Source organism: Flavobacterium tegetincola DSM 22377 (assembly GCF_000425485.1).
GTDB lineage: Bacteria > Bacteroidota > Bacteroidia > Flavobacteriales > Flavobacteriaceae > Flavobacterium > Flavobacterium tegetincola.
Genome location: NZ_KE384384.1, coordinates 1 through 115,343, shown reverse-complemented (window position 1 = coordinate 115,343; position 115,343 = coordinate 1). Strand labels below are relative to the sequence as shown.

Annotated in this window: 99 protein-coding genes and 3 tRNA genes (1 of these 102 running past the window's edge); 67 read left to right on the top strand and 35 right to left on the bottom strand. The window is 35.3% G+C overall.

Annotated elements, in window-relative coordinates; translation table 11 throughout:
• Positions 1-450: the 5' end (the start) of a CocE/NonD family hydrolase gene (locus H602_RS0111975; RefSeq protein WP_026978209.1), read on the bottom strand. 1,401 nt of this gene lie to the left of the window's left edge; only the first 450 of its 1,851 coding nucleotides appear in the window; it begins with the start codon at positions 448-450; its stop codon lies off the left edge, out of view.
• Positions 451-582: 132 nt separating this feature from the next.
• Between H602_RS0111975 and H602_RS0111970 the strand changes: the two genes are divergently transcribed.
• From H602_RS0111970 to H602_RS0111895, 14 genes are all read left to right on the top strand, one after another.
• Positions 583-1,743: a glycosyltransferase family 2 protein gene (locus tag H602_RS0111970; RefSeq protein ID WP_026978208.1), complete on the top strand. Its 1,161-nt coding sequence runs from the start codon at positions 583-585 to the stop codon at positions 1,741-1,743.
• A gap of 167 nt (positions 1,744-1,910) precedes the next feature.
• Entirely contained in the window at positions 1,911-3,212 is a 1,302-nt protein-coding gene (locus H602_RS0111965; RefSeq protein WP_026978207.1) for a dihydrolipoamide acetyltransferase family protein, read from the top strand.
• 649 nt (positions 3,213-3,861) lie between these two features.
• The gene (locus H602_RS0111955; protein ID WP_026978206.1) at positions 3,862-4,632 is read left to right on the top strand and encodes a 3'-5' exonuclease; all 771 of its coding nucleotides are present in this window, start codon (positions 3,862-3,864) and stop codon (positions 4,630-4,632) included.
• 75 nt (positions 4,633-4,707) lie between these two features.
• Positions 4,708-5,319, top strand: coding sequence for a fumarylacetoacetate hydrolase family protein (locus H602_RS0111950; RefSeq protein ID WP_026978205.1), 612 nt, complete (start codon positions 4,708-4,710; stop codon positions 5,317-5,319).
• Positions 5,320-5,667, top strand: coding sequence for an Hpt domain-containing protein (locus H602_RS0111945; protein ID WP_026978204.1), 348 nt, complete (start codon positions 5,320-5,322; stop codon positions 5,665-5,667).
• Between the two features lie 9 nt (positions 5,668-5,676).
• Positions 5,677-6,930 carry a CinA family nicotinamide mononucleotide deamidase-related protein gene (locus H602_RS0111940; RefSeq protein WP_026978203.1) on the top strand — a complete coding sequence of 418 codons (1,254 nt, stop codon included), beginning with the start codon at positions 5,677-5,679 and terminating at the stop codon, positions 6,928-6,930.
• Positions 6,931-7,001: 71 nt separating this feature from the next.
• Positions 7,002-7,238: a 50S ribosomal protein L28 gene (gene rpmB, locus H602_RS0111935; protein WP_026978202.1), complete on the top strand. Its 237-nt coding sequence runs from the start codon at positions 7,002-7,004 to the stop codon at positions 7,236-7,238.
• Positions 7,239-7,264: 26 nt separating this feature from the next.
• A complete protein-coding gene (gene rpmG / locus H602_RS0111930; RefSeq protein WP_008253902.1) occupies positions 7,265-7,447 on the top strand; it encodes a 50S ribosomal protein L33 in 183 nt (60 codons plus the stop codon).
• A 72-nt stretch (positions 7,448-7,519) separates the two neighbouring features.
• Positions 7,520-7,672: a DUF4295 domain-containing protein gene (locus tag H602_RS19675; RefSeq protein WP_084404249.1), complete on the top strand. Its 153-nt coding sequence runs from the start codon at positions 7,520-7,522 to the stop codon at positions 7,670-7,672.
• 187 nt (positions 7,673-7,859) lie between these two features.
• Positions 7,860-8,840 carry a signal recognition particle-docking protein FtsY gene (gene ftsY / locus H602_RS0111915; protein ID WP_026978201.1) on the top strand — a complete coding sequence of 327 codons (981 nt, stop codon included), beginning with the start codon at positions 7,860-7,862 and terminating at the stop codon, positions 8,838-8,840.
• A 106-nt stretch (positions 8,841-8,946) separates the two neighbouring features.
• Complete coding sequence (locus H602_RS0111910) at positions 8,947-10,194, top strand: hypothetical protein (protein WP_026978200.1); 1,248 nt, start codon at positions 8,947-8,949, stop codon at positions 10,192-10,194.
• A gap of 12 nt (positions 10,195-10,206) precedes the next feature.
• Positions 10,207-11,454: a hypothetical protein gene (locus H602_RS0111905; protein ID WP_026978199.1), complete on the top strand. Its 1,248-nt coding sequence runs from the start codon at positions 10,207-10,209 to the stop codon at positions 11,452-11,454.
• 340 nt (positions 11,455-11,794) lie between these two features.
• Complete coding sequence (locus tag H602_RS0111900) at positions 11,795-12,217, top strand: lipocalin family protein (protein WP_026978198.1); 423 nt, start codon at positions 11,795-11,797, stop codon at positions 12,215-12,217.
• Positions 12,217-12,513, top strand: a complete 297-nt coding sequence (locus H602_RS0111895; RefSeq protein WP_026978197.1) for a DciA family protein — start codon at positions 12,217-12,219, stop codon at positions 12,511-12,513. The genes H602_RS0111900 and H602_RS0111895 overlap by 1 nt, the downstream gene beginning before the upstream one ends.
• Positions 12,514-12,615: 102 nt before the next feature.
• Here the strand turns inward: H602_RS0111895 and H602_RS0111890 are convergent, their stop codons facing one another.
• From H602_RS0111890 to H602_RS19415, 3 genes are all read right to left on the bottom strand, one after another.
• Positions 12,616-13,035: a nucleoside-diphosphate kinase gene (locus tag H602_RS0111890; RefSeq protein WP_026978196.1), complete on the bottom strand. Its 420-nt coding sequence runs from the start codon at positions 13,033-13,035 to the stop codon at positions 12,616-12,618.
• Positions 13,036-13,122: 87 nt separating this feature from the next.
• Positions 13,123-14,712: a bacillithiol biosynthesis cysteine-adding enzyme BshC gene (bshC, locus tag H602_RS0111885; protein WP_026978195.1), complete on the bottom strand. Its 1,590-nt coding sequence runs from the start codon at positions 14,710-14,712 to the stop codon at positions 13,123-13,125.
• Positions 14,713-14,790: 78 nt separating this feature from the next.
• On the bottom strand, positions 14,791-18,846 hold the full coding sequence (locus tag H602_RS19415) for a DUF7948 domain-containing protein (RefSeq protein ID WP_026978194.1): 4,056 nt from the start codon (positions 18,844-18,846) through the stop codon (positions 14,791-14,793).
• Between the two features lie 203 nt (positions 18,847-19,049).
• Here H602_RS19415 and H602_RS0111875 point away from each other — a divergent pair, with 203 nt between their 5' ends.
• A complete protein-coding gene (locus tag H602_RS0111875) occupies positions 19,050-21,236 on the top strand; it encodes a B12-binding domain-containing radical SAM protein (RefSeq protein ID WP_026978193.1) in 2,187 nt (728 codons plus the stop codon).
• 6 nt (positions 21,237-21,242) lie between these two features.
• Here the strand turns inward: H602_RS0111875 and H602_RS0111870 are convergent, their stop codons facing one another.
• The 4 genes from H602_RS0111870 to H602_RS0111855 form a co-directional block, all read right to left on the bottom strand.
• On the bottom strand, positions 21,243-21,731 hold the full coding sequence (locus H602_RS0111870; RefSeq protein ID WP_026978192.1) for a hypothetical protein: 489 nt from the start codon (positions 21,729-21,731) through the stop codon (positions 21,243-21,245).
• A 15-nt stretch (positions 21,732-21,746) separates the two neighbouring features.
• The gene (rimO, locus tag H602_RS0111865; protein WP_026978191.1) at positions 21,747-23,063 is read right to left on the bottom strand and encodes a 30S ribosomal protein S12 methylthiotransferase RimO; all 1,317 of its coding nucleotides are present in this window, start codon (positions 23,061-23,063) and stop codon (positions 21,747-21,749) included.
• Positions 23,064-23,304: 241 nt separating this feature from the next.
• On the bottom strand, positions 23,305-24,795 hold the full coding sequence (locus H602_RS0111860) for an OmpP1/FadL family transporter (protein WP_026978190.1): 1,491 nt from the start codon (positions 24,793-24,795) through the stop codon (positions 23,305-23,307).
• A 73-nt stretch (positions 24,796-24,868) separates the two neighbouring features.
• The gene (locus H602_RS0111855; RefSeq protein WP_026978189.1) at positions 24,869-25,816 is read right to left on the bottom strand and encodes a hypothetical protein; all 948 of its coding nucleotides are present in this window, start codon (positions 25,814-25,816) and stop codon (positions 24,869-24,871) included.
• 101 nt (positions 25,817-25,917) lie between these two features.
• On the opposite strand from H602_RS0111855, the gene proS reads away from it, so the two are divergent.
• The 6 genes from proS (at position 25,918) to typA (ending at position 30,244) form a co-directional block, all read left to right on the top strand.
• Positions 25,918-27,396 carry a proline--tRNA ligase gene (gene proS, locus H602_RS0111850; protein ID WP_026978188.1) on the top strand — a complete coding sequence of 493 codons (1,479 nt, stop codon included), beginning with the start codon at positions 25,918-25,920 and terminating at the stop codon, positions 27,394-27,396.
• Positions 27,397-27,473: 77 nt separating this feature from the next.
• Positions 27,474-27,545 (top strand) — tRNA-Glu (locus H602_RS0111845).
• 47 nt (positions 27,546-27,592) lie between these two features.
• Positions 27,593-27,664 (top strand) — tRNA-Glu (locus H602_RS0111840).
• Positions 27,665-27,714: 50 nt separating this feature from the next.
• Positions 27,715-27,786, top strand: a tRNA-Glu gene (locus tag H602_RS0111835).
• A 158-nt stretch (positions 27,787-27,944) separates the two neighbouring features.
• Entirely contained in the window at positions 27,945-28,196 is a 252-nt protein-coding gene (gene rpsT / locus H602_RS0111830; RefSeq protein WP_026978187.1) for a 30S ribosomal protein S20, read from the top strand.
• 251 nt (positions 28,197-28,447) lie between these two features.
• On the top strand, positions 28,448-30,244 hold the full coding sequence (gene typA / locus H602_RS0111825; RefSeq protein WP_026978186.1) for a translational GTPase TypA: 1,797 nt from the start codon (positions 28,448-28,450) through the stop codon (positions 30,242-30,244).
• A gap of 103 nt (positions 30,245-30,347) precedes the next feature.
• On the opposite strand, the gene H602_RS0111820 is transcribed toward typA, so the two are convergent.
• From H602_RS0111820 to folE, 5 genes are all read right to left on the bottom strand, one after another.
• Positions 30,348-30,806 carry an RNA methyltransferase gene (locus H602_RS0111820; protein WP_026978185.1) on the bottom strand — a complete coding sequence of 153 codons (459 nt, stop codon included), beginning with the start codon at positions 30,804-30,806 and terminating at the stop codon, positions 30,348-30,350.
• Between the two features lie 125 nt (positions 30,807-30,931).
• A complete protein-coding gene (gene lgt / locus H602_RS0111815; RefSeq protein WP_026978184.1) occupies positions 30,932-31,867 on the bottom strand; it encodes a prolipoprotein diacylglyceryl transferase in 936 nt (311 codons plus the stop codon).
• Positions 31,868-31,929: 62 nt separating this feature from the next.
• The gene (gene yidD / locus H602_RS19670; protein ID WP_084404248.1) at positions 31,930-32,178 is read right to left on the bottom strand and encodes a membrane protein insertion efficiency factor YidD; all 249 of its coding nucleotides are present in this window, start codon (positions 32,176-32,178) and stop codon (positions 31,930-31,932) included.
• A 33-nt stretch (positions 32,179-32,211) separates the two neighbouring features.
• A complete protein-coding gene (gene cysS, locus H602_RS0111810; RefSeq protein ID WP_026978183.1) occupies positions 32,212-33,696 on the bottom strand; it encodes a cysteine--tRNA ligase in 1,485 nt (494 codons plus the stop codon).
• 129 nt (positions 33,697-33,825) lie between these two features.
• Positions 33,826-34,497: a GTP cyclohydrolase I FolE gene (folE, locus tag H602_RS0111805; RefSeq protein WP_026978182.1), complete on the bottom strand. Its 672-nt coding sequence runs from the start codon at positions 34,495-34,497 to the stop codon at positions 33,826-33,828.
• 159 nt (positions 34,498-34,656) lie between these two features.
• Here folE and H602_RS18805 point away from each other — a divergent pair, with 159 nt between their 5' ends.
• Positions 34,657-39,648, top strand: a complete 4,992-nt coding sequence (locus tag H602_RS18805; protein WP_169516035.1) for a T9SS type B sorting domain-containing protein — start codon at positions 34,657-34,659, stop codon at positions 39,646-39,648.
• A 300-nt stretch (positions 39,649-39,948) separates the two neighbouring features.
• Here H602_RS18805 and H602_RS0111795 read toward each other — a convergent pair whose 3' ends face one another.
• Entirely contained in the window at positions 39,949-41,145 is a 1,197-nt protein-coding gene (locus H602_RS0111795) for a pyridoxal phosphate-dependent aminotransferase (RefSeq protein ID WP_026978181.1), read from the bottom strand.
• 116 nt (positions 41,146-41,261) lie between these two features.
• Here H602_RS0111795 and H602_RS0111790 point away from each other — a divergent pair, with 116 nt between their 5' ends.
• From H602_RS0111790 to H602_RS0111760, 7 genes are all read left to right on the top strand, one after another.
• Positions 41,262-42,584 carry a PDZ domain-containing protein gene (locus H602_RS0111790; RefSeq protein ID WP_026978180.1) on the top strand — a complete coding sequence of 441 codons (1,323 nt, stop codon included), beginning with the start codon at positions 41,262-41,264 and terminating at the stop codon, positions 42,582-42,584.
• An 83-nt stretch (positions 42,585-42,667) separates the two neighbouring features.
• Positions 42,668-43,846, top strand: coding sequence for an AIR synthase related protein (locus H602_RS0111785; RefSeq protein ID WP_026978179.1), 1,179 nt, complete (start codon positions 42,668-42,670; stop codon positions 43,844-43,846).
• Positions 43,847-43,866: 20 nt separating this feature from the next.
• Positions 43,867-44,229, top strand: a complete 363-nt coding sequence (locus tag H602_RS0111780) for a hypothetical protein (protein ID WP_026978178.1) — start codon at positions 43,867-43,869, stop codon at positions 44,227-44,229.
• 144 nt (positions 44,230-44,373) lie between these two features.
• Positions 44,374-44,811: a hypothetical protein gene (locus H602_RS0111775; RefSeq protein ID WP_026978177.1), complete on the top strand. Its 438-nt coding sequence runs from the start codon at positions 44,374-44,376 to the stop codon at positions 44,809-44,811.
• Between the two features lie 1,500 nt (positions 44,812-46,311).
• The gene (locus tag H602_RS0111770; protein WP_026978176.1) at positions 46,312-47,799 is read left to right on the top strand and encodes a fibrobacter succinogenes major paralogous domain-containing protein; all 1,488 of its coding nucleotides are present in this window, start codon (positions 46,312-46,314) and stop codon (positions 47,797-47,799) included.
• Positions 47,800-48,505: 706 nt separating this feature from the next.
• Complete coding sequence (locus tag H602_RS19410) at positions 48,506-48,799, top strand: hypothetical protein (RefSeq protein ID WP_051224444.1); 294 nt, start codon at positions 48,506-48,508, stop codon at positions 48,797-48,799.
• Between the two features lie 541 nt (positions 48,800-49,340).
• Positions 49,341-50,660, top strand: a complete 1,320-nt coding sequence (locus tag H602_RS0111760; RefSeq protein ID WP_026978175.1) for a thioredoxin-like domain-containing protein — start codon at positions 49,341-49,343, stop codon at positions 50,658-50,660.
• 75 nt (positions 50,661-50,735) lie between these two features.
• On the opposite strand, the gene H602_RS0111755 is transcribed toward H602_RS0111760, so the two are convergent.
• The 5 genes from H602_RS0111755 to H602_RS0111735 all read right to left on the bottom strand — a co-directional run bounded on the left by H602_RS0111755 (position 50,736) and on the right by H602_RS0111735 (position 55,844).
• The gene (locus H602_RS0111755; RefSeq protein ID WP_026978174.1) at positions 50,736-51,746 is read right to left on the bottom strand and encodes a peptidylprolyl isomerase; all 1,011 of its coding nucleotides are present in this window, start codon (positions 51,744-51,746) and stop codon (positions 50,736-50,738) included.
• Positions 51,747-51,766: 20 nt separating this feature from the next.
• Positions 51,767-52,867 carry a peptidylprolyl isomerase gene (locus H602_RS0111750; protein ID WP_026978173.1) on the bottom strand — a complete coding sequence of 367 codons (1,101 nt, stop codon included), beginning with the start codon at positions 52,865-52,867 and terminating at the stop codon, positions 51,767-51,769.
• A gap of 11 nt (positions 52,868-52,878) precedes the next feature.
• Complete coding sequence (gldI, locus tag H602_RS0111745) at positions 52,879-53,511, bottom strand: gliding motility-associated peptidyl-prolyl isomerase GldI (protein WP_026978172.1); 633 nt, start codon at positions 53,509-53,511, stop codon at positions 52,879-52,881.
• Between the two features lie 5 nt (positions 53,512-53,516).
• Positions 53,517-54,524 carry a DHH family phosphoesterase gene (locus tag H602_RS0111740; protein WP_026978171.1) on the bottom strand — a complete coding sequence of 336 codons (1,008 nt, stop codon included), beginning with the start codon at positions 54,522-54,524 and terminating at the stop codon, positions 53,517-53,519.
• 69 nt (positions 54,525-54,593) lie between these two features.
• The gene (locus H602_RS0111735; RefSeq protein ID WP_026978170.1) at positions 54,594-55,844 is read right to left on the bottom strand and encodes a chloride channel protein; all 1,251 of its coding nucleotides are present in this window, start codon (positions 55,842-55,844) and stop codon (positions 54,594-54,596) included.
• A 268-nt stretch (positions 55,845-56,112) separates the two neighbouring features.
• Between H602_RS0111735 and H602_RS0111730 the strand changes: the two genes are divergently transcribed.
• The 10 genes from H602_RS0111730 (at position 56,113) to priA (ending at position 67,034) form a co-directional block, all read left to right on the top strand.
• Entirely contained in the window at positions 56,113-56,442 is a 330-nt protein-coding gene (locus tag H602_RS0111730) for a hypothetical protein (protein ID WP_026978169.1), read from the top strand.
• Between the two features lie 239 nt (positions 56,443-56,681).
• A complete protein-coding gene (locus H602_RS0111725; RefSeq protein WP_026978168.1) occupies positions 56,682-57,605 on the top strand; it encodes a hypothetical protein in 924 nt (307 codons plus the stop codon).
• A 5-nt stretch (positions 57,606-57,610) separates the two neighbouring features.
• Positions 57,611-59,593 carry a TonB-dependent receptor plug domain-containing protein gene (locus H602_RS0111720; RefSeq protein WP_026978167.1) on the top strand — a complete coding sequence of 661 codons (1,983 nt, stop codon included), beginning with the start codon at positions 57,611-57,613 and terminating at the stop codon, positions 59,591-59,593.
• A gap of 4 nt (positions 59,594-59,597) precedes the next feature.
• Positions 59,598-59,990, top strand: coding sequence for a hypothetical protein (locus H602_RS18795; RefSeq protein ID WP_035759555.1), 393 nt, complete (start codon positions 59,598-59,600; stop codon positions 59,988-59,990).
• A 58-nt stretch (positions 59,991-60,048) separates the two neighbouring features.
• Positions 60,049-60,909: an MbnP family protein gene (locus tag H602_RS0111710; RefSeq protein WP_026978166.1), complete on the top strand. Its 861-nt coding sequence runs from the start codon at positions 60,049-60,051 to the stop codon at positions 60,907-60,909.
• An 81-nt stretch (positions 60,910-60,990) separates the two neighbouring features.
• On the top strand, positions 60,991-62,010 hold the full coding sequence (locus H602_RS0111705; RefSeq protein WP_026978165.1) for a cytochrome-c peroxidase: 1,020 nt from the start codon (positions 60,991-60,993) through the stop codon (positions 62,008-62,010).
• A gap of 128 nt (positions 62,011-62,138) precedes the next feature.
• A complete protein-coding gene (gene nadC / locus H602_RS0111700; protein WP_026978164.1) occupies positions 62,139-62,996 on the top strand; it encodes a carboxylating nicotinate-nucleotide diphosphorylase in 858 nt (285 codons plus the stop codon).
• Positions 62,997-63,923 carry a YihY/virulence factor BrkB family protein gene (locus H602_RS0111695; protein WP_026978163.1) on the top strand — a complete coding sequence of 309 codons (927 nt, stop codon included), beginning with the start codon at positions 62,997-62,999 and terminating at the stop codon, positions 63,921-63,923.
• A 191-nt stretch (positions 63,924-64,114) separates the two neighbouring features.
• Entirely contained in the window at positions 64,115-64,543 is a 429-nt protein-coding gene (locus H602_RS0111685) for a DUF2147 domain-containing protein (RefSeq protein ID WP_026978161.1), read from the top strand.
• 37 nt (positions 64,544-64,580) lie between these two features.
• Positions 64,581-67,034 (top strand): replication restart helicase PriA, encoded by a 2,454-nt coding sequence (priA, locus tag H602_RS0111680; protein ID WP_026978160.1) that lies wholly within the window; start codon positions 64,581-64,583, stop codon positions 67,032-67,034.
• Here the strand turns inward: priA and H602_RS0111675 are convergent.
• Positions 67,031-67,729, bottom strand: coding sequence for a LytR/AlgR family response regulator transcription factor (locus H602_RS0111675; protein ID WP_026978159.1), 699 nt, complete (start codon positions 67,727-67,729; stop codon positions 67,031-67,033). The two genes, priA and H602_RS0111675, sit on opposite strands and share 4 nt — an antisense overlap.
• A 165-nt stretch (positions 67,730-67,894) precedes the next feature.
• Here H602_RS0111675 and rpsF point away from each other — a divergent pair, with 165 nt between their 5' ends.
• From rpsF to ligA, 5 genes are all read left to right on the top strand, one after another.
• The gene (gene rpsF, locus H602_RS0111670) at positions 67,895-68,236 is read left to right on the top strand and encodes a 30S ribosomal protein S6 (RefSeq protein WP_022828231.1); all 342 of its coding nucleotides are present in this window, start codon (positions 67,895-67,897) and stop codon (positions 68,234-68,236) included.
• Positions 68,237-68,241: 5 nt separating this feature from the next.
• Entirely contained in the window at positions 68,242-68,538 is a 297-nt protein-coding gene (rpsR, locus tag H602_RS0111665; RefSeq protein WP_026709514.1) for a 30S ribosomal protein S18, read from the top strand.
• A 71-nt stretch (positions 68,539-68,609) separates the two neighbouring features.
• Positions 68,610-69,050, top strand: a complete 441-nt coding sequence (gene rplI, locus H602_RS0111660; protein WP_026978158.1) for a 50S ribosomal protein L9 — start codon at positions 68,610-68,612, stop codon at positions 69,048-69,050.
• Positions 69,051-69,249: 199 nt separating this feature from the next.
• Complete coding sequence (locus tag H602_RS0111655) at positions 69,250-69,723, top strand: DUF6495 family protein (RefSeq protein ID WP_026978157.1); 474 nt, start codon at positions 69,250-69,252, stop codon at positions 69,721-69,723.
• A gap of 258 nt (positions 69,724-69,981) precedes the next feature.
• The gene (gene ligA / locus H602_RS0111650; protein ID WP_026978156.1) at positions 69,982-71,979 is read left to right on the top strand and encodes an NAD-dependent DNA ligase LigA; all 1,998 of its coding nucleotides are present in this window, start codon (positions 69,982-69,984) and stop codon (positions 71,977-71,979) included.
• 75 nt (positions 71,980-72,054) lie between these two features.
• Here the strand turns inward: ligA and H602_RS0111645 are convergent, their stop codons facing one another.
• Both H602_RS0111645 and H602_RS0111640 read right to left on the bottom strand, forming a co-directional pair.
• Positions 72,055-72,969 carry a bifunctional metallophosphatase/5'-nucleotidase gene (locus tag H602_RS0111645; RefSeq protein WP_026978155.1) on the bottom strand — a complete coding sequence of 305 codons (915 nt, stop codon included), beginning with the start codon at positions 72,967-72,969 and terminating at the stop codon, positions 72,055-72,057.
• 1 nt (position 72,970) lies between these two features.
• Entirely contained in the window at positions 72,971-73,750 is a 780-nt protein-coding gene (locus tag H602_RS0111640; protein ID WP_026978154.1) for a 5'-nucleotidase C-terminal domain-containing protein, read from the bottom strand.
• Between the two features lie 49 nt (positions 73,751-73,799).
• Here H602_RS0111640 and H602_RS0111635 point away from each other — a divergent pair, with 49 nt between their 5' ends.
• From H602_RS0111635 to H602_RS0111570, 14 genes are all read left to right on the top strand, one after another.
• On the top strand, positions 73,800-74,315 hold the full coding sequence (locus H602_RS0111635; RefSeq protein WP_026978153.1) for a DUF6913 domain-containing protein: 516 nt from the start codon (positions 73,800-73,802) through the stop codon (positions 74,313-74,315).
• Between the two features lie 2 nt (positions 74,316-74,317).
• Entirely contained in the window at positions 74,318-75,193 is an 876-nt protein-coding gene (dapA, locus tag H602_RS0111630; protein WP_026978152.1) for a 4-hydroxy-tetrahydrodipicolinate synthase, read from the top strand.
• Between the two features lie 23 nt (positions 75,194-75,216).
• Entirely contained in the window at positions 75,217-75,726 is a 510-nt protein-coding gene (locus H602_RS0111625; RefSeq protein ID WP_026978151.1) for a ferritin, read from the top strand.
• A 175-nt stretch (positions 75,727-75,901) separates the two neighbouring features.
• Positions 75,902-76,702, top strand: coding sequence for an outer membrane protein assembly factor BamD (locus H602_RS0111620; RefSeq protein WP_026978150.1), 801 nt, complete (start codon positions 75,902-75,904; stop codon positions 76,700-76,702).
• Positions 76,703-76,709: 7 nt separating this feature from the next.
• Complete coding sequence (locus H602_RS0111615) at positions 76,710-77,030, top strand: DNA-directed RNA polymerase subunit omega (RefSeq protein WP_026978149.1); 321 nt, start codon at positions 76,710-76,712, stop codon at positions 77,028-77,030.
• A gap of 10 nt (positions 77,031-77,040) precedes the next feature.
• The gene (coaBC, locus tag H602_RS0111610; protein WP_026978148.1) at positions 77,041-78,252 is read left to right on the top strand and encodes a bifunctional phosphopantothenoylcysteine decarboxylase/phosphopantothenate--cysteine ligase CoaBC; all 1,212 of its coding nucleotides are present in this window, start codon (positions 77,041-77,043) and stop codon (positions 78,250-78,252) included.
• Positions 78,245-79,135, top strand: a complete 891-nt coding sequence (porD, locus tag H602_RS0111605; protein ID WP_026978147.1) for a type IX secretion system protein PorD — start codon at positions 78,245-78,247, stop codon at positions 79,133-79,135. The genes coaBC and porD overlap by 8 nt, the downstream gene beginning before the upstream one ends.
• A gap of 64 nt (positions 79,136-79,199) precedes the next feature.
• Positions 79,200-80,852: a DNA repair protein RecN gene (gene recN, locus H602_RS0111600; RefSeq protein ID WP_026978146.1), complete on the top strand. Its 1,653-nt coding sequence runs from the start codon at positions 79,200-79,202 to the stop codon at positions 80,850-80,852.
• Between the two features lie 45 nt (positions 80,853-80,897).
• Positions 80,898-82,088, top strand: coding sequence for an enoyl-ACP reductase FabV (gene fabV, locus H602_RS0111595; RefSeq protein WP_026978145.1), 1,191 nt, complete (start codon positions 80,898-80,900; stop codon positions 82,086-82,088).
• Between the two features lie 330 nt (positions 82,089-82,418).
• A complete protein-coding gene (locus H602_RS0111590; protein WP_084404247.1) occupies positions 82,419-86,222 on the top strand; it encodes a fibronectin type III domain-containing protein in 3,804 nt (1,267 codons plus the stop codon).
• A 77-nt stretch (positions 86,223-86,299) separates the two neighbouring features.
• On the top strand, positions 86,300-87,295 hold the full coding sequence (locus H602_RS0111585; RefSeq protein ID WP_026978143.1) for a glycosyltransferase family 2 protein: 996 nt from the start codon (positions 86,300-86,302) through the stop codon (positions 87,293-87,295).
• A 6-nt stretch (positions 87,296-87,301) separates the two neighbouring features.
• On the top strand, positions 87,302-87,889 hold the full coding sequence (gene coaE, locus H602_RS0111580) for a dephospho-CoA kinase (protein WP_026978142.1): 588 nt from the start codon (positions 87,302-87,304) through the stop codon (positions 87,887-87,889).
• Positions 87,890-87,958: 69 nt separating this feature from the next.
• Entirely contained in the window at positions 87,959-89,545 is a 1,587-nt protein-coding gene (locus tag H602_RS0111575; RefSeq protein ID WP_026978141.1) for a sensor histidine kinase, read from the top strand.
• Between the two features lie 3 nt (positions 89,546-89,548).
• Positions 89,549-90,277 (top strand): response regulator transcription factor, encoded by a 729-nt coding sequence (locus H602_RS0111570; RefSeq protein WP_026978140.1) that lies wholly within the window; start codon positions 89,549-89,551, stop codon positions 90,275-90,277.
• 30 nt (positions 90,278-90,307) lie between these two features.
• On the opposite strand, the gene H602_RS0111565 is transcribed toward H602_RS0111570, so the two are convergent.
• The 12 genes from H602_RS0111565 to H602_RS0111505 form a co-directional block, all read right to left on the bottom strand.
• On the bottom strand, positions 90,308-91,045 hold the full coding sequence (locus H602_RS0111565; RefSeq protein WP_026978139.1) for an acyl-[acyl-carrier-protein] thioesterase: 738 nt from the start codon (positions 91,043-91,045) through the stop codon (positions 90,308-90,310).
• Positions 91,046-91,062: 17 nt separating this feature from the next.
• Positions 91,063-91,680 carry a hypothetical protein gene (locus H602_RS0111560; protein ID WP_026978138.1) on the bottom strand — a complete coding sequence of 206 codons (618 nt, stop codon included), beginning with the start codon at positions 91,678-91,680 and terminating at the stop codon, positions 91,063-91,065.
• A gap of 29 nt (positions 91,681-91,709) precedes the next feature.
• Entirely contained in the window at positions 91,710-92,366 is a 657-nt protein-coding gene (locus tag H602_RS0111555) for an Ig-like domain-containing protein (RefSeq protein ID WP_026978137.1), read from the bottom strand.
• An 82-nt stretch (positions 92,367-92,448) separates the two neighbouring features.
• Positions 92,449-93,384 carry a tRNA (adenosine(37)-N6)-dimethylallyltransferase MiaA gene (gene miaA / locus H602_RS0111550; protein WP_026978136.1) on the bottom strand — a complete coding sequence of 312 codons (936 nt, stop codon included), beginning with the start codon at positions 93,382-93,384 and terminating at the stop codon, positions 92,449-92,451.
• Between the two features lie 6 nt (positions 93,385-93,390).
• On the bottom strand, positions 93,391-94,230 hold the full coding sequence (locus H602_RS0111545) for an ion transporter (protein WP_026978135.1): 840 nt from the start codon (positions 94,228-94,230) through the stop codon (positions 93,391-93,393).
• Between the two features lie 5 nt (positions 94,231-94,235).
• On the bottom strand, positions 94,236-95,597 hold the full coding sequence (locus H602_RS0111540) for an exonuclease domain-containing protein (protein ID WP_026978134.1): 1,362 nt from the start codon (positions 95,595-95,597) through the stop codon (positions 94,236-94,238).
• 78 nt (positions 95,598-95,675) lie between these two features.
• Complete coding sequence (locus H602_RS0111535; RefSeq protein ID WP_026978133.1) at positions 95,676-96,338, bottom strand: YggS family pyridoxal phosphate-dependent enzyme; 663 nt, start codon at positions 96,336-96,338, stop codon at positions 95,676-95,678.
• A gap of 68 nt (positions 96,339-96,406) precedes the next feature.
• Positions 96,407-97,624 (bottom strand): DUF1015 domain-containing protein, encoded by a 1,218-nt coding sequence (locus tag H602_RS0111530; protein ID WP_026978132.1) that lies wholly within the window; start codon positions 97,622-97,624, stop codon positions 96,407-96,409.
• Positions 97,625-97,927: 303 nt separating this feature from the next.
• Positions 97,928-98,821, bottom strand: coding sequence for a 3-hydroxyacyl-CoA dehydrogenase family protein (locus H602_RS0111520; RefSeq protein WP_026978131.1), 894 nt, complete (start codon positions 98,819-98,821; stop codon positions 97,928-97,930).
• Positions 98,822-98,831: 10 nt separating this feature from the next.
• Positions 98,832-99,701, bottom strand: coding sequence for a hypothetical protein (locus H602_RS0111515; protein WP_026978130.1), 870 nt, complete (start codon positions 99,699-99,701; stop codon positions 98,832-98,834).
• Positions 99,694-100,695: a PDDEXK nuclease domain-containing protein gene (locus tag H602_RS0111510; protein WP_026978129.1), complete on the bottom strand. Its 1,002-nt coding sequence runs from the start codon at positions 100,693-100,695 to the stop codon at positions 99,694-99,696. Before H602_RS0111510 ends, H602_RS0111515 begins: the two co-directional genes overlap by 8 nt.
• Before the next feature lie 2 nt (positions 100,696-100,697).
• Positions 100,698-101,663: a Gfo/Idh/MocA family protein gene (locus H602_RS0111505; RefSeq protein WP_026978128.1), complete on the bottom strand. Its 966-nt coding sequence runs from the start codon at positions 101,661-101,663 to the stop codon at positions 100,698-100,700.
• A gap of 144 nt (positions 101,664-101,807) precedes the next feature.
• Here H602_RS0111505 and H602_RS0111500 point away from each other — a divergent pair, with 144 nt between their 5' ends.
• On the top strand, positions 101,808-102,449 hold the full coding sequence (locus tag H602_RS0111500) for a protein-L-isoaspartate(D-aspartate) O-methyltransferase (protein ID WP_026978127.1): 642 nt from the start codon (positions 101,808-101,810) through the stop codon (positions 102,447-102,449).
• On the opposite strand, the gene H602_RS0111495 is transcribed toward H602_RS0111500, so the two are convergent.
• The gene (locus H602_RS0111495; protein ID WP_026978126.1) at positions 102,446-102,943 is read right to left on the bottom strand and encodes a metallophosphoesterase family protein; all 498 of its coding nucleotides are present in this window, start codon (positions 102,941-102,943) and stop codon (positions 102,446-102,448) included. The genes H602_RS0111500 and H602_RS0111495 overlap by 4 nt on opposite strands.
• 193 nt (positions 102,944-103,136) lie before the next feature.
• Here H602_RS0111495 and truA point away from each other — a divergent pair, with 193 nt between their 5' ends.
• The 8 genes from truA (at position 103,137) to secDF (ending at position 115,098) form a co-directional block, all read left to right on the top strand.
• On the top strand, positions 103,137-103,883 hold the full coding sequence (truA, locus tag H602_RS0111490) for a tRNA pseudouridine(38-40) synthase TruA (RefSeq protein WP_026978125.1): 747 nt from the start codon (positions 103,137-103,139) through the stop codon (positions 103,881-103,883).
• Positions 103,884-103,931: 48 nt separating this feature from the next.
• Complete coding sequence (locus tag H602_RS0111485; RefSeq protein WP_026978124.1) at positions 103,932-105,692, top strand: ABC transporter ATP-binding protein; 1,761 nt, start codon at positions 103,932-103,934, stop codon at positions 105,690-105,692.
• A 147-nt stretch (positions 105,693-105,839) separates the two neighbouring features.
• Positions 105,840-107,228, top strand: a complete 1,389-nt coding sequence (gene lpdA / locus H602_RS0111480) for a dihydrolipoyl dehydrogenase (RefSeq protein WP_026978123.1) — start codon at positions 105,840-105,842, stop codon at positions 107,226-107,228.
• A gap of 174 nt (positions 107,229-107,402) precedes the next feature.
• Positions 107,403-107,747 (top strand): hypothetical protein, encoded by a 345-nt coding sequence (locus H602_RS0111475; protein ID WP_026978122.1) that lies wholly within the window; start codon positions 107,403-107,405, stop codon positions 107,745-107,747.
• Between the two features lie 241 nt (positions 107,748-107,988).
• Entirely contained in the window at positions 107,989-109,932 is a 1,944-nt protein-coding gene (gene gyrB / locus H602_RS0111470; protein WP_026978121.1) for a DNA topoisomerase (ATP-hydrolyzing) subunit B, read from the top strand.
• A complete protein-coding gene (locus tag H602_RS0111465) occupies positions 109,904-110,935 on the top strand; it encodes a DUF6588 family protein (RefSeq protein ID WP_157505049.1) in 1,032 nt (343 codons plus the stop codon). Before gyrB ends, H602_RS0111465 begins: the two co-directional genes overlap by 29 nt.
• Positions 110,936-110,962: 27 nt before the next feature.
• Entirely contained in the window at positions 110,963-111,898 is a 936-nt protein-coding gene (locus H602_RS0111460; protein ID WP_026978119.1) for a malate dehydrogenase, read from the top strand.
• Positions 111,899-112,122: 224 nt separating this feature from the next.
• Positions 112,123-115,098: a protein translocase subunit SecDF gene (gene secDF, locus H602_RS0111455; RefSeq protein WP_026978118.1), complete on the top strand. Its 2,976-nt coding sequence runs from the start codon at positions 112,123-112,125 to the stop codon at positions 115,096-115,098.
• The last annotated feature ends 245 nt before the right edge of the window (positions 115,099-115,343 follow it).

Here is a 115,343-nt window from a genome sequence, read left to right as displayed (position 1 = left end):
GTATTGGCCTACTTTTCCATTGTTGTTTTTCAAGTTTTTAACGAGCCAGTCCACTGTGTCGTACGTATCTGTACTTTCGTCTACATCTTTCTTCGTTTTATGTTCCACTTGTGGGGTCATATTCGTAAAAACACCTTCACTCATATATCTTCCACGAACGTCTTGATACACAAAAATGTACTTATCACTTTGTAAAAAGCGATTCGGCCCCAATGATCTTTTAAAATTATCTTCGCCATAAGGTGCGATGCTGTAACACGTTCTTTGCATCAACATTGGATATTTTTTATCCTTTGCAATGTCCTTTGGCGTATAAATCGCTGTAAATAATTTTGTTCCGTCTCGCATCGGAATGTAGACTTCTTTTTTATCGTAATTTTCTTTGATGTCTACTTGTGCAAATAGACTTAAAGAAATCAGTAACAGTACAGTTTGTAGTAATAATTTCATAGTGGAGTTGTATTCAGTTGTAGAATTCGTTTTACAAGTCGAAAGATAATAGGATTTATCCTTTTGCCAAATTACGTTAATGTTTTATTATGATATTTTTAAGTTGTTTATAAATCCTGCTATATTTGCTTTATGCAGTTATCCGTAATTATTCTCAACTATAATGTCCGTTATTTTTTAGAACATTGTATTCTAAGTGTTCAAAAAGCCATTCAAAACCTCGATGCCGAAATTATTGTGGTCGATAATAATTCGCCTGACGACAGTTGCGATATGGTTAAAACTCTTTTTTCTAATGTAATTTTAATTGAGAATCAGGAAAATTTGGGTTTTCCAAAAGGAAATAACATTGGTGTGGCACAAGCAAAAGGAAATTACATTTGTATTTTAAATCCCGATACCGTAGTTGCCGAAGATACGTTTACTAAAATACTGAACACTAAAAACTGGCAACTGAATACTGGTATAATCGGTTGCAAACTCATCGATGGAACAGGAAATTTTCTACCTGAATCCAAACGTGGAATTCCAACGCCGATGGTAGCATTTGGAAAAACATTTGGATTGTATAAAATGTTTCCAAAAGTAAAAATATTTCAAAAATACTATGCCGAACATTTAAACCAAAATACTTCGGGTAATGTTGATATTCTCGTTGGTGCTTTTATGGTTATGAAAAAAGAAACTTATCAAAAAGTTGGGGGATTTGATGAACGCTATTTTATGTACGGCGAAGATATTGATTTGTCATATGCTGCTTTAAAATTAGGTTTACAAAATTATTATTTTGCCGAAACATCCATTATTCATTATAAAGGAGAAAGCACGGTCAAAGATGAAAAATACCGACAACGATTCCAGCAAGGCATGGAGTTATTTTATGCAAAACACATGAAAAGTTCTGTTTTCTTTAATAGTTTCATGAAAGTGGGAATGTTGTTTTTTGCCACAATTAAAATGAAAAGTAATGCAAAGATTTCAAAATCACAACCCATGCATTATGTGCTTTATTCAAACGACATGGAATTGAAAACTAAATTAGAGCAAAAACTCAAAAAGAAAATTCAGTTAAAAAATAGTAGTTTGTCAGAAAAATGTGCGTCGCAAAGTCTGTGCAGTGAAATGACTACTGAAGTTATTTTAGATACAAATTCGCACAGCTATAAAGCATGTATTGCTTTTTTAGAACAGAATAAAAATAAAAATATTAGTTTTAAAATTAAACCTGTTGATGCAAATTTTATCATTGGAAGCAACAACAGTAATGATCGAGGAGAGGTAATCCTGCTTTAAAAATCGACTAAAAAATCGGTGGAAAGTTATTTTTAATGAAGGAAAAATACTGTAAATTTGTATGCAATTAGATAATAAATTGTAAAATTACAGATTTGGTAGTGTAAACTCAAAAATATGATTAATTTTGCATTGAAAAATAAAAAAATCACCTTTAGGTTAATAATATGGCAAAGTTTGAATTGAAACTTCCTAAAATGGGAGAAAGTGTTGCAGAAGCAACAATTACCAACTGGCTTAAAAACGTCGGAGATGTTATTGAAGCGGATGAAGCAGTTTTAGAAATCGCTACTGATAAAGTAGATTCTGAAGTTCCTTCAGAGGTTTCAGGAAAATTGGTAGAAATTTTATTTCAAGTTGACGATGTAGTTCAAGTGGGTCAAACCATTGCTATTATTGAAGTTTCAGGTGAAGGAAATGAAACTCCAGCAGCAGAAACTCCAGCAGCGGCAGCAAAGATCGAAAAAGAAGTTACAACTGCAAAAGAATCTGTTGTTCCAGCAAATTTCAGTGATTCTGACAAATTCTTTTCTCCTTTAGTAAAGAATATTGCTAAAGAGGAAGGTATTTCTGTTGCGCAATTAGAAGCAATTGCAGGTTCCGGAAAAGACGGTCGTGTAACTAAAGATGATATTTTAAATTACATTTCTGATCAGAAAAATATAACAAAAGCGCCGGTTGCCGCACCAGCTGCTCAAGCAAAAGTTTCCACTCCACAACCGATAGCGGCTGCAAAATCTGCACCAGTATCTGTAAATGGTGGTGATGAAATCATTGAAATGGACCGTATGCGTAAATTGATTGCCGGCTACATGGTCGCGTCAATTCAAACTTCGGCTCACGTTCAATCATTCATTGAAGTCGATGTAACAAACATCGTAAAATGGAGAGATAAAGTAAAAGGAGCGTTCGAAAAACGCGAAGGCGAAAAACTGACTTTTACACCAATTATGATGGAAGCCGTGGCAAAAGCCTTGAAGGACTTCCCAGGAATGAACATTTCAGTGGATGGAGATCACATCATTAAAAGAAAAAATATCAACCTTGGAATGGCAGCTGCTTTACCAAACGGAAATTTAATTGTACCTGTAATTAAAAACGCAGACCAGTTGAATTTAGTAGGAATGGCAAAAGCCGTGAACGATTTAGGTGGACGTGCAAAAGCAGGAAAACTAAAACCAGACGACACACAAGGCGGAACATACACGGTAACAAACGTAGGAACTTTTGGAAGTGTTTTCGGAACGCCAATCATCAGCCAGCCACAAGTCGGAATTCTTGCTCTTGGAGCCATCCGCAAAGTGCCGGCGGTTATTGAAACTCCAGAAGGCGATTTTATCGGAATCCGTCAAAAAATGTTCCTTTCGCACTCTTATGACCACCGAGTGGTAGATGGTGCTTTAGGAGGAAGTTTTGTAAAACGTGTAGCCGAATATCTAGAAGCGTTTGACGTAAATAGAGATTACTAATTTTTGTCAACCTGAACTTGTTTCAGGTTCTAAAAACCATATAAACCCAATGCTGAAAAGTATTGGGTTTTTTATTTGGAGCAAATCGACAGTCTGTTTTTTAATCCATATTCCCGCTTTCCGCTGCAATACTTTATGTTCCGAACCCCGGAACATAAAGTATTTCCACTGCAATCGGGGCTATTTTAAAATCTTTCGGCTTCTTTTGATCTTTTGGCTTTTTAGAAGTTATAAATGTGAAGCAGTGTTCATTTATCCTGCAAGGTTTTTAAAACCTTGTAGGTATTTGTTTATAACAGACAAACCTACAAGGTCCAAAAAAGACCTTGCAGGAAATTGGAATCAAAAATATTCGAGTAAAATAATTTCAGTGAATCATGATTATCCAACAATGTTTCTAAAATCTTATAGGTATTCAAGTAGATACAATTAAGTCTATAAGGTAAAATAAAACACAAAAAAATATCAATTACTAGCTATTAAGCCTTAATAAATCTTACTATCTTAATGGTTTTAAATTTTTCAAAATGATTTCACAAAAGCATATTTAAAGGTAAATTTGTATCAATTCAATAACGATTTTAAACCAAAATTAGCAAAGCAAACAAATCTAAACTGCTATATTTGTAAACCTAATAAAACAATCTAAATGGAACTTAAATTAACGAAACCAATTTGCTTTTTTGACCTCGAAACCACTGGAATTAACATTACAACAGACAGAATCGTTGAAATTGCCATCTTTAAAGTTTTTCCAAACGGAAATAAAGAAAGTAAAACGTGGCTCGTAAATCCTACAATTCCAATTCCAGCAGAAACAACTGCAATTCACGGAATCTCGGATGAAAAAGTCGCCAATGAACCTACTTTTGCTGAACTAGCTTCAGCGGTGTACAATATGATTAAAGACTCTGATTTAGCAGGATTTAACTCTGACAGATTTGACATCCCTTTATTAGCCGAAGAATTATTAAGAGCTGGAGTGGATTTCGATATGAAGAACCGAGTTTCAGTTGACATTCAAACCATTTTTCACAAAAAAGAAGAACGTACGTTAGGTGCTGCGTATAAATTCTATTGTGGAGAAACCTTGGAAAATGCGCATTCAGCAGAAGCCGATACCATGGCAACCTATGAAATATTGAAATCGCAGTTTGATCGATATGAGGATTTGCCACAAGACATGAAATCGCTTTCTGAATATACCACACGTAAAAAAACAGCCGATTTTGCAGGATTTATCATCATCGATAAAGATGGCGACGAAGCATTTAGTTTTGGGAAAAATAAGGGAAAGAAAGTAAACGATGTTTTAGAAACCGAGCCTGGTTATTTCAGCTGGATTCAAAACGCGGATTTCCCACTTTATACCAAGAAAGTTTTAACGGCTATTAAATTGAGAAAATTAAATACGAAGTAATAGTAGTATTCAGTATTCAGAAAATTAGTGTTCAGTTGAAGCACAAAACCACTGGCCACCCTAAAACTCGAAAAAATGAAAATAATCTGCATCGGTAGAAATTATACCAAACACATTGAGGAATTACAAAACGAACGACCAGAAGAGCCAGTTGTTTTTTTGAAACCGGACACGGCCGTTTTGCCTAAAAACATGCCCTTTTTTATTCCTGATTTTTCGGACGACATTCACCATGAAGTCGAGATTTTAGTTCGAATCAATCGCGTCGGAAAACACATTGAGCCTAAATTTGCACATAAATATTATGATGAAATTGGTCTTGGAATTGATTTTACCGCAAGAGATTTGCAAGCAAAATTAAAGGAAAAGGGTTTGCCATGGGAAAAAGCCAAAGGTTTTGATGGTTCGGCGGTTATTGGAAATTTTGTTAATAAAGATAAATTTGAATCACTACAATCAGTTAACTTTGAATTGACCAATAATGGAGCTGCTGTTCAAAAAGGCTGTACGTCAAATATGTTGTGGCAAATTGATGAGCTGATTGCTTATGTTTCGCGCTACTTCACATTAAAAATTGGCGACATTATTTTTACAGGAACTCCAGAAGGCGTTGCAAAAGTCAAGACAAATGATGTTTTGGAAGGATTTATAGAGGGAGAATCAATGTTTAGAATACAAGTCAAATAAATGGCACTACATTATAATTTAGCAAAGGTTCACGCAATTTCAGAAAATGATACCGACTTTGTTTTGCAAATTTTAAAACTTTTTGTGCTAGAAGTCCCTAAAGATTTGCTACAAATAAAGGAATCCATAAACGACAAAAATTATCAAAATGCATTTCAATTTTCGCATAAAATGAAGCCTTCATTGGACTTGTTAGGAATGACCATCGCATTTGAAGATACTGTTTGTATTGAAAATTGGACAAAAGAAAGCGGTAAAAAGAAAGAAATAAAGGACACGTATAAAAGTTTAGAGCACCATATTGAAAAAGCAGTTAAAGAGATTAAGAAAGATTTTCATTTACAATAAAATCATTTTATGAAAGCAGCGATAGTAACCATTGGCGATGAAATTTTAATTGGCCAAATAGTAGATACCAATTCGGCATATATGGCGAAAGCCTTGGACAAAATCGGAATCGAAATTGCGGAAATGCTTTCGATCTCTGATGATAAAAAGCATATTTTAGACACTTTTGCGCATTTGCAAAACAAAGTAGATTTGGTTTTAATTACCGGTGGTTTAGGGCCAACAAAAGATGATATTACAAAGAAAACTTTTTGTGATTATTTTGAAGACGAACTGGTAATCAATCCAGAAGTTCTGCAACATGTTACACAAATTATTGAAGGTTTTTACAAACGTCCGATCACTCAAATGAATCGGGATCAAGCATTGGTTCCGTCAAAATGTACAATTTTGACAAACGCAAATGGGACTGCTCCAGGAATGTGGATGAAGAAGGAGGATACCGTATATATTTCGCTTCCAGGTGTTCCTTATGAGATGAAAGATATCGTGGATAACGTAATTGTTCCTAAAATTATTAAAGAGTACGAGCGTCCATTTATCATCCATCAAACCGTGATGACTTACGGTCAAGGGGAAAGTATGGTTGCAGAGCGAATTGAGGAGTGGGAAAATAATTTGCCTGTATTTATAAAACTCGCGTATTTGCCAAGTCCAGGACGCGTGCGTTTGCGACTTTCAGCCAGAGGAACTATTGAGGAACTCTTGAGAACCGTTCTTGCGGAGCAAATTAAGCAACTTACAGCAATCATTGGAGATATCATTGTTGGCTTTGATGATGGTGAGTCTATCGAAGTGATTTTGGGTAGAATGTTGGTGCAACAAAATAAAACCTTGGCTACAGCCGAAAGTTGCACTGGAGGAAAAATAGCGGAGAGAATCACTGCAATTCCCGGTGCTTCGGCTTATTTTAAAGGAAGTATTGTTTGCTATTCCGAAGCCGTAAAAGTAGAGATTTTGCAAGTGTCAAAAGAAACTATTGCAAAGCACTCGGTTGTGAGCGAAGAAGTTGCAAGAGAAATGGTTGTAAATGTTCGAAAATTATTGAAAACCGATTACGCCATTGCTGTAACCGGAAATGCGGGACCTACCAAAGATGCTACGAATGAAGAGGTTGGAACTGTTTTTATTGCATTAGCAACTCCGAACGCAGTTTTTGTTGAGAAATTTGACTTTGGCCAACCCCGTGATAAAGTGATAGATAGAGCGGTAAATAAAAGTTTTGAACTTTTACAGAAAGAAATTTTAAAAAATGTACAGTAATTATTTTGTATAAAGGTTTTAATTTCTTTTCTTTGCACCCTGATTTTGAATAACGATAAAAGATAAGAATAATGTCAAGAGTTTGTGACCTTACAGGTAAAAGAGCTATGGTGGGAAATAATGTTTCTCACGCAATGAACAAAACTAAAAGAAAGTTTTCTGTAAACTTACTTAAAAAACGTTTTTATCTTCCGGAAGAAGATAGATGGATTACTTTGAGAGTAGCTGCATCTACAATAAAAACAATAAACAAAAATGGAATTGAGGCTGTGTTGAAAACGGCTAAAGCAAACGGATTTATTAAATAAATCTTCCACAATAAACATATAGCAAGATGGCAAAGAAAGGCAATAGAATCCAAGTAATATTAGAATGTACAGAGCACAAAACATCAGGTGTTCCAGGAACTTCTAGATACATCACTACAAAGAACAAAAAAAATACTCCAGATAGATTAGAGATTAAAAAATTTAATCCAATCTTGAAAAGAGTAACAGTTCACAAAGAAATTAAGTAATAATTTAAAATTTTGACGAAAGGGTAAATCAATGTATTTATCATTTCATTAAAATTCAAATACATTTGAATCATGGCAAAGAAAACCGTAGCATCGTTACAAACAGCTTCAAAGAGATTATCAAAAGCTATTAAAATGGTGAAATCTCCAAAAACAGGCGCTTACACATTCGTTGAGTCTATTATGGCACCTGAATTAGTAGATGAATTCTTGAAAAAGAACTAATCTAAAAATACAATATATAGAAAAGCTACTTTCCACTCGAAAGTAGCTTTTTTATTTTTATATTTGTCCGAGAATTTAAGTAGTAAGGTTGTTGTAATAAGTAGTACGATTTAAATTACTAGTGTTGGTGCAGTAGTAGTATGTGTACTGTGGTAAGCTGACAACCGATAATCGATAAGTAAAAAGTATGAGTTTCTTTAAAAGAATATTTTCGTCAGAAAAAAAGGAATCGGGTTTAAACGAGCAAGCCAAAGAAACGCTTGACAAAGGCTTGGAGAAATCCAAAACTTCTTTCTTTTCTAAACTGACCAAAGCAGTTGCCGGAAAATCAAAAGTGGATGAAGATGTATTGGATAATCTAGAAGAAATTCTAGTAGCCTCTGATGTAGGTGTAAATACAACACTTAAAATCATCAAACGTATTGAGAAAAGAGTCGCCGAAGATAAATACGTAGGAACGGATGAATTAAATCAAATTCTACGCGATGAAATTGCAGCATTGCTTTCCGAAACGAATAATACAAATTCTTCCGTTTTCGAAATTCCAGCCAATAAGAAACCTTATGTTTTAATGGTGGTTGGGGTAAACGGTGTAGGAAAAACTACGACGATTGGAAAACTAGCATATCAATTCAAAAAAGCGGGTTATAAGGTTGTATTAGGAGCGGCTGATACTTTTAGAGCAGCAGCTATTGATCAGTTGCAAATTTGGGCAGATCGAGTGGGGATTCCTATGGTGCGTCAAGAAATGGGTAGTGATCCTGCTTCTGTAGCTTTTGATACCTTGAAATCAGCTGTGGCACAAGATGCCGATGTTGTCATTATTGATACAGCGGGTCGATTACACAATAAGATCAATTTAATGAACGAACTTACTAAAGTAAAGCGTGTGATGCAAAAAGTCATCGATGACGCTCCACACGATGTAATGTTGGTACTAGACGGTTCTACTGGACAAAATGCATTTGAACAAGCCAAACAGTTTACTGCTGCAACAGAAGTGACTTGCTTAGCGGTTACAAAATTAGATGGAACTGCAAAAGGAGGTGTCGTTATTGGTATATCAGATCAGTTTCAAATTCCTGTAAAATACATTGGAGTAGGAGAGGGAATCGAGGATTTGCAAGTGTTTAATAAAATCGAATTCGTAGATAGTTTTTTCAAATAAAACGGCCATCAACAATACCAACAAAGCTCAAAACATTTTGGGCTTTTTTTATGGAGTTAACATGAATTATCTTAATTTGCAAGCTTAATTTTAGCTTGTAACTACCATGAAAAAACTATTACTTTTAAATGCCTTACTGTTTTCTGTGTTGCTTTTTGGACAGAATGATTTTAAAAAAGGATATTATATTGACAACCAAGGAATCAGAGTAGAAGGTTATCTTAAGACTTTTTCTTTTGGAAAATCCAACGACGATTCTTTTGAAAATTTAGATTTTAAAAAAGATTTAAATGCAACTACTGAAAAAATATCGAAAAATACAATAACTACTTTTGGTTTTGGAACTGACCTAAAGTATCAAAAAATGACGGTTCAACTTGATGATACTAATTTGTTTAAAGATTTTAGTTCCGACAAGGATTTTTTACTTAAAACCAAAGTAGTGTTTTTGAATGTCTTGATGGAAGGGAAGGCAAATCTGTTTGGCTACGAGGGAATAAATGGAACCAAGTTTTTTTACTCTATTACTTCAGAGAAAGCACCTGCAAAACAGTTGTTATACAAAAAATATTACAAATCTGGTAAATACCTAACCGAAAGTACTGATTTTAGAGAACAACTTTTTAAGAATGTAATGTGTTCAGATCAAACTTTTAACGACTTTCTGACGATAAAATACAGTCAGGACAGCTTGCTGAAGGTATTTTCAAAGTATAATTCTTGTAATAACAGTTCCACTACCGTTTATAGTAATACAACAAAAAAGAAGTTTACAATCCGAGTTGCTGCTTTAGCAGGCTACACGTTTGCAAAACTTCAACTTCAAGACTTAGAGCTGCCCGTAGATGAGGTTGCATTTGGATCGGTTCAGTTTGGTGCAGAAGGAGAAGCGATGATTTTTTCTGATAATATTGCTTTATTCGCCACGGTAAAATTCAGTTCTGCTAGTGCCAGCGTTGGAAAAACGTTCATGCTTTCGGAATTTAATACTACTGAATATATAGATCGATACACATTGGATGGTAATTTTATTGATTTTGTAATTGGAATACGATATTATCAAACCGTAAGTCGCTTTGCTAAATTGTATGCAGGTGCAGGATTTGGAGTAAACAATACGAGTGGTAAGATAACTAGAACTTTCGTCAATACTGACACATCTTTTGAAAATACTGCCACTAAAGCAAATCTTGGTGATTCAGCGTATGGTGTTTTGCAAATAGGTGGATTGATCAATAATCACTATGCCGTTGAATTTTCATACGATACTACAAAAGACATTGTTGGAACGCCTAATCTTCCAGGTACTTCTTCATACAAACAATTTAGTGTTGCTGCTAAATATATATTCTAATATCAGACAAATATGAAGAAATTATTGCTTTTAAATACTTTATTGTTTTCTGTGTTGCTCTTTGGACAGAAGGACTTCAGGCAAGGATATTACATCAACAATCAAGGACTGAAAGTAGAAGGTTACATCAAATCCAATACTTTTAAAACGAGCAATGATCCATCTTTTTCAAATTTTGAATTTAAAATAGCCTCCAATCAACCCATTCAAAACATTGAAAAATCAGTCGTACGAGAATTTGGTTCAGGTTTGGACTTGAAATTTGTAAAAATGAAGGCGTTAGTAGATGATGTTAGTTTTTTTAACAAGTCAAATAACAGCAAGGATTTTACCGTTACAGAAAAAATAGTTTTCTTGAATGTTATAGTGGAAGGTAAGGCAACTTTATATGCTTATGATGGTGGACAAGGTGTCAAATATTTGTGGAAAAAGGAAGGCGATGAAGAAGTAGCACAGCAATTTTTGTACAAACAATATTACCAAGCTAGTATGAATTTAGCGAGTAATGCGACCTTCAAAGACCAATTGTTTAAAAATTTAAGCTGCCAAAACCAAACTGTTTCAGACTTTAGCAAAGTGCAATACGATAAGGAGGAACTTATTTCAATCTTTGAAAATTACAACAAGTGCAATGGAAGTACGTCAATCGCTTTTGAAGATAGCGATGAAATGAAAACACGAGTTTATTTCTCTGCTTTACTAGGATACAATTTAGGTAATTTTAGAGTGGATAAGATTCAGCATCCTACAGATCCTGAGACTATAGGAATGGCTAGCATTGGTGGTGAAGCAGAGTTGTTATTTGCCTCTGGAACTACAGGTATTTATGCCAACTTTGAGTATAAAAAGGCAAAAGGATCTACTGAGCAAACGGGCTCTGTATCGCAAATTGGCAATGCAGATTTACGACGCGTTTACAGATTAGATGCTAACTTTTTTGATCTCGTTGGTGGTGTTCGGTTTTACAAAAAAATTAAAACACACAGTGAAGTATTTTTAGGCGCGGGTGTTGGAGTGAATTTTGTATCAGGCAGGTTGCCATTTTATCAATCCAGTGCTGGGGATGAAGATTTAACACAGATTAGAAATATAGAGTTAGGAGGAAGTCCATTCTTCACTTGTCAGGTAGGATATAGATTTAATAAACATTACGGGATCGATATCAATTACGACAGTGCAAAAAAGATATTTGGAGATCAAACAGGAGAAGGAGAGGCTAAATTTAGTGAGTTGGGTGTGAATTTACGTTACACATTTTAAATTAATAAAAGATCATATGTAAATGTATCAAATAGTTCTCAAACTAATATAATGCCGCATTCGCTCAGATTGCGGCATTATTTATTTTAAGAAAGCTATTTTAGTAGAAGAAATGATAAGCATTTTTCAATCGATTTTTTACAAATATTTGTAGCAACTTAATTTTACAAATGGAATTAGATACGTTTAAAAATTCTTTACATTATGCATTCAAGATCAATTTATGGTAATTAATCCAAATTTTTCTTCTATTTATAGACTGTAAAAATTAGTATTACTTGTGCGCTTTACTTTTTTACCATGGAATAAAATAGTAATTTTATTTTTTTAAAATTTACCCATGAAAAATACCTTCTTTGCTTTAATTACCGCGTTTGTCTTGCTTTCCTGCCAAGACAAAAAAGCTGAAAATTTCAATCTCGATTTGCTTAACGGCTATTGGGAAATTGAAGAAGTTACGCTTGCAGATGGTTCAAAGAAGGAATATAAGATGAATGAAAATATCGACTTTTTCGAAATTAAAAGTGATTCTGGATTTCGTAAAAAAGTAACGCCACAATTTGACGGAACCTATTTAGTGAATGATGCAGATGAAAAAATCAAAATTGAAAAATTAGCAGACGGCACTTATATTTCTTACAAAACGGCGTACGCCACGTGGAAAGAAAAAATTGTAACTTTATCTGAAGCACAATTGATTCTAGAAAACAAGCAGCAGATTAAATACCAATATAAGAAACCAATTCCTTTTACTATAAAATAATGGCAAAACGATTCAGAGACGACAATACGGTTGGCGATGTTCTAAAATTTATCATCAAAGATAACAGGTTGGAAGCAGGAATGAATCAGATTTCCGTAAAGGAAGCTTGGCAATCCTTGATGGGAAACGGTGTGAACAGCTATACCAAAAGCGTAGTTTTAAAAGGAACAATTCTTTACGTAGAACTTTCTTCTGCCGTCTTGCGCGAAGAATTAAGTTTTGGCAAATCCAAAATAGTTGCCATGCTGAACGAAGAACTTCGCCGGGATCTTATTAAAGAAGTAGTTTTAAGATAAAAAAAAATCCGATTCAAAATAAATTGAATCGGATTTATATTTTGTGCGCAATTTTCGGACTATCAATTTAAAACTGTGAACCGAGAACCGACAACTTTCTTTTTAGAATTGCTCTCTTCCTGCAAAGTGAAAAGCACCTTCGATAGCTGCATTTTCGTCTGAATCAGAACCGTGAACTGCATTTTCTCCAATAGAAGTAGCGTATGCTTTTCTGATTGTACCTTCTGCTGCATCTGCTGGGTTTGTAGCACCAATTAAAGTTCTGAAATCTTCTACTGCATTGTCTTTTTCAAGAATTGCAGCAACGATTGGACCTCTTGACATAAATTCTACCAATTCTCCGTAAAACGGACGAGCAGCATGAACGTCATAAAATTTTTGTGCATCAGCAGTAGTCAATTGCGTTAATTTCAAAGAAACGATTTTGAAACCTGCATTTGTAATCATTGCCAAAATGTTTCCGATGTGTCCGTTTGCAACTGCATCCGGCTTAATCATTGTAAATGTTCTATTTGTAGCCATTTTTCTTATATTAAATTCGGTGCAAAAGTAGTTTTTTATAATTAAAAAATAAACGCTTCTTTTAAATATTTGAAAATAATAATTGGCTTAAATCACTACTACTTCAAATCGATTGTCTAACGGTTTTAAAACTTTAACTAATTTCTCAATCAATTCAGTGCCATTTTCCAAATAAAATTCTGAAAAATTAGCCGATCGTTCTTGCAAACTGTGCTTGGGGAATAATTCGTCTTGCAATTCAATTATTCGGTTCAATTGGTCCGCATGTTGTTTTTTCTCCGCTTTAATCAGCCTTTTTTCTAATGTATTTAGACCTTTTAATTGCTTTGTCTCTTGTGCATTTACAGCACCGATAAAGGAAGGATCCGTAAGTTGTGCCATCTCTTTTAGTTTGGCAAATTGCGCTTCCAAAAATGCTTTTTGTTCTGAAAAATCTAATGTAAAATCAGATGCTTTTCTGACAATTTTTTCTTGCAATTCAAATTGTTTCAAGAATAAATCACTCCACTTCAGTTCAAGTTTATCTGCTTTCTTCGCCTGCTTTTCGGTAGCCAATAAAACAGAATTTCGCAATAATAGCGCTGGAAATGTAATGTTGGAAGCATCAAAAAATGATTTCAATTCCAGCCAATACGCCAATTCTCCACCACCACCGATATAACATAAGTTAGGCAAAATTACTTCTTGGTAAAGCGGACGCATGATCACATTGGGACTAAATTTTTCAGGATTATTGTCTAATTCTTCAAACAGTTCCTGCGCTGTGAATTTGATTTCAGTATTGTTTACAGCATAAATGGTATCTTCCAAAATAATGCGTTCCCGAAAATGATCTTCAATGTAAAACAAATTGATTTCTCGCGGATTCACTTGGATTTTGTAATCCGACAAAACTTCGGCAGTTTCGGCTACTTTTTTATGTGATATTTGGTGCAATAATTCCTCCTTAACATATGGAATAAACAACTTTTTTAAAGCGGCATCGTCTGCATCCAAAATAACCAATCCGTGCGAACCAAAGAGCTGATCGGCTAAAAATCGGGTGGCGTTGGCTAAATTGTTATGCTTTAAATAAGCGTCTTCGAATAAATTTTTAAGTTCCTCCGCATTTTTTCCCAATCCCAATTCGGATTGAAATTGCATTAAAACTTCACTTAAACCTTCCGTGGAAAATCTTCCTACAGGACCAGCACTTGCTCTGTCCCACTGCAATTTTTTTCCTTTAAATTTAAAATAATTTATTTCGTCAAAATCATGGTCTTCGGTTGCCATCCAATAAATAGGTACAAAATTTTTATCCGGATAAGCGACTTTTAATTCGTTAGTCAAATTAATGGTCGAAATAATTTTATACAAAAAATACAAAGGTCCTGTAAATAAATTCAGTTGGTGGCCTGTAGTAACAGTAAAAGTATTGGATTCCTTTAAATCATTTATGTTTTTTGAAGTCAAATCTGAAATTGCAATAGATGCATATTGCTTACTCAACACTGAAAAAAGTACTTCTCGATTTGAATTCAGATAATTAGATTCCTTCTCTTCAATCTGTTCTTTAAAATTTTCTAGGGTTGGAAATCTGTTGTATAGCGACTGTAAGTGTTCTTTTTGGTCTAAATAATCATTCATTAAAGGAACAAAATATCCGGATTCTTGGTAGCTGATACAGTCGGTTGGCATAATTTAGAAATGTATAAATTTTTGTAAAAATAGTTAAAATTTATCTGAACTATTTTTGGTTTAACAAATGCTTATCATTTATCTTTTCAACGTAAAGTGACCTTTGTATTCCTGACCATCTTGTCGAATTACAGTAAACCAATAATCCGTGGCAGGCAAATTGTTTCCATTAAATGTACCGTCCCAAAAGGGATCTTTAGCCGTCAATTGCTTAATGAATTTGCCGTAACGGTCAAAGATTTTTACAACCAAATTCAATTCTTTTTGATAAAAATTAATGCCCCAAAAATCATTGTAACTGTCGCCATTTGGTGTAAAAAACTTCGGATACATGAGTAAATATACGTCTTGTTCTGCTACGCCACAACCAAGTGTGTCGTTTACGTAAACCGTGTATAATCCATTTGGTAAACCGTAAAACTGATTACTGGCTTGGTAATTTTGACCGTCAACTGAATATTCATAAACACCACTACCGCTTACAAAAACAGTAATGACGTTATCATTTGAAGTCCAATCTGAAGTCTCGACCGAAGTAATAGTCGCGCTTTCGGATACTGCAACACTGATATTTTTTGTAGAAGAACAAGCTAGAGTACCCGTGAACTTAGTTACAGTAACCGAAAAGTTTCCCGCTTGAGTTACTGTAATTGCTTGCGTAGTTTCTCCCGTAGACCAAAGATAACCATCAAAACCTGCATCAGCTGTAACGGTTACAAAGCCATTCTCGCAAACAGCATAAGTGTCCTCCATGCCCAATCTCGGCGAGGGAATTACTTCCAAAACCAATGTAACGACTTCATAACACGAATTGGCAAACATAACACGAACGTAAATGGCGTTTAAGCCTGTCGGCAAAGCATAGTTTGAAAAGGCAGTAATCTTGTTGGTTAAAGTTTGATTTTCCGCAGCAGAAAAATTCGTATAATATTCGAAGGTATAAGCTGCATCGTTTGCAATTAAAGCGGAATTATAACTGGATAAATTTACTACTTCAAAACCGTCGTTTAAATTATCGCATAGCATCGCACTGAAATCAGTTGCAGGAACGCCACTAATAATAGTTGCAACTAACGCAAGTCTAGAACTACTCTCGCAGCCATTCACTATTTGTGAAGTATAATACGTCAAACCGTTAGTTAAAGGAGTGGTCAGGGGAAGTACATTTCCTATTGAAGACGCATCATAGAAAAGCAAATCAGTTCCTGAAACTACAAAATCAGCCAATGTCAAAACTTGTGATTCACAAAAAGTTTGAATGGCATCACCAGTTGGAGCAGGTGTTTCATAAATTGTAGCCGTAACAGGAATTCGTAAACTTTCACAACCATCTACAGTCTGTGATACATAGTAAGTAATTCCGTTTTGCAATGGCGTGGTGTTTGTAAGCGTATTTCCATTTGCTATTGCATCATAATAAATAATATTTTGACCTATAATTGCGACATCGTTTAGAGTTGGATTCTGATCCAAACAATAGTAAAAAATTTCATTTGAAATAGGGATTGGTGTCTCTGTAATTGTTACAGTTTGCGTTTGCATACTGCTATTTCCATTGCCGTCGTTAAAATTCCAATTGATGCTGTAAACACCTCCAAGCGAATATGAAAGTGGATCATTTGTGGTCCCTATCACAGTTCCTGCACAATTATCCAAAGCCGTTGGGATTGTAGCTATTACTGTATTGCAATTGCCAATAAGCGCTGGTAAATCAGAAATAGTTGGAATAGGGCTTTCAATATCTCCTACGGCAACATTGAAAGTATAATTCTTAAAGCAATTGCAATCATTAGTTAGTAATAAATTATAGATTCCTGTATTTAATGGCAAAGCATTACTGATACTAGTATTTTGTAAGTTACTCGAATATCCATTAGGTCCAGTCCAATTGTAATTAAATCCAGGAGGAGCGCTAAATAGTATTTCTTCTCCAATACATACAGAAGAACTCACAGTTGGTTGTGCAACGATATTACAATCATTGAGATCTTCAAATGTCATTAAATAGTACGCACTGGAACTTGTGAACGTTTGTTGGTAAGAATTAGAGTCCGTTATTGAAGTATTATTTACACTTGAGGTAGATCCAGCTATAGAAATTTTAGAACCATTTATGCAGATTTTAGATTCTGAACTTTGATCAAAACCACCTACGAATGAACCCCAAATAAAATTTCCAGCACTGGAAAATTTTCCAATATAACCTTCTGCAAATCCTGATGGATCATAAGAACAATTATTTGTTATGGATACGTTTGAGAACATTCCACTACTACCGGTTGCACCTATATAAATTTCGTTTAAACGCTGTTTAATAGAATATAACTTTACACCTGAACCTAAAAATGTACCCCACAATCTTTGACCTAAGCTATTAAATTTAACCAGAAATCCGGTTTCTTGGTTTTGGTTGATAGCATCAAAGCTGTCTGAGGTCGCAATGTTATTTGTGCTATTCGTATCTCCTCCAAAATATATATCATCATTACTGTCTATTTCAATTGCCCTAATTTTATCAATTCCTTGTCCTCCATAATAAGAACTCCAATCTCTAATTCCATTCAGTGAAAATTTATAAATAATTCCATCAATGAAAGAGCCAATACTTGTTTGATGAGCTCCTGAAGTTGCTATATTAGAACTATTAATTGTATGACCAGCAGTAACTAAAAAGTTATTTACAACTTTAATTGTTTTAAGCTCATCACTGGAGTCACCTCCGCAATAGGTACTCCAGATAATTTGTCCATTTGAATCAAATTTTGCAATTAATCCATCAAACGAACTATTTGAAATGGTTCCAACACCGTTTAACAGAACTTGAAAATTATTATTTACTGATATATTTGTGTAGCTTCTAGTAGACCCCACAATGTAAATATTATTCAAATTATCAACATCAATGTCAAAAGAATAATCATCTGCCTCGCCGCCAAAATAAGTTCCCCAAATTAAAACTCCATTGGTGTTAAACTTGGAGACGAAAGCATCTTTAAATCCGGATAAATACTCTTTATAAGTGCCTGATGTGCTAATGTTTGTAGCGCTATTTGTTTCACCTGTTACAATAATATTATTTTGAGAATCCACCTTAACACCGTGAATCATATCACTTGAATTTCCACCATAATATGTACCCCAAACTCTATTTCCACTGCTGGTAAATTTTGCTATATAACCGGTTAAAGAATTTGAATTTGAAATTCCCTGATGTGCACCTGAAGAGGCAAACGTTAGGGACGAGCTATTAGTTGAGCCTACCAAAAACAAGTTTCCACTGGCATCTGCTTCTAAGTCACCCTTAAAGACATTATAACTAGAATCAACTCCTCCATAAAAAGTACCCCATAAGCGTATTGGTACAGGATCAATAACTATAGTTTTATCAGAGGACTCAAAATCTCCTTCAAAACCATAAACGTTATCTTTTAACCTTTTATAACGTACTTGAATTTCTTGTTTTTTAATAGAATCTTCAATCCAACTCAAGGGCAAAGTTTCATACATTTGTCCAAAACGGAGATTCATTTTTATTTTGTTTTCAAATAAATCTGTTTCTGCACCCTTAAATTTTAGGCGAATATCAGAAACTTTACCCCCAGGTTTCACTATAAAATTATATTCCACAACTTTAGTAGAATCTTTTGGAATAAAAAAAACTACATCTACATTTTTATAAATGTTTTGGTACGTTATTTTTTGAAATTTATATACGTTAATAAGTCCAGATGGAGTATGTACGGCGTTATAAAAATTGTCGAAATCTAAAGATTTATCTTCAGCAATAAGAATTGCGTTCTTATTAGCGTTCAAAAAATTAATATCAATTCTATGAAATTTTATTTTTGTTTTGATATCATTGTCTTTATTAGGATTCTCTAAATCGGTTAAATTTTTATCACTATTAATTATGGCATTATTTTCCATCTCATAAACATCATAAGAAAAACCATTTTTCCTGAGCTGAACATTTAATCCATTGGTGGTTAATAAGTATTTTACAGCAGGATTTGGATTGCCTTTCTGATCAATGACTTGCCCTTTATTTTCTATAAAGCCAGTAGAGGTAGTTCTATTTTGGGAAAATAAACCAACCGAAAAAAGTATAAAGAGTAAGGGTAGTAGGCGACTCATAGTTTTTTTTTTGATTGCGCGAAGATAGACAATTCAAGTCTTTGGCATAAAAATTTAAAAATTAATAATATAAACATCTGAATTTCAATTGATAATAGTTAAAAATAGTTTTTAATTGATTCATTTATATCAATTAAAAAAAGCAAACATTTAGTCCTCATTAATAAGAATATCAACTAATTTTGTAGGCTTTCGCCAAAGCTATGACCAAACTCTTCCTTTTTACTCCGCCTTTCACACAACTGAATACACCGTATCCAGCCACAGCTTACATTAAAGGTTTTTTGAATACTAAAAATGTTGAAAGTGTTCAAGCCGATTTGGGAATAGAAGTGATTTTAAAAATGTTTTCAAAGCAAGGTTTGTCTGATTTATTTGCCGAAGCGGAAAAATGCGCAAATCCAGGCGAAAATAGTAAACGTATTATTGCTTTAAAAGATTACTATATCAGTACGATAGATGCTGTTATCTTATTTTTGCAAGGAAAAAATCCCACATTGGCATTGTCCATTTGTCAAGAGGATTTCTTGCCAGAAGCGTCTCGATTTGCACAACTGGACGAATTGGATTGGGCTTTCGGAAGCATGGGAACACAAGATAAAGCGAAACATTTAGCTACTTTATATCTTGAAGATTTATCTGATTTAATAGTAGAATGTGTAGATGATAATTTTGGTTTCAGCAGATATGCCGAACGTTTAGGGCGCTCTGCAAGTACGTTTGACGAATTGTATTTGAGTTTGCAAACAAAACCAACCTATATTGACAACATACTTCTCGAAATTTTAGAACATCGAATCTCGGAAGTGCAACCTACGTTAGTTCTAATTTCAGTTCCGTTTCCGGGAAATTTATATGCCGCATTTCGATCGGCTCAATTGATTAAAAGTAAATTCCCGCACGTTAAAGTTTCAATGGGTGGCGGTTTTCCAAATACCGAATTGCGGTCACTTTCCGACGCACGGGTATTTGAATTTATCGACTTCATTACTTTAGATGACGGCGAAGTTCCTGTGGAGGAATTGATTAAAAACATTGAAAATCCTGCCTATGCTACTTTCAAAAGAACACTTTTACTGGAAGGTGGAAAAGTAGTTTACAAAAATAATTCCGCTAAAAGCGACTATAAACAGTCGGAGGTAGGAACGCCGGATTATTCTGATTTAAAATTAGACCAATACATTTCGGTCATAGAAATTGTAAATCCAATGCACCGAATGTGGAGTGATGGACGATGGAATAAGCTTACCATGGCACACGGTTGCTATTGGGGAAAATGCACCTTCTGCGACATTTCCTTGGATTACATCAAAATTTACGAGCCCATTGCAGCAACTATTCTGTGTGATAGAATTGAAGAATTAATTGCCGCAACAGGTCAAAATGGTTTTCACTTTGTGGACGAAGCCGCGCCTCCAGCACTAATGCGAGCGTTAGCTTTAGAAATTTTACGCCGAAAAATTGCCGTAACATGGTGGACCAATATTCGTTTTGAGAAAAGTTTTACTAGAGATTTATGTGTTTTGCTCAAAGCATCGGGCTGCATTGCCGTTTCCGGTGGATTGGAAGTTGCGTCAGACCGCTTGTTGCAATTAATTGATAAAGGAGTTACTGTTGAACAAGTTGCAAAAGTGACGCGAAATTTTACCGAAGCAGGAGTGATGGTACATGCTTATTTAATGTACGGTTATCCAACACAAACCGTGCAGGAAACGGTTGACAGCTTGGAAATGGTACGACAGTTATTTGAAACGGGCGTTTTGCAGTCGGGATTTTGGCATCAATTTGCATTAACCGCTCACAGTCCGGTGGGAATGTATCCTGAAAAATTTGGCGTAATTCGAGATATGGAAATCGGTACGTTCGCTAATAATGACGTTAATTTTAAAGACGAAACTGGAATTGATCATGAAAAATTCAGCTTTGGATTGTCCAAATCATTGTACAACTTCATGCACGGCATTTGTTTTGATTATCCACTGCAAGACTGGTTTGAATTTAAAATTCCGAAAACCAAAATCCCATATAATTTTATTGAAGATGCTATTTTAGAGCCAGATTCGTTTGAAGTAAAATCAAATGCAAAAATTGTGTGGATTGGTGGAACGCCTCAAATTGAATATACAACCAAATCAAAAAAAGGAAAGACATGGGAACTGATTTCACTCACTTTTCACGATAAAAAAGAATCATTTTCTGTGCAAATGAATCGCGAAGAAGGCGAATGGTTTGTAGAAATGCTGCAAAAAATTACTGTAGAAAACGCAAAACCTAAATCGTTTCAGCAAGTAAAAAGTGATTATGAAGAAAAAGGACTTGAAGATTTTGAGTTGTTTTGGCATTCAAAACCTCTCAAAACCCTCAAGTCCTTTGGACTATTAGTATTGTAAGAAAAATTAAAACATATCGCTGTCGGATTCTTCAGATTCCGAACTTTTTTTCTTCTTTTTGCCGCTCTTTCTGCCTTCTCTCTTTTCTCTATTGGTCTTTTTAAGCTCAATAAATGCCACTTTCTGCTTGTCCGTTAAGATTTCTGTTATCTTAACGTCCATTGCAGCTTTCTCAATGTTTATTTTCTCAAGTTTAGCTTCATTTGGAATGCTTTCCTCCGTTACATCTAAAGCTTTTTCATTATAATCAGAAACTATTTTTTGCAAAATAGCGACTTGAAAGCCGTCTAACTTCAGTTTTTCAGTTAAGGCATCCACCGTTGTCTTCACTACGTCAATGGAGCTGGTTTTTCGCGGAGTATTGTAACGTGTTCCCGCACCTATGCTTCGGTCCAGAACCATTCCGTCGTTACTCAATACTCGGGATTGTCCCTGTGTTTCATTACTTCCTAGAAATAATATAAAAACAATAAGTATAGAAAATAGTTTAGACATAATTTTTAAATTTAGTTATATAACAGCTTCACCGTAAAGGTCAAACTCAGTAGCTTCAGTAATTTTAATCATTACAAATTCTCCTGTTTTTAAGTATGTTTTTGTAGCGTCAATTAATACTTCGTTATCCACATCAGGACTGTCAAATTCAGTTCTCCCTACAAAATGAGTTCCTTCTTTTCGGTCAATAATACATTTAAATACTTGACCAACTTTTTCTTGATTCAAGTCCCAAGAAATTTGCGATTGCAATTCCATGATTTCATTCGCTCGCGCTTGTTTCACATCGGCAGGAACATCGTCTTCAAGTAAATATGCGTGAGTATTTTCTTCATGCGAATAAGCAAAACAACCCATTCGATCAAATTTCATTTCTTGAACCCAGTCTCTTAAAGTTTCAAAGTCTTCTTGAGTTTCTCCAGGATAACCTACAATTAGCGTCGTTCTAATGGCTATTCCAGGAACGGCTGCTCTAAAATCTTTTAATAATTTAGTAGTTTTTGCTTGAGTTGTTCCACGTCGCATTGATTTTAAAACGGAGTCAGAAATGTGCTGCAACGGGATGTCAATGTAATTACAAATCTTAGGTTCGCGTTTCATCAAGTCCAAAACGTCCATCGGAAATCCAGTTGGAAACGCATAATGCAAACGAATCCATTCAATCCCTTCAACTTTTGCTAATTCTTCAAGCAATTCGGCTAAATTTCTTTTTTTGTAAATATCTAATCCGTAATAAGTCAAATCTTGTGCAATCAGAATCAATTCTTTCACACCATCTCTGGCCAAACCTTGCGCTTCTTTTACCAATTTTTCAATAGGCTGAGAAACGTGTTTCCCTCTCATTAACGGAATAGCGCAGAAACTACACGGTCTATCACATCCTTCGGCAATTTTTAAATACGCATAATTTTTAGGCGTCGTTGTCATACGTTCTCCCAATAATTCATGTTTGTAATCCGCACCTAACGCTTTTAAAAGAGCAGGTAATTCTGTAGTTCCAAAATATTGATCCACATTAGGAATTTCTTTTTCTAAATCCGGACGGTATCGTTCAGACAAACATCCAGTAACAAAAACTTTGTCCACAAGACCTTTCTCTTTTTTATCTGCATATTCCAAAATCATATTTACAGATTCGGCTTTCGCATTGTCAATAAAACCGCACGTATTGATTACAATGATGTTTCCTTCTGATTCCGCAGGTGCTTCATGTTCCACTTCTTTTCCGCTGGCTTTCAGTTGACCCATCAAAACTTCACTGTCATAAACATTTTTAGAACAGCCAAGGGTAATTACATTAATTTTATTCTTTTTTAAAGATTTGGTTCTCATAGTATTAGGTTCTCAAATTTTTTTAGAGGGTGCAAAATTACGTTTTTATTTTTAGAAGCGGGTAACATTTGGCTTTTTTAGGACGGCTTGGTCCCGCTTTCCTTCCAAATCTCCCAAAGTCAGTGCTTGTACCTCGCACCCACTTTGGAAGGATTTTCCCACCAATCGGGGCTAGGTCGCGGCACCAGTCTTTATTAGTTAGGTTTTCGATTTCTTTCTTTAATAATACTATTTTAAAATACTACAATTCAAATCCTAGAGTAAGTGTAATGTTATTTTGAATTGCTTGGATGCTAGAGGTGTCAGTCAATCCTTGTGTGAAAAACGCTTGGTTGTTGTCTCTTTTAGAGTAGGTATATGCCATGTCCAATTTAATGTTGCCAAAATTATATCCCAATCCAGTAGAATAACTATTTAAATTTCCAATAGTGCTACTGTTTTTATACGGACTTTCTTCAAAACGGTAACCGCCTCTTAAACTCCACTGTTTGATTCGGTATTCCGCACCGATTCGTAAATCATTTGAAACATCTAAGGTATTATTTAAAGCGTTATTTACAGTAGTAAATTCATTTGAAGGACGGAATTTAGTATTGCTGTAATCACGTAAACTATAATCCACACTTAATAAACCAGATCCTCCAAAAATGTACGCCAAACTTCCTGTATATTTGGATGGAGTTTGCAAGCGGTAGGTAGGATAGTAAATAACTAGATTTGGATCAGCAAAAAAGTTAGTGTCATTGGTGCCGCAATCCGCACAATTTACGGAAAGGGTTTGTTTTAATTCGTCATTTAAGCTGTACCAGGTTGGCGATTCATATGCCAGTCCCACGCGAAATTCGTTCGTGACTTTCGCAATAGCACCAATTTGCATCGAAAATCCAGAACCATACGTATACAGTTGATTGGTAAATCGAGAAGCTTGCACTCCGGCAGTAGTATTATTTCCTGGTGAATCCTGATAATCCTCATAAAAACTAGTGTAATTTTCAAAATCCACGAAATGTGCATTAAGATTTACTCCAAAATAAAAACGCTGGTCGTATTCCGCTCCAAGATTAAATGCAATTTTACCATTATAACCATTAGATTCTACCCTATTTTGTTGGTAATAATTTCCGTTGGGATTAACAGCCGAACTGTATTGATTGCCAGCTTCAGGGTTGATCAAATATCCATTGTATCCCAAAAAGGCTTGTTGTTCATTATAGTTTAATGCTTCGTAGGAATTGCCCGTCAAAGTGCTTTCTGGAATTCCATTGGCATAACTGCTAAAATAATTGGAAACAGAATTGGTAGGATTGTAACCTTGCGTGTAAATGGAGTTGTTAAAATTATTGGTTTTGTCATAGTTTAACGCCAAAGACATTTTAGTCCATTTGCTGTCGGGATTGGTGTTGTTAAAAACCCAAACGCTTCCAAATTGATTCATATCAAATGACGAATCTTTCGTGTCGTTCGCTGTTCCAAAATAGGTTGAAGTATTTTTTTTGTTTTGATTGGATAAAGTTACCGCAGCAAAATTGCCTGTAAATACGGCAGATCCTGCAGGATTGACTGATAGTGAAGAAAGATCGCCACCTAACGCGCCAAATGCACCACCCATAGCTCTAAATCGGGCGGTTCCATTAATGTCGTCATTTGCATATTGCAAAGCGTCTGAAACTTGCTGTGCTTTTACAGTTGTAAATGCGGAAACTATAATAATAAAAGAAAGTAATTTTTTCATGATATAAATTTAAATTCAAAAAAAAACCTATGCTTCAAAAAATGGAACATAGGTAGTATTTGTAGAAAAGTGATTATCGTCTTCCGCTACCTCCAGATGAACTTCCGCTTCCAGATGAGCCACCACTTCGCGTTGACGAACCTGAAGATTGTGTTGGAGTTGAAGGTGTATATTGTGGTGTAGTTGTTCGTGTAGGTTGGGTTGTAGTCCTTGTAGGTGATGTAGTAGTTCTTGTAGGGACATTTCGAGTACTATTATTTCTGTATATAGTCGAATTTGAGTTGCTACGTGTTGTGTTAGTATTATAATTACGAACAGAGTTTGAACTTCTGGTAGTAGTCTGATACGTTCTCGTAGTTCCGTTAGTATTTCTCGTGCTATAGTTGCTTCCAGTATCGAAAGAGCTCCTTGAATTAGAATAGGAGTTGTTTCTTCTTCCTATTCCTGGTGCATAATTATTACCGTAGTAATTGTTTCCGTAATAATTGTTGTTCCAGCCACCGTAATAAGGATTGTTCCATCCGTAGTAACCTCCCCAACCATAATTTCCAGCCCAACCGTAGCCTCCGCCCCAGCCATAATTTCCACCCCAACCGAAATTATTCCAGCCAAGTCCCCATCCTGGACCATACCAAGAACTATATCCCCAATAAGGAGTGTAGTAATTATTATATCCCCAAGAATCTTGGTAAATATTTACAGTAACATTGTCAGAGTCTGAACCCCAGCCGCCATAATTTTGTTCTACCGCATTTGGGTTTTCTTCATTGTAATTATTTGAAGAATAATCGTCTACGTCTGTAAGTACTTCTGCGTCTTGCTTAGATTCAAAATAATTTTTGTAACCTATGCCGCTAGCTGAGTAACTATTGTCAGTACCTCTTTGGGAATTTGAATAAATGCCGTCTCGATCTTCACGACCGGAATTCTGGTACGTTCCACAAGAAATAAAAGACAATGTTAATATACCAGCAAGCAGAAATAAAGAAAAGCGTCGGGAAAAAATATAGTAAGTTTTCATATCTATGGGGGTTTTTATTGTCGGTCTATACAAAAATAGTTAGTTTTGTCGAACTATTTAGTTAAAATAAGTTAAACAATTTTTATGCCAATCTATTCATTATGAGTAAGAACTTAACAACGCGCGAACAGGATTATTCCAAATGGTACAATGAATTGGTTGTCAAGGCAGACCTAGCCGAAAATTCAGGAGTAAGAGGATGTATGGTTATCAAGCCTTACGGCTATGCAATTTGGGAAAAAATGCAAGCAGAATTGGATCGAATGTTTAAGGAAACAGGACACAGTAATGCGTATTTTCCCTTATTTGTTCCTAAAAGTATGTTTGAAGCCGAGGAAAAAAATGCGGAAGGATTTGCAAAAGAGTGTGCTATTGTGACACATTATCGCTTAAAAAATGATCCAGATAAACCTGGAAAACTAATGGTAGATCCAAATGCAAAGTTGGAGGAAGAATTAATTGTTCGACCTACGAGTGAAGCAATTATTTGGTCTACGTATAAAGGTTGGGTGCAATCTTATCGCGATTTGCCCTTGCTAATCAATCAATGGGCCAATGTGGTGCGTTGGGAGATGAGAACGCGTCTGTTTCTAAGAACTGCAGAATTTTTATGGCAAGAAGGTCATACGGCTCATGCTACGCGAGTGGAAGCTGTTGAAGAATCAGAGCGCATGATGAATGTGTACGCTGAATTTGCAGAAAATTTCATGGCAATTCCAGTGGTTAAAGGTCTGAAAACAGAAACAGAGCGATTTGCAGGTGCAGAAGAAACGTATTGTATAGAAGCATTAATGCAAGATGGTAAAGCGCTTCAAGCGGGTACTTCGCACTTTTTGGGGCAGAATTTTGCAAAAGCATTCGACGTTAAGTTTGCTACGGCAGAAGGAAAACAAGAATATGTTTGGGGAACTTCGTGGGGAGTTTCAACACGTTTGATGGGTGCTTTGGTCATGACGCATTCAGATGACAATGGATTGGTATTGCCACCGAATTTAGCGCCAATTCAGATTGTAATAGTGCCAATTTATAAGACAGACGAAGAATTTTCTGCGGTTTCTGAAGCAGCACATACATTAGTAAGTCAATTTAAAAAATTAAAACTTTCAGTTAAATTTGATGATCGCACTACTCAAAAACCAGGATTCAAGTTTGCGGAATGGGAATTAAAAGGAGTGCCTGTTCGGATTACTATTGGGCCAAAAGATTTACAAAATGGTACTTTTGAAGTAGCACGGCGCGATACATTATCGAAAGAAGTTGTCTTGAAAGACGAAATTGTGAAGCATGTGAGTGTTTTGATGGATACAATTCAAGATGATTTATTTAAAAAAGCGCTTGATTATAGAAATGATCATATTACCGAAGTCAACTCATTTGAAGAGTTTAAGACGGTCTTGGATAATAAAACAGGTTTTGTATCAGCACATTGGGATGGGACGCCTGAGACGGAGGAGAAAATCAAGGATATAACCAAAGCAACGATTAGATGTATTCCTTTGGATCGAGTGGAAGAGGCGGGAAGCTGTGTCTTTACTGGAAATCCGAGCAAAGGAAGGGTGTTATTTGCAAAGGCATATTAAATTTTTCAATTTTTTTTACTTGTACTCTTGTACGATTCAAAAATAGATGTATCTTTGCAACCGCAATACAGAAACAAGGCCCGTTCGTCTATCGGTTAGGACGCATGGTTTTCATCCATGTAAGAGCGGTTCGATTCCGCTACGGGCTACTATTTTTGTTTTGTGATACAGGTTTCCTTTACTTTAAAGGAATAATGGCCCGTTCGTCTATCGGTTAGGACGCATGGTTTTCATCCATGTAAGAGCGGTTCGATTCCGCTACGGGCTACAATATAAGATCTGATTTTTTTTGGATTGAAAATGAACTTAGAGAATACTGGTCCGTTCGTCTAGGGGTTAGGACGCCAAGATTTCGTCTTGGTAACAGGGGTTCGATTCCCTTACGGACTACTGAATTAGTTGTAAATAAGTTTTGTAAAATAGAGAGCTGGTGTCTCGGTTTTTTATTTTATTAGTTAAAACCAAAGTGATTGTTTATCAATTGTGGGAGGTTTTTCTTTTTTAACTGATATTTATAATAATTATTACATCTAAAAAATTAAAACGAAATGGCAAATCATAAGTCAGCATTAAAAAGAATCAGAAGTAACGAAAAAAGAAGAGTATTAAACAGATACCAGCACAAAACTACTCGTAACGCAATTAAAGCATTACGTATGGCGACTGACAAATCTGATGCTTCTGCAAAATTATCAGCTGTAATTTCAATGGTAGATAAATTAGCTAAGAAAAATATTATTCACAATAATAAAGCTTCAAACTTAAAATCTAAGTTAACGAAACACGTAGCTAAATTGTAATTTTTGCATTTAGTTAAATATACAGAAAAGCACTCAGAAATGAGTGCTTTTTTTATTTGAATTATTAAACCGCCGACGTACCTTTTACGAAAATTTGAATTATTTTGACCTTGTTTTTAGCTTTTTAAATCACTCTTTTCAGTAATAAAAAGGCTTTGTAACCTATTAATTACATTATTAATGAGTTAAGTAAAAAATTATTAATTTTTTTTTCAAAAAAAGCGTACATTTGCACCCACAAAAAATATTAGATGGAATCTATAAGAAACATTGCAATTATTGCCCACGTCGATCACGGTAAAACTACTTTGGTGGATAAAATTATGTATCACTGTCAACTTTTTCGCGATAACGAAAATACTGGTGACTTAATCCTTGACAACAATGACTTGGAGCGTGAAAGAGGTATTACTATTACTTCTAAAAACGTTTCAGTACAGTATAAAGGAACAAAAATTAATATTATTGATACTCCTGGTCACGCCGATTTTGGTGGTGAAGTAGAGCGTGTTTTAAACATGGCCGATGGTGTGTGTCTTTTAGTCGATGCTTTCGAAGGTCCAATGCCTCAAACGCGTTTCGTTTTGCAAAAAGCAATCGATTTGGGTCTTAAGCCTTGTGTAGTTATCAATAAAGTAGATAAGGAAAACTGTACTCCTGAAGAAGTGCATGAAAAAGTTTTTGACTTAATGTTTGAATTAGGTGCTCAAGAGTGGCAGTTGGATTTCCCAACAGTATACGGTTCAGCTAAGAATAACTGGATGTCGGATCACTGGGAAAATGTAACAGATAATGTGGAAGCATTATTGGATATGGTTATTGAAAATGTACCAGCTCCTAAAGTTTCTGAAGGAACGCCACAAATGTTAATTACATCTTTAGATTTCTCTGCATTTACAGGACGTATCGCAATTGGTCGTTTGGAAAGAGGAGTTTTAAAAGAAGGAATGCCAATCTCTTTGGTAAAAAGAGACGGTTCTATTTCTAAATCTCGTATCAAAGAACTACATACTTTTGAAGGACTTGGTCGTAAAAAAGTAACTGAAGTGATTGCTGGAGATATCTGTGCAATTATTGGTGTAGAAGGTTTTGAAATTGGTGATACTATCGCTGATGCTGAAAACCCAGAAGGTTTAGCTTCTATTGCTATTGATGAACCAACGATGAGTATGTTGTTTACAATTAATGATTCTCCTTTCTTTGGAAAAGAGGGTAAATTTGTAACTTCTCGCCACATTAGAGAGCGTTTGACAAAAGAGTTAGAGAAAAATTTAGCCATGAAAATGGGTGAAACGGATTCTGCTGATAAATTCATGGTTTTCGGTCGTGGAGTACTTCACTTATCTGTTCTTATTGAAACAATGAGAAGAGAAGGATATGAGTTACAAATCGGTCAACCACAAGTTATCATCAAGGAAATTGACGGTAAAAAATGTGAGCCAATTGAGGAATTAACAATCGACTTACCGGAAAATCTTTCTGGTAGAGCAGTTGAATTTGTTACGATGCGTAAAGGTGAAATGTTAAGCATGGAAACTAAAGGCGAGCGTATGATTGTAAAATTCAACATTCCATCTCGTGGAATTATCGGATTGCGTAATCAATTGCTTACTGCTACAGCGGGTGAGGCTATTATGGCACACCGTTTTATTGGATATGAGCCTTACAAAGGAGAAATTGCTGGACGTAATAAAGGTTCATTAATTTCTATGGAAAAAGGAAAAGCTATTCCTTATTCTATTGATAAATTACAAGATCGTGGTAAGTTCTTTATTGAGCCAAATTCAGATATCTATGAAGGGCAAGTAATTGGAGAAAATTCACGTGCTGATGATATGTCTGTAAACGTAACGAAAGAGAAAAAACAATCTAACGTACGTTCTTCTGGAAATGATGAGAAAGCGAGAATTATTCCTCCAATCATTTTCTCTCTTGAAGAAGCATTAGAATACATTCAAAAAGATGAATACGTTGAGGTTACACCAAAATCAATTCGTTTGAGAAAAATATATTTGACAGAAACAGATAGAAAAAGATTTAAAGTCTAGTTCCAATTTGTTTTAAAAATCAAAAGCCATTCTGAAAAGAATGGCTTTTTTTATAGCTTAATTTTAAACTTGAATTAGTTGTAGTGTTGATGAAATTAATGCGCTAAGATCTGGGCTTATTAATGCCTCGATCATAAAGCACAATGCTTCCGGCAACCGAAACGTTTAAGCTTTTTTCCGACTTAAATTTTACAAGAAAATGACATTTTTCAATGGCTTGATTCGTAAGTCCGTTGTCTTCCGCGCCAAGCAAATAAACACAACGTCGCGGATGTTCAAAAGTCTCTAAATCTTCTGCTTTATCATCCAATTCTACGCCAACCAATCGGGCGCCTTTTGGCAAATTTTTAAAGAAGTCGTCAAAATTCTCGTAATGAAAATAAGGCATTGATTTTACGGCATTGTGTGTGTCGCATGCTTGTTTGGCATACCGATTTCCAATGGTGAAAATATAACTCGCACCAAGATTTTGAGCACTTCGCCACAAAACCCCAAGATTTTCTGGGGTTTTGCCGTTTAATATTCCTATGCCAAAATATTCAGTGGTGAAATTGTCATTCATAATTTATAAATGCGAGCTTTGAATTACAAAATGGAACGTTAAATGTATATAAGTTACTAAAGGAGTTTAGTCTGTGATTTCTATGTAAGAATCACAAAAATAATCCACTCTCGTGCATCCGAAAATTATAAATAGGTAACTTTTTTTGCTTTGACAATAAAGAATAATCCAATAAGTATAAAAGGAATGCTTAACCATTGTCCGGTAGAAAGTAAGCCTAAAGCAGATTCAAAACCACCTTGACTTTCTTTGACATATTCTACAATAAATCGAACGGTAAATAACAAGACTAAAAACAATCCGAATAGCAAACCTTGCTTTTCTCTCATGTCTGTTTTCCAATAGCCGTAAAATACAACAAGAAACACAAAGATGTAACCAAAAGCTTCGTACAATTGTGAGGGATGTCTAAATGGAATTGCCGCTACTACATCGCTAAATTGCGGATTATTTTCTAATGCGTGAAATGCTGCGTTTTGATTTGGAACATTTGTAATTTGCTGTACATTTCTTCCTGCCCAAAATTCGTCTTCTCGGATAAATTTTACTGCATAAAAGTGATCACCAGAAGTAGTATGTCCGTAAATTTCAGAATTAAAGAAATTTCCCAATCGTACAAATATTGCCCCACTTGCACAAGGAATTACTACGCGGTCTAAAAGCCAAAGCAACGGACGCTTCATTACTTTTTTGCTAAAATAATACATAAAAATAATGATGACAATGACAGCTCCATGACTGGCCAAACCGCTAAATCCTGTAAATTGAAAAGTAGGTACTGTCTTGAATGGTAAGAAAACACTTAACGGATCTTGTGTAAATAATTCGGGTTGATAAAAAATCACGTGACCCAATCGCGCACCAAGTAACGTAGCAAGAACGGTCCAGATAAACAAAGAATCTAATTTTTCTATAGGTTCATTTTCTCGTTCAAATATGTGTTTCATAATGTACCAACCAAGTCCGAAGGCCACAACAAACATCAAGCTGTAATACCGAATGATAAAAAATCCTAAATCCAATCCTTCTGATGGATTCCAAACTAGTCCCAATAAATGCATGTTAATTTTCTTTAAGTTTTGTAAAAATAGAAATTTGAATCTGAATCTCGATCAATATTCTATTAATGTTTATGATTGCAACTTTTAGGTGGCACCGGATCATAACCGCGTTTGCCCCAAGGATGACAACTCAATATACGTTTAACACCTAAGAAGCCGCCTTTAAATAATCCGTGGATTTTAAGCGCTTCGAGTGTATATTGCGAACAGGTAGGTTCAAATCTGCATGCGGCAGGTAAAAACGGGGAAATTCCCAGTTGATAGAACCGAATTAAAAAGATAAAAGGTGCAATGATTATTTTTTTAAACATATTCTATCTGCTAAGACTGAAATTGAACACTCCTTATTTAACGCTAAATGTAGTACCTTCTTTTCCATCTTTCAGTTGAATGCCTAATTCGGTCAGCTTATCCCGAATTAAATCTGACATTGCAAAATCCTTATTGGCACGGGAAACATTTCTCATGTCAATAAGCATATGTACCAGTCCTTCTACTTTATCACCATTCTCAGTCGAAGTTTTCGAATTTTCCAATCCCAAAACATCAAAGATGAAAGTCGTAAAAGTTTGTGTTAGTTCAAGTAAGTCAGCTGCTGTAAGTGTTGCCGAACCCTCTTTTAAAAGATTTATAAAACGAACACCTTCAAATAAATGTGCAATTAAAATAGGCGTGTTAAAATCATCATTCATGGCTGCATAACAATCAGCTTTCCATTTTGCAACATCAAGCGAAGATTGACCTTGGGCTGAAAGTTCTTTTAAATTAACTACAGCTTCTATTAATCGATTGAATCCTTTTTCGCTTGCCAACATCGCATCATTCGAAATATCTAAAACACTTCTATAATGCGCTTGCATAAAGCAAAAACGAACAATATTAGGATGAAAAGATTTTTCAAAAAAATCATTATCACCTGAAACGAGTTGCATAGGTAATATATAATTGCCTGTAGATTTACTCATTCGCAAGCCATTCATGGTAAGCATGTTCGTGTGCATCCAATAATTTACTGGAGTCACGCCGTTGCATGCTTTTCCTTGCGCAATTTCACATTCGTGGTGCGGGAATTTTAAGTCCATTCCGCCGCCGTGAATGTCAAAACGTTCGCCAAGGTATTTTGTACTCATAGCGGTACATTCTAAATGCCAACCTGGAAAGCCTTCGCCCCAAGGTGAATTCCAACGCATAATATGAGCGGGAGTAGCATGCTTCCAAAGTGCAAAATCTTGCGGATTTTTTTTCTCACTTTGTCCTGCTAAATCTCTGGTATTAGAAACAACGTCATCGTTATTTCGGTTGCTTAATTCGCCATAATTTAAACCTTTCGCATTATAAGCAGCCACATCAAAATAAACGGATCCGTTGCTTTCATAAGCAAAGCCTAGTTCAATTAATTTTTCAACAAGCTCAATTTGCTCTATAATATGTCCAGTTGCCGTAGGTTCAATGGTAGGAGGTAGGAAATTAAAAAGATCCAACACTTTACGAAAATCTACAGAATACTTCTGCACTATTTCCATTGGTTCTAGTTTTTCCAACCTTGATTGTTTTACAAATCGGTCGTTATCCACATCGCCATCATCCGTTAAATGACCGGCATCTGTAATATTTCGAACATAGCGTACCTTGTAATCTAAATGCATTAAATACCTGTAGATCACATCAAAGGACATAAAAGTACGCACATTTCCCAAATGCACATTACTATAAACCGTAGGGCCACAAACGTACAATCCTATATTTCCTTCATGAATAGGTGTAAATAACTCTTTCTCACCGGAAAGCGAATTGTAAATCTTGAGCGACTGATTTTTATATAATGGCATTTTGTTTGTTTTTTTAAGGAGCTATTTCCTGCTGTACGCTAAATCTTTTTAGGGCTGCATCCCGAAATTTCGGGACGCATCCATAAAAAGGATATCACTTCCATCAGGGCTAGGGGTTCCGTCTTGAAATTAAAATTTTGTATCCATCTGAATGTAGTCCAAAAACTCACGTTTCGTAGCGGCTTCCTTAAATTTCCCTCCAAATTCTGAAGTAACGGTGCTGCTTTCAATATCGCGAATTCCTCTTGAGTTTACACAAAGGTGTTTAGCATCAATTACACAAGCCACATCTTCTGTGTTTAATGCTTTTTGTAATTCTTGCACAATTTGCATCGTCAAACGTTCTTGAACTTGCGGACGTTTTGCAAAATAATCCACAATACGGTTCATTTTAGAAAGTCCAATCACTCTTCCGCTCGAAATATAAGCAATATGAGCTCTACCTATAATAGGTAGCAAATGATGTTCACACGTAGAATAAACAGTAATGTTTTTTTCTACTAGCATTTCGCCATATTTGTAATTGTTTTCAAATGTTGATGCCTTTGGTTTTTTCGTAGGATTTAACCCGCCAAAAATTTCATTGACAAACATTTTTGCAACACGGTTTGGAGTTCCTTTGATGCTATCATCCGTAAGGTCCATTCCTAAAGTGTGTAAGATTTTCTCTACTTCACCTTTTATAGATTCAATTTTTTGTTCATCGGTTAGATCAAAAGCGTCAGATCTAACAGGGTTTTCAGCACTAGTTGCAATATGATTGTTGCCAATTTCATCATGCAAATCGTTATTATTTATCATGTAATGTATTTTGTATTTGCGAACTATAAAAATAAAGCCACAAAGGTAAATAATAATATCTTAAGAAATTCTAAAGGTGTTAAATTTTAAAATTAAAGATGATTATCCTAATTATATGTTATTTTTTTGTAAATTTCGGCACCTAAATTAATGATTAAGATGAAAAATAATTACTTTACACTGTTTTTTGCGCTGTTTGTCAGTTTTTGGTCGTACGCTCAAGAGGCGCCCATTGCTGAAGTTGAAATTTTAACGCCAATTTCAGTTTGTAATCCGGGAGACTGTACTACTTTAAATGCAGATTATTTTAAAATTAAACCGACCAACAACTATACAGTAGAATCCATAAATTATCAGAATCTATTTTCATATACGGGAGGTCAGGTTTTAAACGCAAGTGGTGATGATAATTTTTCTAGTGCATTTGATTTGCCTTTTAAATTTTGTTTTTACGGACAGACTTATGATAAAGTAATTGTAGGTACAAATGGGTTCATTAGTTTTAATGCTTCTTTAGCGAGTCAACCTACTGGTTATGTTTTTAATAATACTATTCCTAGCGCAAGTACTCCAGAAAAATTTAAGAATGCGATTTATGGTGTATATCAAGATACAAATATAGGTAGTCCACCAGTTCAAAATGCATCCATTCAGAACGTAAATTACTATGCAGGCGGTGTAGCTCCAAACAGATTTTTTGTTGCTAATTTTAATAGACTTCCGCAGTTTAGCTGTGGCGGAACTTTAGGTAGCAGTTATGAGACAGACTCAGGTTTGCAAACTACTCAAATTGTAATCTATGAAACTACTAATATTATTGATGTTTATGTTTATAAAAGAATTCCTTGTAATGGCTGGCAAGCGGGTCGTGGAACCATCGGTATACAAAATGCAACTGGTTCTGCAGGAATAGCACCTCCAGCAAGAAATACGGGAAACTGGTCTGTTCTTGGAACAGCAGCAAGTCCATCTGAAGCTTGGCGTTTTATTCCTTCAAGTGCAGATCCAACTCCTCCATTAGTGCAAGTAAATTGGTACGATGAAGATGATAATTTAATTGGTACTGGAGATTCAGTAATTGTTTGTCCTTTGGTAAGTCAGACCTATACGGCTGTTGCAACATATTCCCGTTGTGGTTTAAGTGATACCGTGATTGTTCAAGATACTTTCTTTCTAGAAATTGCACCTCCATTGCCTGTACTTAGTCCACTAGATATTAGTGCTTGTACTACGGATCCAATAGATATCGGTCAGACGGATTATATTTTATCCACCGTCGATCCTTTTGAGTATGAAGTTTATTATTTCCTTGATGAAGCAGCAGCACTTGGTGGATTTATTTCACAAGCGCTTACACCTGCTCAAGTTGCTGCATATACTGCACCTGGAGCTGATCCTGTAACGATTTATACGTATATCGTAAATACATTTGGTGACTCATGTGCAAACGTAAGGTCTTTTGTGGTTCAAATTGGAAATCCATCAGGAACATTCTCTTATCCGCCAGATACAGATGCTACACCTTTAACATATTGTTTTAATTCAAATAGTGCATTAGCTCCAGTTTTGGTTGATTTAACTGGGGGAGGAACGTATACTGTTATACCTGTTGACCCAACAGATGTACTTACAATAAATCCTACTACAGGTGTTTTAGATTTAACAGGTGCATCTGCTGGAGACTATGAAATTAAATATACCATTCCAGCAGGACCGGCACCTGATGGATGTCCAGAATATATTACTTCTACTACTATAACTATTGAATCTTGTATTGCTGCAACAGTAGATAATTCAGGACCTGTATGTGTAGGTACAGCATTCTTCGACTTAGAAGCAATTTATACTGAAGTAGTAGGTTCAACTACCACATATGAGTGGACTGATAATGCCGGTGCGGTAATTTCTACAGATCAAGATCCAATAGATGTACCTGTTCCAGCGGCAGCGGGAGATTACACTTATTCGTTAGTAATAACACAAAATGGTACGCCATCTGAAGCATTTACTACAGTGCTAACGGTACATCCACTACCTACTGGAGCTTTTGTTTCTGTGTCTAGTACAATCTGTACCAATGCAGGAATTACTTTAGTATTCTCAGGAACGCCTGGAGCTACAATCAATTTTACCGATGGGACAAGTCCATTCCAAGTAACGCTTGACGGAACAGGAAATGGTGAGTACATCATTCCTTCTCTAGCTACTGATACTACATTCACGTTGACCAATGTAACGGGAACAACAGTGCCAGCTTGTTCAACCGCTTTAACCGGATCGATATTAATTTCGGTAGGATTGCCAACTGCAACAATAGTCGGATTTACGCAAGCAGTAATTTGTTCAGGAACAGAAACTGGTTTAGAGATTCAAGGAACACCTGGATCAACAGTGACGTATACAAAAGATGGTGTAGTGCAACCAACGGTACTTATAGGTGCAGCTGGTACAGCTACGATTTTAACAGGAGTACAAACAGTTACTGCAACAACTACATTTACATATGAGTTGACAAATGTAGTAAGCAACAGTACGCCTCCATGTTCAGATGCAATTACAGGACAAACAGCAAATCTAACGGTTAATGCTTTGCCAACGGCAACATTTACGGCAACAACAGCATCAGTTTGCGAAGGAACAGCGGCGATTTTGAATTTCATAGGAACGCCAAATGCAACGGTAACCTATAGCAATGGAACCACTGAATTTACAGTAGTGTTAAATGCAACAGGAACTGCAACAGTAACAACAGATTTTCTTTCTGTAGATACGACCTTTGCTTTAATTAAAATTGAAGTAACCAATACAGTTCTTTGTTCAAACACTTTATCTGGAACAGTTCCTATTACAATTGACAAAAATCCAGCAATCACAGTACAACCGATTGGAGTTACAAAATGTGTTGGAGAATCCGTAACATTTACGGTAGCGGCAACAGGAGCTAATTTAACGTATCAGTGGTTTTTTAATGGAGTTTCAATAGCAGGAGCAACAAATGCTTCATATACAATTGCAACTTTAGCTACAGCAAATGATGGGGATTATACCGTTGAAGTATCAGGGACTTGTGGAACAAAAGTTGTTTCTGATCCAGCAGTTTTAGTTATGACAGAAGAAACAATAATTACTGTTCCACCCGTGGTTTCTCAAACAGTATGTGAAGGAGATTTAGTTACCATCAGTGTTACTGCAACAGGAACTAACTTGACATACCAATGGTTTAAAGGAGCTACAGCAGTTGCAGGAGCAACAAGTTCAACTTTAACCATTGCAACTGCAACACCAGCAAATGCAGGAATTTACACTTGTGTAATTACAAATCCATGTCAAGTAGTAACAACTACCACATCAGAATTGATTGTAAATACTTTACCAGCAATTGTTACCCAACCTGTAGGAAGTACTATTTGTGAAGGAACGGGAATCAATTTAAGTGTTACAACTACAGGAACAGGATTAACGTACCAGTGGTTTTTAAACGGAATAGCAATTCCAGCAGCAACAACGTCAACGTATGCAGATGCATCCGTGAGTTTAGCTGAAGCAGGAAACTATACCGTAGTAGTGAGCGGTTCTTGTAACCCAGCAGTTACTTCATCGGCAGCTGCTATAGTAGTGAACCAACCGGCAACAATAACGATACAGCCCGTTCCTAATACGACAGTTTGTTCAGGAACGCCAGTAATGTTAAGTATCGTTACTAGTGGTGGAACAGGAGTAACATACCAATGGTTTCAAGGAGCAACAGCAATCCCTGGAGCAACGGCATCGACTTATACGATTGGGTCATCAATAGTAGCAGATTCAGGAAACTATACGTGTCAAGTAACTGTAGCGACTTGCGGAACGATTACTTCAGATGTTGCAGTAGTTGTGGTAAACCAAGCGCCAGCGATTACAAATCAACCACAGGATAAAGAAATTTGTGTAGGACAAACAGCTACTTTTAATGTAGTGGCAACAGGAACTAATTTGACCTACCAATGGTTCAAAGGAACCACAGCAATTGCAGGAGCAACGGCAAGTACCTACAGTATTGCAAACGCAACGGAAGCAGACAGCGGTGATTTTTATTGCGTCATTACAAGTGCATCTTGTCCAGATATTCAAACTACGACAGTAACCTTATTGGTTAAACCGCTACCTTTTGCAACCATCGCAGCTGGAAATCCATCCACTATTTGTGCAGGAGAGAGTACACAAGTTCTTTTTACAGGAACAGCTGGAGCGGTAGTAATTTATACTATAAACGGTGGAAGTCAAGAAACTATTACATTAAATGGAGCAGGAAATACCATCTTGCCTACTGGAATTTTAAATAAAACAACGGTTTACACATTAGTGAGTGTAACTTATACAGGAGCAGACGCATGTTCACAAGCGTTGGTAGGTTCAGTAACCATCAATGTAAATCCATTACCAAAAGTAGCGTTGGAAGACGGTAAAATTTGTGTGGATCCAATAACATTGGCAACAACAAGAAACTACTTGTTAAACACAGGATTAAACGAAGCAGAATTCACCTTTGAGTGGTCTGATGTTAGCGGAATCATACCTTTGGCAACAAACAGTTTCTACGATGTAAGTGTCGCAGGTCAATACAGTGTAACTATTACAAATATCATCACAGGATGTCAAGCTACAGCCTTTGCCACCGTGGGTGAATCCTCACCTCCAACAGATTTTGATTATACGGTAAGTGGTTTCTTTGCAAACAATCCAACGGTTGTTATTACCGCATCACCAGCAGGAAATTACGAGTATCAATTGGATTTCGGCCCTTTCCAAGAAAGCAATATTTTTGACAACATTTCAGCAGGAACACACACAATTACAGTTCGTGATCCAGAAGCTTGTGACGTGTTGACCAAACAAGTACTGATTGTAGATTACCCACGTTACTTTACACCAAATGGCGATGGAATAAATGATACATGGACTATTTCAACTATTGATGGAATATCAATTAATAAAATTACAATCTTTGATAGATTTGGAAGATTATTGAAAGAAATGACTGCATCGGGATTAGGTTGGGACGGTGTTTACAACGGTCAGCCGCTTCCTGCAACGGATTACTGGTTTACCATTAATTATGTAGAAGATGGAATTTCAAAAGAATATAGAGCACACTTCTCATTAAAAAGATAATTGATGAGACAACAAATAAAAAAGGATGTAACGTGAGTTACATCCTTTTTTTATGCTTTGAAAGAGCGATTTACTTTGATTATTTTTATCGCTATTCCGATGACCTGTTGAAATACCTAGAGTAGAATAATTTGTTGTCTTATTGAATGATAAGAAGCGTGATAAGGTACAGCGTTTTGATAAATATTCGAAAATTAGAGTTCCATAAACAAAGGTAATGCTCAATTTGAATTTGGATCTCAAACAAAAAAAAGGTTTTACTTTCGTAAAACCTATTCAATTGATATAATATAGAAACGATTATCGGGCGTTATAAACTGAAATCGCGTCTTTCAAAATCGCTACACTGCGAATTAAATCTTCCTTCTTTAAAACATATGCAATTCGAACTTCATCAAGGCCAATTCCTGGTGTGGAATAAAAACCTGCAGCAGGTGCAACCATTACTGTTTCGCCGTTTAAATCGTACGACTCCAACATCCATTGCGCAAAAGTATCTGCATTGTCAATTGGTAATTTTGCAATGCAATAGAAAGCTCCGTTTGGATTACCTACTTGAACTCCTTCAATTTTATTTAATTCAGAAACCAAAATATCGCGGCGTTCTTTGTACTCGCCAATCACTTCATCAAAATAACTTTGTGGAGTGTCTAATGCAGCTTCACTCGCAATTTGTGCAAAAGTAGGCGGACTCAATCTTGCTTGTGCAAATTTCATCGCAGCTCCCATTACGTCTGCATTTTTGGAAACGATACATCCAATTCTAGCACCACACATACTGTAACGCTTGGAAACCGAATCAATCATAACCGCATGCTGCTCTAAACCAGGAACGTTCAATACCGAATGATGCTCTTCAGATTCATCGTAAATAAATTCGCGGTATACTTCATCAGCAATAAGAAACAAATCGTGCTTCTTAACAACTTCAGCAAGTTTTAAAATATCTTCGTGAGAATATAATTTTCCTGTTGGATTTCCAGGATTACAAATCAAAATAGCTTTGGTTCTCGGAGTAATTAATTTCTCAAATTCTTCGATCTTTGGCAACTCAAAATTGTTTTCGATCGTAGTAGTTACAGGAACAACAATGGCACCGGATGCTACTGCAAATCCATTATAATTTGCATAAAATGGCTCTGGAATGATAATTTCATCACCTGCATCCATTGTACTTCCAATAGCAAACATCAAAGCTTCTGATCCTCCTGTTGTAATAATGATATCTTTAACATCTACAGGTAAACCGTGTGTTTTGTAGTAAGCTGAAAGTTTTGTTCTGTAACTTTCAAAACCAGCAGAATGGCTGTATTCCAATACGGTAATATCAGCATCTTTTACCGCCTGCATTGCTGCTTCTGGCGTTTTAATATCCGGTTGACCAATATTTAAATGGTATACTTTATGACCCTTTTTTTTAGCAATTTCAGAATACGGAACCAATTTTCTAATTGGCGATTCCGGCATCTGTAAACCCTTGTTTGAAATTTTTGGCATGATTATAAAATTAGTTGTGCAAAAGTGCAAATTATTTTCTACTTAAGCCAATTCTTTAACGGGTTAAAGGCGTGATTTAACAGATTATTTTTTAAATTTAAACAAACAATTTTCGCATGAGAATTATTCTGACTTTTTGCTTGCTATTTGGTGCTTTTCTAGACAGCATTGCTCAAGAGCGCGTCCAATTTTCGACTTCAAAAAGCAGTGTTAAACTTCACTTTAAATTGGTTAATAATCTAATAATTCTCCCCATTAATGTCAACGGAGTACCGCTTAATTTTCTCGTAGATACAGGTGTGGAAGAAACCATCTTATTTAGTTTAGACGAAAAAAAGGAAATCCCGCTGTATAATGTAGAAAAAATAATGCTCAAAGGTTTAGGTTCACAAGAGGCAGTGGAAGGTTTGAAATCCTTCAAAAACACGCTTTCTGTAAAAGGCGTGGAATTTCTAAACCAGGAAATTATAATCGTCTTAGATGAGAATCTAAATTTTTCGTCGTCTTTGGGTATTGAAGTGAATGGCATTATAGGATATCATTTTTTTAACGAAACAATCGTAAAAGTAGATTACGACCGTAGAATCATGCGTTTGTATAATCCTGAATTGTACGACAAAAGTAAAGTGACCAGAAAACATACCGCCTTTGACTTTACATTAGAAAAAGCGAAACCTTATCTAAAACTGAATGTTACAATGGGTACTCGTAATATTGAAGCCAAATGTCTCATAGATTCAGGAAATAGTGATGGACTGTGGCTTTTTGCAAATCTTGAAAAAGGAATCGAAATTCCTCTTAAGCATTTTGACGATTACTTAGGGAGGGGTTTTAGTGGAGGTATTTATGGAAAGAAAGCGAAAGTTGAAAAAATGACATTGGGAACGTATGAATTTAATGATGTCATTACCGCATTTCCTGATTCCATTTCGTTGGTCAATGTAAGAATGGTGCCAAACCGGCTCGGTTCCATTGGCGGTGAAATCCTTAGAAGATTCAACGTGATTTTTGATTATCAAAACAAGCAACTTTTCTTAAAAGAAAATAAGTTTTATGATGAAAAGTTCCGTTATAATTCGGCTGGAATTAGCATTCATCATACGGGAGTTCAATGGTACAAGGAAGAACTTCCGGTAAAACAATTTGAAGTAAATCAGGAAAGTCATTACGAAAAAGAAAAAGGTGCAGCTTTACAATACAACTTTAAACTGCTTCCGATTTACGAAATCCTAAACGTTCGAGAAAATTCAGCTGCAGAAAAAGCGGGATTGCAGGTAGGAGACGTTGTCATTAAAATCAATGGCAATCGAGTGTACCGCATGAGTTTGGATAAGATGAACGACTTGCTAAAAGTAGATCACGGTCAAGATATTAAAATCGTGATTTCGCGTAAAGGTCAAGAACTAACGTATGAGTTTAAAATTGTAGCCCTTTTATAAAATAACTTTTTGTGTGGCACGTTTCTACTTGTTCAACTTTTTTTTTATAGCTACATTTGCCAAACAACTACACAACACAATTTATGAGTTCTGACAACAGTAAAAGGTATGCACTTCGAGGTGTTTCTGCATCAAAAGAAGACGTTCACAACGCAATAAAAAACATCGACAAGGGTTTATTTCCACAAGCATTTTGTAAAATTGTTCCTGATTATTTAACCAATGACGACACCTATTGTCTGATCATGCATGCGGATGGAGCCGGAACAAAATCTGCTTTGGCTTACATGTATTGGAAAGAAACAGGTGATATATCCGTTTGGAAAGGTATTGCACAAGACGCGTTGATTATGAATATTGACGACTTGATTTGCGTTGGTGCAACCGATAATATTATGCTTTCGTCTACGATTGGAAGAAATAAAAATCTGATTCCTGGTGAAGTTTTATCCGCAATTATAAATGGTACAGAAGAATTAATTGAAGAGTTGAAATCTTTTGGAGTCAACATTCATTCCACAGGTGGCGAAACTGCTGACGTGGGCGATGTAGTACGAACCATTATTGTAGATTCTACGGTAACGGCTCGAATGAAACGCGAGGATGTAATTGACAATGCCAATATTCAAGCAGGAGATGTTATTGTGGGATTGGCTTCATTTGGCCAAGCCAATTATGAAAAAAGTTATAATGGCGGAATGGGAAGCAACGGTTTGACTTCTGCCCGACACGATGTTTTTGACCATTATTTGGCTACAAAATATCCAGAAAGTTTTGACGCAGCAGTTCCTAAAGAATTGGTTTATTCTGGTAAGGTCAAATTGACGGATGCTGTAGAAAATTCGCCGATAGATGCGGGAAAATTAGTGCTTTCGCCAACACGAACATATGCTCCAATCATCAAGAAAATTTTAAGCCAGTTTTCAAGTAAAGAAATTCATGGTATGGTGCATTGCAGCGGTGGAGCACAAACCAAGGTGTTGCACTTTGTAGAAAATGTACATGTGATAAAAGACAATTTATTTCCAATTCCTCCTTTATTCAAATTAATTCAAGAGCAATCTAAGACAGATTGGAAGGAAATGTACCAAGTTTTCAATTGTGGACATAGAATGGAGCTTTATGTGCCTGAAAATGTGGCGCAGGAAATTATCTCTATTTCGCAATCATTTGGTGTGGAGGCACAAATTGTAGGTAGAGTAGAAGCTTCTGAATCTAAAAAACTTACCATTACAAGTGAGTTTGGAACATTTGATTATTAATAAATTATAAAGATACAGGTATGTACGAATTGCTTTTTTGGAGATATGAAGAGGGCGTTTACTTGAACCATCATTTGGTTTATGAAGCCATCGAGGACAATGAGCCAGTGGACGGTTTGGAGATTTTACCTGTTGACGTGATTGTAAACCGAATCAATTCTGTGTTTTCCAAATGGGAACGTGTGGATCAAAATAGTTGGAAAAACAGTGATGGACCAGGTGCTTTTCATGTAAAGACAACGCCGAATTCTGTAAAAATTGATTGCTACGGAACCGTGGGAACCACAATGGATAAATTGGTAGATGTTATGGAAGAATACAAGTGTCCACTGTACGATCCACAAATTCCAGCCCGTTACGATGAGATGAATGAAATGGAGTAATGAGTACTAAATTATACGCTAATTGAATAATTTTGCAAACTAAAAAAGATGTAGTATAAAGCCATTTGTCCTCTGCACTTTGGTAGCCTTGCGGTAAAATTTTTAAGAGACGCTCACGCTTTTATTGATAATAAAAAACGAATAATGAAAATAAATTTAAAAAACGGAATTGATAAATTACTTTTTGGAATGCTTCAAAAAGATGTAGTTGCTATTTACGGAAAACCAACCAAATCCTATAAGGACGAAGATGATAATGTAATTTTGCTTTACAATGCGCAAAAAATGCGTTTGACTTTTTATGCAGATGAAGGTTTGAAATTAGGGTATATTGTAAGTTCTAATGATAATTTGATTCTCGAGGATCAGAAAATCATTGGAAAAACGATGGATACAATCAAGAAAGATTTAATTCCAAAAGGTTTAAAAACTTGGGATGAGGAATCTTTTGATACGTATGAGAATTACTTTAATGAAGATTATTGGATGATTGTGCAAACTGAATTTGGCTTTGCCGTAAAAGTAGAATTAGGTGCGATTATCAAGAATGACGAATTTGAATGGAAATTTAAAGCGAAATAAGAAAAATTAATAGTTGTCTTATTTATGAGTAACTCGTTAAAATTTGAAATAAAAAAAGCTCGATATTTTTGAATGTCGGGCTTTTTTATTGGAGTTTTATTAAGGCTAAGTGCAAGTGAAGTAGGTTTATTTTATGCAACAATTTAAAAAGGTTAAACACTAATCTCGAATTTTCTTCTTCTTTTTTTTAGCTAGATTTACTATTCCAATATTTTCATCTGCCATTTTACTTGACTCATGTATTTAAAATTTTACAAGTACAATCTACTCAAATCAGTAAATAAATTGTTGATTTTACTTGTTTTTATTTTAGTTCTATTTCTAACATTGCAACTTCACAGAGCACAAAGTTTGACAGTTATTTAAGAAAGCAATAGTAGGAACTTCAGGCAATGATGTAGTGCTTAAAGTTGCAGGTTGTGATAATTTTGCACATCTAAAATTGGATGGTAATGATCCGCTACCTAATAATATGATGTGATAAAAAACTTACCGAAATATAAGGTAATTATTACATTAAATAATGTACAATTGAAAAGTGCAGGATACAAAGGAAAAGTAAAATATCAATAAGATAGTTGTTCCCTTTGATGAGTATAAATTAAGTTAATCAGTCTTTAGACGAACTAAAATCATTACAGCAGTTATATATTTGAAAGTATTTTAAAATAAATTTACATTATTTGATAAGAGGGACTAATATTAAGAATTTTTAAATCCGATACATTTGTCATCTAAGTAACATGAAGAATACCTAAATACTGTAGTAAATAAAAAGAGGACAGTTACGAGACATATCTCTCTTGAACTAAACGAGTCTTTACTTTAGAAATTATCTAAATTTGAAATGAAGCCAATGTTGTTAAACAATACTTAAATCTCATCCTTGTGTAATAGCTTGAATACTAGCGGTACATATATTCTTTGACTGTTGCATAATACAATGGTAAAATTTTAGTTCGTATATATTTTATTTTCGTGTTTATACATTCTAATTAAATAAAAAACCTACCCTATTCACAGTCTATAATTGTTCAATTAGCGGGCAGATTTATGTGAATTTCCTTATTACATTAAAATTTCGATTGAGTGCAGAACATTTACGAATGTCACTAATTTATAATTGTTTGAAGGATAAATTAATAGTATCGATGGTACTTAAAATATTTAAGTACAAGTCCTTTGCATACCTTCTGCTGTTGATTTTTATTCATTTCCTCTTTTAATGAGGGCTTTTTTTAAATAAATCATCTACAATTCTATCAAAAAGGACATAATAATTCAACTAGTTTTATTGAGTAGTCGATTTTAAACGTCTGTACATAACTAAATTGTGATTTTTTGAGGTTTTTTTACAGTATTTTGTTATATTAAATTTTCTTATTTAGATAAAAGACTTACTTTTGCGGCCTTATTTTTTTCACGTACTATATTTATCTAAGAACGTAAACTAAGTATATTCTGTCAAAATTTTTATAAAATAAATCTATTTATATAACAATGAAAAAACTATTATTTAGTATAGCGCTTTTAACTATAAGTACAACCATTACTGCACAAATGGGTATCAACACAACTACGCCAGAAGGTGCTTTAGACATTGTGTCTAGTACTAGCGGCCTTATAGTTCCTCGTTTAGCTAACGTTGATGTCGTTACTGCACCTGTAAATGGGATGATCGTGTATGATATTTTCAACAAATGCATCCGTGCGTATGAAGATGGAGCATGGTCTGAATGCCTTAATGGTAGAGCTGCAGTGCGAGTACCAGCAACAACATTACCTTTGCCAAATAACATTAAACTTGGATCGGTTAGTGACAATTATATAGCTTCTGTTTATGATGTAGATTATAACCCTTATACCACTCCAACTGGACCGGCTACATTTGACACAGGAATTGCTGCGGATGGAGCAAATGAGGCTGCAGTAATAGATGTACAAGGAACTTTAACTACTACTGGTCTAAGTATCAAGATACCGTACAGGGTTACAGGTGGTTCAGTGAGTTTACCATCATTTAGTCAAACTATAAATGTACCTGCTTCTTCTACGCAAGATGGAATTGCAAGAGTTGTAACTTTTTCTTACCCTGAAGGTTCTTATGCTGTAGGAAGTGGTACTGTTATAGCTAATATGAAGTCAGTTGGAGGAAATTTAAACATTAAGAAATTAGATATTCAAAGTGGTATTGGTAACGATAACTTAGGTGTTTTACTCGCAAATTTTACGTATGCTACCGATAGTGAGGGAGGCACAGCGCGATTTGCCTTGCGTGCCATTGCGGGTATTCCAGATCGGAATTTTGCAGATGCAAAACATAATTTCTTATATCTTCCTATAACAGGAGAAGACGGGAAAACATGGTTAAACCATAATTTGGGTGCAGCATATACAAAAGTAGGTGGTCCAAACTTTAACCCAGCAACAAAAGCTACTGCTTCTAATGATTATAAAGCTTATGGCTCCTTATACCAGTGGGGTAGATATTCTGATGGGCACGAATTGAGAGATTATGCCAATGGATCTGCGTCAACAGTTTCTGAGGTTGTATATTATGTTTCTCCAACTTCTACAGTAGCACCGCCAAATGATGTGAAAAATTTAGCAAATTCGCAAAATTGGTACAGTGCTACAGCACCAGGTGCGGTAGCAGCAGATAGTTTATGGCAAGGTGAATTAGGTATAAACAACCCATGCCCTAATGGCTTTAGATTGCCAACGGAGGCTGAGATAATTACTTTAATAAATACTGGTTATACAGATTACACCAATGCATCTTCAAGAGCGTTAGGCTTAACAGCTCCGGGCTATCGTAACTCTGGCCAGAATTATGCATCAGCTCAAGGTTCGTTTGGTTACTACTGGAGTTCTACCTCAGTTGGTGGTGTAAATAAAAGTACTATGTTTTTCGGGACCAATGCCAACTTTAAAATAAATAGTTCTAGCATTCCTCTTGGCCTTTCTGTTCGATGTATTAAAGATTGATACTTTGATTAGATAAGTGGCTTGATTAACTTTAAAATTTGAGCTAGCGGTTCACTAATGCAACTTTTGGATAGTCACAAACTACAGAAATATTCTTTATTATAAAAAAACACATACACATTTTTCATTTTGAAAAGTGCGTATGTGTTTTTTTCTTTTAATAGACTTAAAGGTTTTCTTTTCGGCATCTATTCTACAAATGATATTATTTTTGAGTATAATCTCTATGAATAATTGGGAATTGCATTTTTTACATACCCTCAATCCGTTTTACATCTATTTAAGTACTTAGGTGTAATTGTCTATAAATTTTCAAAAAGCTGGAGCCACTATTCGCTAATTTCTGTTGTTCAAAAACGATTCTCTTATATGTGGTAAACGGGTTTTAATATACTTGATAATTTTAACAGTTACAAACAGATAATTAAGTTCATTTTCTTAATAACATGTTATTTACTTGATTGATTTTATTTCTTTATTAGCCTTTTAAAACCAAACACTTATGCCATTTTTAAATCAAGAAAGCCGTCCCTTTACCGACGCTGAAAAAACTACCATCAAAGGTACAGTAAACACATTAATAACAGCACTAAAGCCTAACCTAGCAAACCTTTCTGCAGAATAATGTCAGAGATTTGGAAGTGTAAATGAGCAAAATAAGCTCATTATAAACAAAGTAAAAGATTATGAAGACAGCCAGCCCGCTTTGAGTACTCCAGATGTAGACTGGGAGGAATTTGCTGCCGACTATCAAACACGGTCTTTATTACAAGCCAACATCGAGCAGCTAGTGGAGCTGGTACGGGGTATGGAAAATGCCAAAATACTCGACGACTGGCATAACTACCAAGCTGCACTTGTAGGTTATTATACGCAATATAAAAATAGTTCGGATGCTAGCGGCTATGCTACCAAGGAGCTAGAGCTTAAACAGTTTTTTAGTCGTACAAGCACTAAAAGCCCCAACGATAAGGAGGAAGACCACAACGATGACGTCTAAACTATAAGTGATGGGGTCTATAAGCCCAACCGATTACTAGGATAACCTCAAATTTAGGGTACTTAACCCCAAATTTGGGGTTATTTGCGTTAAATTAGGGGTTGTGCCACGTCAATTTTAGGGTATATAACCCCAAGCAAGAGGCTAATAATGCCAATTGTGGAATTTAGGACGTCAAATTTGGGATTTCGCAAGTAGTTTTGCTTTGTTGTACTGTAGAAGTTAGTTTTAAACGATGTATTTTTCAAAGAATAAAAGGGCTGTTTTAAGCGGATAATAATCTAAGTTTTGTTTGTAGGTGTTTTTTGTATTTAAATTTGAAGCAAATAATTAGTTTTTTTACTACTATATTAGGCTGTCTAAATTAAGTAATCAGATAACTTTTAATTGAAGATTAGCATTGAATTATATAAATTTGCAACAGTTTTTTACCTGCATTTATGCATTTTTAAATTCTACACAAACAGATTTAAAATGATAACCTTAGAGACGCACACATCTTGTTTGCCAATATACAATCTACTTTTTTTAAATATTAAAAATGAAACAATTACTCTTTCTTTTCCTCCTTATCGGAAACACTCTTATTGCCCAAAGCATTTTTACCATTCAAGGGCATTTTCCAGACTTTCCAAACAGTAACTATGAATTGAGAGGCTATAACGGTATGCAAACTACGATTTTAAGCACCGCTCAAAGTAAGGAAGACGGCAAGTTTACCTTAACATATCCAGAAAGCTATGTGGGTGTTGCACAATTATACATGAATGGAGCGTATCAAAATATGTTTTTATTAAATAAAGAAAATATAAATCTTTTTTGGGAAGACTTAACCAATAGAGATGGAATGCAATTGACCAATAGTAAAGAGTATGATGCCTTTATTGCAGGGATGAAGACCTTTCAGGAATCGGAAGCTAAACTGGCCGGATGGAATTACTTACTTCCTTTATACGAAAAGGATAGTATCCAACAAAAAAGTATAGCTAAGGAGTTACAACTTGTTGCTGAAATGTATCCTACTTATGTAAAATCACTACCCGAAAACATTTGGGTAAGACAGTACCTACTTGCAAAAGGATTAATTGAGCAAATGCCTACTACTGTAAAAACTTATAACTGGCGGTCTGCGATGCATGTGCAAGAATTTATGGGAGTTGATTTTAAAATGTTAAAGCATGCTGGTTTGTATAAAGATTTAATTGAAGGATATACCTACTTGGTAGAACGTTTTCCTTTAGAGGAAATAGAGCCGTTACTCAATCAAGCGATTGATAAAGTGGTTTTAGAACTAAAAGACGAACCCGTTATGCTACAAGAGATAACGCAACATTGGTTTACGTTTTTAGAAAGCCATAGTTTGGTTAAAAACGCCGAATACTTAGCCCTAAAAATGCTGAACCAGGAAAACTGCATGCTCAACGAAAAAAGCACCGATCTCTTTGAGCAATACCGCAAAATGGCTGTAGGAAAAACAGCTCCGGATATTGTTTTGGACGGAAAATCAACTTTAAAGAAACTAAAAAACAAATACAAGTTGGTTGCTTTTGGAGCAAGTTGGTGTCCCAATTGCAAAACGGATTACCCAAAACTTGTAGAAAGTTACAAGGAATTAAAAGAAGGTACTAATTTAGAAATCATTTATATTTCTGTAGATTCGGATAAAAAAGAGTTTGCTGCATTTTATAAAGACGCTCCTTTTATCACGTTCTGCGATGGAAAAGGTTGGGAAAGTACAGCTGCAAAAGAGTATCATGTGTTTGCCACTCCCACTTATATTCTATTGGATAAAGACTTGAAAATTTTGTCTAAAATAGTAAGTGTTGAACATTTAAAAAGTTTTTTAAAAACACGTAAATAGCATATTTCTTCAAATTAAAAAATCCCTAAAAAGTAAATTACTCTTTAGGGATTTTTATGCAGTATCGCTTTTATTCTAATTATTTATTTTCAGCAATTCCACTTCAAAAATCAAATCGCTTTTTGCAGGAATTACGCCTCCCATAGCTCTTTCGCCATATGCTAGATGATAAGGAATGTAGAATTTATACTTAGATCCTTCCGGCATTAACTTTAAACCTTCTGTCCATCCAGGAATAACTTGACTTAAGTTGAAATCAATTGGTTCGCCGCGTTTGATACTGCTGTCAAATTCAGTTCCATTAACAAGCGTTCCTGCATAATGTACTTTTACGTTACTTGTAGCCACTGGTTTTGGACCTGTTCCTTGTTTAATTACAATGTATTTTAATCCGCTTGCGGTCGTACCTCCGCCTTCAAATTCCTTTAAAACGGCTGCATTTATTGCTTCACGCTCTTTAGCTTCTTTTGCCGAAGCAAGTTTGCCGGCTGCAATTGCTGTATTAAATACTTTAACTGCGTCAAACTTTTTTGCCTCAGCACCAACTTTAACGATGGTAACTTTAGTCATTACATCATTTTGTACAATATTATTAACCACGTCCATACCTGCAGTTACTTTACCAAAAACGGTATGTTTTCCGTCCAAGTGTGGCGTAGCCTTATGGGTAATAAAAAACTGACTACCATTGGTATTCGGACCTGAATTGGCCATAGAAAGAACTCCAGCAGATTCGTGCTTTAAATCAGTAATTTCATCTTTAAATTTATATCCAGGATCACCAGAACCCGTTCCAAGTGGATCTCCACCTTGAATCATAAAATCATTAATAACACGATGGAATTTTAAACCGTCATAGAACTTTTTGCCTTTATAAGCAGCTGTTACATCAGGATTAGTTCCTTCTGCTAAGGTTATAAAACTTGCAACTGTTAAAGGTGTTTTTTTGTAATTCAAATCAATTACGATCTTACCTTTCGTAGTTTCTATTTCAGCAAAAATCCCTTCCGCAACGGGAGCTTTTTTCTGTGCAAAAGTTGCAACGGAAGCAAAAAGCATGACTGCAACTAAATATTTTATTTTCATCTTTTTCGTTTATTTACAAATTAATTATTTGGTTTTTCTTTCAAAGTAATGTCAAAAATCAAAGGCGTATTTGGTGGGATTAATCCATTGCCAACACCTGCTTCGCCATAGGCTAAATTAGATGGTATAAATAATAATGCACGGTCGCCAAAAGACAATTGATCAATCCCTTCAATAAATCCCGGTATCATTCCGTCTTTTCGGCCAGCTTCAAATGCGATAGGTTGATAGCCACCTTGAGCGCTTCGTGTTTCATCATATTTTCCAAAATCTCTTGAAACACCTTCCATACTGCTGTCAAATAATGTTCCATTTTCAAAAAAACCAGCGTAGTCAATAAAAATTTGCGTGCCAGCTGCAGGTTTTTTACCAGCACCTTTTTCAATGATGATGTATTGCAATCCCGATTTGGTTTTAATAGCTTTTGCTTTATTGGTGGCAAAAAAGGCTACCTTTTCATCAATTACCGTCTTGTATTTATCAGTGTATTCTTTTTCAACTGCTTTCGCCTCGTTTGCACTGTTATTAAAATAGTCGGCAAAAACTTTTGCCGCGTCAAATTGCTTTGCTAATTTTCCTTTTCTAATGATCGTTACCGTAACAATACTGTCGTCTTGTACAATTTTATTCACTGTTTCCATAGAATTAAGCACTACATGACCAAACACAGTATGTTTACCGTCCAACCAAGGTGTAGGAACGTGCGTTATAAAAAACTGACTACCGTTGGTTCCAGGACCTGAATTTGCCATAGACAAAATTCCGGGTACATCGTGTTTTAAATCGGTAATTTCATCTTTGAATTTATATCCTGCATCACCAGAACCGTTTCCTAATGGATCTCCACCTTGAATCATGAATTCAGGAATTACACGGTGAAATTTTAGTCCGTCAAAAAAAGGTTTATTGCGCAAGCTTTCTTCTGCAAAAGCATTTTTTCCTTCAGCAAGCGACACGAAGTTGGCTACAGTTACCGGCGTTTTTTGAAACTCCAACTCGGCCACAATCGTTCCTTTTGAAGTTACAATTTCTGCATACAAGCCATCAGGTAATTCGGCATATTTATCTTTACAAGAAAATAATGTTGCCGTTAAAAGCATTAAAATAAGATGTTTTTTCATGTTTATAATAATTATTCTGGTTTAATTTCTTCTACTTTAGGTGCGTCTGTTTCAACGGGCGCTTTTCTCGCTGCTTTAGGTGCGGTAGTTCGTGCCACGGCTTCTGGCTTAAAATCGGTCAAACTCACCGTTACCACCAACGGTAAATTAGGTGGAATTCGCTTATCGTCTCCTCTGTATCCGTGTCCCAAATGCGAAGGAAATAGAAAACTAATTTTTTCGCCCTTGTGCATCATTTTTATTCCGTCGCGCAAGCCCATCAAGATGTTTTGTTTGTCTACAAGATAGGTTTGAGGTTGTAGTTCGACTTCAGAATAAATGACATTTCCTTTTAAATCGGCTATTTCGTAATCAAAGAAAGCTACATCGCCTCGTTTTGGACGCAACGTATCTTTACTATTTTGTATGATGTAATAATACCAATATCCCTTTGGTGTAGCGGTATATTTACGTTCCGGATGTTTCCGAATCACTGAATCAATCAACGCTTCCTCATTAGCAATCAGCTTAATGTTTCTATTTACTGATTCCTTCATGAACTTTCCCGACGTCTGCGTTAAGGGTTTTCTTGCCTGTTGTTGAGAACAACTTGCCAAAACAAGTGCACATGCTACAGGAATTAAATTGCGTATATTAAAATACATAGTGATTAATTTATAGTGGTTTTGGCGAGAATTTCTTCAAATTTAGCAACCGTATCCTTCAACGAAAGGTGCGATTTTCCGCCTGCTGCATTGATGTGTCCTCCGCCATTAAAGTGTTCGCGGGCAAATTGATTGACATCAAATGATCCTTGCGAACGAAACGATATTTTAATAATATTCTCTTCTCGGTGTTCAATAAAAATGGCTGCAAAAACAACGCCTTTGATGGATAAGCCGTAATTGACAATGCCTTCTGTGTCGCCTTTCACGTAATTATTGACATCAAGCTCTTTTTGCGAAAGCGTAATATAAGATGTTTTTTTATCCAATAAAATCTTCATGTTTTGCAAAGCTTGTCCCAATAACTGCAGTCGGCTGTAGGAACTGTCGTCAAACAAAGAATTATGAATTGCTCCATTTTCTATGCCAATATCAATTAAATCGGCTACCACGCGATGGGTTGTACTTGTAGTAGAAGGGAAGCGAAACGAACCTGAATCCGTAACAATTCCGGTATAAATGCAAGTCGCAATAGTTTTGTCAAGTAAACTTTTAGCACCTAAATCTGCAATGAAATGGAAAAGCATTTCACAAGTTGATCCGTATTTTGTATCCGAAAACATATATTTCGCATAATCATCCGGTTTTTGGTGGTGGTCAATCATAATGATTGGAGCAGTAATTTTTTTCAAAACCTGTTCCATATCGCCTGTTCTGTGAAAAGCATTAAAATCTAATGTAAAGACCAAATCTGCATCTAAAATGATTTTAGCAGTATTTTCTTTATCTTTTTCATAAATCAAAACCTTTTCAGAGGCAGGAAGCCATGCTAAAAAATCTGGAAATTCATTTGGGGTAATGACAATTGCTTCGTGGTTTTGTTTCAATAAGAAATGGTACAAACCTAAAGTTGAGCCCATTGCGTCTCCGTCTGGACTTCTGTGTGGAATAATGACCACTTTTTTTGGTGTTGAAAGCAATTTCTGGATTGCTTGAATATCTTCGTCTTTCATAGAATGCGAAAATACATTTTTTTGTTTAATCTTTTGAAGGTGTAGTGCTTAAATTGCATTTTTACTTCGTTAAAGATTCTTTAAATTGCGGTGCTGGATTAAATGATAAACCAAGTGTTTCGGACCTTTTACCACTTGCGATCTATAAATGCCCAAATATCCTGAAAAAAAGTAGGCAGTAAAACAGGCAATTCCCACGAAAATTCCGCTTTCAATTCCAAAGAGTTCCATTCCCATAATGGTACAGGCCAAAGGAGTGTGAGTGGCACCTGAAAATACAGCAACAAATCCCATTGCCGCAAGTAGTGCTATTGGCAAGGGAATAAATAGCGACAATGCACTTCCTAAAGTGGCACCAATAAAAAACAACGGCGTTACTTCGCCACCTTTAAATCCAGTTCCTAATATAAAGGTGGTTGCCAGTATTTTTAAAATGAAAACTTCACCACCTTGAATAACAGTAAAAGAGGTGACAATAGTTGGAATACCTAATCCTACATATTGATACGCACCTGAAAAATAAATAGCAGCCGCAAAAATTAGTCCGCCAAAAAAGGGGCGAAGTGGTGGATACTTTATAACCGCTTTTGCTTTTGCAGAAAAAAAGTGTGCACCCGTCGAAAATAATCGCGCGGACAAACCACTTAAGATACCCACGAGTAAAATCCATGGAAGAAGCTTTAAAGTAATTGCAGGGATTTCTGGATGTGGATAATGCGTATGTGGAATTTGAAAAATTGCCACGGTATAAAATGCGATATAAGCCGTCAGAAGGGAAGGGATGATGCTTTTCCATGATATTCGACTGAAATACAATAGCTCGATTGCAAAAACAGCTCCTGTTAAAGGCGTTCCAAAAACGGAGGCAAATCCACCACTGATTCCGATTATGAGAATGATTTTTCGCTCTTCTGTAGTTAATTGAAACACTTTGGTAAATTGATCGGCAATTGCAGTACTCATTTGCACCGCTGTTCCTTCTCGACCAGCAGAGCCTCCAAAAAAGTGGGTCAGAATAGTTCCAATGTAAACCAGTGGTGCCATTTTAAGCGGGATGGCATTTTGTGGGTGCTCGTATTCTTCTAAAATTAAGTTGTTGCCTTTGACCGCTTCTTTTCCGTAATAATAATAAAGTAGACCAATCAACAATCCGCCAATTGGAAGTAGAAAAATAAGCCACAGATTACTGTCCCTAAAGTTAGTTGCCCAATTTAAAGTATATAAAAATAAAGCAGAACTTGCTCCAGCAAGGATTCCAACGATCGTGCAGATGATAAGCCACTTTGCGATGTACGGGAAATTAGGAGTTGAAAATTTCAAATGCTTTTGATTTTATCGAAGTTTTTATAGTGATTACGACCTTTAACGGGATTAAAATGCGCAAATCTTGTTCACAAAAGTACAAAATTGTCAACGATGCCGCTCACTTTTGTAAATGATGCAGTAAATTTAATGGTAGAGCAGCAAATTGAAGTGTTAAATAATGAAATAAATGATTTATGTCATATAAAGTACTGCTTCTATGATGTATTTTTGTACCCACAAAGTTAGTATATTGAAACCTTTCATATTCATATTTGCATTATTTATGCTTTTAAAACCTGCGGTTCCCTTTTTGGAATACGCCGTATTGTATGATTATATTAAAACGGAACTTTGTGTTAATGTGGACAAACCGGAACTTAAATGTAACGGGAAATGCCACCTCAAAAAAGAATTATCCCAAGCATCGGATACCGAAAATAAAACCCAAAAAAATAGTGCTTCGTCCATGGAATATCAAGTGCTGTACTTTCAAGATTTTGGTACAGAACCGATTTTCGTTACAATTAAGCAATCTGTAAAAGTTTTATTTTCTTACAATAAAACGTATGTCTTTCGTTTTATGAACGCTATTTTCCACCCACCACTAATTTAGATTTAATAGTAACTTTTACATGTTTGATTTGCGCATTTAGCCTTTTGGTTATAATCGCAAGCTCAATCAGTGTTGTCATAACACCAATCGTGTTTACGGTTTCTATCTCTAAAGTGCTGTACAATAATTTCATTTTTCACAATGAAATACGCCTGCTTCTGACTTGCATTTGCCAAAGTCTTTAGGTAACATGTACGCAAAATTCTCAATTGCCTTTTTTCAATAAAAATTCATTTATAATGAAGAAATTACATTTGCTTGTAGTTGCAATTCTCTTTGTGACTATTTCATGCACCCTTGACAAAACAGATTATCAATCTGAAATTGATACTATAGTCGAAGAATTTTTTGAATTTGAAGAAGTCGTTTCTTTCAATGAATCGGGTTATAAAATTAGCGTAGAAGCGTTAAACGGCACTTTCTATAAAGGTTATAATGATATTCGTGTAAAAATAACTGACATTGAAAATGGTACAACTGTTCCTGCATCCGAAGTTACATTTTTACCGGTCATGACGGACGGTTTAGGGAAAACAAGTTCAGGTCCGCATTTGTATGATTTAATATACAACAGTACGGAAAATTACTACACCGGTTATGCTGTATTCACCGAAGAAAGCACTATATCAGATAACTGGGTATTGTATCTCTCTTTCACTGTTAACAACCAAAAGTTTTCTGTTGCCAAAGATATTCTGATCAACGAGCAACTCAATAAAAACTTGAACATGACGGCTTTTACAGGAAATGACGGCCAAGAGTATCTAATTGCTTTAATTGCGCCACAAAAACCAAAGATTGCAGAGAATGATTTAGTTGCTGGAATATTTAAGTACGTTGTGCCAACAACTGAGCCGGGTAATTTTCCAGACCCATCGCAGTTTACCTATATAAAAGTTCAAAATTACACCTTGCTTTTAGATCCAAGAATGCCTGAACCTTCAATGGGAAATCATTCTTCGCCTAATAATCAAGATTTAACGCAACAAAGTGATGGTTTGTATTATGGCGTCGTCCGTTACACGATGACGGGAAACTGGACGCTGAATTTTATTTTAAAAAGTCAAAGTGGACAGACCGTTAAAGGAACACCCGTTTCCACCGAATTTACACCCGGAATAGAAGGAGCAAAAAGTGACTTGTTTATCAATATATTATTTTAATACTGATGAGGAGTCTAACAATCATAGTTCTTTTTTGTAGTCTATTTGCAAATGCACAAACGCCATCATCAGAGAAAGATAGTACACGGGTTTTAGAAGCAGTAACAATCAAAGCAGCGACCAAAAGTAAAATCCAAACCGACATGAAAATGGCAGTTTCTGTGGATGAATTTTTGGCTTCATCTGCTAGTATTAGTTTTATCAAAAAAGGTGCGTATGCTTGGGAACCGTTACTAAATAACATGAGTACTGAGCGTTCTACGGTAACAATTGATGGGATGCACGTTTTTGGCGCTTGTACCGATAAAATGGACCCAATCACATCCTACGTAGAAAGTAACAATCTTTCGACTATTGAAATAAAATCGGGACAAGAAGGAAGTTTGCATGGAGCAACCGTTGCAGGAAGTATCGATTTACAGAGAAAAAGCACGCCTTTTGGTTTGTCAAAATCGTGGAATGGAGTGTACCAAACAGGATTTGAATTCAATAATAAACAGTTTTTTAATTTAGGAAATGTATCTTATTCGAGCGAAAAATTTGTTGCGGATGCAAGTATTTCGTACCGTCGTGCAGAAAATTACAGTGATGGGAACGATGATGATGTGAATCATTCTCAGTTTAAAAAGTTCAACACATCGTTGGGTCTGGCGTATAAAACAAGCGATTTGTCATCACTAAGAGTGGAAGCAATTTTTGATCAAGCGCGCGATGTAGGTTATCCTGCGTTGCCAATGGATTTGTGGTTGTCGCGTGCGTTAATCACGTCAGTTTCTTATAAACAATTGTTTGAAAAAGGATTGGTGCGTGTTTGGGATACAAAATTATATTTCAATGCTATTGAACATTACATGGACGACACTACACGTCCCGAAAATTTAGTACACATGGACATGCCAGGATGGAGTAATACGTATGGATTTCTTTCTAAAATAAATGTAAAAAAAGAGCGTTTTTCTTCCGACATTCAGTTGAATGCATATTCAAACCTTTCAACTGCAGAAATGCGAATGTATCCACAAGACAGAGGTCAAAGAACCATGTTTGCCTACAGTTGGCCTTCGGTTACTACTACTTTCGCCGGATTATCAATGAACAATTCCTGGGATATTTCGGAGCGAAGTGCACTGAATTTTGGTGGTTCTTTGGGTGTCAATTATAATTATTCAAAATACGTAGAATTCAACTGGATTTTCCATCCGGGAGCACCCCAAGAAAAAACGCGATTTTTACCGAGTGTGCATTCTAGCTATGTATTGAACTTTGACAAATTTAATTTTACTCTAGGAACGGGTTACGGCCACAGAGCGCCATCCGTTTCGGAGGGGTACGGGTATTATATTTACAACAGTTTTGACAGATATGATTACATTGGAAATCCAAATTTGAAAAATGAAATATCGTATGAAGTCAATGCCAGTGCGGGATATTCAATTAAGAAAGGAAGTATTCAGGCCAATGTAAATTATTTTCATATAGAAAATTACATCATCGGTCGAATCTTAAATTTGGGAAGTCCGATGAACTATCAATCGGTGGGTGTAAAGGGATATACGTCGCTAGATTTTGCAACATTATTTAATTTTTCATTGAATGCCAACTATGCGATTTTAGAAAAATTGCACTGGAAAGGTGTGTTAACGTATGCCAGAGGACAAGACAATGAAGCAAAAAACTTGCCTTTTATCCGTCCGTTGAGTTACCAAACTTCATTGCATTATGGACATCAGCGTTTTAATTTTCAAACTTCAATTAATGGCGATTTGGAACAAATAAATTACAGTCCAGAGTACGGCGAAGATCAAACACCTTCGTATACTATTTGGAATTTTTCTGCTGATTACTCCTTTTTTATCAAGAATAATAAAACCACGATTCAAGTTGGAGCTGAAAATATCTTAAATGAATTTTACAGTACCTATGCCGATTGGGGAAACATTCCGCGTATGGGGCGAAATATTTTTACGTCTTTAAAAATTAATTTCTAAAGCAATGCTAAAGGGTCTAAGTTTAATGCTGGCTTTCACATTTCTACTCTTGACATCATATCAAGCGGTGGTAATTATGCATTTTAAACTCAATCAAATTGCAATTGAAAAAGAATTTTGTGTAAACATCGACAAACCCGAATTGCAATGTAAAGGTAAGTGCTACTTACAAGAAAAATTGAAAAAATCGGAAAGTAGTGATTCTGAACAAACGGTACATTATAAAAATTTTGAACTGGCATTAACCGTGCCAACAGAACTAATTTTTGAGAGTTCAGCTTCATTTCAACTGAAAGAACAATTGCTATATAGGAGACGCTTAAAGCTTAATCCTGACGTTGAGATTTTCCATCCGCCACCTAATATCATTTGCATGCAATGGGTTAGATTTTCATAATTACAAATAATAAAAACACAATTTCATAAAAAACACAATTTCATAAAAAACACAAATAATGAAAAATTTAAAAAAATATCTTTTATTGACAACAGTTTTAATAGCATTTACATCTTGTAGTACGGATGACAATAGTCCGGTGGCAAACGATGTAAACCTAGTTTTTGAAAATACTTTTGGAAGTACACCGATCGTTCTTGGCGGCGAAACTTCTGCTACAGCAACAACAACTACTTCTAGTGCGGGACAAATTCATCATTTTTCGGAACTGAAATACGTAATCAGCAATATTCGTCTGGTAAAAGGCGATGGTACTGAAGTTTTATATCACATCAATGATTTGGACAGAGGAGCTACGGTAATCGATCAATCTAAAGTTTCAAGCTTAAATTATGTAATGAGCACTATTCCAGCTGGCGAATACACACAAATTAAATTTGGTTTAGGAATTAAACAAGAACTAAATACTTTAGATCAATTTAGGTTTCCTGATTTTTATGCAGCAGCAGGTGCAAATGATACACAAATGATGTGGGAATGGGGAACAGGATATCGTTTTACAAAGATAGAAGGCTTTTATGGAGCTGATAATAATGTATTGTCAATCCACTCAGGAAGTACGGTAGAAGGAGAAGAAGGAGTGGAATCGAGCTATACACAAGGAGTGGATGCTTACAGAGAAATTGTTTTAGACCTTTCGACAAGTGCAATAGTTGGTGGGAAATCTCCAAAAATAACTATTAAAGCAGATTTTAATATGCTTTTGAGCGGTCAATCCAATACTATTGAATTGGGAAGTGGTAATGCGGTTCCTAGTGTTCACACGGCTGTGAATATGGTTAAATTTGTAGATAACATTGGTGGAAACGGAACTACAGATCAAAAAGGGATGTTTTCTATCACTTCTGTAACAAACTAATACATAATTAGAAAGCCGTTTGTCAGTGAAATTTCAAACGGCTTCTTATCCATTTCTGAATCTATTTTTAATGTATTTATGATGAAAAAGTCATTTGGGTTTCTGTTTATAGTATTGATTTTAGCATCTTGCAGTAGTGAGGATTACGAGTCTATTTCATATGATAATCCAGATCTGGTCTTGGATATTCCGATCGATTTTCCGGCGTTGAATAATGCAGTGCACTCCAACAGACCTACAAAATATGGAGTGGAACTAGGCGACAGATTATTTCATGAAAAAAAATTCAGTACGAATAATACTATTTCATGTGCAACGTGTCATGCTCAGGAAAATGCTTTTGCAGATAATAACAGTCAAGCAATAGGAATTGAAGGAAGAATTGGACTTAGAAACGTGCCGCCCATTCAGAACTTAGCCTTCATGAAATTTTACAATTGGGACGGAAGTAAATTGCAACTTGAAAGTCAAACGATTGTACCGATAATCACACACGAGGAAATGGATTCGTCCATTTTAGAAGTCATAGAGAAATTGCAGGGCGATGCGGTATACAAAGATTTATTTCAAAAAGCTTTTGGCGATTCAGAAATTACACCTGATCGCATTTACAAAAGTATCGCACAATATGAATACACATTAATTTCGGCCAACAGTAAATACGACCGTGTGAAAAAACAACAAGGCGAGACCTTTACCGCAATTGAAAGTCAAGGCTATCAGGTTTTTCAACAAAAATGTGCCAGTTGCCACAGTACACCACTTTTTACCGACCAAAGTTTTAGAAATATTGGTTTTCCATTAAACCCAGATTCCAATGAAGCAGGCCGTGCACGAGTAACAGGAGTTTCATCAGATTATATGCGTTTTCGTGTTCCGTCGTTGCGAAATGTGGCAGAAACTGCGCCATACGGAAGTTTTGGACAGTTTGCTACCTTAGATGCGGTGTTGGATTATATGTCTGACAGCGTTTTGGATGCACCAAATTTAGATCCGATATTTAAAGAAAACGGCAATAAAATAAACCTTACAGCTGAAGAAAAGTTCCAACTCATTGCTTTCATGAAAACATTGAGTGACGATCAGTTTTTAGGAAGATAAACGGTGTAGGAAAATAAATTTAAAAAGCTTCGGATAAATAATTCGAAGCTTTTTTTAGTTTACATAACTTTGTAAATCGTGTTTTAGTTCCTGCGATTTTTGTATTTTAGCCTATCAAATTAGAACCTATGATTTCAGATATTCAATTTCAAGAAGAGTTAAACCTAATTATCGCAAACGCAATTCGTGAAGACGTCGGGCCAGGCGATTACAGTTCACTGGCTTGTATTCCAGAAACGGCGACGGGAAAAGCAAAGTTGCTAGTCAAAGAAGACGGAATTATTGCTGGAGTAGAATTTGCTAAAATGATATTTAATTATGTGGATCCAGCAATGCAAGTGGAGACTTTTATTGAAGACGGAACACCTGTAAAATATGGCGACATTGTTTTTCACGTCCAAGGAAGCTCGCAATCTATTTTAAAAGCCGAGCGTTTGGTGCTCAATTCCATGCAAAGAATGAGTGCTATTGCTACAAAAACCAACCAATACGTTCAATTATTAAAAGGTACAAACACAAATGTTCTTGACACGCGTAAAACTACGCCAGGATTTCGTGCTCCAGAAAAGTGGGCCGTTAAAATTGGCGGAGGTGTAAACCACCGTTTCGCATTGTATGACATGGTAATGCTTAAGGATAATCACAATGACTTTGCTGGTGGAATAACAAAGGCAATCTCTAAAACAAAATCATATTTAAAGGAAAACAACCTCGATTTAAAAATTATAGTCGAAGCCAGAAACCTCGATGAAATCCGTGAAATTTTGGAATCAGAAGGAATACACCGAATTTTAATTGATAATTTTAATTTTGAAGATACCAAAACGGCTGTTGCTTTAATTGGCAACCAATGTCAAACAGAATCGTCGGGAAACATCAATGAGAAAACCATCCGAGAATATGCCAATTGTGGTGTAGATTACATATCTTCTGGCGCGTTGACACATTCGGTTTACAACATGGATCTGAGTTTAAAAGCACTGTAAATGTCAGCTGAAATTGAGCAGAAAATAGAGAAAATTCCAGTAGTTCGGAATATAATGCACGGCGCCAAGAGGGTAAAATTACCTTTCCTTGAAGGCTTGTCACTCTATGATTTACTTGAAATTTATATCATCGGAATCGTAGAAGGAGCCATAACCTATCGGGCTGGAGCAGTAGCTTTTAGCTTTTTTATGGCGCTTTTTCCATTCGCACTTTTCATTTTAAATCTCATCCCTTACATTCCAATTGACGGCTTTCAGCAGGATTTTTTAAAATTTTTAGAGGACAGCGTACCGCCCAATACCTATGAGGCAATTGCTTCTATTATCAATGATATTTTAAATAACAGTTACCAAGGATTATTGTCGTCCGGTTTCTTACTTTCCATCTTCTTAATGGCAAACGGATTAAACGCTATTCTCGGAGGTTTTGAAAGTTCGCACCATGTCATCATCAAGCGGGGTTTCCTTCGTCAATATATGGTTGCTTTGGGAATGTCGGTGGTTTTATCACTCTTATTGTTAGTAACTGTAGCAACAACCGTAATTTTTGAGGTATTCATCCAAAGCACAAAATTAGATAACGTTTTTAGCGACAGCATCCACATTATCGAGTTAAGTCGCTACGGATTTTTAATGTTAATGATCTTGATTACATCTTCTATCTTGCTTAAATTTGGAACCAAAGAATCAAAAAAAACCTCATTTATTTCCATAGGTTCCGTTTTTACTACAATTTTAATCATCTTGTCATCCTATATTTTCGGAATTTGGGTTGTTAAATTTTCGCAATACAATGAACTTTATGGTTCAATTGGTACGCTTTTAATAATGATGTTTTATATTTGGCTCAATTGCATGGTTCTTTTGCTCGGTTTTGAACTCAATACGTCCATCAGTCGACTCAAAAGACGCAATTTGTTTAGATAATAATTGTTCTTGAACTCGTTTTTCGATTTTAATTTAGGAGCTTGTCCGGCTGTTCACTCAAGTCCTCATTTAAAAAGCAATTTTTTCAAAGCCCTAAAAGGAGCTTCTACAGTCGCTCTTTTAGGTCAGAAAAAAATAAGCTTTTTAAACTCCGGGCTTTCCGTTGCCATCCGGGCTAAAAATTCAGGTATATGAAAATATTTTTTTTAACAGTACTCACCGTTATTTTTGCTGCAGTACATGCACAATCACCTTCCGTTTTAGGAAAATGGAAATCCATTGACGACCAAACAGGAAAACCACTCGGAATTGTTCAAATTTACGAGCAAGACGGAAAAATACATGGAAAAGTCATCGAAATTGTAAACCCCAAAGACCGCGATAAATTGTGTAACAACTGTTCAGGTGAGGATAAAAATCAACCTATTTTAGGACTACTCTTGATTCGCGGATTGACCAAAGACGGAAATGAATACAATGGTGGAAAAATCCTCGATCCCAAACACGGAAAATATTATAAATGCTACATCAATCTTGAAAACGAAAATAAACTCAAAGTACGCGGTTATTACGGAATTTCATTGTTTGGTAGAACCCAATACTGGCATCGCGTAGAATAATAATCCACTTCATAACCTTTCAACTGCTTTCCAAGACATGTATTTCATTGAAGTTATATTACCACTTTCATTGGCTCAAACGTTTACGTACCAAGTAAATGAAGCCGAATTTTATTTCATCAAGCCGGGATTTAGAGTAGCTGTGCCTTTTGGGAAAAGCAAAATATATACGGCGTTGGTGCTTGATGTGCATCAAAATAAACCCGAAAAGTACGACGCAAAGGAAATCCATCAAGTGCTGGACGAAACTCCAATCGTTTCGCAAACACAAATCAAACATTGGCTATGGATTGCATCGTATTATATGTGTGCCATCGGAGACGTGTATCGGTCGGCCATTCCATCCGCACTTTTGTTGGAAAGTGAAACCATTATCAGTCAGAAAAATAATGATTTTGTCTTAGAATCCTCTCTTTCCGATGACGAATTTTTAGTATATCAAGCTTTGCAACAGCAATCTTCCTTGAAAATTCAGGAAATTGTAGGTATTTTAAACAAGAAAAACGTTTTGCCCGTCATCAAGCAATTGATCGATAAAAACATTCTCATTGTTGAAGAAGAAGTCAAGGAAAGTTACAAGCCAAAGTTGCTGAAATATGTAAGATTGAATCCTATTTACAATTCAAGTGAAGGACTTAATGAACTCCTTCAAATTTTAAAGAATTCCGAAAAGCAGCGGGAAGTAGTGATGAGTTATTTTCAACTTATGGCTGCTGAGAAAAGTAAACCGGTTTCTGTCAAACAATTGATGGAGCAAAGTGGTGCTTCTGCAGCTGTCGTAAAAGCATTAGTTACAAAAGAAATTTTTGAAGAATACACGATGCAACAAGATCGTGTTTCTTTCGAAAGGAATTTCAAACGCAACGAACTTGTTTTAAGCAGTGCTCAAAATAAAGCCTTCGAAGAAATTCAAGAAAGCTTTATTTCAAAAGAAGTGACGCTACTTCATGGAGTGACTTCCAGCGGTAAAACAGAAATTTACATCAAACTGATTGAAGCATTTTTGTTAGAAGAGAAACAAGTGCTTTATTTACTGCCTGAAATTGCATTAACAACACAATTGGTTACAAGGCTGACTACACATTTTGGCAACAAAGTGGCAGTTTTCCATTCCAAATACAGTAATAATGAACGAGTAGAAGTGTGGCTGCAATCCTTGGAGAAATCCGAAAAAGCACAAATTATAATTGGAGCGCGTTCAGCTTTATTTCTTCCTTTTAATGATTTGGGATTGATCATTATTGACGAAGAACACGAACAAACATTTAAACAATCTGATCCTGCACCTAGATATCATGCCAGAGATGCTGCTATCGTTTTGGCACATTTTCATAAGGCAAAAGTTTTATTGGGTTCTGCAACACCAAGTATTGAAACCTATTACAACACTCAAAATAAAAAATACGGTTTAGTAGAACTTACCGAACGATTTTCCAAAGTGCAATTGCCAGAAGTAGCATTGGTCGACTTGAAGGATAAATATTTCCGCAAGCAAATGCAAGGTCATTTTAGCGATACTTTGGTCAATCAAATGTCGGATGCATTGGCATTGGGTGAACAAATTATTTTATTTCAAAACCGTCGCGGTTATTCTCCGATTTTGGAATGCTTAACCTGTGGTCACGTTCCTGAATGTCCACAATGCGATGTAAGTTTGACCTATCACAAGCATAAAAATCAACTGCGATGTCATTATTGTGGATATTCCATGTCAAAACCAACCAACTGTCAAGCGTGTTCCAGCGTAGAATTAACGACCAAAGGTTTTGGTACTGAACAAATCCAGCAAGAAGTTCAAGCGCTTTTTCCATCTATAAAAGTGGGACGAATGGACCAAGATACCACGCGTGGAAAATTTGGATTTGAACGCATCATCGACAGTTTTAAGAATCGAGAAGTAGATATTTTAGTCGGAACGCAAATGCTTGCTAAGGGTTTGGATTTTGACAATGTAAGTTTAGTAGGAGTTTTAAACGCAGACAACATGCTGTTTTACCCTGACTTTCGGGCTTTTGAACGCAGTTTTCAGATGCTCATGCAAGTATCCGGTAGAGCTGGACGTTCAGAAAAAAGAGGTAAAGTAATTATTCAAACTTACAATCCCAATCACAATACCATCCAACAAGTGACTCACAATGATTACTTTGGAATGTATAAGGAACAACTGTACGACCGAAAAATTTATTTTTATCCGCCGTATTATCGAGTTATAAAGATTACTTTGAAGCACCGCGATTACGATAAGCTTAAAGAAGGTTCAGCTTGGTTGTATCAAGTGATGACGCAAAATTTAAACATTCCCGTTTTAGGTCCTGAAGAACCTGGAGTTAATCGAATTCGAAATGAATATTTACGGGTCATCCTAATTAAAATTCCGCAAAAAGAAAATTTGGGATCAATTAAAGGAACTATTTCCAGAATGCTCAACAGTTTTGAATCAGTTGCCGTGTATCGCTCGATTAAAACCATAGTAAATGTCGATTTCTATTAGATTTCAGCAATTGCTTTTTGTAGTTTTTCTTTCTTAGTACGGCTTAAAGGAATGGCGGTAGTGCCAATTTCTACAAATTTACTGCTGAATGTATCAATTTTATTTAAATTCACAATGAACGATTTGTGCACACGAATAAATGTATCGTTTGGTAGTTCATTTTCAAAGGACTTCATCGTAGAAAGTACAATATGTTTACCATCATCAGTAATAACCTTTACATAATCGCCATACGCTTCTAAATATTGAATGCGCGAAGTAAACACCTTCAAATTTTTTAATTTACTTTTGATAAAAATATGGTGGTCGTCAAAAACGGGTTTTTCAGCGAGCGCCAGCTGTCTATTTGCTGCTTTTTTTACTGCAGCCTCAAAGCGAATTGCAGTTATGGGTTTTTGAAGGTAATCTGTAGCTTCATAATCAAACGCTTTTACAGCATACTCCGGCTTAGAAGTAATAAAGATAACTTGCGGCTTGGCTTCTTTTAAGGTGTCGAGGAAGTCAAACCCATTGAGAACAGGCATTTCTACGTCTAGAAAAACTAAATCAATTGAATTAGTGGAAAGAAAATTTTTAGTTTCAACACCGTTAGAAAATATCCCTGCTAATTTTAAATTGGGATAACTGGTAACCAATTTTTGTACAAGGGCTCTCTGAACAGGGCAATCGTCTACAATTATACAAGTTAATTTCATAGGAGATCTCTGATTTGGTCATTCTAAAGTACGCTTTTTTTAATGCAAAAAACAATTTGGATAAAATAAATCAGCTGATTAGCGAATAAATCAAATCTATAGTTGTAGAATTAAAATAATTAGTTACTTTTGCACCCAATTTTATAACAAATAAAATATACAATTATGAATCATTATGAGACTGTTTTCATCTTGAATCCCGTTTTATCTGACACACAGGTAAAGGAAACAGTAAGCAAATTCGAAGATTTTCTTACGAGTAGAGGAGCAGAGATGGTATCTAAAGAAGATTGGGGCCTGAAAAAAATGGCTTACGAAATTCAACACAAAAAAAGTGGTTTTTACCACTTATTGGAGTACAAAGTAGATGGAGAAATCTTGAAAGCTTTTGAAACTGAATTTAGACGTGATGAGAGAATCATGCGTTTCTTGACTGTAAGTCTTGACAAACACGCAATCTCTTGGGCGGAAAGAAGAAGAGCAAAAATTAAAGCATCTAAAGCGTAATTACTATGGCAACTTTACAACAATCAGCTTCAGGAAAAAAAGACGGAGATATCAGATATTTAACGCCTTTAAACATAGAGACTAACAAACAAAAGAAATACTGTCGTTTCAAAAAATCAGGTATTAAATATATCGATTATAAAGATGCAGATTTCTTATTGAAATTTGTAAACGAACAAGGAAAAATTCTTCCACGTCGTTTAACAGGTACTTCTTTGAAATTCCAAAGAAAAGTTTCTGTAGCAGTAAAAAGAGCACGTCACTTGGCTTTAATGCCTTACGTAGCCGATTTACTTAAATAATAATAAATAATAATTTAGAGTTGTTGTCCCGATAGCTATCGGGACTAACTTCTATAATAAAGGACAACAACATGGAACTTATATTAAAACAAGACGTTCAGAACGTAGGATTTAAAGATGATATCGTTACAGTTAAAGCTGGATACGGTCGTAACTTTTTAATTCCTCAAGGTTTTGCATCTTTAGCAACACCTTCAGCTAAAAAAGTATTAGCAGAAAACTTGCGTCAAAGAGCTCACAAAGAAGCTAAAGTAGTTGCAGACGCTAATGAAATAGCTGAAAAACTAAAAGCAGTTGAGATCAAAATTACTGCTAAAGCAGGTGGTGAAAAATTATTTGGTTCTGTAACCAATATTGACATCGCTCAGCATTTAGAAAAAGCAGGTCATTCAATTGACAGAAAATTCATCACTTCAGGTATCATCAAACGTACTGGAAAATATACAGCTACTGTAAGATTGCACCGTGATGTAATTGTTGACTTACCATTTGAAATCGTAGCAGAAAACTAATAGTTTCTGTTTTAGATATAGAAATCCCGATGAAAGTCGGGATTTTTTTATTTTGTCACAAAGGCACAAAGACACAGAGATTTTTAAGTAATATCGTTGAATTATTAAAACTTATTACTTGCAATAATCGGTGTCAATATTAAAAATATAATATAATAAACTTTGCTACTAGCGACTTCGTGGCAAAACACTTATAAATATGAAATACAGTAGACTTACAAAAGAACAATTTGATGAATTACACCAAGAATTCATCAATTTCTTAGCTTCGCAATCCATTGATAAAGCGGAATGGGATGCTATAAAACTAAATAAACCTGAAGTTGCCGAACAAGAATTAGATGTTTTTTCTGATTTGATTTGGGAAGGCGTGCTTACAAAAGCAGTTTATCTAGAACATTTTTCTAAACAACATATTTTTCTTTTTCGTGCCAATGAAGGAGATGTAAACTCAATTGTATTAAAAGCGATGGCTCCTGAAGTCGATTTTTTGACCAAAGAAGGCTTACAGTGGTTGAGCGACAACATGTTTACTGAAAATGTAGAAATGAAAATTGGTAAAAAAGTATTTGAAAAAGACAGAAATAGTTCATTGTTTGATTTAATTCAGCAAGGTTCTTTCTTGAGCGACGGCCAATTATACCAGCAAATTAATCAAATTGTCGAATCATAAAAAGATAAATTTCTTCATAATTGATGATCGTACTTTTTAGCCTTGCAAAGACGTTAAGTCGCAAAGCGTTATGTTTTACTTTACCCTTTGCGAGATAATTGTATAGATTGCTTTTATGAGGTTTAAGGATAATCAGGAATAATATTCGATAGAAATCTGCTAAAAAATTTGTTGAACTACAATATTTTTTTAGTCGTATTTGCTTTAAATTGGCTAAATTAGTGCTTTCAATTTTGCACTTATTTAGCCAATTTTTTTATGGATATTTCTCAGAAGATTCAATCGTTGCGTGACGAACTTAACTTACACAATTACAACTATTATGTGTTGGATAATGCCGTTATTTCAGATTACGACTTTGACGTAAAGTTGAAAGAATTGCAAGATTTGGAAACGAAACATCCTGAATTTTTTGACGCTTCATCGCCTACGCAAAGAGTGGGTGGCGCGATTACCAAGAATTTCAATACTGTTGTGCATCAAAATCGAATGTATTCCTTGGATAATTCGTATTCTAAAGAAGATATTTTAGATTGGGAAAATAGAATTAAAAAACTTCTTGGTGATATTCCACTTGAATATACCTGCGAATTAAAATACGATGGCGCTTCTATTTCAATCATTTATGAAAACGGACAGCTCAAACGAGCAGTAACCCGTGGAGACGGTTTTCAAGGCGATGAGGTTACCAATAATGTAAAAACCATAAAGTCGGTTCCTTTGCAATTAAAAGGTGATTATCCAGATTCTTTCGAGATTCGTGGTGAAATCGTTTTGCCTTTAGCAGGTTTTGCAAAAATGAACCAAGACTTAATCGAAATTGGAGAAACTCCTTACGCAAATCCTAGAAATACGGCTTCTGGAAGTTTGAAATTACAGGACAGTGCTGAAGTTTCGAAACGTCCCTTGGATTGTTTGCTTTATACTTTTATTGGTTCTGATGTGAAATTTGAAACGCATTTTGAAAGTTTGCAAAAGGCTAGAGATTTTGGTTTTAAAGTGCCAAATGAAGCGAAATTAGTGAATGACACACAAGGTATTTTTGATTTTATCGAATACTGGAATATCCATCGACATAATTTACCTTATGAAACAGATGGAGTTGTTATAAAAGTCAATAATTTACATTATCAAGAGGAACTAGGTTTTACCGCAAAAGCACCTCGTTGGGCTGTAGCATATAAATTCAAAGCGGAACAAGTTAGTACCATTTTAGATTCCATTTCCTATCAAGTTGGCAGAACGGGAGCGATAACTCCTGTGGCAAATTTGCAACCCGTACAATTAGCGGGAACAGTTGTAAAACGGGCTTCATTGCACAATGCCGATCAGATTGAAAAACTAGACATTCGAGTAGACGATACTGTTTTTGTTGAAAAAGGTGGCGAAATTATTCCAAAGATTATTGCTGTCGATTTTACAAAACGTTCAGTAAATTCCCAACCTACAAAATACATCACAAATTGTCCCGAATGCAATACAGAATTAGTCAGAAGTGAAGGCGAAGCGAATCATTATTGCCCAAACTTTTACGGTTGTCCGCCACAGATTATTGGTCGAATTCAGCATTTTATTTCGCGCAAAGCGATGGATATTGAAGGTTTAGGAGGGGAAACAGTTGCTTTACTTTTTGAAAATAATTTGGTGCAGAATTATGCCGATCTCTACGACTTAAAGGTAGAACAATTACTTCCATTGGAACGAATGGCTCAAAAATCAGCAGAGAATTTAGTGAATGGAGTAGAAGCTTCAAAGCAAATTCCTTTTGAGCGCGTTTTATATGCGTTGGGAATTCGATTTGTGGGCGAAACGGTTGCAAAAAAATTGGCAAAGCACTATAAAAACATTAATGCTTTAAGTCAAGCTACCTTAATGGAATTGGTTTTAGTTGATGAAATTGGAGAGAAAATTGCGCAAAGTGTTTTAGAGTTTTTTAGTAACACAGAAAACCGTTTGATTATTGAGCGGTTAAAAAATTACGGTGTTCAATTGGAAACTGTTGAAATTATCAATCCTGATGCAACGGATATTTTAGCAGGAAAGATATTTGTAGTTTCTGGGGTGTTCACTATTTTTTCGCGAGACGAATTAAAAAAGAAAATTGAAGATAACGGTGGGAAAGTAGGAAGTTCTATTTCTGCAAAAACTGATTTTGTAATTGCAGGAGATAATATGGGTCCGGCAAAATTAGAAAAAGCCACAAAATTAAATGTGGCTATAATTTCGGAAGGAGCATTTATTGAAATGTTGAAATAAAAAATTTAAACCATTAAAATATTAAGAAAATTAAGGCGAAACTTAATAGACCTTAATGACTTAATGGTTTAAAAATTAAACAATAATCGTCCGTGATTCGTGTGTTTTCTTTTTGTTATGGTCAAAGTAAAAGTCAATTCTTCCCAAGTTGATTCCGTAAGCACCTACTTGATTTACTAAAGTTTGTGCACCAGCCTTGTTTGTTACAATTGTTGGTTTATCCAGAAAAGTGTGCGTATGACCGCCGATAATCAAATCTATATCCTTGGTTTTTTTAGCTAAAGTCAGATCAGAAATTTTGTCAGGATCGTTTCTATAATTGTAACCTAAGTGCGACAAGCAGATGATCAAATCACATTTTTCCTCTATTTTCAAAATGCGTGTCATTTCTTCTGCGGTTTCAACGGGATCGTTATAAACGGTTTCTTTGTACATCTTTTTGTCCACCAAACCTTCCAACTCAATACCTAAACCAAAAACACCAATTTTGATTCCACCTTTATTGAAAACTTTGTAGGGTTTTACAATTTCGTTCAAAACCGTATTCTTAAAATCATAATTAGCAGAGACAAAATCAAATTTTGCATGAGGCAATTGAGCATAAAAACCATCAATTCCATTGTCAAAATCATGATTTCCCATAGTTGCCAAATCATAATTTAACATACTCATTAATTTAAATTCCAACTCGCCACCATAATAATTAAAATAAGGTGTGCCTTGGAAAATATCTCCAGCATCCAAAAGCAAAACATTTGAATTTTCTTTTCGAATACTGTCAATCAAAGAGGCTCTTCTAGAAACGCCACCTTGGTTGGGATTCCGAGAATCATCAGCGGGAAAAGAATCAATATGACTGTGAACATCATTGGTATGCAAAATTGTCAAATGCTTGATGTCCGGCTTTCCAAAAGACATCAAAGGCAAACTTGGTAACGCCAAAATAGCTGAACTTGCAGCAGTTTTCTGAATAAAATCTCTTCTTTTCATCTTAATTTTCTTTTGCAATTCTAATGTCGGTTAATACGGGAATCGTGTCTACAGCTTTGAAATAGTCAATCCAAACGTTTCTTAATTTGTAATCCAAGTCATACATTTTTGTCGCTTTTTGAAAGAAATTCATGCTGTCGCCACCGTTGTATAAATAATCGTTGGTAGCAACATAATAGGTCTTCTGTGGATCTAAAGGTTGTTTCTGAATCAAGATGTTTTTTGCAACATCATTTTTATCAATTGTAAATGTCAGTCCTGCCAAGGGATGAGGCTTTTTTTCTTTAATCAAGTAGTCAATCATTTCCAAAATTTGTTCTCCCTTTAAAGCAGCTACAATTAAACTGTTTTCAAATGGCATTAATTCAAATGCAGTTCGAGTAGTCACATTTCCTTTGTTAATGATCGAACGAATTCCTCCATTATTAAGAAGACAAATATCTACACTCTTTTTTTCTCTCATCATGAAAAGTTTGGTGGCACTTGCTAAAGTGATGTCAGACTGTAAGTTTCCAATTTTAGTTTGATAAGTCCCCTTTTTATCAATATTTTCAGTTGCAATTGCTAATATTGAGTTCAAATCGGCATCAATATGTTCGCGGTAGGGTGCGATATATTCTTCAATAGCTGTTGTAGTTGCGAGTGCTTGCGTTACTGGAATTTGTTTTCCTTCTACCTTATTTACATACAGTTTTTTTTCCGCACAAGACCAGAATGTGGCAACTGTTAAGATTAAAACAAAATAGTGTAAAATAGGTGTATACTTTTTTAGATTTACCATTTCAAATGATACTTATTTAATTAAATTTGTAAGTTGAAGCAAAAGTAGTATGTTTTTAAATTTTTTAAAGAAATTTCTATTAAAAAGAAAGTTAAAAAAAGCACTTTCGTTAGATAGCGATGGCTATTCTGTAGATAAAATCAGAACAGTTGGATTGCTTATCGATGAAACGTATTTTGCAAAGAAAGAAGATTTAATTCGCGCTTTAGAAGATAATGGAGTTGAAAGAGAGCATATTGAAGTGCTGCTGTATCATGACAAAGACAAAAAACGAGACGCAAATTTTCCTTCTTTAAGTTTAAAAAGTGTAAGTTGGTCTGGATCGATAGAAAAAGAGGATGTTGTGCAATTTAAGGCCACAAAGTTCGATTTACTGATCAGTTATTACGATATCGAGAAAGCACCACTTTTATTAGTGACACAGCGTTCAAAGGCAAGTTTTAAAGTAGGTTTTTCAACTATTGATAAAAGATTAAACCATTTATTGATACAAACTACGGCGGAAGATCACGCAATTTTCATTCAGGAATTATTCAAATATTTAAAGATTTTAAACAAAATATAAAGATGCAAGCATTTGTAGGAACGGGAGTGGCACTTGTAACTCCATTTAAAAAAGATTTTTCTGTAGACCATGAGGCGCTAGAAAAAATTGTAAATCATGTTATAGAAGGTGGTGTAGAATACTTGGTGGTTCTAGGAACTACTGGAGAACCTGCAACCTTGACTTCTGAAGAAAAAGAAGCGGTGATTGATACCATTGTTAAAGTGAATAACAAACGCTTGCCATTAGTTTTAGGAGTTGGTGGAAACAATACCATGCAACTCGTTGAGGAATTAAAAACGAGAGACTTTACTGCATTTTCGGCAATCTTGTCCGTTTCTCCTTACTACAATAAGCCGACGCAAGAAGGAATTTACCAGCATTTTAGTGCGATTGCAAAAGCAGCGCCTCTTCCTGTAATACTGTATAACGTACCAGGTCGAACGGCGAGTAATATGTTGCCTTCCACAGTAATTCGTTTGGCAAATGAGTTTTCAAATTTAATTGGAATCAAAGAAGCTGCTGGAGATATTGTTCAAGCTATGAAAATTATTCAAGGTAAACCAAAAGATTTCCTTGTAATTTCTGGAGATGATATGATTACCTTGCCAATGGTTTTAGCAGGAGGTTCAGGAGTGATTTCGGTTATTGGTGAAGGTTTTCCAAAAGAATTTTCGCAAATGGTTCGCTTAGGTTTGGAACGAAAAGTGGACGAAGCGTATGCATTGCATTATAAAATTGCCGAAGCCACTGATATGATTTTTGAACAAGGAAATCCAGCGGGAATAAAGCACGTTTTTAAAGCGCTAGGTTTGGCAGAAAATACGGTTCGCTTGCCTTTGGTGGCTGTAAACGATGATCTTGCAAGCCGATTGCAGGCATTTACCCAAAATATATAATTAAGTAAAAAAAATAAAGTAATATGTTATCTCAAACAATTCAAGCGGCCTTAAATGGGCAAATTAGCGTAGAAGGAAACTCCTCACAGATCTATTTAGCAATGGCTTCTTGGGCAGAAGTGCAGGGTTTTGAAGGAATTTCTACATTTATGTATGCACAATCGGACGAAGAACGCATGCACATGTTGAAATTGGTAAAATACGTCAATCAAAGAGGTGGAGAAGCAAAAATTTCTGCCACTGTTGAACCTGTTTTGGACTTGTCAAATTATAAGGTACTGTTTAAACAATTGTTGATTCATGAAGAAAAAGTATCTCAAAGTATCAACGAATTAGTTGGGATTACTTTGGACGAAAGAGATTATGCGACACACAATTTCCTACAATGGTACGTCTCAGAACAGATTGAAGAAGAGGCTAATGCACGTTATATCTTAGATAAAATCAATTTAATAGGAGACGATAAAGGTGGGTTATACTTGTTTGACAATGAAATGAAAAACTTTACAAGTCAGATCCCAACACCACAATAAATCTAAAATTCCGCAGTTTATAATCTTAATTTTCAGTTGTTTTTTGGTATAAAAAGACGGCTGAAAAAAATGTTTTGTAGTCTCTAATTAATCATTAACTTTGCCCGCTATGTTTCAGTAGTTGAGTTTTGGTTTTAAACCGCTAATTTGCAACCCAGAAACTTTTATTTTTACAATGAAAAAAATACTTTCAATACTTTTATTTACTTTGATTTTAAGCTCATGCAGCGAATATCAAAAGGCGCTTAAAACAGAAGAAATCGGTGTAAAATACGATGTCGCTACCACCCAGTACGATAAAGGAAATTATGGTAAAGCAATTCGTTTGTTTGAGCAAATCGCACCTACATACCGCGGTAGACCTCAAGCAGAGAAAATGTTTTACATGTATTCGCAATCGTATTTAAAAACGAAACAATATTATTCGGCAGCTTATCAGTTTGAAAGCTTTACGAGTAGTTATCCAAAAAGTGAAAAGGTAGAAGAAGCAACCTACTTATCCGCTTTTAGTTATTCTAAACTTTCTCCGAGATACAGTCTAGATCAAGTGGATACTTTTAAGGCAATTGATAAATTACAAGCTTTTATAAATGTTTATCCAACATCTGAATATTTGGCAGAAGCAAATGTAATTGTCAAAGACTTGCGCGAGAAATTAGAGAAGAAATCGTTTGAAACGGCTAAGCAGTACAATACGATTTCAGATCACAAAGCAGCATTGGTTGTTTTGGATAACTTTATTGCCGATTTTCCAGGAACAAAATATAAGGAAGAAGCCTTGTATTACAAACTGGATTCAGCTTATAAATTAGCCATTAATAGTGTTGATACAAAAAAAGCAGAGCGACTTAATAGTGCAAAAACAGCGTATTTAAATTTGATGAAGTTCAATCAAACTTCGTCATTTAAAGAACAGGCAGACGACATGCTTACGCGAATAGAAACAGATTTAAAACAAATTTCAAATAATAATTAATAAAGTCATGGATTTAAAAAAGACGAATGCTCCAGTAAATACAATCACGTACAATAAGTCGATGATTGAGGAACCTACGGGAAATGTGTATGAGGCAATCACAATTATGGCTAAAAGAGCAAATCAAATCAACACTGAAATTAAAAAAGAGTTGACTGAGAAGCTAGAAGAATTTGCAACATATAACGATAGTTTAGAAGAAGTTTTTGAAAATAAAGAACAAATTGAGGTTTCTAAATTCTACGAAAAATTGCCTAAGCCACACGCTTTAGCAGTTCAAGAATGGTTGGATGATAAAATCTACCATAGAGACGCAACATCAAAATAATTTATTGACTATGTCAGTGTTAAGCGGAAAAAAAATAGTACTAGGCGTTTCTGGTGGAATTGCCGCTTATAAAACTGCATCTTTAGTCCGACTTTTTATAAAAGCAGGTGCCGAGGTTCAAGTAATCATGACACCTGCTTCTAAAGATTTTGTCACTCCTTTGACGTTATCTACGCTTTCAAAAAATCCTGTTCATTCCACTTTCTATAATGAAGTGGATGAAAATGCTTCATGGAACAACCATGTAGAAATCGGTCTTTGGGCTGATTTGATGATTATTGCACCAGCAACTGCAAATACTATGTCTAAAATGGCACACGGTACTTGTGATAATCTATTGTTAGCTACGTATCTTTCTGCAAAATGTACGATATATTTTGCTCCAGCAATGGATTTGGATATGTACAAGCATCCCTCTACATTAGCAAGTTTTTCCGCTTTAAAATCGTTTGGCAACATTATAATTCCCGCGGAAAGTGGCGAATTAGCCAGCGGACTTTCTGGTGAAGGTCGAATGGCTGAACCTGAGAATATCCTTTCTTTTATAGAAAATGATATGATAGGGAAGCTGCCTTTGCGTGGTAAAAAACTAATGGTTACGGCAGGACCAACGTACGAAGCAATTGACCCTGTTCGATTTATTGGAAATCATTCTTCAGGTAGAATGGGCTTTGAAATTGCCAATGAGGCGGCGAAATTGGGAGCCGAAGTCACATTGATTTCTGGACCTTCTCACTATATTCCCGCTGACAAATCGATTCATTTGATTCGAGTGATTTCTGCAGAGGAAATGTACAATGCATGTCACACTTATTTTGAAAACACGGATATTGCTATAGCTGCAGCAGCAGTAGCAGACTACAGACCAAAAAATGTTGCTTCGCAGAAAATAAAAAAAGCAGAAAGTAGTTTAACCTTTGAGCTTGAGAAGACCAAAGATATTTTAGCTTCCTTGGGAGAAATCAAGAAAGATCAGTTTTTAATTGGCTTTGCCTTGGAAACGGAGAATGAAATTGAAAATGCAAAGGGTAAAATTCAGAAAAAAAACTTAGATTTGATTGTTCTGAATTCGTTACAAGACGATGGAGCCGGTTTTGGCACATCAACGAATAAAGTTACATTTATTGACAAGAATTTTAACATGGAGCCGATGGATTTAAAGTCCAAAGGAAAGGTGGCTCAAGATATTTTAAACAAAGTAATAGCCCATTATAATGACTAAACTTTTTTCTATTATTGTACTTTTTTGCTGTTTTGCCGTTCAAGCACAAGAATTGAACTGCATTGTTAAAATCAATGCACAAAGTTTGACCAATAGCAATCAACCGATTTTTAAAACGCTAGAAACGTCGTTGACTGATTTTGTCAATAAAACCAGATGGACCAACAAGAAATTTAAACAAAGCGAGAAAATAGATTGTACTATTTTTATCAACGTTACCAGCTATGGTTCAGATCAGTTTGTAGCTACTTTGCAAGTGGCTTCTTCAAGAACTGCGTTTGGATCAAGTTATATATCTCCTGTTTTAAATTATAATGACAAGGATTTTAATTTCAAATATGTTGAGTTTGAAAATCTAATATTTAACCCCAACAGTTTTGATTCCAATTTAGTTGCTGTAGTTGCTTTCTACGCGTACATTATCATTGGATTGGACGCGGATACATATGAATTAAATGCTGGAAAACCTTTTTACCAACAAGCGCAAGAAGTGGTTAATTTAGCACAACAAAGCAGTTATAAAGGCTGGAGCCAAAATGATGGCGGAAGTCAGAATCGATTTTTTTTAACTAATGATTTGATGTCTGGTACGTTTGATCCTATAAAATCGGTGTTATACAATTACCACATCAATGGTTTAGATTTGATGAGTGAAAGTCCAAGTAAGGGAAAAGAAGGTATGAAAACTGCACTTTTAGAGTTGCAAAAAATCCACTCCATTCGTCCCAATTCTTTTTTAACTCGTTTGTTTTTTGATGCTAAATCAGATGAAATTTTATCTGTTTTTTCTGGCGGCCCACAAGTTAAAATTACAGATTTAGTGGATAATTTGAATCGAGTTTCGCCTTTGAACTCTTCAAAATGGGCAACGATTCGCTTTTAAATTTGATGATTTTACCACGGATATAACTCAAGTTCGGTTTGATTTTAACGACTAAAATACAACAATGCTTACTTCACTTTCCATTAAAAATTTTGCTTTAATAGAAAAATTATCTATTGAGTTCGACAATGGCTTTTCTACAATTACTGGAGAAACGGGAGCTGGTAAATCCATTCTTCTAGGTGCTTTAGGATTAGTTTTAGGAAAAAGAGCCGACCTATCTGCATTAAAAAATAAAGAAGAAAAATGTGTTATAGAAGCACAATTTTCGATTTCTAAATACAATTTACAATCCTTTTTTGAGACTCATAACTTTGATTATGACGCATTCACTATTATTCGTCGGGAAATATTGCCTTCAGGAAAGTCGCGCGCTTTTGTAAACGACAGTCCAGTAGGTGTTTCCGATTTGCAAGAATTGGGAGTGTATCTTATTGACATACATTCACAACAGCAAACGCAGGAACTTTCTGAAGAGAAAATTCAATTTGAAATTATTGATGCAATTGGTCAGAATGGTACTTTATTACAGCAATATGGTCAAGCTTTAAAAAACTACAAGGCAAATAAAAGTGATTTGCAGAAACAAAGGGAAGCTTATGCAAATGCGCAGAAAGAGCAAGATTACACTACTTTTTTACTCAATGAATTGGTGGAAGCTAAATTAGTTTCAGGCAGTCAAGAAGAATTGGAAGAGCAATTTCAACAGTTGAATAATGTAGAATTTATCAAAGAAAATTTGGATAAGACTTTGGCTTTGGCCGAAGAGGAACAAATTGGTGTCATTCAGAATTTGAAGGAAGTGCGATCGCATTTACAGAAAATCGCAAATTTGACTTCAGAATACCAGGTTATTTTTGAGCGTGTTGATTCTGTTTTAATAGAATTTGATGACATTATTTCAGAGGTAAATGTTTTGGCAGAGCAACTGGTCAACGATCCTGAACAACTAGAAGTATTGAATCAAAAATTACAATTGCTCTATTCCTTGCAGAAAAAGCATCAAGTTAATTCAGTTGAGGAATTATTGATTGTTCAGAATGAATTGGAACAGAAGGCATTTGCAGTGCAACACTTGGAAGATGCGATTGAAAAGTTAGAAAATGAGTTGATTGCAAACGAAAATGAGTTGGATAAGGTAGCGGCTTCTTTACATCAGAATAGAGAGAAAGCAATTCCTGTTCTGGCAAAGAAATTAGTGCAGTACTTAGTGCAATTGGGAATGCCCAATTCCCAATTTAATATTCAACTGACGCAAAAGAAAAGCTATTTTGCCAATGGAACTGATGAATTACAGTTTCTATTTTCTGCCAATAAAGGATCTGATTTTGGATTATTGAAAAAGGTAGCTTCTGGTGGAGAAATGTCGCGAATTATGTTGGCTGTTAAAGCAGTTTTGGCACAATATTCAAAACTTCCCACGATTATTTTTGATGAGATTGATACGGGAGTTTCTGGTGAGATCGCTAATAAAATGGCCTTCATTATGGAGGAAATGAGCAGTACGATGCAGGTGTTTTCAATTACGCATTTACCACAAATTGCGGCACGTGGAAAACAACATTTTAAGGTTTTTAAAGAGACGGTTGGTAATCAAACCCAGTCCAATATTATTCGCCTGACCCAGGACCAACGGGTTCAAGAATTAGCAGAAATGATTTCGGGCAAAGACCTTTCTGAGGCAGCCATTAATCATGCGAAAACCTTGCTTAACTAATATTTTGATTTATATTTGTTCAACGTAATAAAAAAAACGAATCTTATGATTATAGAACCAAGAATGAGAGGATTTATTTGCACAACGGCACATCCGGATGGAGCTGCTGAAAATGTGAAGCAACAAATCGACTATGTGAAGTCCAAAGGTGCGATTGACGGACCCAAACGTGTTTTGGTAATCGGTTCCTCCACAGGTTTTGGATTGGCTTCTCGAATCACGAGTGCGTTTGGTTCAGATGCAGCTACAGTTGGAGTCTTTTTTGAGAAACCACCCGTAGAAGGAAAAACGGCTTCGGCAGGATGGTACAATACGGCGGCTTTTGAGCAAGAAGCGCAAAAGGCAGGATTGTATGCAAAAAGTATCAATGGAGATGCATTTTCAGATGAAATTAAAGACCAAACGTTAGCTTTAATTAAAGCAGATTTAGGACAGATTGACCTTATTATATATAGTTTAGCATCTCCAGTGCGTACACATCCTAAAACGGGTGTAACACATCGTTCTACGTTAAAACCTATTGGAGAAAAGTTTACCAATAATACGGTTGATTTTCACACGGGTAAGGTTTCCGAAGTTAGTATCGAACCTTGTTCAGGTGATGATATTGAAAATACGGTAATTGTAATGGGTGGCGAAGATTGGAAAATGTGGATGGATGCTTTGAAAAAAGAAAATCTATTGGCAGAAGGTGCAATGACTGTAGCTTATTCCTATATAGGGTCCTCATTAACGGAAGCAGTTTACAGAAATGGAACAATTGGAAAAGCAAAAGATGATTTGGAAGCTACGGCATTTTCAATTACTGATGCACTTTCGGATATTGGCGGAAAAGCGTATGTTTCGGTAAACAAAGCGTTGGTTACTCAAGCGAGTTCAGCGATTCCTGTAATTCCATTGTACATTTCTTTACTTTACAAAACAATGAAAGCTAAAGGAATTCATGAAGGTTGTATTGAACAAATCCAACGTTTATTTCATGACCGCTTGTTTTCAGGAAAAGAAGTTCCTGTAGATGAAAAAGGAAGAATTCGTATTGACGACTGGGAAATGCGCGATGATGTGCAAGCAGAAGTTGCGGAATTGTGGAGTAAAGTAACTACAGAAAACTTGTCTGAATTAGGTGATCTGGACGGTTACAAAAAAGAATTTTACAATTTATTCGGTTTTGATGTAAGAAATGTAGACTATTCAAAAGATACCAATGAAATGGTTCAAATTGAAAGTATAAAATAGATTTTTTTAAAATAATAAGTTGAAAATCCAGGCGAAAGTCTGGATTTTTTTGTTTTAAGTAGTTAAATTGTAGATGCTTAAGTTGTGTCGTTTTTTTCTGGCGAATTATGATTTCAACTTGGAATCTTTTGCACTGTAAATTGTAAGATCATTCTTTCACACAAAGAAATTAAATATGTTTAATTTTATAACATTACACGATAAATTTGTTATTATTTCTTTTTTTGATGTTTTATACGTCGTGACACTTAAATGTTAACATGGAATCTTTTATAAATCTTATAATAATTTATATTTTAGCGAGATATTAATTTAAACTATTAGAGAATTATGAAAAAAATTACACTATCACTAGTCTTTCTCTTGACCATGGTCTTGAGCGGCTATGGACAAGTTTCGTACGATTACGGTTGGGAACCGGCCGGTCTAGGATCTTGGACTGTGGAGGGATATTCGAGAACTACTCTTATTCCTTGTACGGAAACAGCATCAGTTAGAGCCAATGTTTGGGAATTTAATGCAAATTTGTCCTTAACCTCCCCAAGCTTGGGAACTTCCAATGGAGGACTTGTAACCTTAAATTTTGATTACAAAGTCATCAATTATTCTGGTAACACAGCAGCGCTAAGTAGTCAAGTTGATATGGTCACGGAATGGTCAAACTCTGCTTCTGGACCTTGGACTGAAATTGGAGTAATCGGGGAATCGAATCATATTTCTTCTGCAACTTGTGCAACGATTAGCTATACATTTTCTGCTACTCCAGGCGATTTTTTTGTTCGATTTAAAACAAATTATTTAAATGATGGAGATGTTTATTATTATTTTGATACTATTAACGTATCTCAAGGTGCAGCACCATCATGCGTGTCTCCAACAGGATTAACGGCTTCAAATGTTTTAAGTAGTTCAGCTACTTTAAACTGGGAAGCAGTAACGCCAACTCCTTCATTAGGTTATGAGTATTATTACTTGGATGTCAATCAAGCACCTTCAGCAGCTGGTACGGCAACTACAGCACTTTCTGGAGATATAACAGGATTAATTCCAAATACAAAATATTACTTTTGGGTCAAATCAATCTGTGCTGATGGACAAAGCGTATGGAATGGTCCATTAAGTTTTAGAACGCTTTGTGTTTCATTTGACGATTTCATAGAAGATTTTTCAGAAACTACTGCTGCAACGGGTGCGATTCCAAATTGTTGGACTAAAACGATTACTTCTACCAATATAAATGCAAACGTTTCGGTAATCAGTAACACTTTTGCATCTGCACCTAACGCAATAAGCATGACTAATTCAAGTGATGTATCATCAGATATTTTGTTAGTTTCACCAGCTTTAACGGCTATTGGAGAAAATACACACCGAATGAAATTTAAGGCTAGAGGAGGAACTGCTGGACAGATTTTAATAGTAGGTACGATGAGTGATGCTACAGATGCTACCACATTTACACCTTTGTCTACATTTACTTTAACTGCTAATTATCTTACCTATAATGTAACAATGAACACAAGTACGACTGATAATCATATTGCATTTAAACACGGTTTGGGTGGTACCTTTCGTACAGTGTATTTAGATGATGTTGTTTGGGAGGAAATTCCCTTTGCAGCACCAGGTTGTATTGAAGATATGAATACTGTTCCAGATGTAGGATGTGGTAACTTTCCAACTACTTTTACTTGGGATGCGATTGATAATGCTGATGGATACAAAGTGTCTATCGGAACTTCTCCTGATGGTGAGGATTTAGTTGTAGATAACGTAGATATCAATAGTGCATTGAATTATTCATTTGTTGGTGATTTAGGTACGACTTATTATTATACGATTGCACCTTACAATGCTTTTGGAACTGCGACAGATTGTTTTGAAGATAACTTTACCACTTATGATGATGGTTGTTATTGCGAAGCATTGCCTACGTCAAACGATGGTGCAGGAATTTCAAGTGTACAGATTAATGACGTGGTTACTACAGTAGGAGATGTACTTTATGGTAATTTTATTGAAAATGGCGCAATAGACATAACACAAGGTTTGAATACAATCATGAACGTAACTCTAGCAACGGGTGCTACTTATTTCACTCATGTATGGGTTGATTTTAATGATAATTTTACTTTTGAAGCTTCAGAATTAGTTTACACAGGCGAGTCTGGTGCTACAAATCCTTTCGTATTAAATACTTCTTTTGTTGTTCCTGCTACGGCTGCAATTGGAGAGCACAGAATGCGTATTGTTGCAACGGATTATGTACAAACGCCTGCTAATCCTTGTTATAGTAGTATATATGGTGTTGCTTTAGAATTTCTAGTTAATGTTTTGCCAGCACCGGATTGTTTTCCGCCATCTGCTACATCAGTTAGTGCAATTACAGCTACATCGGCAACATTGAGCTGGGTTTCCACTGGAACTTTATTTAACGTAGAACTTCTCTCTGCAGGTCAAAATCAGGGATCTGGTACCGTAACGTCTGGAATAGCAGCAAACACTTTAAACTTAAGTGGCTTAAATCCTCAAACAAACTACAGTTATTTTTTACAAACAGATTGTGGAAGTGGTAGTTTAAGTCCATGGACGGGGCCTTTTAATTTTAGAACAGGATGTGAAGCATTTGGTAATTTTACTGAAAGTTTTATAACTGAAGTTACAATTCCTGCTCCAGAATGTTGGTATACAATTAAAGGTACTGCTGACGCATTTGCTAGAATTCAAGTATCATCTTTCGGTGATTATGTTGAAATGTACAATTCTAATGACGCAGCAGCTGCTTTGTATTTAGTTACACCAGTACTAACCGATTTACCATTAAATTTGCATAGAATTAAATTCAGAGCATATTCAGGAAATGCTGGTGTTCAATTGGTTGTAGGAACTATGAGTGATCCGTCAGATGCTAGTACATTTACTGCAGTTCAAACTATTCCAATGACCAATGCCTTTGCAATATACTCAGTACCTTTTGCTAGTTCAACAACAGACAGTCATGTTGCGTTTAAGTTTGTTGGTACTAGTACATATCAATATATGTACATTGACGATGTAACTTGGGAAGTTAATCCAAATTGTCAGGATGTTAATGTTGTTGCTTTTGGTGGTTCTACTTCTACAACGGCAGATATTTCCTGGACTCCAGGAGGAACAGAATCGGCTTGGCAGTATGCTTATGCAGAATCTACAGTGAATACTCCAGAGGGTTTAACTACTTTTGATGTAGCTACTACACCTTCTACTACAATTACTGATCTAACTCCTTCAACATCTTATAGAGTTTGGGTGCGTTCCGTTTGTAATGGAACTGATTTTGGTGCTTGGTCTCCTTCGATAACATTCGTAACTGCTTGTGTCGCATTTGATGCTCCGTATGCGCAAAACTTTGACACTTTTCCACCATTATGTTGGTCAAGAGCTGGAGCAGGCACAGTTGCTACAGGTCCAACAGGTACTGATACTGGAATTTGGGCGGCAGATGGATTTTTAAATGCGGGTTCAACTGGTGCTACCTCAATTAATCTTTACTTTTCAGGTAGAATTGGGTGGCTAATCTCACCTTCTATGAATACTGTAACTGGAGAAACATATAACTTATCTTTTAACTATGGTGTTACCACATGGTTAGGAACTGAGTCTATTGCAATGGGGTCAGATGATTCTGTAAAAGTTGTAATGACTACTGATAATGGAGTTACTTGGACTGAAATTCAAAATTTTACAGCTGCAAGTAATGTGTCTAACGTTTCGCAAGATTTTACGTATGAATATGTGGCTACTTCAAGTGCAGTTAAATTCGCATTTGTAGGTACTGATGGAATTATTGATGATGAGTCTGATTATAACTTTTACATCGACAATGTGGCTTTTGAGTCTGAATTATCAAATGTTGATTTTGATAGCAACTCATTCACAGCATATCCAAACCCTGTAAAAGATGTTTTAAATGTGAGCTTTACGCAAAACATTTCGAATGTAACAGTGTACAATCTTCTTGGACAACAAGTTTTAATTATGAATATGAATGCAAACAAAGGTCAAGTAGATATGTCAAGCTTAGCTTCTGGAACGTACTTAGTAAAAGTATCTACAGAAAATGCAGTGAAAACGATCAAAGTGATCAAACAATAAATTAAAATTTTTTTAAATTTATAAGCCACCTTCGGGTGGCTTTTTTTTTAATGGTATATTTGATAAAATTTTCAACTATGCTTTTTTCTTTGATCATACCCGTTTACAACCGTCCAGATGAAATAGAGGAACTGTTACAGAGTTTACTTTTACAAGACTATAAACTTCCTTTTGAAATAGTGGTTGTAGAAGATGGTTCGTCAATTCCGTGCCAAGAAATTGTAGAAAAATTTCAATCTGAACTTGATATTAGTTATTATTATAAGTCCAATTCAGGTCCTGGTGATTCAAGAAATTATGGAATGAATGTAGCTAAAGGCGCGTATTACATCATTTTTGATTCCGATTGTATTATTCCTTCTAACTATTTAATCGAGGTGGATAAGGCATTGAAGTTAGAATTTACCGATTGTTTCGGTGGACCGGACAGAGCTTTGGATAGTTTTTCGGATGTACAGAAGGCTATAAATTTTGCAATGACTTCCTTTATCACCACTGGTGGAATTAGAGGTGGTTCAGAAAAAATTGATAAATTTCAACCGAGAAGTTTTAATATGGGAATTTCTAAAAAAGCATTTGAAGCATCAGGTGGTTTTGGGAAAATTCATCCTGGCGAAGATCCCGATCTATCCATACGATTATGGAATTTAGGTTTTGAAACCAAGTTAATTCCAACCGCTTATGTTTATCATAAACGGAGAATTGATTGGTCTAAATTCTACAAACAAGTCAATAAATTCGGTAAAGCAAGACCTATTTTAAACCATTGGTACCCCAAGTATTCTAAACCAACTTACTTTTTTCCAACCCTATTTTTGTTAGGAATGATTGCAGCGGTTGCCACTGCGTTCTTAAAAAGTTATATTCTGATATTTATCTTTACCATCTATTTTGAATTGCTTTTCATTCTCGCTATTTTGCAAACCAAGAGCTTTAAAATTGGTTTTCTGGCTGTTTTTGCCACAATTATTCAATTTTATGGTTACGGAATTGGTTTTTTAAAATCATTTGTATTAGTGAAAATTCTCAAAAAGAAACCGCAAAATGCATTTCCTGAACTTTTTTTTAAATAAAGCTTAATGACAAAAATTGTAGGATTGACCGGAGGAATTGGAAGTGGAAAAACCACTGTTGCAAAAATGTTTCAGGAGTTAGGCATTCCTATTTACATTGCAGATACAGAAGCAAGAACTTTCACTAATCAGCCCAAAACCCTAGCGTTGATTGCAGAAGAATTTGGCACATCTGTAATTGATAACGGTCAATTGGATCGAGTGGAAATGGCAAAAATTGTCTTTAACAGTCCTGAAAAATTAAACCTTCTCAATGCAATCATCCACCCTTTAGTAGGCAACCATTTTAAGGAATGGCTGCTTCAGCATCATGCAGCTCCATTCATAATCAAGGAAACGGCCATCTTATTTGAAACCCGAGGTCATCTTTTATGCGATTATGTCATCACCGTAACTGCACCAATGGATGTACGAATCAGCCGCGTTCAAAATCGCGACCTTACTTCAGAGGCAGAAATTCAAAAACGCATCAATAACCAGTGGTCTGATGCACAAAGAATCGAATTGAGCGACTTTGTAATTACAAACAATCGCATAGAATCAACACTACAGCAAGTAAATGACATCTATAATAAAATTTTAAAATTTTTATAATAAATTTTTGTTGTTAATGTTTGGTTAATATGTTAAAATGCCAAATGTTAAAATGTTAATTTTGTTCGTATGAATAAATTGTTGTTTCGTTTATTGGTGTTTTTGATGAGCCTTTCGCTAATCGGAATTATATTGGTACAGTTGTACTTGATTAATACTTCGTTCAAGAATAACGAGGAGCAATTTAAGTACCACGTTAAACAAGTAATGGGTAATGTGGCTGATAATTTCAAGGAGCAAGAGGTTTATAATTTACTCAATCAATACAATATTTTAAAAGACGCGAAAGGTAAAAAGCCTACTAAAACCGAGCTTTTAGATTTTGTTTTGGTACAGAAAAATAGAACTACTAATAAAACAATCATTTATTCCAACAGTATTCTTTCTGAAGATTACAATGTCAATTTGTCGTTCTTTGATAAGAAAATGGACTCGGTAAACAAGGTTACTAACTTTGTATCTAACAGTAAAACAGAAGTTTATTCTGGAGATGGATTAGATCAATCCAACCTTCAATTAAATCCTTCGCCCGAAATGACTATTAAAAAGTCGGGTAGAATGGAACTATTGGATAAAGTGCAAATTCAAATGTTTTTTGACGGAATAACGGAGACCAAGTCATTGAAAGAACGGGTTTCATTAGATGCGTTGCAAAAGTTGCTTAAGAAAGAATTAAAGCTATACGATGTCAATACACCTTTTGAATTTGGGATTTATGAAAATGGTTTAGCAACAAAAGTAAAATCGGCGGATTTTAAATTTGATAAAAATTCTACGTTTGGTATTCCTTTCTTGACTAATTCTGAGGGCAAAAGTGATTATCAATTGTTAGTTACTTTTCCAGAAAAAAAGAAATTTCTTTTCTCGGAATTGGTAGGAATTACAACCTTATCGATCATTTTTACGTTAATAATAATAATAGCATACACTAGCGCTTTAAATCAGTTGATTAAACAACGTCAGATTTCTGAAATCAAAACGGACTTTATCAATAATATGACGCACGAATTTAAAACGCCAATCGCTACGATTAACCTTGCTTTGGATGCTATTAAAAGCCCTAAAGTAATTGACGATCGAGAAAAAACCACACGGTATTTGCAAATGATTCGGGACGAAAATAAACGAATGCATGCCCAAGTGGAAAATGTTTTAAGGATTTCCAAACTGGAAAAAAGAGAGTTGGAGATCAATAAGGAGTCTATGGATATTCATGAAATTGTGGAAGAAGCCATTGAGCATGTCAACCTAATTATTGAAGATCGAAACGGAACAATAAGAACACATTTTAAGGCCACAAGAACAACGGTGCTGCTAAATGATGTACACTTTACAAACGTTATTGTAAATGTATTGGACAATGCCATTAAGTATTCACCAGAAGATCCCGTTATCGATGTGTATACAGAAAACGTGAAGGATTTTGTGATAATAAAAGTGCAAGATCACGGTTCAGGAATGAATAAAGTAGCATTAAAAAGAATATTTGAAAAATTTTATAGAGAACATACAGGCGATATTCACAATGTGAAAGGACACGGTTTAGGATTAGCCTATGTGAAACGAATTGTTGAGGACCACAATGGTCAGATTACTGTTGAAAGCGAAAAAGGTAAGGGAAGTACCTTTATCATAAAATTACCACTAATAAATTAAGTTATGGAAAACGAAAACAAAAAAATTCTTTTGGTTGAGGATGATCCGAACTTCGGATCGATACTAAAAGATTATTTAATACTAAATGACTTTGATGTTACTTTAGCGAAAAATGGAATGGAAGGATTTGAAAAATTCAAAAAAGACACTTTTGATTTGTGTATTTTGGATGTCATGATGCCTTACAAAGACGGATATACGCTTGCAAAAGAAATCAGAGAAAAGAATAAAGAAGTGCCTATTATTTTCCTTACAGCTAAGTCCATGAAAGACGATGTATTGAAAGGTTATAAAGTAGGAGCGGACGATTATTTGAACAAACCTTTTGATTCAGAAGTACTTTTGATGAAAATCAAGGCAATTATCCAACGCAAATCTTCTGAAGTAAAAGCAGATGCTACAAAATTTGAATTCATCATTGGAAATTTCCATTTAAATTCGAAATTGCGTTTCTTGACTTATAAAGATACAGAGCCAATTAAGCTTTCGCCAAAAGAAAACGAATTGCTAAAAATGCTTGCCGTGTACGAAAACGATTTGATGCCAAGAGAATTAGCGTTGACTAAAATTTGGAGAGATGATAACTATTTTACTTCTAGAAGTATGGATGTGTACATTGCCAAGTTAAGAAAATACCTTAAAATGGACGATGAGGTTGAAATTTTAAACATTCACGGAGAAGGTTTCCGTTTAGTGGTTAAGAACAAACCGCCAGCTCCTGCTGCAGAATAAATTTTGAAACTCCGAGAAATCGGAGTTTTTTTATGTTGTAAATTCTAGCGAGAAGCAACTTCGACCCTCTTTTAGTATTGAAAATGTTGTGGTGTTTTCTATCGTTATCGAAAAAAGAGCTACTTCATCTTCCAAGAATAATTCATTTAAAAAGTTGAGATCTAAACTTTTAATAGTTTGCTTAAGCAGTAGTTTCGGATATATTAAATCCAAACACCATTCTAAATACTTAACGTTATTTACGTGATTGACTATATCTAAATCTGAAAACACCACTTTATGACTGCCTAATTTTACGGTGTCAACTGGAATTCTGATTCGCTTGACGCGTTCAACTGTAGGCAACATTTGTGGGAATTTTTCGCAATGATCGTGTGGCAAGTGCAAACTTTCGGGCCTTCTAATCCTAGTATTTAAGACTACCCAAAACGTTTCGCAAGAAATGAGTTTTACTCCATTCTTATACACTTCTAAAGCCCGAACGGAACGTGCATTTTCTAATGATACAATCCACGTTTTAATAACAATGGTATCATTCCATTTAGGTAACGCATCAATTTCAATCCGCATCTTACTTAAAACCCAAGCTTGGTCCTTTTCCTGCATATCAGCAAAACTTATCCCTCCCAAATCGGAATGTTCCGAAGCAGTTAATTGCAATAAATTACATAAATCGGTATAGTTCAAAGCGCCGTTTGGAGCACATTGAGAAAAATTAATAAGCCACTCTTTTTCGTGAATGGATTTAAAATTGGGATGTATTGGCATGTTCTACAAGTTAGCTTTTAATATATTTTAAGTCCAAATGTCAATTGCATCTGATTCGATTGTTGCAGATAATCTTCAAATGCTGCATTGGTTTTTATGTCGTATTGAGAATTAATGTAATGAATTCCGACAAAAGCGGCAAGACTAGTTCCAAGTTGCCAATCGGTATTCAATCCAATTTTCAAATGATTTCCTGAGTAATGACCAAAATGTTGCGACCTTGTTTTTTGATTGACATAATCATTTCCATACCCGATGTTTGGTACAAATGTCAATCGTTCAGTCAATTCTAAATCATAGCTGATGAAATAATTAAAAGATTGAGCATTTGAATGATTAAAATTGCCCACTTTTGAAACATCAGAGACAGAGTAGGATGTAAATTCGTAGCCAAGTCCTGCGCGAAAATTTCCATAATTTAGTAATGCCAAACTGGTACCAAGACCGCCACCGTTCTTATGTGCTTTTGCAAAAGCATTGTCGCCAAAGTGAAATGAAGCTATAGGATAAAGCCTCCAAACGGCTGAGATTTTAAATTCATTTTTTTGCTGAGCAGTTTGCTTTATTGCAGGTATTTCTTGCCCAAATGTCTGCAAATTGCAAACAAAAGTAATTATTAGAAATAATTTTTTCATAAGAAGTATTTATATGTATTTCTAATTAATTAATAAACTATGGTGTAACTAAATGGTACATTTCCGGCAGTTACTTGTTCGGAATAGTTGGTAACCGTTTGAGGCGAGGTCGAATAATTCGTAATGCTGTAGTTAACGGTAAAGGTGTGGTTTTTCAAAACCTTAATCGAAATTGGAAAATAATAATTCAATTCAGAGAAACTACTTGGGATACTTTCCGTACTAACTGCATCTGTGGAAAAGGCAGTAATTTGGTTACTTTGATTTATTTGTTCTTTTAAAACAGTAAATTCAGTTACATCCGCCTCTTTTAACAAAATTACAATTCCTGTGTCATAGAGATAATCTGAAAAATCTGATTTTTTTAATTGATCTATTTCTTTGGCATAATAAATAGAAGTAGCGTCATTATAATAATCAGGAAAGTAGGAAATTGAAATTGTTGCTCCTTCGTTTTCTGGAGGAGGAAAAAGAAGTGTTGCAAATCCATCCTTGTTGGTTTCACTGAGAGATATCTCATCAGATAAGCCGCCACTACTTACGCGAACACTGACGGGAACTTCGGGAATTGGAATGCCATTTTTATCTACCACTTTTGTCTGTACAATAAATTTTGATCCACCGTCGTACTGAATTTGGCATGAAATGAAAAACAATGTGGTTAAAAGGAGTAGTATTTTTTTCATCTTATATACATTATATGGGTTTTGATGCGATTTAGAGCCGATTAAATTTCAGAAAAGCATTCAATAGGAGGATGCTACTGTTCTAATTTGGTTGCGAATTTATTTTGAAATTTATCGTTTCGACGATCGTAGACAATGAGGTTTCGTAATCAAACCACGTTACATTTTCAGTTCTTCTAAACCACGTTAATTGTCGTTTGGCAAATCGTCTTGTGTTTTTTTTGATTTCTTCTATGGCAAAATCAAGTGTAATACTTCCGTCAAAATAATCAAAAAGTTCTCTATAACCCACGGTTTGTAAGGCATTCAAATTCCGATTTTCATAAACGCCTTTTGCTTCCTCCACTAATCCATCCGCAATCATTTGATCTACTCGAAGGTTGATTCTATCATAAAGTACTGCACGTTCTGCGTCAAGACCGATTATAATTGGAGTGAAATTGCGCTGTTTTTTTTCCTGATTTAAAAAAGATGAATAGGGTTTTTTAGTACCCAAACCCACTTCCACAAAGCGCATCAACCGTTGTGGATTTTGCAAAGTTTGCGGATTGTCTTGTAAAATAAAAGAATAATAATCCGGATCTGTTTCCTCTAGCTTTTCTTGTAAATACTGCAAACCTAAAGTTTCATAGGAATGTTGCACTTCTGCTCGAATTTCAGAATCTATTTCAGGAAATGTGTCAAAACCTTGTAGAACGGCATTGACGTAAAGTCCTGAACCACCAACTAAAATGGCAAAATCATTAGCTTCAAATAAAGAATCAGTTTTTAAAAGTGCTTCTTTTTCAAAATCCCCCACCGTATAATTTTCAAAAATGGATTTATTTTGGATAAAATGATGTTCTGCTGAAGCCAGTTCTTCATCAGAAGGAACAGCCGTACCAATTTTCATTTCCTTAAAAAATTGCCTGGAATCACAAGAGATTATTTCGGTTTTAAAATGATTGGCCAATTTAATGCTCAAAGCGGTTTTGCCAATAGCAGTGGGTCCAACGACCACAATTAGAAATTTACTCATTGCAAATTAGTTTAATTTAGTACCACATTTGGAACAAAATTTTGCGTCGTCTGCCAAGGGTTGCGAGTTGCAATTTGGACAATTTGGAGCAAAAACCTTACGTTTACTTTTACTATTGGCAATTTGGGCGGTAACAATTCCAGTAGGAACTGCAATGATTCCGTAACCTAAAATCATAATGAACGATGCAATTGCTTTTCCAAGTGAGGTAACGGGTGCGATATCGCCGTAACCTACAGTAGTAAGCGTTACAATACACCAATAAATACTGGTGGGAATGCTAGTAAAGCCACTTTCTTTGCTTTCCACCACGTACATTACCGCTCCAAGAAGTATAGAAATGATAAAGATGAAGTACACGAATACAGTTATTTTAGTCCGACTGGCATTGATAGCTAATTTTAATTCAGAAGCTTGACCTGTGAAATTACCAAGATTTAAAATTCGGAACAAGCGTAATAAACGCAAAGCTCTAACTACGGATAAAATTTTTGTACTCGGGATAAAAAACGATAAATACATAGGAAGGATCGAAATAAAATCAATTATTCCGTAAAAACTAAAAATATATTTAAGAGGTTTTCGCGTTGAAATAATGCGTAAAACGTATTCAATGGTAAAGAATATGGTAATTACCCATTCGGCAAAAACCAGGAATTCATGGTATTTGTTATCTAAATGTTCTACCGTTTCTAATAGGACCAAGAGTACACTCAGCAGAATCACTCCTAAAAGCAAGAGGTCAAAAAGTTTTCCAGCTGGCGTATTTACACCATGAATGATGATGTTAATGCGCTGTCGTAGGACTTCAAAATATGATTTTTTAGTGGGTTCCTTTTTAATCATTTCGTTTAAAAATAAATCACTTTTGCGCGATTGTTTCTTCGTAAATAGCTTAAAATAATATTTTTAGCATCTCTGTCTTCTGGCAATGCTGTAATTATCTTTTTTAAAATTTCAGCGTTTGTAACTTGATAATTTAAATTATAAAAAGCAAAACCTTTAAAAACACCATTTTCAATTAAAATAGCACTTTTCTCGTCAATAGCGCGACCTTTTTCAATAATAATTAAATTTTGATTCTGATATTCATTGTATTTTAAAAATTCGGCAACTCTTGAATTATAAAGTGCTGGAGTTTCTTCATTTACACAAGCGCCGTTACATTGCTTAATTTGATAGGGAAAACAGTTGGTTTTTACTTTGTCCATCGCGTTGACTTTCTGGCAAAGTTTATATTTTTCGGTAATTTTATACAAGGCACTTTGCGCTTCATTTTCAGTACCAAATGCAGTAATTTCCTTTTTACGAAAGTCGGTTCTTTTTATGATCAAAGCAATATAGCCTTCTGCAGTTTTCTCTTGGTATAAGGAATACGGAAAAATATTTTTTCGCATCGCGCGATTTAAAACAGGTCGGTTGATTTTAATTTCAGCATTTTCTTTTAGTAGTGCAATTAATTCAGTGCCCGTTTCTTCAAAGCTAACGTCAAAAACTTCCGCCTGAATTTTCTTGCATTTTTTAGTCGTTCCCGCAAAATGTTGGTTGACACGCTTCTTGATATTCTTACTTTTCCCGATATACAATATGGATCCATCTTCCTTGTGAATGTAATAAATTCCTGTAACCGATGGCACTTTTGCAATGATTTCCTTCAATCTTGGAGAAAGTCCTTTTTCAACTTCGGTTTTGATGAAACTTTTTACAATTTCTTTTTCATGGTCTTTTGCCAAAAGCAATTTGAATAATTTAACAGTAGCCAAAGCATCTCCAGAAGCTCTATGTCTGTCTGCCATCGGAATTCCTAAAGCACGAACCAGTTTTCCTAAACTATACGATTCTTGTTCAGGAATTAATTTTTTAGCCAGTTCCACCGTACAAATGTTCGGAATTTCAAAATTATAACCCAATCGATCAAATTCGGTTCTTAAAATTCGGTAATCAAATTGTGCATTATGGGCGACTAAAACAGTACCTTCAGTAATTTCAATGATACGTTTTGCTACTTCATAAAATTTTGGAGCGGTACGAAGCATATCATTATTAATTCCGGTCAACTTTACCACGAAAGGCTGAATTGGTTTTTCAGGATTGACCAAACTTATAAATTGGTCGACAATTTCGTGTCCGTCAAATTTATAAATGGCAATTTCCGTGATTCCTTCCTCGTTAAATGCTCCTCCAGTGGTTTCTATGTCAAGTATTGTGTACAAATTCAGTTGTCAGTTTTCGGTTTTAAGTCGTCAGTTCTCGCGTCTATCGGCAATATTCTTTACTCTATTTTCTTTTCTCTAATTTCTTGTACCAAAGATACTACTTCCAATTCGAACCATCGTACTTCCGCAATCAATTGCCAACTGGTAATCGCCAGACATTCCCATTGAAAGAGTTGTCATTTGGCAGTTTTTAGTATTCAATGCTTTATCAGCGTCAAAAATTGCCTTCAAATGAAGGAATTCTTTTTTGATTTGGTTTTGATTTTCTGTGAAAGTGGCCATTCCCATTAAACCAGTGATTTTTATATTTGAGAATTTTTCATTTTGAACTTCCTTTAAAATCTCGTCTAACTCCGCATCATCCAGACCAAATTTCGTTTCCTCTTCGGCAATATGCATTTGCAAAAGACAATCAATTACCCGATTATTTTTTAAAGCCTCTTTATTTATTTCCTTTAATAATTTCAAAGAATCCACACCATGAATTAAACTTACAAACGGAGCCATAAATTTCACTTTATTCGTTTGAACGTGTCCTATCATGTGCCACTGAATGTCTTTTGGCATTTCCTCAAACTTTTCAGCCATTTCTTGGATCTTGTTTTCACCAAAAATTCTTTGACCAGCTTCGTAAGCGTCCATTAAATCCGAAACAGGTTTTGTTTTAGAAACCGCAACAAGCGTCACATGTTCAGGAAGTGTGCTTTTTATTTCAAGTAAATTTTCTTTTATAGACATAACTTTTTTCAATTCTAATTTCAATAACTATTATAATTTTGCAATCTCTCAATTCTTCAATCCTCTTATCAAAGTTCATAAACCACTAATCCACTTCTGAATTTTGGGTCGATGTAGGTGCTTTTTGGTGGCATAATTAAATTGTTGTCGGCCAATTCTTTAATTTCTGAAATAGCGGTTGGAAAAAGCATGAACCCGACTTCAAACTCGCCTTCATCAATAACTTCTTTTATTGTTATTATAGACTGTTTTCCAGGAATGTAATCAATTCGTTCGTCATTTCGTAAATCTTCAATTCCAAGAATCGGTTCTAAGACTTGTGTATATAAAATTTGGGCATCTAGTTGTTCCAAAACACTTGTAAAATCATGTTGATTTTTTAAGGTTAAACAATAAAATTCGCCATCAAGATACATGCCGAATTCGAATTTCTTTGTAGGTTTCCAAAGTTCTTGTTCCTTGTTTGCGATCCAAAAATTAGCAGCTAATAAATCCAGAAAATTCTCTTTAGAATGTCCGTTTAAATCTCTAATAATTCGATTGAATTCATATATTTTCACATTGGTTTCTGCAATTAAAAAACTCATGAAATAATTTAAATTTTCATTGCCCGAATTTTTATCTTGCTGATAAAGCAATTCTGCTGAAGCAGAACGGTGGTGTCCGTCTGCGATATATAAATTGCCTACAGTTGTAAATTGATCTTGTAACCAAGCTATTTCTTTGGAATCATCAATTTTCCAAAGTTGGTGTTTTTCTCTTCTTGTGGTGGAAAATTCATAAAGCGAATTGGCTTTTTTCTTTTCTACTATCCACGCAGAAATTTCAGGATTGTCAGGATAAGTAATTAGAACAGGTTCAGTATTAAAACCGGTTTGGTGCAAATAATCTTTAAACAATTCGACCCGATATTGTAAGGTATCTTCGTGCTTTTTGATCACATTATTGCGGTAATCTTCCAATGTGGTACCGGCGATAATTCCTGTGAAGGTCTGATTTTTAGTTTCAATTTCATACAAGAAAAAGACAGGTTGCTCTTCCTTCAAGAATATATTTTCTTCCTTGAAATCTCTGTATTTTTGGGCCACTAATTTAAATCGTTTTTCCAATCCGGCTTTCTGCTGATTGGCATAAGCGGGATTCAAAACGTGTAAAAACGAAAACGGATTAAAGTCTAATTGCGATGCTAGTTCTCCCGGCGAATATTCATCGTAGGAACGAGAAGTAACCAGACTCACTTTGTCGCGAGTAGGTCGGACGGCTTTGAACGGAATTATTTTTGCCAAGGTTTTTTTTGTTTAAAGTTTAAAGTTTCCTGCAAGGTTTTCAAAACCTTTTAGTTGTTTTGAAACTAATAATTTTTTTGAAAAAGCAAATTTTTCAACATTAGAATTTTAAAAAGCCCAAGCGATAAAAAGAAGCCTAAAGATTTTATTTCAGCCCCGATTGGAGGGAAAATCCTTTTTTATTGCCGTTGGCTAGAGCCAACGGTAATAAAAAAGATTTGGAAGGAAAGCGGGAAAATGGAAGAACCAAATTCCCAAACGATTCGCTTCTAAAAACAGGTCAAAAAGATATTATTTTGACTTTTACGACTTTATAAACTGCTTTGCTACTTTTTCTGCCTTTTTGCTTTCTGAATAATCATAGAATCCTTCGCCTGATTTTACACCTAATTTACCAGCACGAACCATATTTACCAACAGTGGACAAGGAGCATATTTTGGATTTTTGAAACCGTCATGCATTACATTTAAAATGGCTAAACAAACGTCAAGTCCAATAAAATCAGCTAATTGCAAAGGTCCCATAGGATGTGCCATTCCTAATTTCATTACCGTGTCAATTTCATAAACTCCTGCAACACCGTTGTATAATGTCTCAATCGACTCGTTAATCATTGGCATTAAGATTCTGTTTGCTACGAAACCTGGATAATCGTTTACTTCTGTAGGTGTTTTGCCTAATTGAACCGATAAATCCATGATGATTTTAGTCACTTCATCCGAAGTATTGTAGCCACGAATGATTTCAACCAGCTTCATAATTGGCACTGGATTCATAAAATGCATCCCGATAACGCGTTCAGGATGGGAAACTACGCCACCAATTTGCGTGATGGAAATGGATGAAGTATTTGTTGCTAAAATGGTATCATGTGAACAAGCTTCGTTCAATTGTTTGAAAATGTTAAGCTTTAAATCAACATTTTCTGTTGCAGCTTCAACGACTAAATCGACACCTACAACACCGTCTTTAATATCAGTGTAAGTAATAATGTTGCTGATCGTTTTTAATTTTTCTTCTTCAGAAATGCTTCCCTTTGAAACCATTCGATCCAAGTTTTTAGCGATGGTTGCCATTGCTTGATCTAATGTTTCTTCGGAACGGTCAATTAATTTAACGGTAAAACCGCTTTGTGCAAATGTGTGTGCGATTCCGTTACCCATTGTACCGGCACCAATAACTGCTATGTTTTTCATTGTAAATTGTTTATTTTTCTAATTGTTCTTCTTCGGGTATTGTATGTTCTCCGTATTCATTAATGATATACTTTTTGAAATAGGAATTCAGTAAAAATTGATCCTTTATAATATTTATTTTTTCCATGTTTAATTCCTTTAAATTGGTAAATGTAACGGAAGGGTCTACTTTTCCTTTAATGTTAAATTTTTCAGGAAGTTCAAGAATGTGCGCTTTGTAAATCGCGTCCTTCGCGGCATTATCAATTAGGAGTACATCAAGTCGATAGTATTCGCCGGATTTTGATGATCCATCAGAACTTGCAGAAATTTCAAATCCTCTTGAAGTTTCAATTTGAATCGTTCTATCCGCTAAATTCCATTCATAAGACAATTGATCAAATTCTGTGCTTACCAAAAATTCATATTTTGTTGGACCATGTGTTTCTTTGAAATTCTTTATGAATGCATCTCTTTCCATTTTAGTATCAAATCGAGATTCGGCATAATAAGCGATTGGTTTTTGGTTCAGATTTGTCAAAACAGATAGTTGATCTAAATATTTATTTCCTATTCTTGCAAGGCTGTCTGCATATCGTGTTTTATATAAAAAACCCAATTCTTTTACGGGTACTTTTAGCTCAAAAACTTCTGCTAGATAACTTTCAATTTGATATTTAAAAATAGAGTCGTGCAATGGTACAGTTTTATCACCATCAAAATCTAAATCACCGTAACTAATTATATCTGCTGAAAATAGTTTAGAAACATCTTCGTTAAAGTCGATTTGTTCTAAATCAAATCCAGCATTTTTTTCTAAAACGGTAGGTTGTTTAGTTTTGGATTCCTTCTCGTTACAAGAAATCAAAATTAAGGTTAAAAGCAAGAGTACTTTATTCATGTGTTATAATTTCTATTTCTTTTCTGATTTCGGTTAACAGTTGTTCTTCCGTTGGAAGAATTAATTCATACTGACGGGCTAGAATAGTTTTATTTCCTTCTGGCAAGCTGAACTTAACCACAGCATTATTTTTATCCGCACAAAGTAAAATCCCGATCGTTGGTTTTTCATGCTCCAATTTTTCAATTCGGTCGTAGTAATTGACATACATTTGAAGTTGTCCCAAATCTTCATGCGTTAACTTTTGAGTTTTTATTTCGAAAATCACAAAACATTGTAAGATTCTATTGTAGAAAACCAAATCAATGTAGAAATCATCTCCTTCTAAATGAATGCGTTTTTGTCGCGCAACAAAGGAAAATCCATTTCCTAATTCTAATAAAAAATCTTGTAGATTAGTGATGATCGCTTGTTCTAAATCCTTTTCATAATAAGCACTTTCTCTTCTTAAACCCAAAAACTCTAGAATCATTGGGTCTTTTATAATTTCGGCTGGATTTGTAGGAATAGCTTCGTTTCTTGCCACAGCTAAAACGCTTTCCTTGTCATTACTTAAAAGTAAACGCTCGAAAAGTTGACTGTTTATTTGTCGTTCCATTTGCCGAACAGACCAATTGTTTTTTACCGTCTCGGCTATATAATGTTCTCTTTTATCTTCATTAGAGATTCCTAAAAGTGTTTTGTAATGGGTCCAGCTCAATTGCGTCCGCAGTGAGGACGCAATTGGAAAAGTTCTATAAAATTGACGATATCTTTCGAGTTGTCGTGCTGAAAAGCCACTTCCAAATCCGGGTTGCAACTGTTCTGAAAGATATTTTATCAGATATTCACCGTAAGTGGCACGGTCTTGTCCGTTTTGTTCTTCGTTAAAAACGCGTTCACCAATATGCCAATATAACAAAGTCCGCTGCATGTCAACGGCTCGAATTGCAGTCTGTCTCGCAGAAGCAATCAATGTTTTTATATCATTTATTATAGTGGGATTGGTCACCATTTTTATCTTTTCATCGCATCAATTATTGCATAAGCTACTCTTAATGCTTCTGTACCATCTTCTAAAGTTACAATTGGCGTGGTATTGTTTACAATTGCATCAGCAAATGTTTCTAATTCCTCTAAAATTGCATTATTATTTTCCACTTCGGGATTGTCAAAATAAATCTGCTTTTTTAAACCTTCAGCATTTTGCAAAATCATATCAAAATCACCAGGAACTTCTGGAGCGTCTTTCATTTTTACCACTTCACATTTTTTCTCCAAGAAATCAACAGAAATGTATGCGTCTTTTTGAAAAAATCTTGATTTACGCATATTTTTCAATGAAATTCGACTGGAAGTTAAATTGGCCACACAACCATTTTCGAACTCAATTCGAGCATTTGCAATATCTGGAGTTTCTGATATTACAGAAACGCCACTGGCATGAATCGCCTTTACTTTTGATTTTACCACACTTAAAATTGCATCAATATCGTGAATCATTAAGTCCAAGACTACGGGAACATCAGTACCTCGAGGATTGAATTCAGCTAATCGATGGGTTTCGATAAACATTGGATTTTCAATTGAATCTTTTACCGAAATAAATGCAGGATTAAAGCGTTCGACGTGACCAACTTGTCCTTTAACATTGTATTCGTTAGCCAAAGCAATGATTTCTTCAGCTTCTTCCACAGTGTTTGAAATTGGCTTTTCAAGAAAAACATGTTTGCCCGACTTTATAGCAACTTTTGCACATTTATAATGCGAAAGGGTAGGAGTGACAATGTCTATAACTTCAACAGCAGTAAGCAATTTGGCAATTGTATCAAAGCGTTTGTATCCAAACTCTTTTTCAATTTTCACAGCATTCTCGGCATTTTCGTCATAAAAACCAACCAGCTCGTATTTAGTTGATTGTTGCAATAACCGTAAATGTATTTTTCCCAGATGTCCAGCACCTAAAACGCCCACTTTTAGCATATAAATGTATTTTCAACAAAAATAACATTAATTGTTCAAAGATTAAAGTTTGCGTCGTAAAGTTTCAAATCTATTATTTCATAAATCCAAATCAAAAATTAGGTTTTACTTTCTTATTTTTGCCAAAATTCATTTACCATTATTTTGAAAGATACCGCCAAACATCAAGGACTCCGTAATCAATTGATTTCCGTTTTGAAAGAAAAGGGAATTACAGATGTGGCAGTTTTGGACGCTATTCATAAAATTCCTAGACATTTATTTTTGAATTCCAGTTTTGAAGATTATGCATACCAAGACAAGGCGTTTCCTATTGGAGCGGGTCAAACCATATCGCAACCCTATACAGTAGCTTTTCAATCCCAACTTTTAGAAGTCAAGAAAGACCATAAAGTATTAGAAATTGGAACGGGTTCTGGCTATCAAACTGCGGTTTTATGCGGTATTGGTGCAAAAGTATATACAATTGAACGTCAAAATGAATTGTTCAAATCAACATCTTTATTATTGCCAAAATTAGGCATCAGACCTAAACACATATCTTTTGGAGATGGTTATAAAGGATTGCCAAATTATGCTCCTTTTGACAGTATCATTGTAACTGCCGGAGCGCCATTTATTCCAAAACCATTGATGGCACAGCTCAAAATTGGTGGAAGGCTTGTAATTCCTTTAGGCGAAGACCATCAAATCATGACACTTTTAATTCGAAAAAACGAAACTCAATTTGAAAAACATGAGTTTGGTGAGTTTCGATTTGTTCCATTACTGGAAAATAAAAATTAAGCTCGCTTACCAATTTCTACGATTTCCAAATGCTGAATTTTATCTCCTTCAATTTCAAAACGCAACATGGTTCGTACTTGATGAAAACCGCTGACTCCAGCGGCACCAGGATTCATGTGTAAAAAATTTAGTTTTTTGTCAAACATCACTTTCAAAATATGCGAGTGTCCACAAATAAATAATTTCGGTGGATTTTGAGTCAGTTCTTCCCGAATCGCCTGATTGTACTTTCCGGGATAACCGCCAATATGCGTAATTAAAACGTCTACTCCTTCACACAAAAACCGATTATTTAAGGGAAATTCCATTCGAGCTTCCGCATTGTCAATGTTGCCATACACTGCACGAAGCGGCTTCAGTTTTTTTAAAGCATCCGTAACTTTTAAATCGCCAATATCTCCAGCATGCCACACTTCATCAGCAAGATGAACGTATTTTAAAATTGTATCGTCAAGATGACTGTGTGTATCCGAAAGTAAAAGTATTTTTTTCAAAGTAGCATTTTTTAGAACTATTTCTAGCTTTCCATTTCTAGTGACAGGTAAGGGTATTCTCTGCAAATTGGGCTAAAATTTGGTGCAAAATTAGAACATTTGTTTTCAAAATCATATTAACATTTTGTTGTAATTGAAATCTAATTTTTTTAGGTTTAAAAAAGTATCTTTGTACCCTTAACTTTCTGGCAATTTGCGATTTTTTATACAACTTTCTTATAACGGAACAAACTACCATGGTTGGCAAATTCAACCCAATGCAACTTCTGTGCAAGAAACGTTGACTAAAGCGCTTCGTGTTGTTTTAAGTGACAAGAACTTAACAATTATGGGAGCTGGACGAACCGATACTGGCGTTCATGCAAGTCAAATGTTTGCGCATTTTGATTATGAAAATCATATTGATTCAAAAACGATGGTCCATAAGTTGAATTCATTTTTACCTAAAGATATTGCAGTTTCCGATATTATTTTGTTAGACGAAAATGCGCACGCTCGTTTTGATGCAAAACAAAGGACGTACGAATATAAAATCAATACTTCTAAAAATGTTTTTTTGGATGAATTGAGTTGGTACTACAATAAAGAATTGAATATTGAAGCGATGAATGATGCAGCGAAACTGTTAATCGAGTTTACCGATTTTCAATGTTTTTCAAAAGTGCATACAGACGTTAATACATTCAATTGTAAGATCAGTCAAGCTTTTTGGAAGAAAGAAAAGGACGAATTGATTTTTACCATATCAGCAGATCGCTTCTTGCGAAACATGGTGCGTTCCATAGTGGGAACATTGGTGTACGTTGGTTTAGGTAAAATTTCAAAAGCAGATTTCCAAACCATTATTGAAAGTAAGGACCGAAAAAAAGCAGGGTTTTCAGTTCCCGCACACGGACTTTATTTGACTGATATTAAATACGATTATATAAAAATGGTGTAATTTATTGATTGTTTTATCAGAAGCTACAATCATAAATCTAAAATGTTAATGAAAGCAAAAGCATTCGATACAGGAGTTTTTAAACGGATAATGTTTTACACTAAACCTTATAAATGGCGTTTCAATAGCGTTATAGTTTGGGCAATATCATTATCCATTTTCGCGGCTTTAAGGCCGTATTTGTTAAAGCAAACCGTAGACGGTTATATCCAGACCAATGATGGTCAAGGATTGTTGTACTACATTATTTTGATGGGAGCTGTGTTATTACTGGAAGTAATCTCGCAGTTTTACTTTGTATATTGGGCCAACTGGCTTGGACAAGATATTGTAAAAGACATCCGAACTAAATTATTCAAGCATCTTTTGAGTTTTCGAATGAAATATTTCGATAATGCGCCAGTTGGTCAATTGGTTACTCGGTCGGTTTCGGATATTGAGGCAATCGCTCGGATTTTTAGCCAAGGACTTTTTATGATTGTCAGTGATTTGATGAAAATGGTGGTAGTCTTGATTTTTATGTTCTACATGAACTGGAAATTAACGTGGATTGTTATTATTGCAATGCCTATTTTAGTAATTGCAACACGTATTTTTCAGCAAAAAATGCAAGTTGCTTTTCAAGAAGTCCGGACGCAAATCTCTAATATGAATACTTTTGTTCAAGAACGCGTAACAGGGATGAAAATCGTTCAGCTCTTCAATAGAGAATATATTGAAGCCGAAAAATTCAGTCAGATAAACGACAAACATAAAAAAGCGTGGATTAAAACCGTTTGGTACAACTCCATCTTTTTTCCCATTGCAGATATTATTTCGTCCTTGACATTGGGTATGGTGGTTTGGTACGGTGGAACACGAATTTTGGGTGGAGACATGACCACAACTTTTGGTGATTTATTCTCTTACACAATGTTCATCACGATGCTTTTTAATCCTCTACGTCAAATTGCCGACAAATTTAACGAGATGCAAATGGGAATGATTGCTGCAAATCGGGTGTTTGATATTTTGGATACGGAAGATCAAATTCAAGATAAAGGCGATATGATTGCACCCGTTTTTGAAGGTAGAATCGAATTCAAGGACGTGCATTTTGGTTATTTGGAAAATGAAGAAGTGATTAAAGGAATTAATTTGAAAGTAAATCCTGGAGAAACAGTTGCCATTGTTGGTTCAACAGGAGCTGGAAAATCAACCATCATTAATTTACTCAATCGTTTTTATGAAATTAATAAAGGGACGATTTATATCGATGGCGAAAATATTAACAGCTACTCGTTAGAATCGTTGCGGAAGCAAATTGCAGTGGTTTTACAAGACGTGTTTTTATTTGCAGATACAATTTACAATAATATCACATTAAATAATACTGAAATCTCGAGAGAAGAAGTGATTGCTGCGGCAAAAAATATTGGTGTGCATCCTTTTATCATGAATTTACCCAACGGTTACGACTATAATGTAAAAGAAAGAGGAGTGATGCTTTCATCGGGTCAACGCCAATTGATTGCTTTTTTACGTGCTTATGTTAGTAATCCAAGTATTTTAATTCTGGATGAAGCAACTTCTTCCATCGATACGTATTCTGAAGAATTAATTCAAAGAGCTACGGAAACGATTACCAAAGGCCGTACGTCCATTGTAATTGCACATCGATTAGCAACAATTATCAACGCCGATAAAATTATTGTCATGGACAAAGGTTTGATTGTAGAGCAAGGCAGTCATAATGATTTAGTGCATCGCGAAAATGGATATTACAAAAGATTGTACGATTCGCAGTTTTCGGTTGAGAAAATCGGATAAATTTTCGGTGAAAAAATAAACAACTTTGAAGTTTTTCTAAAACAGAATAATTCCTTATTTTCGCTACCTGAAAAACAACAAGTTTTAAATGTAAGAAAGACGCGTTTTGCAACTTTCTTTTTTATCAAATAGTAAACCAAAGAAAAAATGAAATACGATATTATTGTTTTAGGAAGTGGGCCAGGTGGTTATGTAACTGCAATTCGTGCTTCGCAATTGGGTTTTAAAACCGCTGTAATCGAAAAAGAAAGTTTAGGTGGGGTATGTTTGAATTGGGGTTGTATTCCAACAAAAGCATTATTGAAATCGGCTCAAGTTTTTGATTATTTAAAACATGCTTCTGATTACGGATTGACTATTTCAGAATTTGACAAAGATTTTAGTGCAGTAGTGCAACGTTCAAGAGGCGTTGCGAATGGAATGAGTAAAGGAATTGAGTTTTTAATGAAAAAAAACAAAATTGACGTTATTCAAGGTACCGGAAAAATCAAAACGGGTAAGAAAATTGACGTTACTGATAAAGACGGAAAAACTACTGAATATTCGGCAGACCATATTATTATTGCTACTGGAGCACGATCTCGTGAATTGCCAAGTTTGCCACAAGATGGTAAAAAAGTAATTGGTTACCGTCAAGCGATGACTTTACCAGAACAACCAAAATCGATGATTATTGTTGGTTCAGGTGCTATTGGAGTTGAGTTTGCACATTTTTACAATTCGATGGGAACGGATGTTACTGTTGTTGAATTTATGCCAAATATTGTTCCAGTTGAAGACGAAGACATTTCAAAACAAATGGAGCGTTCCATGAAGAAAGCAGGTGTGAAAATCATGACGAATTCTTCTGTTGAAAAAGTAGATACTTCAGGTCCTGGAGTTAAAGCGACGGTAAAAACTGCTAAAGGAGAAGAAATTCTTGAAGCAGATGTATTGCTTTCTGCTGTTGGAATCAAATCAAATATTGAAAATATCGGTTTAGAAGAAGTAGGAATTACTACTGATAAAGATAAAATTATAGTAAACGATTTTTACCAAACAAATGTTCCAGGCTATTATGCCATTGGTGATATTGTTCCAGGTCAAGCTCTAGCTCACGTAGCTTCTGCGGAAGGGATAACTTGTGTAGAAAAAATTGCAGGAATGCACGTGGATCCTATTGATTACGGAAATATTCCAGGTTGTACGTATGCAACGCCAGAAATTGCTTCTGTTGGTTTGACTGAAAAACAAGCAAGAGAAAAAGGATACGATTTGAAAATTGGAAAATTCCCTTTTTCAGCGTCTGGAAAAGCAAGTGCTTCTGGAGCGAAAGATGGTTTTGTGAAAGTGATTTTTGACGCAAAGTACGGCGAATGGTTAGGTTGTCATATGATTGGCGCTGGAGTTACCGACATGATTGCAGAAGCTGTTTTAGGACGTAAATTAGAAACTACAGGTCATGAAGTTTTGAAAACAATTCACCCACACCCAACAATGAGTGAAGCGGTCATGGAAGCGGTTGCAGCAGCTTATGATGAAGTAATTCACATGTAAGATTAAGGATTTAATTGTTATTTGTATTGTACTTGACATTTACATTGATATTGAAAAGTCTGCTTTAAAGCAGACTTTTTTTATGAAATAGTGTAAGGTATAGAGGTAATTGTATAAAGCTGGTCTGAAAGTTTATGATTAATTTTATGCAATCAATTTTTAAATAGTAGTAGTATGAGTAATTCAGATAAAAATAATCGCGATGATGATTCTAAAGTACCGGATTTTCTAAACTATCCAGCAAATGAAGATATTTATCGTCAAGGTCAGAAAGAGGAAGATATCGATCCCAGTGATCCTTCAAAAATGAAGCACACAATTGATCCAAATATCGCTAATGAAAGAAACGAACTCGATTTTGAAACCATTAAAACAGGTAAAGATTTAGATGTTCCCGGTTCGGAATTGGATGATGACTTAGAAAATGTAGGCAGCGAAGACGAAGAGAATAATTATTATTCCATCGGAGGCGATAACCACGATGATTTAGACGAAAACAAAGGAGAGAATGATTTATAATACTAATGCCGTTTGAATTTCAAACGGCATTTTTGTTTGCACTCTAAATTCAAATACTCTTTGTGTGAAAATCTAATTTATAATTTGATCTACTGAAGTCGGTTTTCAAGTCGAAAACGGTTTGTTTTTACAAACAAATGTTAATAACTTACGTACGCTTATCAAGTATTTAACTTGCTATTTGCCTGCGTTTTGTTATATTTGTTCGTTAAACAAAATTTACACAGATTAAGACTTTAAAATGAGCGAAGAAATCAAGAAGGACAATTATTCAGCAGATAGTATTCAGGCATTAGAAGGAATGGAGCACGTAAGAATGCGACCTTCCATGTATATTGGAGATGTAGGTGTTCGAGGATTACATCATTTGGTATATGAAGTAGTTGATAACTCTATAGATGAAGCAATGGGTGGTCATTGTGATACCATTCGTGTAGATATAAACGAAGACGGTTCTATTTCGGTAGAAGATAATGGTCGAGGTATTCCAGTTGGTATTCATAAAAAAGAAGGTGTTTCTGCGCTTGAGGTTGTAATGACTAAAATTGGTGCCGGTGGTAAATTCGACAAAGATTCCTACAAGGTTTCTGGAGGTTTGCACGGTGTGGGTGTTTCTGTAGTGAATGCACTTTCCAATCATTTAAGAGCAACAGTTCACAGTTCGGATGGAAATATTTACGAGCAAGAATATGAGAAGGGTAAAGCACTGTATCCGGTAAAACAAATTGGTCAAACTACAAAGAGAGGTACGATTGTTACCTTTTATCCAGATCCAAGTATTTTTACACAAACTATAGATTACTCTTACGATACTTTATCGGCCCGTATGCGAGAATTGTCTTTCCTTAACAAAGGGATTACTATCACGTTTACAGACAAAAGAGAATTGGATAAGGACGGAAATTTTGTTTCAGAAATTTTTCATTCTACCGAAGGTTTAAAAGAATACATTAGATATTTAGATGGAAATCGTGAGCCAATTATTGCACACGTCATTTCAATGGACAGCGACAAAGGAGAAATTCCGGTTGAGGTTGCTTTGATTTACAATACCAGTTATTCCGAAAATATTTTTTCTTACGTAAATAATATCAATACCCACGAAGGAGGGACGCACTTGCAAGGTTTTAGAACGGGTCTAACGAGATCGTTAAAGAAATATGCAGATGCTTCAGGAATGTTGGATAAATTAAAATTTGATATCTCTGGAGATGATTTCCGTGAAGGCTTAACAGCTATTATTTCGGTAAAAGTTGCAGAACCGCAATTTGAAGGACAAACAAAAACCAAACTGGGTAACAGAGAAGTAGTTTCTCCTGTAAGTCAAGCGGTTGGAGATATGATTGAAGCTTATTTGGAAGAAAATCCGAATGACGCTCGAATCATTGTTCAAAAAGTAATTTTGGCAGCCCAAGCACGTCACGCAGCGAAGAAAGCACGTGAAATGGTGCAGCGTAAAACCGTAATGGGTGGCGGTGGATTACCTGGAAAATTATCGGATTGTTCAGAACAAGATCCTGCAAAATGCGAAGTATATCTTGTCGAGGGAGATTCGGCGGGTGGAACTGCAAAACAAGGTCGCGATCGAAACTTTCAAGCCATTTTGCCTTTGCGTGGTAAAATTTTGAATGTGGAAAAAGCAATGCAACATAAAGTATTTGAAAACGAAGAAATTCGAAATATTTTTACGGCGTTAGGTGTAACTATTGGAACAGAGGAAGATAGTAAGGCGTTGAATTTAACAAAATTGCGTTACCATAAAGTAATTATTATGTGTGATGCCGATGTCGATGGAAGTCACATCTCTACCTTGATATTAACATTCTTTTTCCGTTTTATGCGCGAATTAATTGAAGACGGCCACGTATATATTGCAGCACCACCTTTATATTTAGTGAAGAAAGGAAATAAAAAAGAATACGCTTGGAATGACGTTCAGCGCGATCAAGCCAACGAAAGAATGGGTGGAAGTGCTGGAATTCAGCGTTACAAAGGTCTTGGAGAGATGAATGCGGAACAATTATGGGAAACTACAATGGATCCAAATTTCAGAACGCTTCGAAAAGTGACTATTGATAGTTTGGCGGAAGCCGACAGAGTTTTCTCAATGTTAATGGGTGACGAAGTACCGCCAAGAAGAGAATTCATAGAAAAGAATGCAGTTTACGCTAATATTGATGCGTAAATTAGGGACTATATTTGGTCTCGCTGGATTGTTTGTGATGAATAATTCAAATCTTATGGCGCAAAATTCAGGTATCGATCCTGCTTTTGGCTATTTAATTCAGGATGCCATCTATTTTACCGAACATTATATTACACCTGCAACTGATGCTGCTGTTTATCAAGCAGCATCTAGTTGGGTGAATACGCCCCAAAAAGCCAATATGTGGGATTTTACTTTAGGACTCCACATGAATACTTTTTTGGTTCCAAAATCCGATCGAAATTTTCGACTTGACAATCAGGATTTGAGTTTCTTTCAAATAGAAGGCCAAGATTCAGCTTTAACTCCCACAGCTTTGGGGGGCGATCAATATGTCATGCTCCAAGGAGTTTTAGGGGACAGTGATGTAATATTAAGAAGTCCTGAAGGCGTAGATCGTGAAGTGATCATTTATCCTTATCTACAAGGCGCTATTGGAATCGGGTATGGTACAGAAGCTGTTGTGAAATTTTCTCCAAAAACCACACTTAAAAATGTGGAATACCAAGTGTATGTTTTAGGATTTAAGCATTCACTTAGTCAGTATTTTAAAAATGTCGAAGATAAAAATATTCACTTTTCAGTATTAGTTGCGTATGCTATGGAAGATTTGACTGTAAATTTTCTTGACATTGACACGGACTATGGAAACTTGGGACTTAATGCTTTAAACAGTCTGATTGACACGTGGCAAATGCAGTTTAATGGTTCAAAAAAGTGGGATAAATTTGAGCTTAGTACAGGGATAATTGCCAATACAAGCACTTTTGACTATAAATTAAAAGGAGAAAAAGGGGCTATCGAAGAAATTTTGCCTTTGCAATCCATATTAAATAACGAATTAAAAGCAATTACCGATAATAAATTTAACCTTATCGGCGAAGTATCGGGCAGAGTAGAAATTTATCGATTTTTTCTGCAAACTACGATTGCTTTTGGTAAATTTGTAAACACAAATTTGTCACTACAACACAAATTTTAAAAATTAAAAATCTAAAAACAACATATTATGAAAGTTACAATAGTTGGTGCTGGAAACGTTGGAGCATCTTGTGCAGATGTAATTTCTTACAGAGGAATTGCAAGTGAAGTAGTTTTATTAGACATCAAAGAAGGTTTTGCCGAAGGTAAGGCGATGGATATCATGCAATGTGCTTCAAACACGGGATTTAATACACAACTTTCAGGAGTTACAAATGATTATACTAAAACAGCAAATAGTGATGTAGTAGTTATTACTTCTGGAATTCCAAGAAAGCCAGGAATGACACGCGAAGAATTAATTGGTATCAATGCAGGAATTGTAAAATCAGTTTCAGAAAATGTATTGGCCAATTCTCCAAATGCAATCATCGTAGTAGTTTCTAATCCAATGGACACAATGACATACTTGGCTTTAAAAGCTACAGGTTTGCCAAAAAATAGAATCATCGGAATGGGTGGTGCTTTAGATAGTTCTCGTTTCAGATACTATTTGTCAAAAGCGTTAGACAAGCCACAAAGAGATGTTTCTGCAATGGTAATTGGTGGACACGGAGATACCACTATGATTCCATTAACACGTTTGGCATCTTATAACGGTATTCCAGTTTCTGAATTTTTATCACAAGAAGAATTAGACAAAGTAGCCGCTGACACAATGGTTGGAGGAGCAACTTTAACTGGTTTATTAGGAACTTCAGCTTGGTATGCTCCTGGAGCTTCTGTAGCGTACTTAGTAGACAGCATCTTAAACAACCAGAAGAAAATGATTGCTTGTTCAGTATTCCTAGAAGGTGAATATGGAGAAAGCGATATCTGTATCGGCGTTCCTTGTATCATCGGTAAAAATGGAGTAGAAGAAATTGTTACTATTTCATTGAATGAAGATGAAAAAGCTAAATTTGCTAAAAGCGCAACGGCTGTAAGAAGCATGAATGCAGAGCTAAATGCAAATTTGAAATAGTTTAAAAATTCAAATATATAAAAGAGACTGCATAATGTGCAGTCTTTTTTTTAAGATTAATTAAGAAATAAATTGGTTAATCTTTATCTAAATTATATATTTGCTCGTTTTAAAAATAACGGCGACCTTAGAGTTTAAATTTTTTTACAGAATCTTTAAACTTTAATGTGAATTTATTCATAAAAACACCAAAATACAATCAAATTAATTAATTATTAGTAATAATGCAGAATAGAGGACTTATTAAATTTTTTGCAATTTTGTTTGCATTGGTAAGTATTTACCAACTTTCTTTCACATTTGTAGCAAGTAGCGTCGAAAGCAAGGCAAAAGCGTATGCAAATGGAGACAGTGAAAAAGAAAATGCGTATTTAGATTCCATCGGTAAAAAAGATGTTTTTCTTGGGATGTTTACTTACGATGAAGTAAAAGAAAAGAAAATCAACAAAGGATTGGATTTAGAAGGAGGAATTAACGTAATTCTTCAAATCTCGGTTAAAGATGTTTTAAAAGGATTGGCAAACAATTCTAAAGATGCAACTTTCAATAAATCTTTGGATGATGCAACTAAAAATTTACAAGGAAATCAAACCTATATTGATGCCTTCTTTATTGCATTCAACGAAAATGCGCAAGGAAAAACGAAACTAGCTTCTCCAGATATTTTTGCAAATAAAAACTTACAAGGAGCAGACGGGATTAACTTTAAAATGAGTAATTCTGAAGCTGAAAAAGTAATCAGAAGAAAAGTAGACGAGTCTGTAAACAGCGCATTCTTAGTTTTAAGAAAACGTATTGACAAATTTGGTGTTACACAACCTAACATTCAGAAATTAGGTGAAACAGGTCGTATCTTAGTAGAGCTTCCTGGAGCGAAAGATGTAGATCGTATCAAAAAATTATTATCAAGTACCGCTCAATTAGAGTTTTGGGAAACGTATAAAATTGAAGAAATCAGACCGTTTTTAGGTGCTGCAAATACAGCGTTACAAAAAACAGAAATTGCAAAGGTAGAAACTGCACCAGCAGTTAAAGATACTTTAGCTTCTTTATTAACAGATGCAGATTCTTCTGCAACTGCTGCGGGAAACAACCCATTGTTTGACAAAATTATTGGTCAAGGTGGAGGTCCTATCCTAGGTTTGTTTTCTCCAAAAGATACTGCAGCTATCAATGGATACTTCAAGCGTCAAGACATTCGTAATTTATTACAAGGTGAACAACGTTATACAAAATTTGTTTGGGGAAAACCTGAAACAATTACAGATGATAAAGGTGTTGAAACAGAATCTTTGCAATTATATGCATTAAGAGGAAACAGAGACAATGTAGCTCCAATGAGTGGTGGAGTGATTACAGAAGCAAGAGACGAATTTGACGCAAGTGGTAAACCATCTGTGTCTATGCAAATGAACGGTGCTGGAGCAAAAGCTTGGGAAGAATTAACAGGTGTTGCTTACAGAGAACAACGTAACATTGCTATTGTACTTGATGATGTAGTGTATTCTGCACCAGGTGTTACAACAGGACCAATTGCTGGAGGTAACTCTCAAATTTCGGGAGCATTTACAGTTGCAGAAACAAAAGATTTAGCAAACGTATTGAAAGCAGGTAAGTTACCAGCTGCAGCAGATATTATTCAATCAGAAGTAGTAGGACCATCCTTAGGTCAAGAAGCTATTGACAGCGGTATTAATTCAGCTCTTTTTGGATTACTATTGGTTTCAATCTGGATGATGATTTACTATGGTAAAGCAGGTCTGTATGCAAATATTGCATTAGCAGTCAACTTATTATTCCTTTTTGGAGTTCTTGCAAGTTTTGGATTTGTATTGACGTTGCCAGGTATTGCAGGTATCGTTTTAACAGTAGGTACGGCGGTAGATGCTAATATCATTATATTTGAAAGAGCAAAAGAAGAATTGCGTTTAGGTAAAACTTTAGACGAAGCGATTAAAGAATCATACAGTTGGACTGGAGCAATGCGTTCTATCGTAGATGCAAACGTTACCCACATTTTAACAGGTATTGTATTGTTTATTTTCGGTACAGGACCAATTCAAGGATTTGCATTGACGTTACTTATTGGTATTTTTACCTCTTTGTTTACTGCAATTTTCATCACAAGAATTATGTTAGATTGGGATGCGTACAAAGGAAAAGTATTATCTTTTGCAACTGGTTTTTCTAAAAACTTCTTCACAAACTTTAATTTTAACTTCTTAGGATTTAAGAAATATACATACATCTTCTCTGCAATTGTAGTTATTGCAAGTATAGCTTCTTTAGCAACAAATGGGTTGAATCAAGGTGTTGATTTTGTTGGAGGAAGAACGTTCCAAGTTCGTTTTGACAAAGCAGTAGCTACTGATGTAGTAAAAGAAGATTTGAACGCCGTATTTGGTGGTGGAGTAGAAGCTAAGATTTTTGGTAACGACAATCAGTTGAAAATTACCACAAAATATAAAGTAGAAGAGCACGGAACCGAAGCAGATAAAGAAGTAAATACACTATTGTTTGACGGTTTGAAAAAACACTACGCAGCCGATATGACTTATGATAAATTCGTAAATGCATATGACGGTAAAACAGTAGGTATTTTACAAGCTTCTAAGGTTGGACCAACGGTTGCCGAAGATATTAAAACCAACTCCTATTGGGCAGTTTTAGGTGCAATGGCTATTGTATTTATTTACCTAACAATCAGTTTCCGTAAATGGCAGTATTCTCTTGGAGCAATCGCTGCAGTAGCACACGATGTTATCTTTGTATTAGGTATTTATTCTGTAATGTGGAAATGGGCTCCATTCGGTATGGAAATCGATCAGCACTTTATCGCTGCTATTTTGACCGTAATTGGATACTCAATGAATGATACAGTTATTGTATTTGACAGAGTTCGTGAATACTTAGCGGGTAAAACTAAAGGTTCATTCAACGAGATTGTGAATAAATCGATTAACTCTACAATGGCAAGAACAATCAATACATCATTAACGATGATTATGGTTCTTTTGGTAATGTTCATCTTTGGTGGTGAATCAATTAGAGGATTCATCTTCGCCATGTTAGTAGGTATGATTGTAGGTACTTATTCTTCATTATTTATTGCAACACCGGTATTGGTGGATACAATTTCTGATGCAGAACACAAACGTATCGAAGATCTACATAACAATGCAACTGAAGAAATGGCATAGTTATCCATAAAATAACAATACAAGAAACCGTCTCAATTTATGAGACGGTTTTTTTTTGGACAATTTCTAATAGCGACCATTACATTTTGTAATCTCACTTTTATCTCAAAGTGCAGCACTATTTACAACCTCCATTTCAAACCAATACAAACATGGCCCACGGTGTCCTATTTAATTTGAACTTGTCTTATTATATAACAAACAATACTAAACAGACATTGACCATGATCACTTACTCTTTTTCA

What these genes read in the sequence shown, in the direction of transcription:
- H602_RS0111970 (WP_026978208.1), top strand. Translation starts at nt 583, where the DNA reads ATGCAGTTATCCGTAATTATTCTCAACTATAATGTCCGTTATTTTTTA.
- H602_RS0111965 (WP_026978207.1), top strand. Translation starts at nt 1,911, where the DNA reads ATGGCAAAGTTTGAATTGAAACTTCCTAAAATGGGAGAAAGTGTTGCA.
- H602_RS0111955 (WP_026978206.1), top strand. Translation starts at nt 3,862, where the DNA reads ATGGAACTTAAATTAACGAAACCAATTTGCTTTTTTGACCTCGAAACC.
- H602_RS0111950 (WP_026978205.1), top strand. Translation starts at nt 4,708, where the DNA reads ATGAAAATAATCTGCATCGGTAGAAATTATACCAAACACATTGAGGAA.
- H602_RS0111945 (WP_026978204.1), top strand. Translation starts at nt 5,320, where the DNA reads ATGGCACTACATTATAATTTAGCAAAGGTTCACGCAATTTCAGAAAAT.
- H602_RS0111940 (WP_026978203.1), top strand. Translation starts at nt 5,677, where the DNA reads ATGAAAGCAGCGATAGTAACCATTGGCGATGAAATTTTAATTGGCCAA.
- rpmB (WP_026978202.1), top strand. Translation starts at nt 7,002, where the DNA reads ATGTCAAGAGTTTGTGACCTTACAGGTAAAAGAGCTATGGTGGGAAAT.
- rpmG (WP_008253902.1), top strand. Translation starts at nt 7,265, where the DNA reads ATGGCAAAGAAAGGCAATAGAATCCAAGTAATATTAGAATGTACAGAG.
- H602_RS19675 (WP_084404249.1), top strand. Translation starts at nt 7,520, where the DNA reads ATGGCAAAGAAAACCGTAGCATCGTTACAAACAGCTTCAAAGAGATTA.
- ftsY (WP_026978201.1), top strand. Translation starts at nt 7,860, where the DNA reads ATGAGTTTCTTTAAAAGAATATTTTCGTCAGAAAAAAAGGAATCGGGT.
- H602_RS0111910 (WP_026978200.1), top strand. Translation starts at nt 8,947, where the DNA reads ATGAAAAAACTATTACTTTTAAATGCCTTACTGTTTTCTGTGTTGCTT.
- H602_RS0111905 (WP_026978199.1), top strand. Translation starts at nt 10,207, where the DNA reads ATGAAGAAATTATTGCTTTTAAATACTTTATTGTTTTCTGTGTTGCTC.
- H602_RS0111900 (WP_026978198.1), top strand. Translation starts at nt 11,795, where the DNA reads ATGAAAAATACCTTCTTTGCTTTAATTACCGCGTTTGTCTTGCTTTCC.
- H602_RS0111895 (WP_026978197.1), top strand. Translation starts at nt 12,217, where the DNA reads ATGGCAAAACGATTCAGAGACGACAATACGGTTGGCGATGTTCTAAAA.
- H602_RS0111890 (WP_026978196.1), bottom strand. Translation starts at nt 13,035, where the DNA reads ATGGCTACAAATAGAACATTTACAATGATTAAGCCGGATGCAGTTGCA.
- bshC (WP_026978195.1), bottom strand. Translation starts at nt 14,712, where the DNA reads ATGCCAACCGACTGTATCAGCTACCAAGAATCCGGATATTTTGTTCCT.
- H602_RS19415 (WP_026978194.1), bottom strand. Translation starts at nt 18,846, where the DNA reads ATGAGTCGCCTACTACCCTTACTCTTTATACTTTTTTCGGTTGGTTTA.
- H602_RS0111875 (WP_026978193.1), top strand. Translation starts at nt 19,050, where the DNA reads ATGACCAAACTCTTCCTTTTTACTCCGCCTTTCACACAACTGAATACA.
- H602_RS0111870 (WP_026978192.1), bottom strand. Translation starts at nt 21,731, where the DNA reads ATGTCTAAACTATTTTCTATACTTATTGTTTTTATATTATTTCTAGGA.
- rimO (WP_026978191.1), bottom strand. Translation starts at nt 23,063, where the DNA reads ATGAGAACCAAATCTTTAAAAAAGAATAAAATTAATGTAATTACCCTT.
- H602_RS0111860 (WP_026978190.1), bottom strand. Translation starts at nt 24,795, where the DNA reads ATGAAAAAATTACTTTCTTTTATTATTATAGTTTCCGCATTTACAACT.
- H602_RS0111855 (WP_026978189.1), bottom strand. Translation starts at nt 25,816, where the DNA reads ATGAAAACTTACTATATTTTTTCCCGACGCTTTTCTTTATTTCTGCTT.
- proS (WP_026978188.1), top strand. Translation starts at nt 25,918, where the DNA reads ATGAGTAAGAACTTAACAACGCGCGAACAGGATTATTCCAAATGGTAC.
- rpsT (WP_026978187.1), top strand. Translation starts at nt 27,945, where the DNA reads ATGGCAAATCATAAGTCAGCATTAAAAAGAATCAGAAGTAACGAAAAA.
- typA (WP_026978186.1), top strand. Translation starts at nt 28,448, where the DNA reads ATGGAATCTATAAGAAACATTGCAATTATTGCCCACGTCGATCACGGT.
- H602_RS0111820 (WP_026978185.1), bottom strand. Translation starts at nt 30,806, where the DNA reads ATGAATGACAATTTCACCACTGAATATTTTGGCATAGGAATATTAAAC.
- lgt (WP_026978184.1), bottom strand. Translation starts at nt 31,867, where the DNA reads ATGCATTTATTGGGACTAGTTTGGAATCCATCAGAAGGATTGGATTTA.
- yidD (WP_084404248.1), bottom strand. Translation starts at nt 32,178, where the DNA reads ATGTTTAAAAAAATAATCATTGCACCTTTTATCTTTTTAATTCGGTTC.
- cysS (WP_026978183.1), bottom strand. Translation starts at nt 33,696, where the DNA reads ATGCCATTATATAAAAATCAGTCGCTCAAGATTTACAATTCGCTTTCC.
- folE (WP_026978182.1), bottom strand. Translation starts at nt 34,497, where the DNA reads ATGATAAATAATAACGATTTGCATGATGAAATTGGCAACAATCATATT.
- H602_RS18805 (WP_169516035.1), top strand. Translation starts at nt 34,657, where the DNA reads ATGAAAAATAATTACTTTACACTGTTTTTTGCGCTGTTTGTCAGTTTT.
- H602_RS0111795 (WP_026978181.1), bottom strand. Translation starts at nt 41,145, where the DNA reads ATGCCAAAAATTTCAAACAAGGGTTTACAGATGCCGGAATCGCCAATT.
- H602_RS0111790 (WP_026978180.1), top strand. Translation starts at nt 41,262, where the DNA reads ATGAGAATTATTCTGACTTTTTGCTTGCTATTTGGTGCTTTTCTAGAC.
- H602_RS0111785 (WP_026978179.1), top strand. Translation starts at nt 42,668, where the DNA reads ATGAGTTCTGACAACAGTAAAAGGTATGCACTTCGAGGTGTTTCTGCA.
- H602_RS0111780 (WP_026978178.1), top strand. Translation starts at nt 43,867, where the DNA reads ATGTACGAATTGCTTTTTTGGAGATATGAAGAGGGCGTTTACTTGAAC.
- H602_RS0111775 (WP_026978177.1), top strand. Translation starts at nt 44,374, where the DNA reads ATGAAAATAAATTTAAAAAACGGAATTGATAAATTACTTTTTGGAATG.
- H602_RS0111770 (WP_026978176.1), top strand. Translation starts at nt 46,312, where the DNA reads ATGAAAAAACTATTATTTAGTATAGCGCTTTTAACTATAAGTACAACC.
- H602_RS0111760 (WP_026978175.1), top strand. Translation starts at nt 49,341, where the DNA reads ATGAAACAATTACTCTTTCTTTTCCTCCTTATCGGAAACACTCTTATT.
- H602_RS0111755 (WP_026978174.1), bottom strand. Translation starts at nt 51,746, where the DNA reads ATGAAAATAAAATATTTAGTTGCAGTCATGCTTTTTGCTTCCGTTGCA.
- H602_RS0111750 (WP_026978173.1), bottom strand. Translation starts at nt 52,867, where the DNA reads ATGAAAAAACATCTTATTTTAATGCTTTTAACGGCAACATTATTTTCT.
- gldI (WP_026978172.1), bottom strand. Translation starts at nt 53,511, where the DNA reads ATGTATTTTAATATACGCAATTTAATTCCTGTAGCATGTGCACTTGTT.
- H602_RS0111740 (WP_026978171.1), bottom strand. Translation starts at nt 54,524, where the DNA reads ATGAAAGACGAAGATATTCAAGCAATCCAGAAATTGCTTTCAACACCA.
- H602_RS0111730 (WP_026978169.1), top strand. Translation starts at nt 56,113, where the DNA reads ATGCTTTTAAAACCTGCGGTTCCCTTTTTGGAATACGCCGTATTGTAT.
- H602_RS0111725 (WP_026978168.1), top strand. Translation starts at nt 56,682, where the DNA reads ATGAAGAAATTACATTTGCTTGTAGTTGCAATTCTCTTTGTGACTATT.
- H602_RS0111720 (WP_026978167.1), top strand. Translation starts at nt 57,611, where the DNA reads ATGAGGAGTCTAACAATCATAGTTCTTTTTTGTAGTCTATTTGCAAAT.
- H602_RS18795 (WP_035759555.1), top strand. Translation starts at nt 59,598, where the DNA reads ATGCTAAAGGGTCTAAGTTTAATGCTGGCTTTCACATTTCTACTCTTG.
- H602_RS0111710 (WP_026978166.1), top strand. Translation starts at nt 60,049, where the DNA reads ATGAAAAATTTAAAAAAATATCTTTTATTGACAACAGTTTTAATAGCA.
- H602_RS0111705 (WP_026978165.1), top strand. Translation starts at nt 60,991, where the DNA reads ATGAAAAAGTCATTTGGGTTTCTGTTTATAGTATTGATTTTAGCATCT.
- nadC (WP_026978164.1), top strand. Translation starts at nt 62,139, where the DNA reads ATGATTTCAGATATTCAATTTCAAGAAGAGTTAAACCTAATTATCGCA.
- H602_RS0111695 (WP_026978163.1), top strand. Translation starts at nt 62,997, where the DNA reads ATGTCAGCTGAAATTGAGCAGAAAATAGAGAAAATTCCAGTAGTTCGG.
- H602_RS0111685 (WP_026978161.1), top strand. Translation starts at nt 64,115, where the DNA reads ATGAAAATATTTTTTTTAACAGTACTCACCGTTATTTTTGCTGCAGTA.
- priA (WP_026978160.1), top strand. Translation starts at nt 64,581, where the DNA reads ATGTATTTCATTGAAGTTATATTACCACTTTCATTGGCTCAAACGTTT.
- H602_RS0111675 (WP_026978159.1), bottom strand. Translation starts at nt 67,729, where the DNA reads ATGAAATTAACTTGTATAATTGTAGACGATTGCCCTGTTCAGAGAGCC.
- rpsF (WP_022828231.1), top strand. Translation starts at nt 67,895, where the DNA reads ATGAATCATTATGAGACTGTTTTCATCTTGAATCCCGTTTTATCTGAC.
- rpsR (WP_026709514.1), top strand. Translation starts at nt 68,242, where the DNA reads ATGGCAACTTTACAACAATCAGCTTCAGGAAAAAAAGACGGAGATATC.
- rplI (WP_026978158.1), top strand. Translation starts at nt 68,610, where the DNA reads ATGGAACTTATATTAAAACAAGACGTTCAGAACGTAGGATTTAAAGAT.
- H602_RS0111655 (WP_026978157.1), top strand. Translation starts at nt 69,250, where the DNA reads ATGAAATACAGTAGACTTACAAAAGAACAATTTGATGAATTACACCAA.
- ligA (WP_026978156.1), top strand. Translation starts at nt 69,982, where the DNA reads ATGGATATTTCTCAGAAGATTCAATCGTTGCGTGACGAACTTAACTTA.
- H602_RS0111645 (WP_026978155.1), bottom strand. Translation starts at nt 72,969, where the DNA reads ATGAAAAGAAGAGATTTTATTCAGAAAACTGCTGCAAGTTCAGCTATT.
- H602_RS0111640 (WP_026978154.1), bottom strand. Translation starts at nt 73,750, where the DNA reads ATGGTAAATCTAAAAAAGTATACACCTATTTTACACTATTTTGTTTTA.
- H602_RS0111635 (WP_026978153.1), top strand. Translation starts at nt 73,800, where the DNA reads ATGTTTTTAAATTTTTTAAAGAAATTTCTATTAAAAAGAAAGTTAAAA.
- dapA (WP_026978152.1), top strand. Translation starts at nt 74,318, where the DNA reads ATGCAAGCATTTGTAGGAACGGGAGTGGCACTTGTAACTCCATTTAAA.
- H602_RS0111625 (WP_026978151.1), top strand. Translation starts at nt 75,217, where the DNA reads ATGTTATCTCAAACAATTCAAGCGGCCTTAAATGGGCAAATTAGCGTA.
- H602_RS0111620 (WP_026978150.1), top strand. Translation starts at nt 75,902, where the DNA reads ATGAAAAAAATACTTTCAATACTTTTATTTACTTTGATTTTAAGCTCA.
- H602_RS0111615 (WP_026978149.1), top strand. Translation starts at nt 76,710, where the DNA reads ATGGATTTAAAAAAGACGAATGCTCCAGTAAATACAATCACGTACAAT.
- coaBC (WP_026978148.1), top strand. Translation starts at nt 77,041, where the DNA reads ATGTCAGTGTTAAGCGGAAAAAAAATAGTACTAGGCGTTTCTGGTGGA.
- porD (WP_026978147.1), top strand. Translation starts at nt 78,245, where the DNA reads ATGACTAAACTTTTTTCTATTATTGTACTTTTTTGCTGTTTTGCCGTT.
- recN (WP_026978146.1), top strand. Translation starts at nt 79,200, where the DNA reads ATGCTTACTTCACTTTCCATTAAAAATTTTGCTTTAATAGAAAAATTA.
- fabV (WP_026978145.1), top strand. Translation starts at nt 80,898, where the DNA reads ATGATTATAGAACCAAGAATGAGAGGATTTATTTGCACAACGGCACAT.
- H602_RS0111590 (WP_084404247.1), top strand. Translation starts at nt 82,419, where the DNA reads ATGAAAAAAATTACACTATCACTAGTCTTTCTCTTGACCATGGTCTTG.
- H602_RS0111585 (WP_026978143.1), top strand. Translation starts at nt 86,300, where the DNA reads ATGCTTTTTTCTTTGATCATACCCGTTTACAACCGTCCAGATGAAATA.
- coaE (WP_026978142.1), top strand. Translation starts at nt 87,302, where the DNA reads ATGACAAAAATTGTAGGATTGACCGGAGGAATTGGAAGTGGAAAAACC.
- H602_RS0111575 (WP_026978141.1), top strand. Translation starts at nt 87,959, where the DNA reads ATGAATAAATTGTTGTTTCGTTTATTGGTGTTTTTGATGAGCCTTTCG.
- H602_RS0111570 (WP_026978140.1), top strand. Translation starts at nt 89,549, where the DNA reads ATGGAAAACGAAAACAAAAAAATTCTTTTGGTTGAGGATGATCCGAAC.
- H602_RS0111565 (WP_026978139.1), bottom strand. Translation starts at nt 91,045, where the DNA reads ATGCCAATACATCCCAATTTTAAATCCATTCACGAAAAAGAGTGGCTT.
- H602_RS0111560 (WP_026978138.1), bottom strand. Translation starts at nt 91,680, where the DNA reads ATGAAAAAATTATTTCTAATAATTACTTTTGTTTGCAATTTGCAGACA.
- H602_RS0111555 (WP_026978137.1), bottom strand. Translation starts at nt 92,366, where the DNA reads ATGAAAAAAATACTACTCCTTTTAACCACATTGTTTTTCATTTCATGC.
- miaA (WP_026978136.1), bottom strand. Translation starts at nt 93,384, where the DNA reads ATGAGTAAATTTCTAATTGTGGTCGTTGGACCCACTGCTATTGGCAAA.
- H602_RS0111545 (WP_026978135.1), bottom strand. Translation starts at nt 94,230, where the DNA reads ATGATTAAAAAGGAACCCACTAAAAAATCATATTTTGAAGTCCTACGA.
- H602_RS0111535 (WP_026978133.1), bottom strand. Translation starts at nt 96,338, where the DNA reads ATGTCTATAAAAGAAAATTTACTTGAAATAAAAAGCACACTTCCTGAA.
- H602_RS0111520 (WP_026978131.1), bottom strand. Translation starts at nt 98,821, where the DNA reads ATGAAAAACATAGCAGTTATTGGTGCCGGTACAATGGGTAACGGAATC.
- H602_RS0111515 (WP_026978130.1), bottom strand. Translation starts at nt 99,701, where the DNA reads ATGAATAAAGTACTCTTGCTTTTAACCTTAATTTTGATTTCTTGTAAC.
- H602_RS0111510 (WP_026978129.1), bottom strand. Translation starts at nt 100,695, where the DNA reads ATGGTGACCAATCCCACTATAATAAATGATATAAAAACATTGATTGCT.
- H602_RS0111505 (WP_026978128.1), bottom strand. Translation starts at nt 101,663, where the DNA reads ATGCTAAAAGTGGGCGTTTTAGGTGCTGGACATCTGGGAAAAATACAT.
- H602_RS0111485 (WP_026978124.1), top strand. Translation starts at nt 103,932, where the DNA reads ATGAAAGCAAAAGCATTCGATACAGGAGTTTTTAAACGGATAATGTTT.
- lpdA (WP_026978123.1), top strand. Translation starts at nt 105,840, where the DNA reads ATGAAATACGATATTATTGTTTTAGGAAGTGGGCCAGGTGGTTATGTA.
- H602_RS0111475 (WP_026978122.1), top strand. Translation starts at nt 107,403, where the DNA reads ATGAGTAATTCAGATAAAAATAATCGCGATGATGATTCTAAAGTACCG.
- gyrB (WP_026978121.1), top strand. Translation starts at nt 107,989, where the DNA reads ATGAGCGAAGAAATCAAGAAGGACAATTATTCAGCAGATAGTATTCAG.
- H602_RS0111465 (WP_157505049.1), top strand. Translation starts at nt 109,904, where the DNA reads ATGCAGTTTACGCTAATATTGATGCGTAAATTAGGGACTATATTTGGT.
- H602_RS0111460 (WP_026978119.1), top strand. Translation starts at nt 110,963, where the DNA reads ATGAAAGTTACAATAGTTGGTGCTGGAAACGTTGGAGCATCTTGTGCA.
- secDF (WP_026978118.1), top strand. Translation starts at nt 112,123, where the DNA reads ATGCAGAATAGAGGACTTATTAAATTTTTTGCAATTTTGTTTGCATTG.